The organism is Streptomyces sp. NPDC088147 (assembly GCF_044741565.1).
In the GTDB taxonomy this organism is placed as follows: Bacteria; Actinomycetota; Actinomycetes; order Streptomycetales; family Streptomycetaceae; genus Streptomyces.
This window is the reverse complement of sequence record NZ_JBIUSY010000001.1, coordinates 221,291-336,633: the sequence shown is the minus strand read 5'-3', so window position 1 is coordinate 336,633 and position 115,343 is coordinate 221,291. Positions and strand designations below refer to the sequence as shown.

Below are 115,343 nucleotides of genomic sequence, written 5' to 3'. Positions count from 1 at the left end.
GGGTGTTGCCAGCGCGCCGCGCATGGCGAGGGTCCGGCAGTCCGTGGTGGACGATCCCGGGTTCGGTTCGGATGCGGTGCTGGTCACCGGTGCGACGGGCACGCTGGGCGGTCTTCTTGCCCGGCATCTGGTCGCGGAGCGCGGTGTACGGAACCTGCTGCTGGTCAGCAGGCGCGGCGCTGCGGCCGAGGGCGCGGAGGAGCTGCGCGCTGAACTGGTCGCGCTGGGTGCCGAGGTGGCGTTCGCGGCGTGTGACGTGGCCGACCGGGAAGCCGTCGCCGGCCTGCTGGCCGGCCATCGGATCTCCGCCGTGGTGCACACCGCCGGTGTCCTGGACGACGCCACGATCGGCTCGCTGACGCCTGAGCGGATCGATGGTGTGTTCCGGCCGAAGGTCGACGCGGCCTGGCATCTGCACGAGCTGACCCGCGACCTGGACCTCTCCGCGTTCGTCCTGTTCTCCTCGGTGGCGGGCATCCTCGGGGGTCCTGGTCAGGGCAACTACGCGGCGGCCAACACGTTCCTGGACGCGCTGGCCCATCACCGCCGGGCCACCGGTCTGGCCGCCACGTCGCTGGCGTGGGGTCTGTGGGCGGACGCGGCCGGCATGGCCGGTGGGCTTGACGAGGCGGATGTGCGCCGGATGGCCAGGGGCGGTGTGATTCCGCTCGGTTCGGCCGAGGGTCTGGCGCTGTTCGACGCGGCGGGTTCGACGGGGCGTGCCGCGCTGGTGCCGGTGCCTCTGGACCTGGCCGTGTTGCAGCGGCAGGCGCGCTCCGCCCCTGTGCCCCACATGCTGCGTGGTCTGGTACGCGGTACGGCACGCAGGACCGCCGAGTCCGGCTCCGCCGCGACCGGGTCCGCATTGGCGCGGTCGCTGGCCGGGATGAGTGCCGGAGAGCGGGAGAAGGCGCTGCTGGACCTCGTACTCGGCCATGTGGCCGTGGTGCTGGGTCACAGCTCGGCGCAGGCCGTCGCGCCCGACCGGGCGTTCAGGGAGCTTGGTTTCGATTCGCTGAGTTCGGTCGAGCTGCGGAACCGTCTCAACGCGGCGACCGAGCTGACGCTGCCGGCCACGCTGGTCTTCGACTATCCGACGCCCGCTGTTCTCGCGGCGCGACTTGGCGCTGAGCTGCTGGGCGGTGTGCTCGACGCCGTGGCGGAGGGCCCCGCCGCGGCCGTGACCGACGAGCCGATCGCGATCGTCGGTATGAGCTGCCGCTTCCCCGGGGGCGTCGAGTCGCCCGAGGACCTGTGGCGTCTGGTGGCCGAGGGTGTGGACGCGGTGGCGGGGTTCCCGACCGACCGTGGCTGGGACGTGGAGTCCCTGTACGACCCCGACCCCGACCACTCGGGTACCACGTACGCGCGTGAAGGCGGATTCCTCTACGGGGCGGCGGGATTCGACCCGGCGTTCTTCGGGATCTCACCGCGCGAGGCGCTGGCCATGGACCCTCAGCAGCGACTGCTGCTGGAGACCTCCTGGGAAGCCTTCGAGCGGGCCGGCATCGACCCGCATTCGGTACGGGGCCGTCGGGCCGGTGTGTTCGTCGGCACCAACGGCCAGGACTACGGCGCGTTGGTGATGGCCGCGCACGAGACCGTCGAGGGGTACGCCGGCACGGGAATCTCGGCGAGCGTCATCTCCGGCCGGCTGTCGTACACGTTCGGCCTGGAGGGGCCCGCCGTCACGGTGGACACGGCGTGCTCGTCGTCGCTGGTGGCACTGCATCTGGCGGTGCAGGCGCTGAACAAGGGTGAGTGCGAACTCGGGCTGGTCGGCGGTGTGACAGTGATGTCGACGCCGGGCGCGTTCGTCGAGTTCAGCCGTCAGCGGGGGCTGGCCCCGGACGGCCGGTGCAAGGCGTTCTCCGACAGTGCCGACGGCACCGGTTGGGGTGAGGGCGTCGGCATGCTGGTCGTGGAGCGGCTGTCGGACGCCCGGCGCAACGGCCACCAGGTGCTGGCGATCGTGCGCGGTTCCGCGGTGAACCAGGACGGTGCGTCGAACGGTCTGACGGCGCCGAACGGTCCCTCGCAGCAGAGGGTCATCCGGCAGGCGCTCGCCAGTGCGGGGCTCGCGCCGTCCGACGTGGACGCCATGGAGGCGCACGGCACCGGTACGACGCTGGGCGACCCGATCGAGGCACAGGCGCTGCTGGCCACCTACGGCCAGGGCAGGCCCGCCGACCGGCCGTTGTGGCTGGGATCGGTGAAGTCGAACATCGGTCACACGCAGGCGGCAGCAGGTGTGGCGGGTGTGATCAAGATGGTCATGGCGATGCGGAATGGTGTGCTGCCGCGGACGCTGCATGTCACCGAGCCGTCGTCGCACGTGGACTGGTCCGCCGGCGCGGTGTCGTTGCTGACGGAGGCCCAGCCGTGGCCGGAGACCGGTCAGCCGTGGCGGGCGGGAGTGTCGTCGTTCGGTGTGAGTGGGACGAACGCGCACACCATCATCGAGCAGGCCCCCGCCGTGGAGCGGGAGGAAGCCCCGGAGCCGGTACGAGACAACCTGGTGCCGTGGGTGCTGTCGGCCAGGAGCGCCGACGCGTTGCGGGAGCAGGCGTCGCGGCTCGCGTCCTTTGTGGACGCGACTCCTGAGCTGACCGTGGCCGACGCGGGCCGCGCGCTGGTGTCGACGCGGGCGGTGCTGGAGCACCGTGCGGTGGTGGTCGGCGCCGACCGGTCCGAGTTCCTGGCCGCTCTGGCGGCCGTGGCCGACGGTCAGGCGACCGGTGCCGTGGTCGCGGGCGTCGTGGACGAGCCCGGCCGGGTGGGTTTCCTGTTCTCGGGTCAGGGATCGCAGAAGCTCGGGATGGGTCGTGAACTGTCCGAGCGTTTCCCGGTGTTCGCGGAAGCCTTGGACGAGGTCCTGCGTCGGTTCGATCCGCGGGTGCGTGAGGTGCTGTTCGGTGAGGATGCCGATGCGCTGAACGAGACGGGTGTGACGCAGCCGGCGTTGTTCGCGGTCGAGGTGGCGTTGTTCCGGCTGCTGGAGTCGTGGGGTGTGCGCCCCGACATGCTGGCGGGCCACTCGATCGGTGAGCTGGCCGCCGCGCATGTGTCCGGTGTGTGGTCGCTGGCGGACGCGGTCAAGGTGGTGTCGGCGCGTGGTGCGCTGATGCAGGCGCTGCCGTCGGGTGGTGCGATGGTGGCGGTCCAGGCTTCTGAGGCCGAGGTTGCCGCCGATCTGCCGGAGACCGTGGGCATCGCCGCGGTGAACGGTCCGAACTCGGTGGTCGTCTCCGGTGTCGCCGCCGATGTGGACGTGCTGGCGGAACTGTGGCGCGAGGGTGGTCGGAAGGTGACGCGGCTTCGCGTCAGCCACGCGTTCCACTCGCCGTTGATGGAGCCGATGCTGGATGAGTTCCGTGCGGTGCTGGAGGGCGTGTCGTTCGAGGCGCCCGTGATTCCGATCGTGTCGACGCTGACCGGTGCGCGGGCGAGCGCGGAGGAGTTGGCCTCGCCGGAGTACTGGGTGCGGCACGTACGGGAGTCCGTACGGTTCGCCGATGCTGTCGGCACGCTCCTGGGTGAGGGTGTGGGCACGTTCGTCGAGGTCGGTCCCGGTGGGACGCTGTCGGCGCTGGGCCAGGAGACCGCACCCGACGCCGGGTTCGTACCAATGCTGCGTGGTGACCGTCCGGAGGCCGTGGCCGCCACGACGGCCGCGGGACAGCTGCATGTACGCGGTGTCCGGGTGGACTGGGCACCCTTCTTCGGCGGCCGTGGCACCCAGTGGCTGGACCTGCCGACATACCCGTTCCAGCGCGAGCGCTACTGGCTGGACGTGCTGCCGCTGATCGGCGATGTCTCGGCGGCCGGTCTCGGTGCGGCGGAGCACCCGTTGCTGGGTGCGGCGGTCGCGGTGGGTGGCACGGACGGTGTGCTGCTGACGGGTCGCCTGTCGGTCCAGACTCATCCGTGGCTGGCCGATTATGTGGTCCAGGGATCGACCTTGCTGCCGGGTACGGCGTTCGTCGAGCTGGCGATCAGGGCGGGTGACCAGGTCGGTTGCGACCTGGTGGAGGAACTGGCGCTGGAAGCGCCGCTCGTCCTGCCCGAGAACGGCTCGGTGCGGGTACAGGTGTGGGTCGGTGCCGAGGACGAGTCCGGCCGACGTGAGCTGACCCTCTACTCCAGCGCGGCTGACGCGGACGATGGCCGTACGTGGACCCGGCACGCCACCGGTGTGCTGCGCGAGGGCGGCCGGTCCGTCGAGCCCGTCCTGGTCGAGTGGCCGCCCGTAGGAGCGGAGGTCCTGGACCTGGACGAGTTCTACGGCCGCGTGACCAGCGACGGTTTCGCCTATGGACCGGTGTTCCAGGGTCTGCGGTCGGCGTGGCGCAAGGGCGATGAGGTGTTCGCCGAGGTGGCCCTGCCGGATGGTGTGGGTGTGGACGGGTTCGGTCTGCACCCGGCGCTGCTGGACGCGGCGCTGCATGCCGTCTCGCTGATGGGTGATGCCGATGCGTTCGGCGGGCTGCCGTTCGCGTGGTCGGGTGTGCGGCTGCACGCCTCGGGTGCGACCGTTCTGCGGGTGCGGTTGTCGCCCGCCGGGGCGGACGGGGTGGCGTTGGCGGTCGCGGACGGCACCGGCGCGCCGGTGGCCACGATCGACTCGCTGGAACTGCGCCCGGTGTCGGCGACACTGACGCGGCAGGACTGGGACTCGCTGTTCGGCGTCGACTGGACTGCCGTTCCCCTGCCCGACGGTGACGCTCCCACGACCGAGTGGAGCGACCTGGAGGCGCTGGCGGGGCTGGCCGAACTGCCTGACTTCGTCGTTCTGCCCTGCCCGGTCACCTCGGCGTCCGACCCGGTCGCCGGCGCCCACGAGGCGGCGCACTGGGCGCTGAACGTGGTGCAGAGCTGGCTCGCCGACGAGCGGTTCGACGCGTCACGCCTGGCGATCGTGACCAGCGGCGCGATCGCGACCACGGCCGACGAGGACGTGCGGAACGTCGCGCACGCAACGGTGTGGGGCCTGGTGCGGTCGGCGCAGTCGGAGAACCCGGACCGGATCGTCCTGGTGGATCTCGACGACGAGGCGGCCTCGCGCGACGCACTGCCGTCCGTGCTGGCCACGGGAGAGCCGCAACTCGCCGTACGCTCCGGCGACATCCGAGTACCCCGCCTGGCGAGGGTCCCGCAGTCCGTGGTGGACGATCCCGGCTTCGGTTCGGGCGCGGTGCTGCTCACCGGCGCGACGGGCACGCTCGGCGGCCTCGTCGCCCGGCACCTGGTCGCGGAGCGCGGCGTACGGAACCTGCTGCTGGTCAGCAGGCGCGGCGCCGCGGCGGAAGGCGCCGAGGAGCTGCGCGCTGAACTGGTCGCGCAGGGCGCCGAGGTGGCGTTCGCGGCATGTGACGTGGCCGACCGGCAAGCCGTCGCCGGCCTGCTGGCCGAGCACCCCGTGTCCGCTGTCGTCCACACGGCGGGTGTTCTGGACGACGCCACGATCGGCTCGCTGACGGCGGAGCGGATCGATGGTGTGTTCCGGCCGAAGGTCGACGCGGCCTGGCATCTGCACGAGCTGACCCGCGACCTGGACCTCTCCGCGTTCGTCCTGTTCTCCTCGGCCGCCGGCACCCTCGGTGGCCCTGGCCAGGGCAACTACGCGGCGGCCAACACATTCCTGGACGCGCTGGCGCAGCACCGCCGGGCCACCGGTCTGGCCGCCACGTCGCTGGCGTGGGGTCTGTGGGCGGACGCCGACGGCATGGCCGGTGGGCTTGACGAGGCGGATGTGCGCCGGATGGCCAGGGGCGGTGTGATTCCGCTCGGTTCGGCCGAGGGTCTGGCGCTGTTCGACGCGGCGAACTCCACGGGGCGCGCCGCGCTGGTGCCGGTGCCTCTGGACCTGGCCGTGTTGCAGCGGCAGGCGCGCTCCGCCCCCGTACCGCACCTGCTGCGTGGTCTGGTGCGCGGCACGGCACGCAGGACCGCCGAGTCCGGCTCCGCCGCGACCGGGTCCGCGCTGGCGCGGTCGCTGGCCGGGATGAGTGCCGGTGAGCGGGAGAAGGCGCTGCTGGACCTCGTACTCGGCCATGTGGCCGTGGTACTCGGCCACGGCTCGGCACAGGCCGTCGCACCCGACCGGGCCTTCAAGGAACTGGGCTTCGACTCACTGACCGCCGTCGAGTTCCGCAACCGTCTCAACGCGGCGACCGAACTGCGTCTGTCGGCCACGCTGGTCTTCGACTACCCGACACCCGCCGCGCTCGTGGCGCACCTCGGCGCCGAGTTCGCGGGGGCGCCCGTCGTCGCGGCGCCCACCCGAACGACCGTGACCACGGCCGTGACCGACGATCCGATCGCGCTCGTGAGCATGAGCTGCCGCTTCCCCGGCGGGGTGAATTCCCCCGAGGATCTGTGGCGGCTGGTGCTGGACGGTGTCGACGCCATCAGCGAGTTCCCCGGCAACCGTGGCTGGGACCTGGACGGGCTGTACGACCCGGACCCCGACCACGCCGGCACCTCGTACGCCCGTGAGGGCGGTTTCCTGCACGATGTCGACCAGTTCGACCCGGCGTTCTTCGGGATCTCGCCGCGCGAGGCGCTGTCGATGGACCCGCAGCAGCGACTGCTGCTGGAGACCTCCTGGGAGGCCTTCGAGCGGGCCGGTATCGACCCGAACTCGTTGCGAGGGCACGACGTCGGCGTCTTCACCGGCTCCAACACGCAGGACTACGCCACACTGCTGGCGGCGAGCGAGGAGAGCTTCGAAGGGCACATCGGCACCGGCAACGCGGCGAGCGTCGTGTCCGGCCGGATCGCCTACACGTTCGGTCTTGAGGGGCCGGCGGTGACGGTCGACACGGCGTGCTCGTCGTCGCTCGTGGCACTGCACCTGGCCGCGCAGGCGCTGCGGGCGGGTGAGTGCTCGCTGGCGCTGGCGGGCGGTGTGACGGTGATGTCGACGCCGGGCGCGTTCATGGAGTTCAGCCGTCAGCGGGGCCTCGCCACCGACGGTCGGTGCAGGCCGTTCTCGTCGGACGCGGACGGCACCGGCTGGGGTGAGGGCGTCGGCATGCTGGTGCTGGAGCGGCTGTCCGACGCGCAGCGCAACGGGCACCGGGTGATGGCGGTCGTGCGGGGTTCGGCGATCAACCAGGACGGCGCGTCCAACGGGCTCACGGCTCCGAACGGTCCGTCGCAACAGCGGGTGATCCGGCAGGCGTTGGCGAGCGCGGGCCTGGCCCCGTCCGATGTGGACGCCATGGAGGCGCACGGCACCGGCACCAAGCTCGGCGACCCGATCGAGGCGCAGGCACTTCTCGCCACCTACGGCCAGGACCGCGGCGGTGAGCCGCTGTGGCTCGGCTCGATCAAGTCGAACATCGGCCACACGCAGGCCGCGGCCGGTGTCGCCGGTGTGATCAAGATGGTCATGGCGATGAGGAACGGCGTGCTGCCGCAGACGCTGCACGTGGACGAGCCGACTCCGCAGGTCGACTGGTCGGCCGGCGATGTCGCGCTCCTCACCGAGACCCGCTCCTGGCCGGACACCGACCGGCCGCGCCGGTTCGGTGTGTCGGCCTTCGGGTTCAGCGGCACCAACGCGCACGCCATCATCGAGCAGGCACCGGTCACCGAGGCCGCCGTAAGGAAGGCCGCACCGCAGGCCGCACCGGGCACGCCCGTACTGCCGCCGCCGTTGCTGGTGTCGGGCCGAGGCGGCGACGCGCTGCGGGCGCAGGCCGACCGGCTGCGCGCCCACCTCGTGGCACACCCCGAGCTGAACCCGCTCGACGTCGCCACCACACTCGCGGTGGCGCGACCCGCCCTCGACCACCGGGCGGTCGTCGTCGGGCAGGACCGCGACGGACTGCTCACGGCCCTCAAGGCGCTCGCCGAGGGGCGGACCGCGGGCGGGCTGGTCACCGGCGTCGCGGCGGGGCACAGGCTGGCGTTCCTCTTCTCCGGTCAGGGCTCGCAGCGGCTGGGCATGGGCCGTGAACTGGCCGAGCGTTTCCCGGTGTTCGCCGAGGCGCTGGACGCGGTGCTGGGTGAGTTCGGCCCGCGGGTGCGTGAGGTCCTGTTCGGTGAGGACGCCGACGCGCTGAACGAGACCGGGGTGACACAGCCGGCGCTGTTCGCGGTCGAGGTCGCCCTGTTCCGCCTGCTGGGGGCATGGGGCGTCCGGCCGGATCTGCTGGCCGGACACTCGATCGGCGAGCTGGCCGCGGCCCATGTGGCGGGTGTGTGGTCGCTGGCCGACGCCGCCGCCGTGGTGTCGGCTCGGGGCCGGCTGATGCAGGCGCTGCCGTCCGGTGGCGCGATGGTCGCGATCCAGGCGACCGAGGCCGAGATCCTGCCCGAGCTGTCCGACACTGTCGGCATCGCCGCGGTCAACGGCCCGGCGTCGGTGGTCCTCTCGGGCGTCGACGCCGATGTCGAGGCCCTTGCCGAGCGCTGGCGTGAGGCGGGGCGCAAGGTCTCCCGCCTCCGGGTCAGCCACGCGTTCCACTCGCCGCTGATGGAGCCGATGCTGGACGAGTTCCGCCGCGTACTGGAAGCGGTGTCGTACGAGGCGCCCGCCATCCCGATCGTGTCGACGCTGACCGGCGCGCGGGCCACCGCGGAGGAGCTGGCCTCGCCGGAGTACTGGATGCGGCACGTACGCGAGTCGGTACGGTTCGCCGACGCCGTCTCCACACTGCGGGACCAGGGCGCGGACGTCTTCCTGGAGATCGGTCCCGGCGGGGTGCTCACCGCGCTGGGCCGGGAGAACGCGCCCGACGCCGAGTTCGTACCCGCGCTGCGCGGCGACCGGTCCGAGACGCTCGCGCTGGCGACGGCCGCGGGCAGCCTGCACGTGCTCGGCGTCGCCGTCGACTGGACCGGCCTGACCGCCGGTGGCGCCCACGTCGACCTGCCCACCTACGCCTTCCGGCGGCAGAGGTTCTGGCCGACCCTGGCCAAGGCCTCCTCGGGCGACGTCGCGGGGACCGTCGACGCGCGGTTCTGGGCGGCCGTGGCGGACGGCGACCTCGGTGAGCTGGCGGACGAGCTGGCCGTGTCCCCCGACGACCCGATCGGCGCGGTGCTGCCCCGGCTGTCGTCGTGGCGGCGGGAACAGGCCGAGAACTCCGCGGCCGACGGCTGGCGCTACCGCGTCACCTGGCTGCCGGTGAGCGAGCCCACCGCCGCGCTCTCGGGCACCTGGCTCGTGGTCAGCCGCGACGGCGCCGGTGAGGAATCCGTCGCCGCCGCGCTGAGCAAGCACGGTGCGCGGGTGCTGCCGGTACGCACCGGCGGGGCGGTGGACCGGGACTCGCTGGCGGCCCGTGTGGCGATCGACGAGCCCGTCGCGGGCGTGCTGTCGCTGTACGCGCTCGACCCCGAACTGCCCTCCGGCGGCCTGGCCGCCACCCTCGCCCTCGTCCAGGCCCTCGGTGACACCGGCCTCGCCGCGAAGCTGTGGTGCGCGACGCGCGGCGGGGTCGCGACCGGTGGCTCCGACACGCCCGCCAGCCCCGACCAGGCGATGGTGTGGGGACTCGGCCGGGTCGTCGGACTGGAGCACCCCGAGCGCTGGGGCGGCCTCGTGGACCTGCCCGGCACACTGGACGAGCGCACCGGAGCCCGCCTCGCGGGCGTCCTGTCCGGCGCGCAGGAAGAGGACCAGGTCGCGCTCCGCGCCGGCGGGGTGTACGGCCGGAGGCTCGTACCGGTGTCCTCCGGGCGCGCGGGTGACTGGGATCCCACCGGTACGGTGCTGGTCACCGGCGGTACCGGCGCACTTGGCGCACACGTCGCCAGGTGGCTGGTCGCGCGGGGGGCCGAGCATCTGCTGCTGACCAGCAGGCGCGGGCCGGACGCCGAAGGCGCCGAGGAACTGCGCGCGGAGCTGACCGCGCTGGGCGCCCGCGTCACGATCGCGGCCTGTGACGCCGCCGACCGGGACGCGCTGGCGGACCTGCTGGCCTCGGTGCCCGACGAGTTCCCGCTCACCGCGGTCGTGCACGCGGCCGGGGTCCTGGACGACGGCGTGCTGTCCGCGCTCACCCCGGACCGGCTCCACGCCGTACTGCGGCCGAAGGTCGACGCCGCGGTCAACCTGGACGAACTGACCAGGGACCGGGACCTGACCGCGTTCGTCATGTTCTCCTCGGTGTCGGGCACGTTCGGCGCGGCGGGCCAGGGGAACTACGCGGCCGCCAACGCCTTCCTCGACGCGCTCGCGGAACGGCGCGTGGCGGCGGGCCTGCCCGCCACCGCGGTCGCGTGGGGGCCGTGGGGCGGCGGCGGCATGGTCGAAGGGCAGCTCGGCGACCACCTGCGCCGCCGCGGCCTGGCCCCGATGGCGCCCGAGCGGGCGGTTGCCGCACTGGACCGGTCCATCCGCCAGGGCGACCCGACGGCACTGGTGGCGGACGTCGACTGGAACGTGTTCGCCCCGGCCTTCACGACGGTGCGGCCCAGCCCGCTGCTGCGGGAACTGGCCGGCGCACAGCGCGCCCCGGCGGCAGCCGAGGCGGCGATGCCGCTCGACCTGGCGGCCAGGCTCGCCACGCTGTCCGGTCCCGAGCGGGAACGCGCCGTCGTGGAGCTGGTACGGGAGCAGGCCGCCGCGGTCCTCGGCCACGAGGACACCAAGCTGGTGGAAGCGGGCCGGGCGTTCAAGGAACTGGGCTTCGACTCGCTGACCTCGGTCGAGTTCCGCAACCTCCTCAACGCGGCCACCGGACTGAGCCTGCCCGCGACGCTCGTCTTCGACCACCCCACACCGTCCGCGCTCGCCGCGCAGGTGCTCGACGAACTGCCGGGAGGCGGGGCGCCGGCCATCGACGCCGAGCTGGACCGCCTGGAGTCCGCACTGTCCCTCCTGACGCCGGACGACCAGCAGAGCGCCGCCGTCAGTGCCCGCCTCCGCGCTCTGCTGTCCATGTGGGACGAAGCGAACACCCGCACGGAACCCGCCGAGTCCGGACCGGACGTGCGCACCGCGTCGGCGGACGAACTGCTCGCGCTGCTCGACGAAGAACTCGGTAGGTCTTGAGCCAATGAACTCGCCTGAAGGGTCGGAACACATGTCGAACGAGGAGAAGTACCTCGACTACCTCCGGCGGGCCACCGTGGACCTGCAGGAGGCGCGCGGCAAGCTGCGCGAATACGAGGAGCGGGACGTCGAGCCGATCGCCATCGTCGGCATGAGCTGCCGGTTCCCCGGTGGCGTACGGTCGCCGGAGGACCTGTGGCGGCTCGTGCTGGACGGCAAGGACACCGTCTCCGAGTTCCCCACCGACCGGGGGTGGGACCTGGAGGCACTCTTCGACGACGACCCCGACCGGCAGGGGACCTGCTACGCCCGTGAGGGCGCCTTCATCTATGACGTCCCGGACTTCGACCCCGCCTTCTTCGGGATCTCGCCGCGTGAGGCCGCGGCGATGGACCCGCAGCAGCGGTTACTCCTGGAGACGTCGTGGGAGGCGTTCGAGCGGGCGGGCATCGACCCGCACACGCTGCGCGGCAGCAGGACGGGCGTGTTCGTCGGCACCAACGGCCAGGACTACGCGGCACGCGTGTTCACCGGCGTGCCGGACGGCTATGAGGGCTACATCGGCACCGGCAACGCGGCGAGCATCATCTCGGGGCGCATCTCCTACACGTTCGGTTTCGAAGGCCCCGCGCTGACCGTCGACACCGCCTGCTCGTCGTCCCTCGTCGCCATGCACCTCGCGGTGCACGCACTGCGGCACGAGGACTCCCCGATCGCGATCGCGGGCGGCGTCACCGTGATGTCGACGCCGGGCGTGTTCATCGACTTCAGCCGCCAGCGGGGCCTGGCCCCGAACGGCCGGTGCAAGGCGTTCGCCGACGGCGCCGACGGCACCGGTTGGGGCGAGGGCGTCGGGATGCTGGTGCTGGAGCGGCTCTCGGACGCGCAGCGCAACGGGCACCCCGTACTGGCGGTGATCCGCGGCTCGGCGGTGAACCAGGACGGCGCGTCGAACGGGCTGACGGCACCCAACGGGCCGTCCCAGCGGCGGGTGATCCGGCAGGCGCTGGCGAGCGCCCGGCTCTCCGCGGCGCAGGTCGACGCGGTCGAGGCGCACGGCACCGGCACGAAGCTGGGTGACCCGATCGAGGCGCAGGCGCTGCTGGCGACGTACGGTCAGGGCAGGCCCGCCGACCGGCCGTTGTGGCTGGGATCGGTGAAGTCGAACATCGGTCACACGCAGGCCGCGGCCGGTGTCGCCGGTGTGATCAAGATGGTCATGGCGATGCGGCACGGTGTGCTGCCCCAGACGCTGCACGTGGACGAGCCGTCGTCGCACGTGGACTGGTCCGCCGGTGCCGTGGAACTGCTGACGGAGGCACGGCCGTGGCCGGAGACGGGCCAGCCGTGGCGGGCCGGTGTGTCGTCGTTCGGTGTCAGTGGCACGAACGCGCACGTCATCTTCGAGCAGGCCCCCGTGGTCGAGCGGGAGGAAGCCTCCGACCAGGCCCCCGCACAGGCCACCGAGCAGGCCCGCGACGGGCTGATGCCGTGGGTGCTGTCGGCCAGGAGCGCGGAAGCGCTGCGGGAGCAGGCCGCGCGGCTCACGTCCTTCGTGGACGAAGCGCCGGATCTCACCCTGGCCGACGTGGGCCGCACACTGGTGTCCTCGCGGGCGCTGCTGGAACACCGTGCGGTGGTGGTCGGCGCCGACCGGTCCGAGTTCCTGGCCGCGCTGGCGGCCGTGGCCGACGGTCAGCCGAGTGGCGCCGTGGTCAGGGGAGTCGCCGACGAACCCGGACAGGTGGGTTTCCTGTTCTCGGGTCAGGGGTCGCAGAAGCTCGGGATGGGCCGTGAACTGTCCGCCCGTTTCCCGGTGTTCGCGGAAGCGTTGGACGCCGTGCTGGGTGAGTTCGACCCGCGGGTGCGCGAGGTCCTGTTCGGCGAGGACGCCGACGCGCTGAACGAGACGGGTGTGACGCAGCCGGCGCTGTTCGCCGTTGAGGTGGCGTTGTTCCGGCTGCTGGAGTCGTGGGGTGTGCGCCCCGACATGCTGGCGGGCCACTCGATCGGTGAGCTGGCCGCCGCGCACGTGTCCGGTGTGTGGTCGCTGGCGGACGCCGTCAAGGCGGTGTCGGCGCGTGGTGCGCTGATGCAGGCGCTGCCGTCGGGTGGTGCGATGGTGGCGGTCCAGGCTTCTGAAGCCGAGGTTGCCGCCGATCTGCCGGAGACCGTGGGCATCGCGGCGGTGAACGGTCCGACGTCGGTGGTCGTCTCGGGTGTTGCCGCCGATGTGGAGGCGGTCGCGGAGCGGTGGCGTGAGGCGGGGCGGAAGGTGTCCCGGCTGCGGGTCAGCCATGCGTTCCACTCGCCGCTGATGGAGCCGATGCTCGGGGAGTTCCGCCGGGTGCTGGAGTCGGTGGCCTTCCAGGAGCCGGCCATCCCGATCGTGTCGACGCTGACCGGTGCGCGGGCGAGCGCGGAGGAGTTGGCCTCGCCGGAGTACTGGGTGCGGCACGTACGCGAGTCGGTGCGGTTCGCCGATGCTGTCGGCACGCTCGTGGACGAGGGTGTGGGCACGTTCGTCGAGGTCGGTCCGGGTGGGACGCTGTCGGCGCTGGGCCAGGAGTCCGCGCCGGACGCGGTCTTCGTACCGGTGCTGCGTGGTGACCGTCCGGAGGCCGTGGCCGCCACCACGGCCGCGGGCCAGCTGCATGTACGCGGTGTCCGGGTGGACTGGGCACCCTTCTTCGACGGCCGTGGCGCCCGGTGGCTGGACCTGCCGACGTACGCGTTCCAGCGCGAGCGCTACTGGCTCGACCCCGTGCCGCAGACCGGTGACGTCACCGCGGCCGGGCTCGGTCCCGCCGAGCACCCGCTGCTGGGCGCCGCCGTCGCCCTCGGCGGCATGGACGGTGTGCTGCTCACCGGCCGCCTGTCGGTCCAGACCCACCCGTGGCTGGCCGATCACGCGATCATGGGTTCGGTGCTGCTGCCCGGTACGGCGTTCGTCGAGCTGGCGGTGCGCGCGGGTGACCAGGTCGGCTGCGACCTGGTCGAGGAGCTGACGCTGGAAGCGCCGCTCGTCCTGCCCGAGAACGGCTCGATGCGGGTACAGGTGTGGGTCGGTGCCGAGGACTCGTCGGGCCGGCGCGAGCTGACCTTCCACTCCAGTGCGGGTGACGCGGAGGACGGCCGTACATGGACCCGGCACGCCACCGGTGTGCTGCGCCAGGGCGGCCGGTCCGTGGAGCCCGTCCTGGTCGAGTGGCCGCCGGCGGGCGCCGAGGCCGTGGACCTGGACGGCTACTACGACCGTATGGCCGCGGGCGGTTTCGGCTACGGACCGGTCTTCCAGGGCCTGCGGTCGCTGTGGCGCGGCGGGGACGAGATGTTCGCCGAGGTGGCCCTGCCGGACGGGGTGGGTGCGGACGGATTCGGTCTGCACCCGGCGCTGCTGGACGCGACGCTGCACGCCATTGGGCTGATGGGCGATGCCGACGCTCCCGGCAGGCTGCCGTTCGCGTGGTCGGGTGTACGGCTGCACGCTTCGGGCGCGACCGTTCTGCGGGTGCGGTTGTCGCCCGCCGGGGCGGACGGGGTGGCGTTGGCGGTCGCGGACGGCACCGGCGCGCCGGTGGCCACGATCGACTCGCTGGTGCTGCGCCCGGCCGCGCCGGACCAGGTCGCCGCCGACGACCGGGGCGACGCGCTGTTCGGCGTCGACTGGACGGCCGTTCCCCTGCCCGACGGTGACGCTCCCACGACCGAGTGGAGCGATCTGGAGGCGCTGGCGAGGTCGGCGGAACTGCCCGACTTCGTCGTTCTGCCGTGCCCGATCACCTCCGCGTCCGACCCGGTCGCCGGCGCCCACGAGGCGGCGCACTGGGCACTGAACACGGTGCAGAACTGGCTCACCGACGAGCGGTTCGACGCGTCACGCCTGGCCATCGTGACCAGTGGCGCGATCGCGACCACGGCCGACGAGGACGTGCGGAACCTCGCGCACGCCACGGTGTGGGGCCTGGTGCGGTCCGCGCAGTCGGAGAACCCGGACAGGATCGTCCTGGTCGACATCGACGACGAGGCGGCCTCGCTCGACGCGCTCCCGTCCGTGCTGGCCACGGGAGAGCCGCAACTCGCCGTACGGTCCGGCGCCGCCAGCGCGCCACGCCTGGCCAGGGTCCGGCGCTCCGTGGTGGACGATCCCGGGTTCGGTTCCGATGCGGTGCTGGTCACCGGCGCGACGGGCACGCTCGGCGGCCTCGTCGCCCGGCATCTGGTCGCGGAGCGGGGTGTACGGAACCTGCTGCTGGTCAGCAGGCGTGGTGCCGCGGCCGAGGGCGCGGAGGAGCTGCGCGCTGAACTGGTCGCGCTGGGTGCCGAGGTGGCGTTCGCGGCGTGTGACGTGGCTGACCGGGAGGCCGTCGCCGGCCTGCTGGCCGGCCATCGGATCTCGGCCGTGGTGCACACCGCCGGTGTTCTGGACGACGCCACGATCGGCTCGCTGACGGCGGAGCGGATCGATGGTGTGTTCCGTCCGAAGGTCGACGCGGCCTGGCATCTGCACGAGCTGACCCGCGACCTGGACCTTTCCGCGTTCGTCCTGTTCTCGTCCGCCGCCGGTGTGTTCGGCGGCCCCGGCCAGGGCAACTACGCCTCGGCGAACACCTTCCTGGACGCGCTGGCACAGCACCGCCGGGCCACCGGTCTGGCCGCCACGTCGCTGGCATGGGGTCTGTGGGCCACGGCCAGCGGTATCACCGGCCAACTCGACGAGGCCGACGTACGACGGATCACCAGCGGCGGCATGATCCCGCTCGGCTCCGCCGAAGGCCTCGCGCTGTTCGACGCGGCGAACTCCACGGGGCGCGCCGCACTGGTGCCGATCCCCATGGACCTGGCCGTACTGCACCGGCAGGCGCGCTCCCACCCCGTACCGTACCTCCTGCGTGGCCTGGTGCGCGGCACGGTACGCAGGACCGCCGAATCCGGGTCCGCGGCGGCCGGGTCCGCGCTCGCGCAGTCACTGGCGGGCCTGACCGAGGCCGAACGTGAGAAGGCTCTGCTCGACCTCGTCCGCACGCACGCCGCCACGGTGCTCGGTCACAGCTCGGCGCATGCCGTCGCGCCCGACCGCGCGTTCAGGGAGCTGGGCTTCGACTCGCTCAGCTCCGTCGAACTGCGCAACCACCTCAACGCGGCGACCGAGCTGCGTCTGCCCGCCACGCTGGTCTTCGACTACCCGACACCCGCCGCGCTCGCCGCCTTCGTCGGCACCGAGCTCGCGGGGGCGCCCGTCGTCGCGGCGCCCACCCGTACGGCCGTGACCGTGACCGACGAGCCGATCGCGCTCGTCGGTATGAGCTGCCGCTTCCCCGGCGGGGTGAGCTCGCCCGAGGACCTGTGGCGGCTCGTGCTGGACGGTGCCGACGCCATCAGCGAGTTCCCCGGCAACCGTGGCTGGGACCTGGACGCGCTGTACGACCCGGACCCCGACCACACCGGCACCTCCTACACCCGCGAGGGCGGGTTCCTGCACGACGCCGACCAGTTCGACCCGGCGTTCTTCGGGATCTCGCCGCGCGAGGCGCTGGCCATGGACCCGCAGCAGCGACTGCTGCTGGAGACCTCCTGGGAAGCCTTCGAGCGGGCCGGCATCGACCCGGACTCGGTACGGGGCAGCGCGATCGGCGTGTTCGCGGGCGTGATGTACCACGACTACGTATCGCGGCTGCGTTCCGTCCCGGACGGCGTCGAGGGCTACCTCGGCACCGGCGGGTCCGGCAGCGTCGCGTCCGGCCGTGTCGCCTACGCGCTGGGCCTGGAGGGGCCCGCCGTCACCGTCGACACCGCCTGTTCCTCGTCGCTGGTCGCCCTGCACTGGGCGGTGCAGGCGCTGCGCCAGGGGGAGTGCACGATGGCGCTGGCCGGCGGTGTCGCCGTGATGGCGACCCCCGGCACGTTCGTCGACTTCAGCCGTCAGCGCGGCCTCGCCGCCGACGGACGGTGCAAGTCGTTCTCCGACAGCGCCGACGGCACCGGCTGGGGTGAGGGCGCCGGCATGCTGCTGGTGGAGCGGCTGTCGGACGCCCGGCGCAACGGGCACCCGGTCCTGGCGGTGATCCGTGGTTCCGCGGTGAACCAGGACGGTGCCTCGAACGGTCTGACCGCGCCGAACGGCCCCTCGCAGCAGCGGGTCATCCGCCAGGCTCTGGCGAGCGCGGGCCTGGCCCCGTCCGATGTGGACGCGGTCGAGGCGCACGGCACCGGCACCACGCTCGGCGACCCCATCGAGGCGCAGGCGCTGCTGGCCACGTACGGCAAGGACCGCGAGGGCGAGCCGCTGTGGCTCGGCTCGATCAAGTCGAACATCGGCCACACGCAGGCCGCGGCCGGTGTCGCGGGCGTCATCAAGATGGTCATGGCGATGCGGCACGGTGTGCTGCCGCGGACGCTGCACGTCGGCGAGCCCTCGACGAAGGTGGACTGGTCCTCGAACGCCGTCGAGCTGCTGACGGAGGCCCGGCCGTGGCCGGAGAGCGGTCGCCTGCGCCGGGCCGGTGTGTCGTCGTTCGGTGTGAGCGGCACGAACGCGCACACCATCATCGAGTACGTGCCGGGCGAGGACCATCTCCCGGCCCCCGTTGACGGCGTTGTGCCGTGGCTGCTGTCCGCGCGGAGCGCCGAGGCGTTGCGGGATCAGGCGATCCGGCTGCGGGAGCATGTCGCGGGCGAGCCGGGGACCGGTCTGCTGGACGTCGGCTACTCGCTGGCGACGACGCGCTCGGCCTTCGGCCACAGGGCGGTCGTCCTCGGCGACGACCGCGAGACACTGCTGGACGGGCTCACCGCTCTGGCCGAGGGACGGCCGTCCTCCGGCCTGATCGCGGGACCCGTTGCCGTGGGCGGTGTGGGTTTCCTGTTCTCGGGGCAGGGCTCGCAGCGGCTGGGCATGGGGCGTGAACTGTCCGCGCGTTTCCCGGTGTTCGCGGAAGCGCTGGACGTGGTGCTGGGTGAGTTCGATCCGGCGGTCCGTGAGGTGTTGTTCGGTGAGGATGCCGACGCGCTGAACGAGACGGGTGTGACGCAGCCGGCGTTGTTCGCGGTCGAGGTCGCGCTGTTCCGCCTGCTGGAGTCGTGGGGCGTCCGGCCCGACGTGCTGGCCGGGCACTCGATCGGCGAGCTGGCCGCGGCCCATGTGGCGGGCGTGTGGTCGCTCGCCGACGCCGCCAAGGTGGTCTCGGCGCGCGCCGGGCTGATGCAGGCGGTGCCCAAGGGCGGTGCGATGGTCGCGATCCGGGCGACCGAGGCCGAGGTCGCCGCCGACCTGCCGGAGACCGTGGGCATCGCCGCGGTCAACGGTCCGGACTCGGTGGTCGTCTCCGGTGTCGCCGCCGACGCCGAGGCGGTCGCCGAGCGGTGGCGCGAGGCGGGGCGCAAGGTCTCCCGTCTCCGGGTCAGCCACGCGTTCCACTCGCCGCTGATGGACCCGATGCTGGACGACTTCCGCCGGGTCCTGGAAGGCGTGTCGTACGAGGCGGCCACGATCCCGATCGTGTCGACGCTGACCGGCGCGCGGGCCACCGCCGAGGAGCTGGCCTCACCGGAGTACTGGGTGCGGCACGTACGCGAGTCCGTGCGGTTCGCCGACGCCGTCTCCACGCTCGCGGACGAGGACATCGCCACGTTCGTCGAGATCGGTCCCGGCGGGACGCTGTCGGCACTGGGCCAGGAGTCCGCGCCCGACGCGGCCTTCGTACCCGTGCTGCGGGCCGACCGGCCGGAGGAGCCCGCGCTGATCGCCGCCGTGGCAGAGATGTGCGCGCGGGGCGTGCGGGTGGACTGGGAGGCATTCTTCGCCGGTCGTGGCGCGCGGCGGGTGGACCTGCCGACGTACGCGTTCCAGTACCAGCGCTACTGGCTGGACACCGGAGTGGGTGCAGGCGATCTGGACGCCGCGGGGCTCGGCTCGGCCGACCACCCGCTGCTCGGCGCGTTCGTCGACACGGCCGACTCGGACGGGCAGCTCTTCACCGGCCGGTTGTCGGTGGAGTCCCACCCGTGGCTGGCCGATCACATGATCCAGGGTTCGGTGCTGCTGCCCGGTACGGCGTTCGTCGAGCTGGCGATCCGTGCGGGGGACCAGGTCGGGTGCGACCTGGTGGAGGAGCTGACGCTGGAGGCGCCGCTGGTGCTGCCCGAGCGTGGTGGTGTGCGGGTGCAGGTGGGGGTCGGTGTGCCGGACGAGTCCGGCCGGCGCTCCATAACGGTGCACGCGCGGGACGACGAGGGTGAGGTGTGGGTCCGGCACGCGAGTGGCGTGCTGGCGGAGGGTGCCGAGGCGCCGTCGGCCGATGGCGGTGTCTGGCCGCCCGCCGGGGCGGAGGCCGTGGACCTGGCCGGGTTCTATGACGGTATGGCCGATGGCGGCTTCGGCTATGGGCCGGTGTTCCAGGGTCTGCGGTCGGCGTGGCGCAAGGGCGGCGAGGTGTTCGCCGAGGTCGCGCTGCCGGACGGGGCGGAAGCGGACGGATTTGGTCTGCATCCCGCCTTGCTGGACGCGTCGCTGCACGCCGTCGGGCTGATGGGTGAGGCGGATGCTCCTGGTGGGTTGCCGTTCGCGTGGTCGGGTGTGCGGTTGCACGCCTCGGGTGCGACCGTCCTGCGGGTGCGGCTGGCACGTGCGGGGTCGGACGGGGTGTCGTTGGCGGTCGCGGACGGCTCCGGTGCTCCGGTGGCCACGATCGACTCGCTCGTACTGCGCCCCGTCTCGACGGCGCTGACGCGGCAGGGCTGGGAGTCGCTGTTCCGGCTGGACTGGGTGCCTGCCACGGCGTCGGCCGGGAGCGCCGGTTCGGTGGCGGAGTTCGCGGACTGGGCGGCGGTGCGTTCGGCCCTGGACGCGAGGGAGTCGCTGCCGGAGAACGTGGTGGTGCGGTGCGCCGCCTCCGAGAACCCGGACGCGGTGCGCGGCCAGGTACTGACCGCTCTGGAACTGGTCCAGGGCTGGCTGGCCGACGACCGGTGCGCGGCGTCACGGCTGGCCCTGGTCACCAGCGGCGCCGTGGCGGTCGGCGCCGGGGACGACGTACCGGATCCGGCGTCGGCCGCGGTGTGGGGTCTGGTGCGGACGGCGCAGACGGAGAACCCCGATCGCTTCGTCCTGCTGGACATCGACGACGAGGACGGCTGGCGGCCGGCGCTCGCGACCGGGGAACCCCAGGCCGTCGTACGGGACGGCAGGGTGTTCGTGGCCCGCCTGGCGCGGGTGCGCCCGGAGGCGGGCGCCGACCCGGCGTTCGGGCCGGACAGTTCGGTCCTGGTGACCGGCGCCTCCGGTGCGCTGGGCGGTCTGGTCGCCCGGCACCTCGTCGCCCGGCACGGGGTCGGGCGGCTGGTGCTGGCGAGCAGGCGCGGGATGGCGGCGGAGGGCGCCGAGGAACTGCGCGACGAACTGATCGCGGGGGGAGCCGAGGTCGCCGTGGCCGCCTGTGACGTCGCGGACCGGGACGCGCTGGCCGCGCTGCTGGCCGAGCACCCCGTGACGGCGGTCGTGCACACCGCCGGTGTGCTGGACGACGCCACGGTCGGCTCGCTGACCCCGGATCAGGTCGACGCGGTGTTCCGGCCCAAGGTCGACGCCGCCCGGCATCTGCACGAGCTGACCCGTGGCCTGGACCTGTCGGCGTTCGTGCTGTTCTCCTCGGTCGCGGGCACGCTCGGCGCGCCCGGCCAGGCCAACTACTCGGCGGCCAACGCGTTCCTCGACGCGCTCGCCCAGCGGCGGCGCGCCGCCGGGCTGCCCGCCACATCGCTGGCATGGGGCCTGTGGGCCGACGGCATGGGTGCCCGGGTGGCGCAGTCCGACGCGAACGGTCTGTCCTCCGAGGAGGGCGTCGCGCTGTTCGACGCCGCGGTCTCCGGGACCGATGCGGTTGTCGTGCCGATGCGGCTCGACCTGCGGACCGTACGGGAACTCCCGCTGGTGCCCCCGGTGCTGAGCGGCCTGGTACGGACAACGGGCCGCAAGACGGCGGGGAACGGGGCCGACCCGGCCGGGGCGCTCCGCGACCGGCTGGCACCGCTGGCCGAGGACGAGCGCGAGCGGGTGCTGCTGGAACTCGTCCGTACGCAGGCCGCCGTGGTGCTCGGGCACGCCGGGCCGGCGGCGGTCGCGTCCGGCCAGGCGTTCACCGAGCTGGGCTTCGACTCGCTGACCGCCGTCGACCTGCGCAACCGGCTCACCATGGCGACCGGGCTGCGTCTGCCCGCCACGCTGGTCTTCGACTACCCGACCCCCGCGGCGCTCGCCGCGTTCGTCGGCGCCGAGTTCGCGGGCGCGCCGGTCGCCGCGGCGACGGTCTCCACGGCCGTGGCCGTGACCGACGAGCCGATCGCGATCGTCGGCATGAGCTGCCGCTACCCCGGTGGCGTCCGCTCGCCGGAGGACCTGTGGCGGCTGGTCGCCGACGGCGCCGAAGGGATCACGCTGTTCCCGACCGAGCGCGGATGGGACATGGACGCGCTCTACGACCCCTCGGGCGAACGGGTCGGCAGCTCCTACACCCGCGAGGGCGGCTTCCTGCACGACGCCGACCTGTTCGACCCGGCGTTCTTCGGGATCAGCCCCCGCGAGGCACTGGCCATGGACCCGCAGCACCGGCTGCTGCTGGAGACCTCCTGGGTGGCGTTCGAGCGGGCGGGCATCGACCCCAGGTCGCTGCGGGGCAGCGCCACCGGCGTGTTCGCCGGTGTGATGTACCACGACTACGCCTCCCAGCTGTATGGCGTGCCGAAGAGCGTCGAGGGCTATCTCGGCACGGGCAACGCGGGCAGTGTCGCGTCCGGCCGTGTGTCCTACACGTTCGGCCTCGAAGGCCCCGCGATGACCGTGGACACGGCGTGCTCGTCGTCGCTCGTCGCGCTGCACCTGGCGGCGCAGGCACTGCGCTCGGGTGAGTGCTCGCTCGCGCTCGCCGGTGGTGTCACCGTGATGTCGACGCCCGCCGCGTTCATCGACTTCAGCCGCCAGCAGGGCCTGTCGCCGGACGGCCGGTGCCGCTCGTTCTCCGCCGACGCCAACGGGACCGGCTGGGGCGAGGGCGTCGGGATGCTGGTGCTGGAGCGGCTCTCGGACGCCCGGCGCAACGGACACCCGGTCCTCGCGGTGATCCGCGGCTCCGCGGTGAACCAGGACGGCGCGTCCAACGGGCTGACCGCCCCCAACGGGCCGTCGCAGCAGCGGGTCATCCGGCAGGCGCTGGCCGGCGCGGGTCTGGCGCCGTCCGATGTGGACGCCGTCGAGGCACACGGCACCGGTACGACCCTGGGCGACCCGATCGAGGCGCAGTCGCTGCTCGCCACCTACGGACGGGACCGGAAGGGCGAGCCGCTGTGGCTGGGCTCGCTGAAGTCCAACATCGGCCACACGCAGGCCGCCGCGGGCGTGGGCGGCGTCATCAAGATGGTGATGGCGCTGCGGCACGGTGTGCTGCCGCGGACGCTGCACGCCGATGAGCGCTCCCCGCACGTCGACTGGTCGGCGGGCGCCGTGGAACTGCTGACCGAGGCACGGCCGTGGCCCGAGGCGGACCGGCCCCGGCGTGCCGGTGTGTCGTCCTTCGGCTTCAGCGGCACCAACGCGCACGTCATCATCGAGTCCACGTCGGATGACGACGACGCGCCGCGGGCCGACGAGGCGCCGCTCGGTCCGTGGCTGGTGTCCGGCCGCACCGAGAGCGCCCTGCGCGACCAGGCGGTACGGCTGCGCGACCACCTGACCGCGCGGCCCGGCCTCGACCCGGCGGAGGTCGCCCGCGCGCTGGCGACCTCGCGTGCCGGATTCGAGCATCGACTCGCCGTCGTCGGCCGGGACCTGGCCGACCTGGTGGCCGGGCTCACCGACGCCGTCGAGGGACGGCCGGGTGGCGGGGACGTACGCGGTGTCGCCGACGAGCACCGGGTCGGTTTCCTGTTCTCCGGTCAGGGCTCGCAGCGGCTGGGCATGGGTCGTGAACTGTCCGCGCGTTTCCCGGTGTTCGCGGAAGCCCTGGACGCGGTGCTGGGTGAGTTCGACCCGGCGGTCCGTGAGGTGTTGTTCGGTGAGGATGCCGACGCGCTGAACGAGACCGGGGTGACGCAGCCGGCGTTGTTCGCGGTCGAGGTCGCGCTGTTCCGCCTGCTGGAGTCGTGGGGCGTCCGGCCGGACGTGCTGGCCGGGCACTCGATCGGTGAACTGGCCGCGGCCCATGTGGCGGGCGTGTGGTCGCTCGCCGACGCCGCCAAGGTGGTCGCGGCGCGCGGTGCGCTGATGCAGGCCCTGCCGTCGGGTGGCGCGATGGTGGCCATTCAGGCGGCCGAGGCCGAGGTCGCGCCCGACGTGTCGGAGACCGTGGGGATCGCCGCGGTCAACAGCCCGGCGTCGGTCGTCCTCTCCGGTGTCGCCGAGGATGTGGAGGCGGTCGCCGAGCGGTGGCGTGAGGCGGGCCGGAAGGTGACGCGGCTGCGGGTGAGCCACGCGTTCCACTCGCCGCTGATGGACCCGATGCTGGACGAGTTCCGCGCGGTGCTGGAGGGCGTGTCGTACGGGGCGCCCGCGATACCGGCCGTGTCCACACTGACGGGCGGGCCGGCCTCCGCGGAGGAATGGGGTTCGCCGGAGTACTGGGTGCGGCACGTACGGGAGTCCGTACGGTTCGCCGACGCCGTGTCCGGCATGGACGCGGACGTCCTCGTCGAGATCGGACCCGGCGGTGTGCTGTCGGCACTGGGACAGGAGTCCCTGCCGGACGCGGCTTTCGTACCGGTGCTGCGCGGCGACCGGGCGGAGGACGGCGCCCTGATGACCGCGCTCGCCGAGCTGCATGTGCGCGGCGTGCGCGTCGACTGGGACGCCTACTTCCGGGGTACCGGCCGCGGCGTCGACCTGCCGACGTACGCCTTCCAGTACCAGCGGTTCTGGCCCGACACGAGCCTGCGGCCCGCGACCGACGCGACCGGGCTCGGGCTCGGTTCCGCCGATCACCCGCTGCTGGGCGCGGCGGTCACCCTGGCCGACGAGGACACCGTCCTCCTCACGGGCAGGCTCTCCCTGGCCACCCACCCGTGGCTGGCCGATCACGCGGTCCAGGGCTCGGTGCTGCTGCCCGGAACGGCCTTCCTCGAGTTGGCGGTGCGTGCGGGTGACCAGGCCGGGTGCGACCTGGTGGAGGAGCTGACGCTGGAGGCGCCGCTCGTCCTGGCCGAGAACGGCTCGGTGCTCGTGCAGGTGCGCGTGGGTGTGCCGGACGAGTCGGACCGGCGTCCTGTCACGGTGCACGCGCGGGACGAAGCCGGTGAGCTCTGGGTCCGGCACGCGAGTGGCGTGCTGGCGGAGGGCGCCGAGGCGCCGCCGGCCGATGGCGGTGTCTGGCCGCCCGCCGGGGCGGAGGCCCTGGACCTGGACGGGCTGTACGACCGTATGGCCGATGGCGGTTTCGGTTACGGGCCGGTGTTCCAGGGTCTGCGGTCGGCGTGGCGCAAGGGCGGTGAGGTGTTCGCCGAGGTCGCGCTGCCGGAGGACGTGACGGTGGACGGCTTCGGTCTGCATCCGGCGCTGCTGGACGCGTCGCTGCATGCCATCGGGCTGATGGGTGAGGCGGATGCTCCTGGTGGGTTGCCGTTCTCGTGGTCGGGTGTGCGATTGCACGCCTCGGGTGCGACCGTCCTGCGGGTGCGGCTGGCGCGTACGGGGTCGGACGGGGTGTCGTTGGCGGTCGCGGACGGCTCCGGCGCTCCGGTGGCCACGATCGACTCGCTCGTACTGCGCGCGGTAACGGCGGGTTCGCTGGGGTCGGCGCGCAGGCACGAATCGCTGTTCCGGCTGGACTGGGTGCCTGCCACGGCGTCGGCCGGGAGCGCCGGTTCGGTGGCGGAGTTCGCGGACTGGGCGGCGGTGCGTTCGGCCCTGGACGCCGGGGAGTCGCTGCCGGAGAACGTGGTGGTGCGGTGCGCCGAGTCCCGCGACATGGACGCGGGTGTGGTGCGCCGGGAGGTGCTGACGGCTCTGGAGCTGGTGCGGGGCTGGCTGGCCGACGACCGGTGCGCGGCGTCACGGCTGGTGCTGGTGACGCGTGGTGCGGTGGCGGTCGGTGCCGGGGACGACGTACCGGATCTGGCGTCGGCCGCGGTGTGGGGTCTGGTGCGGACGGCGCAGACGGAGAACCCGGATCGCTTCGTCCTGGTGGACGTCGACGACGAGGACAGCTGGAAGTCGGCCATCACCAGCTCGGAACCCGAGCTGGCCGTGCGTGCCGGTGAACCGTTCGCGCCGAGGCTCGTGCGGGCCCGTCCGGCGGAATCGGAGGGTTCGGGTTCGGGCTCGGGCTTCGACGAGGGGCCGGTGCTGGTGACCGGTGCGAGCGGGATGCTCGGTGGGCTGGTGGCGCGGCATCTGGTCGTACAGCACGGGGTGCGGCGGCTGGTGCTGGCGAGCCGGCGTGGCCAGGTGGGCGCACTGCACGACGAGTTGACGGATCTCGGCGCCGAGGTCACCGCCGTCGCCTGTGACGTGGCGGACCGGGACGCGGTGGCGGCGCTGCTCGCCGAGCACCCCGTGACGGCGCTCGTACATGTGGCGGGAGTCCTGGACGACGGTGTGATCGGGTCGATGACGCCGGAACGGATCGACACCGTGTTCCGGCCCAAGGTCGACGCGGCGTGGAACCTGCACGAGCTGACCCGTGATCTGGACCTGTCGGCGTTCGTGCTGTTCTCGTCGGCGGCGGGCACGCTGGGCACGCCCGGCCAGGCCAACTACGCCTCGGCCAACGCGTTCCTCGACGCGCTCGCCCAGCACCGGCGCGCCGGCGGGCTGCCCGCCACGTCGCTGGCGTGGGGCCTGTGGGCCGGGGAGGACGGCATGGGCGCCCGGCTGGCCGAGACCGGGACCGCGGGCCTGTCCGCGGAGGAAGGCCTGGAGCTGTTCGACGCCGGGGTCGGCGGGGCGGACCCGGTCGTCGTGCCGATGCGGCTCGACCTGCGGGCCCTACGGGAACTCCCGGTGGTGCCAACACTGTTCAGCGGTCTGGTGCGGACGACGACCCGCAGGGCGGCGGAGACCGGGGCCGACCCCGCCGCCGCGCTGCGGGACCGGCTCGCGGCGCTGCCGAAGAGCGAGCGGACCTCCGCCCTGGTGGACCTGGTGTGCGCGCACGTCGCGGCCGTACTGGCGCTCCCCGGTCCCGAGGCGGTCGACGAGCGGCGCGCGTTCACCGAGCTGGGCTTCGACTCGCTGACCGCCGTCGACCTGCGCAACCGGCTCAACGCCGCCACCGGGCTGCGTCTGCCCGCCACTCTGATATTCGACCATCCGAACCCGCTCGACCTGGTCGGCCACCTCGTGGACACGCTCGTCGTCGACGAACCCGTCGGAGTGGCTCCGCTGCTCGCCGAGCTGAGCCGTATCGAGGCGAGCCTCGCCTCGATCAAGCCCGGCGACGACGAGGACGACCGCGTCGGCGCCCGACTGTCGGCGTTGCTGGCGGTGTGGCGCGACGGTCGTGCCGACACCACCGAACAGGCGGCCGACGACCTCGACGACGCGACGGACGACGAGGTGTTCGACCTGCTCGGAAAAGAATTCGGCATTTCCTGACCCGCCCGGCCACCCCCACTTGCTCGACGTTCCCTGGAGTAGAGACGGCATGGACAACGAGGACAAGCTCCGTTATTTCCTTAAGCGGGTCACCGCTGACCTGCGCGACACGCGTCGGCGGTTGCGCGAGGTCGAGGAGGGCGAGCAGGAGCCGATCGCGATCATCGGCATGAGCTGCCGCTACCCCGGCGGCGTGCGCACCCCCGAGGACCTGTGGGAGCTGGTCGCGAACGGCCGCGACGGCGTGACGGCGTTCCCCACCGACCGGGGCTGGGGCGACGTCGAGTTGTCCGACCCCGAGGACCCCGACCGCGCGTTCCTCACGGAGGGCGGGTTCCTGCACGACGCGGCCGACTTCGACCCCGGGGTGTTCGGGATCTCGCCGCGTGAGGCACTGGCGATGGACCCGCAGCAGCGGCTGCTGCTGGAGACGTCGTGGGAGGCGTTCGAGCGGGCCGGGATCGACGCGTCGTCGCTGCGCGGCAGCAGGACCGGCGTGTTCGCCGGAGTGATGTACCACGACTACGCGTCACGGCTGCGGTCGGTGCCTGAGGAGCTGGACGGCTTCCTCGGCACCGGCAGCTTCGGCAGCGTCGCCTCCGGCCGCGTGTCGTACACGTTCGCGCTGGAGGGGCCCGCCGTCACGGTGGACACCGCCTGCTCGTCCTCCCTGGTCACCCTGCACCTGGCGGCCCAGGCACTGCGGTCGGGCGAATGCGGGCTCGCCCTCGCGGGCGGTGTCACCGTCATGCCGACCCCGAACACGTTCATCGGCTTCAGCAAGCAGCGCGGCCTCGCCGCGGACGGACGGTGCAAGTCGTTCTCCGACAGCGCCGACGGCACCGGCTGGGGCGAGGGCGCCGGAATGCTGCTGCTGGAGCGGCTGTCCGACGCCCGGCGCAACGGCCACCCCGTACTGGCGGTCGTGCGCGGTTCCGCGGTCAACCAGGACGGCGCGTCCAACGGCCTCACCGCGCCCAACGGTCCGTCGCAGCAGCGCGTGATCCGGCAGGCGCTGGACAGCGCGGGACTGACCGTGGCCCAGGTCGACGCGGTCGAGGCGCACGGCACCGGCACCACGCTCGGCGACCCGATCGAGGCGCAGGCGCTGCTGGCCACGTACGGCAAGGACCGTGCCGGCGAGCCGCTGTGGCTGGGCTCGGTGAAGTCCAACATCGGCCACACGCAGGCCGCGGCCGGTGTCGCGGGCGTCATCAAGATGGTCATGGCGATGCGGCACAGCACGCTGCCGCCGACCCTGCACGTCGGCGAGCGCTCCCGGCACGTCGACTGGTCGGCGGGCGCCGTGGAGCTGCTGACCGAGGCGCGGCCGTGGCCGGAGACCGGCCAGCCGCACAGGACGGCGGTGTCGTCGTTCGGCATCAGCGGCACCAACGCCCATGTCGTCCTCGAACAGGCCCCGGCGGAGGACGCCGACGACGAGCTGCGCGAGCCCGTCGACCCCGTCCTGGCCGACGCGGTGCCGTGGGTGCTGTCCGGCAACGACCCCGCCGCGCTGCGCGACCGCGCCGCGTCCCTCCTCTCCCACCTCGACGGCCGGGACGTGCCGCCGGTGGACACCGGCTACTCGCTCGCCGTGACCAGGACCGCGCTGGAGCACAGGGCCGCCGTCGTCGGCGCGGACCGCGCGGAGCTGCTGCGCGGGCTCGCCGCCCTGGCCGCCGGTGATGAGGCGCCGAACCTGGTGCGCGGCACGGTGGGCTCGCGCGGCAAGCTCGCGTTCCTGTTCAGCGGACAGGGCAGCCAGCGGGTGGGCATGGGCCGCGAACTGTACGGGGAGTTCCCCCTGTTCGCGCAGGCGCTGGACGAGGTCTGCGCCGGCCTGGACCCGCACCTGGACCGGCCGTTGCGTGACGTGCTCTTCGCCGAGCCCGGCACCGAGGCCGCCGCCCTGCTCGACCGGACCACCTACACGCAGCCCGCGCTGTTCGCGATCGAGGTGGCGCTGTTCCGCCTCGTCACGGCATGGGGGCTCGCCCCCCAGTTCCTCGCGGGCCACTCCATCGGGGAACTCGCGGCGGCGCACGTGTCGGGCGTGTTCTCCCTCGCCGACGCGTGCGTCCTGGTCGCCACCCGCGGCAGGCTGATGGGAGCCCTGCCCGAGGGCGGTGCGATGCTGTCGCTGCGCGCGGACGAGGAGACCGTCCGCCGCCTGGTCGCCGAACACGGCGGCACGGTGGACATCGCGGCGGTCAACGGCCCCGAGTCCACGGTGGTCGCGGGCGACGCCGACGCGGTGGCCGCGATCGACGGCGCGTGGCGGGAGCGCGGCGGGAAGACCCGGTACCTGCGGGTCAGCCACGCGTTCCACTCGCCGCACGTGGACGCCGTACTGGACGACTTCCGCGCCGTCGCCAGGACCATCACCTACGGCACGCCGGCGATCCCGATCGTGTCCACCCTGACCGGTGCCGTCCTGAGCCCGGCGCAGGCACGCGACCCGGAGCACTGGGTACGCCACGTCCGCGAGGCGGTACGGTTCCTCGACGGCGTACGGTGCCTGCGCGAGCAGGGCGTCGCGAACTTCCTGGAGCTGGGCCCCGACGCGGTACTGACCGCGATGGGCCGCGACTGCGCCGACGAGGGCGCGCTGCTGGTGGCCGGGTCACGCGCGAACCGGCCCGAGGGCTCCACGCTCACCTCGGCGGTAGCGGCGCTGCACGTGCGGGGCGTCGCCCTCGACTGGCAGGCGGTGTTCGCGGGACGCGGCGCCCGGCGCACCGACCTGCCCACGTACCCCTTCCAGCGCACCACGTACTGGCTGGACGCGGGCGCGTACGTGGGAGACATGACCTCGGCGGGCCTGCGGTCCGCCGACCACCCGCTGCTGGGCGCCGCGGTCACCCTGGCCGACGAGGAGGGCGCCCTGCTCACCGGCAGGCTCTCCCTGGCCACCCACCCGTGGCTGGCCGACCACACCGTCGGCGGTGTGGTCCTCGTACCGGGTGCCGCGTTCGTGGAACTGGCGATCAGGGCCGGCGACCAGGTCGGACTCGACCACGTCGAGGAGCTGACACTGGCGGCGCCGCTGGTCCTCCCGGCGGACGGCGCGGTATGGCTCCAGGTGTCCGTCGGGGCGCCGGACGAGTCGGGGCGCCGCGCGCTGAGCGCCTACTCGCGGGCCGACGACGCGCCCGACGACCAGCCGTGGACACGGCACGCCTTCGGCACGCTCGCGGCGGGCGAGGAGGTCCCGGCCGCCGGCGGGGACGCCTGGCCGCCCGCGGGGGCCGAACGGATCGGCATCGAGGGCCGTTACGACGACCTCGCCGCGTCGGGACTCGGCTACGGGCCCGCGTTCCGCGGCCTGCGAGCGGCGTGGCGGCGGGGCGACGACGTGTTCGTCGAGGTGGACCTGCCCGAACCGGACACCGCTGGCTCCTTCGGACTGCACCCCGCGCTGCTCGACTCCGCGCTGCACGCCATCGGGCTCGGCGGCTTCGTCGCCGACGCGGAGAAGCTCCACCTGCCGTACTCCTGGCGCGGGGTGCGGCTGCACAGCACCGGCGCGTCCGCGCTGCGGGGACGGCTGTCCCCGGCCGGCGCCTCGGGCGTCGCGATCACCCTGACCGACGACACGGGCGCCCCCGTCGCCTCGGTCGAGGCACTGTCGCTGCGGCCACTGGCGGCGGACGGGCTGGGCGGTGACTGGCTGAACTCGCTGTTCCGGGTCGACTGGACGCCCGTGCGGCCCGCCGCCCCGGCCCCGGCCCGCTGGGCGTTCCTGGGGAACGGGCTCGGTGGGACGGAGACCTCCGAGCCGGCCCGCGTGTACGCGGACCTGGCCGCGCTGGGCGAGGACGAGGTGCCGGACCTCGTGTTCGCCCCCGCGCCCTCGGCCGAGGGCCCCGCGGAGGCGACGCACCGCGCCCTGGCGCTGGTGCGGACCTGGCTCTCCGACGACCGGTTCGGCTCGGCGCGGCTGGTGTTCGTCACCAGCGGCGCGGTGGCGGCGGACCCCGACGAGGACATCTCCGACCTGGCCAACTCGCCGGTGTGGGGCCTCGTCCGCGCGGCGCAGGCCGAGCACCCCGGCCGGTTCGTCCTCATCGACGTCGACGAGCCGGCGGACTCGGTCCAGGCGCTGCTGAGCGCCGTCGCGACCGACGAGCCGCAACTGGCCGTGCGTGCCGGTGAACCGTTCGCGCCGAGGCTCGTGCGGGCCCGTCCGGCGGAATCGGAGGGCTCGGGTCCGGGCTCGGGCTTCGGCGAGGGGCCGGTGCTGGTGACCGGTGCGAGCGGGATGCTCGGTGGGCTGGTGGCGCGGCATCTGGTCGTACAGCACGGGGTGCGGCGGCTGGTGCTGGCGAGCCGGCGTGGCCAGGTGGGCGCGCTGCACGACGAGTTGACGGAGCTGGGCGCCGAGGTCGCCGTCGTCGCCTGTGACGTGGCGGACCGTGACGCGGTGGCGGCGCTGCTCGCCGAACACCCCGTGACAGCGGTCGTGCACGCGGCGGGTGTCCTGGACGACGGTGTGATCGAGTCGATGACACCGGAACGGATCGACACCGTGTTCCGGCCCAAGGTCGACGCGGCATGGAACCTGCACGAGCTGACCCGTGGACTGGACCTGTCGGCGTTCGTGCTGTTCTCGTCGGCGGCGGGCACGTTCGGCAATCCCGGCCAGGCCAACTACTCGGCGGCCAACGCGTTCCTCGACGCGCTCGCCCAGCACCGGCGCGCCGCCGGGCTGCCCGCCACGTCGCTGGCGTGGGGCCTGTGGGCGGACGCGAGCGGTATGACCGACGAACTGGCCGACACCGACCGCGGCCGCCTCTCGCGCGCCGGGGTCGCCGCCCTCTCCGCCGAGGAGGGGCTGCGGCTGCTCGACGCCTCCATCGCGCTGCCGACGGCCGTCACCGTGCCCATGCGGCTGGACCTGGCGCCGCTGCGGGCGCGCCCCGAGACCGTCCCCGCGCTGCTGCGCGCGCTGGTGCGCACGGCGCGCCCCGCGGCCGCCAAGGCCGAAGGGAGCCTCGCGGCACGGATATCGGCGCTGCCCGAGGACGAGCGGCTGCCGCTGCTGCTCGATCTCGTCCGCACCTGCGTCGCCGCCGTGCTCGGCCACGCGTCCGCCGCCGAGGTGGAACCGGAGCGGGCGTTCGGCGAGCTCGGGTTCGACTCGCTCACGGCGGTCGAGCTGCGCAACCGGCTCGACGCGGCGAGCGGCCTGCGCCTGCCCGCCACGCTGATCTTCGACTACCCGACGCCCGTGGTGCTCGCGGGCCACCTGCGCTCCACGCTGCTCGGCGACGAGGCACGGACAGCGACCATCCGCACGGCCGTCGCCGAGGACGAACCGATCGCGATCGTCGGCATGAGCTGCCGTTTCCCCGGTGGTGTCGAGTCGCCGGAGGACCTGTGGCGGCTGGTCGCCGAGGGCCGTGACGCGGTGTCCGACTTCCCGGACAACCGGGGCTGGAACGTGGACGCGCTCTACAACCCGGACCCCGGGCACTCCGGCACCAGCACCGTCCGGTGGGGCGGCTTCCTGCACGACGCCGCCGAGTTCGACCCCGCGTTCTTCGGCATGTCGCCGCGCGAGGCGCTGGCGGTCGACCCGCAGCAGCGACTGCTGCTGGAGACCTCGTGGGAGGCGCTGGAACGGGCCGGGATCGAGCCGAAAACGCTGCGGGGCAGCGCGACCGGCGTGTTCGCGGGCGTGATGTACAACGACTACGCCTCCCGCCTCCGGCGCGCTCCGGAGGGTTTCGAGGGCCAGCTCGGGTTCGGCAGCTCGGGCAGCATCGCCTCCGGCCGCGTGTCCTACGTGCTCGGTCTCGAAGGCCCCGCGATGACCGTGGACACGGCGTGCTCGTCGTCGCTCGTCGCACTGCACCTGGCGGCGCAGGCGCTGCGCTCCGGTGAGTGCTCGCTGGCGCTGGCGGGCGGTGTGACGGTGATGTCCAGCCCGGCGGCCTTCGTGGAGTTCAGCAGGCAGCGCGGCCTGGCCCCGGACGGCCGCTGCAAGGCGTTCTCCGCCGACGCGGACGGCACCGGCTGGGGTGAGGGCGTCGGCATGCTGGCGCTGGAGCGGCTGTCCGACGCGCAGCGGAACGGGCACCGGGTGCTGGCGGTCGTGCGGGGCTCGGCGGTCAACCAGGACGGTGCGTCCAACGGGCTCACGGCTCCGAACGGTCCGTCGCAGCAGCGGGTGATCCGGCAGGCGCTCGCCAGCGCGGGTCTCGCGCCGTCCGAGGTGGACGCGGTCGAGGCGCACGGCACGGGTACGACGCTGGGTGACCCGATCGAGGCGCAGGCGCTGCTGGCCACCTACGGCCAGGACCGCGACGGAGAGCCGCTGTGGCTCGGATCGCTGAAGTCGAACGTCGGCCACACCCAGGCCGCGGCCGGTGTCGCGGGCGTCATCAAGATGGTGATGGCGATGCGGCACGGCGTGCTGCCGAGGACGCTGCACGTCTCCGAACGCTCCCCGCACGTGGACTGGTCCGCGGGCGCGGTCGACGTACTGACGGAGCCCCGGCCCTGGACGGCGGCCGGCCGGCCGCGCCGGGCCGGTGTGTCGTCGTTCGGTGTGGGCGGGACGAACGCGCACACCATCATCGAGCAGGCCCCGGAAGCAGAAGAGTCCGCTCCCGCCGTGGTGTCCTCGCCGGCCGACGGCGTCGTGCCGTGGGTGCTCTCCGCGCGGAGTGCGGAGGCGTTGCGGGACCAGGCGATCCGGCTGCGGGAGCATGTCGCGGATCAGCCGGGGACCGGTGCGGTGGACGTCGGCTACGCGCTGGCGACGACCCGGCAGGCCTTCGACCACAGGGCCGTTGTCCTCGGCGACGACCGCGCGGTACTGCTGGACGGGCTCACCGCTCTGGCCGAGGGGCGGCCCTTCCACGGCCTGGTCGCGGGCTCCGTCGCCATCGGCGGTGTGGGTTTCCTGTTCTCGGGCCAGGGCTCGCAGCGGCTCGGCATGGGCCGTGAACTGGCCGCCCGTTTCCCGGTGTTCGCCGAGGCGTTGGACGCGGTGCTGGGTGAGTTCGACCCGGCGGTCCGTGAGGTGTTGTTCGGTGAGGACGCCGACGCGCTGAACGAGACGGGCGTGACGCAGCCGGCGCTGTTCGCGGTCGAGGTCGCGCTGTTCCGCCTGCTGGAGTCGTGGGGTGTGAGGCCGGATGTCCTGGCCGGGCACTCGATCGGCGAGCTGGCCGCGGCCCATGTGGCGGGCGTGTGGTCACTGGCCGACGCCGCCAAGGTGGTCTCGGCGCGCGCCGGGCTGATGCAGGCGCTGCCCAAGGGCGGTGCGATGGCCGCGATCCGGGCGACCGAGGCCGAGGTCGCCGCGGACCTGCCGGACACCGTCGGTATCGCCGCGGTCAACGGCCCGACCTCGGTGGTCATCTCCGGTGTCGCCGCCGATGTGGACGTACTGGCGGAGCTGTGGCGCGAGGGCGGCCGGAAGGCGACCGGGCTCCGCGTCAGCCACGCGTTCCACTCGCCGCTGATGGAGCCCATGCTCGACGAGTTCCGCGCGGTGCTCGAAAGCGTGTCCTACGAGGCACCCGCGATTCCCCTCGTGTCGACGCTGACCGGCGCGCGGGCCACCGCCGAGGAGCTTGCCTCTCCGGCGTACTGGGTGCGGCACGTACGGGAGTCGGTGCGGTTCGCCGACGCCGTCTCCACCCTTGTGGACGAGGGCGTGGCGACGTTCGTCGAGATCGGACCGGGCGGAACGCTGTCCGCGCTCGGCCAGGAGTCCGCGCCCGACGCGGCCTTCGTACCGGCCCTGCGCGGCGATCGCCCGGAGGAGTCCGCGCTGGTCTCCGCCGTCGCCGAGCTGGGCACGCGGGGCGTGCGGGTGGACTGGACGAAGCTGCTCCCCGGCGGGCGCCCGGTCGACCTCCCCACGTACGCGTTCCAGCGCAAGCGCTACTGGCTGGACGCGCCGCGTGACCTGCACATCGACGAAGCGGCCGGTGGTCTCGGCCTGGCGGGCGCGGACCACCCGCTGCTCGGCGCCGCCGTGGACCTCGCCGACGGGCAGGGGCTCGTGTGCACCGGCAGGCTGGGCACGGACACGCACCCGTGGCTCGCCGACCACGCCGTCGCGCAGGTGACCCTCCTGCCCGGCACGGCCTTCGCGGAACTCGCGCTCGCCGCGGGCGGCAGGCTCGGCCTGGACGAGGTGGAAGAGCTGACGCTGGCCGCCCCGCTGGTGCTGCCCGAACGAGGCGGGGTGCGACTGCGGGTGTCGGTCGGCGGCGACGACGGCTCCGGCCGCCGTACGCTGAGCGTCGACTCCCGTCCGGACGACCCGGTCGCCGACACCGACTGGACCCGGCACGCCACCGGCTTCCTCACCACCGGAGACCCCGCCCACCCGGCCGCGATCACGGAATGGCCGCCCGCCGGAGCCGAGCCCGTCGACGTCGACGGACTCTACGACGGGCTGGCGGAGGCCGGATTCGGATACGGGCCCGCCTTCCAGGGCCTCCGGGCGGCATGGCGCGGCGAGGGCGCCGTGTACGCCGAGATCGAGCTTGACGAGGCCCAGCACCGGGACGCCGCGTCGTTCGGCACCCACCCGGCGCTGCTCGACGCCGCGCTGCACGCCTGCACGCTCGGCGGCCTCGTCGAAGACGCCGGTCGCCCCCGGCTGCCGTTCTCCTGGAACGGCGTCCGGTGGCACGCGACCGGTGCCACCGCGGCGCGGGTCCGGCTCACGCCGGCCGGATCCGACGCCGTGACCCTGGAGCTGACCGACGTACAGGGGCACCCCCTGGCGACGGTCGCATCCCTTGTGCTGCGGCCGATCGCCGCAGACCAATGGGGTGCGCGCCACCGCGATTCACTGTTCCGGTTGGAGTGGGTGGCCGCACAGACCCGTGCGGCCACTCCCGCTCCGAATCGCGGTTGCGCTGTTATTGGCCCGGACGACCTGAAGGTCGGCGCGGGTCTCGCCCTGTCCGGCATCGCCGTCGAGGAACACCGCGACCTCGCGGCCCTCGCCGAGGCCGGCGTACCGGAGCTGGTGGTCATCCCGTGCGCGGAGGACGGCTCGGAGCCGGTCTCCGGCGCCCGCACCGCCGCCCTCCGCGCGCTGCGGCTGGCCCAGGAATGGCTGGCGGACGACCGGTTCCTCGACTCCCGCCTCGTCTTCGTGACCCGAGGCGCCGTCGCGACCGGGCCGGACGAGGACGTGCCCGACCTCGCCAACGCGGCGGTGTGGGGCCTGATCCGGTCGGCGCAGTCCGAGAACCCCGAGCGGTTCACGCTGGTCGACGTGGACGTGCACGACGCGTCCTGGGAGGTGCTGCCCGACATCCTCGCCGGTGCCGAGCCGCAGGCGGCGGTGCGCGCCGGTGACCTGCTGGTGCCGCGCCTCGCACCGTCCCGGCCGTCCGAGGAGGAGTCCCCGGTCGAGTTCGCACCGGACGGCACCGTCCTGGTGACCGGCGCCACCGGCACGATCGGCGGCCTCGTCACCCGGCACCTGGTGACCGGACACGGCGTCCGGCACCTGGTGCTGGCCAGCCGCCGCGGCGCCGCCGCGCCCGGCGCCGACGAGCTCCGTGCCGAACTGGCCGGCCTCGGCGCGCACGTCACACTCGCCGCCTGCGACGTCACCGACCCCGGTGCGCTGGCGGACCTGCTGGCCGCCGTGGACCCGGACCACCCGCTGACCGGCGTGGTGCACTCGGCCGGAGTGCTGGACGACGGTGTGATCGGCTCGATGACACCCGAGCGGATCGACCGGGTGTTCCGGCCGAAGGTCGACGCGGCCTGGCACCTGCACGAGCTGACCCGCGAGCTGGACCTGTCGGCGTTCGTGCTGTTCTCGTCGGCGGCGGGCACGTTCGGCAATGCCGGCCAGGCCAACTACGCCTCGGCCAACACGTTCCTCGACGCGCTCGCCCAGCACCGGCGCGCCGCCGGCCTGCCCGCCACGTCGCTGGCGTGGGGCCTGTGGGAGACGACCGGCGCGATGACCGACGGACTGGCGGGGACCGACGTGGCGCGGATGTCCCGCTCCGGTGTCACCGGCCTGACCGAGGAGCAGGGCCTCGCGCTGTTCGACCTCGGGTGCGCGGCGGCCGACCCGGTCGTGGTGCCGATGCGCCTCGACGTCGGCGCCCTGCGCGGCGCCCCCGAGGACGTGCCCGCGCTGCTGCGCGGCCTCGTCCGCCCCCGGGCCACCAGGGCGGCCGGCCCGAGCGAGGAGCGGTTGGAGCAGCGGCTGGCCGGACTGACGGAGGAGGAGCAGGAGCGGGAACTGCTGCGGGTCGTCCGCGACCAGGCGGCGGCCGTGCTCGGTTACTCGCCGGACGAACTCGACGTCTCCGGCGTCCTGACCCAGCTCGGTCTCGACTCGCTGACCGCGCTGGAACTGCGCAACCGGCTCGCGGCCGCGACCGGGCTGCGACTGCCCACCACCATCGTGTTCGACCAGCCGACCGGCCCGGATCTCGCCGGGTACCTGCGGCGCGAACTCGCTCTGGGGACCGCGGGCGCCCCCGTGGCGTCCGCCGCCCTGGCGGTCGAGGACACGTTCACCGGCTTGTACCGGCAGGCCTGCGACCTCGGACTGTACGAGGAGGGCTGGCAGATGGTGACCGCGGCCGCGCGGATACGTCCGGTGTTCGAGACACCGGACGAGGTACCCGCGCTGTCGGCGATCAGGCTGGCGACCGGGCCGGAAACCCAACTGCTGTGCTTCCCGCCGACGATGGCGCCCTCCGGGCCGCACTACTTCGCCCGGTTCGCCCCCGTGTTCGCGGGCGAGCGGGACGTGACCGTGCTGCCCCACCCCGGTTTCGCACCGGGGGAGGCGCTCCCCGCGACCAGGGAGGCCGTCGTCCGCTTTCAGGCCGAGGCCGTCAGGAGGCAGGCGGGCGACCGGCCGTTCGTGCTCCTCGGCTACTCGTCGGGCGGCTGGCTGGCCAACGCCGTGGGCGCACTGCTCGAACGGGAGGGCAGCGCACCGACGGCGGTGGTGCTGCTCGACACCTACACCGCGACCACCTCGTTCGAGGAACGGCTGGAGGCGGCGCTGAGGGTGCGCATGACCACCAGCAAGGCGTTCGAGCTGCTGACCGGCGCGCAACTGACCGGGCAGGGCGGCTACGTGCCGGTGTTCAGCGACTGGGAGCCCGAACCGCTCGACGCGCCGACGCTGTACGTGCACGCCACCTTCCCGCCGGGGGTGCCGAAGGCAGTGAAGACCGAGGACGCATGGCAGCCCACGTGGCCCTTCCCGACCGAGGACGCCGACGTTCCCGGCGACCACTTCACGATCATGGAAGACCACTCGGAGTCGACGGCGCTCGCCGTACGGGCTTGGCTGGCCGGCGGCGGGGACGACATCATTCTCTGAAGCCGCCGAAGCTTCTGAACCCTCTGAGCACGACAACGACAGCAGAACGGAAAAGAACATGACTGTTGCCGATGGCAGCGACCTCTGGCTCCGCCGGTTCCACCCCGCACCGGACGCCCCGGTCCGGCTGGTGTGCTTCCCGCACGCGGGCGGATCGGCGAGCTTCTACTTCCCCGTCTCGGCCGCGCTCAAGAGCGACAGCGACGTGGTGGCCCTCCAGTACCCCGGCCGCCAGGACAGGCGCACCGAGCCGAGTGTGGACGACATCGGCGTACTGGCCGACCAGATCGCGCCCGTGGTGGCGCCGCTGTTCGACCGGCCCGTCGTGTTCTTCGGACACAGCATGGGCGCGGTCGTCGCGTTCGAGGTCGCGCGCAGGCTCGAAGGCCTCGGCCACACGCCCGCGCTGCTCTTCGCCTCCGGCAGGCGCGCACCGTCGACGAAGCGCGTGGAGACCGTCCACCAGCGGGACGACGACGGCCTCGTCGCCGAGATGAAGGCCCTGAGCGGCACCGACGCCCAGGTGCTCGGTGACGAGGAACTGCTGCGGATGGTGCTGCCGGCCATCCGCAGCGACTACCGGGCCATCGAGACGTACGGTCCCGTGGACGGGACCGTCGACTGCCCGATCACCGCCCTGGTGGGCGACAAGGACCCGAAGGCGACGGTCGAGGAGGCCGACGTGTGGCGTGCCCACACGACAGCCGAGTTCACCCTCCAGGTGTTCCGCGGGGGCCACTTCTACCTCAGCTCGCGCGCGCCGGAGGTGCTCGCGGTGATGCGTGAGGCGCTGCGTGGCGCCGTGGCCGTCGGCTAGCAACGGGAGAAACAGGGGGCCGGACGAGGAGATCGTCCGGCCCTCCGTTGCGTTGTGTGAGGATCATGAGTGAGCGCCGACGCGTAACAGCCCCCGCCCGTCGGCCGGTTACCGCGCCGGGACCGTGCCTCCACGCACGTCGTGTCATACGCCCAGGTGTCCCAGCTGCTGAGAGCACCGGCCGACGGGCATCGGGACTGAGCATTCGCCGTGGGGGGCGTGCGGCGTCACGTCGTACGGGTGTGCGGTGACCGTGGCCGGGCTGGTGGATACTTGCCCCCGGACACAGGCACGGACGAGGAGCACGGCCGATGAGCAGCGACCATCGCACAGCACCGCCCACCCGTGGCAGCGAACGCGAGACGTTGCGGGCCTTCCTCGACTACCACCGCGCGACCCTCGCCATGAAGTGCGAAGGGCTCACCGACGAGGAGTTGCGGCAGCGGTCGATGCCCCCGTCGACGCTGTCCCTCCTCGGCCTGGTACGGCACATGGCAGAGGTGGAACGCGCTTGGTTCCGCCGGGTGTTCGAGGACAACGACGCGCCCATGGTCTGGTCCGACACGATCGACTTCCAGGCGGCCTACGACGCGAGCGCGTCGACCAGGGCCGAGGCGTTCACCGTCTGGGAGGCCGAGGCGGAGAACTCGCGCCGCATCGAGCGGGAGGCCGAATCCCTGGACCTGACGGGACGTCAACCGAGGTGGGAACGGGAGGTGACGCTGCGGATGGTGATGGTGCACGTGCTTCTGGAGTACGGCCGTCACAACGGGCACGCGGACTTCCTGCGCGAGGGGATCGACGGGACCGTGGGCGCCTGAAGTCCGTTGGCGCTGTTTCGCTGACGGTAGTGTGCTCGGATGATCGCGGTACCGGATACGTTCACGCAGACCACGCTCGAACGCGAGGGTGAGCCAGGAGCGGCATGGCTCGCCGAACTGCCGGGGATCGTGGACGCGTTGCTGGAACGCTGGGGATGCGTGCCGGACGGCGACATCACGCACGGGGGCGTCGGAGTCATCGTCCCGGTACGACGGCGGACCGGGGGGACCGCTGTGCTGAAGGTGTCGTTTCCGCATCCCGGCAATGTCCATGAGCCGGATGCCTTCGCCGCCTGGGGCGGCCGCGGAGCTGTTCTGCTGTATGAGCGCGACGACGTGGATTTCGCGATGCTGCTGGAGCGGGTCCACATGTCGACCCTCGCGGACGTCGAGGACGACGATGAGATCGTGACGGTCGCGGCGCGGATCAGCCGCCGACTGGCCGTTCCCGCGCCGCCCGGCCTGCCCCGGCTGCGGGAGCGGACCGGCACCTGGGAGGAGCAGCTGCGCGAGGATGCCGAGGAGCTGGCACACACGATGCCGCGCCACGTCGTGGACGCCGCCACGGCGACCGTACGTGAACTGGGCGGCATCCAGCCGGATGTCCTCATCCACGGTGATCTGCACGCCAGGAACATCTTGCGCGCCGACCGTGAGCCGTGGCTGGCCGTCGACCCGAAGGGGTACGCGGGAGACCCCGCGTACGACGGCGGCACACTGCTCACGTCACGCGCGTTGGCGCTGCTGGCAGCGGATGACCTGGACAAGGCCGCCCACCGCGTCCTGGACATCTTCGCCGAGGCCGCCGAACTCGATCGCGCGCGCGTCCAGCGCTGGGCTCAGTTCCACGCCGTCCAGGCCGCGTTCTGGGGGCGCCGGCACGGCTTCCGCATCGCCCGCGGCGGATCACGATTGGACGAGCTGACCGCGTTCGCCGAACGTCTCGCCGAGTCGCTGACGGAACGCACGTAGAAGCCTGCCGCGGCGGCATCGTCCCGCCGCGGTTCGAGTGCGGGCCGCTTCCCGCTGGAGGCAGCCCGCAGCCGTGAAGCCGTCCGGAGGTCAGCCGGTGCAGCCCGGTACCGAAGGGGCGCTGCCCACGCAGTTGTTGGGGGTGTTGCCACTGATGGGGGAGGTGGTGAGGGAGAGGCTGCCGTTCTGGCGGTAGACGCCTGCGGCGGTGAGGGCCTTGTTGGCGCTGACCGGGGTACTGGTCAGCGTGGTCGCCGTGAAATTGACGGCGGCGATGCCGCCGCCCACGGCTCCGGAGGTGTTGTTCTTGACGGCGCTTCTCCACTGTCGGCGAAAACCCGAAGTCACGCACCTGTGCCTCTACGATCATGTGATGATCCATGGATGGTGCGTTGATCACTTGAGAGCGCCTTCCCTGTAGTGCCACGGTTACGGGGATTTTCCGTCTCGGCCTCATACTCGCGTTGACGCGGCGCACTGTGGACCGAGTCGGCTGGTTATCGCCATTCGACCGAAGCCGGGTCGTCCTTGTGTTATGCGCGAACTGGCGTTCCAGAGAAGTGATCTGTGACTTGACGGCCTCGAAAGCGTACGCGCACGTCCGGAAGCGCCCTGTCTTTTCTTCGGATTCCCGGCACCGATGTTCGAAGGATAAGGCGGTGAGCGTCTCGATTCGGGGCCCGAAGCGCTGTTGACCGGTGTCTGAACGATCGACATTCTGATTACGTGGAGAGGAGCGCCTGTCGCGCTCCTGCCGGGATGTACACGGAGGTGGCTCAAGCCCTCGTCGGGCCGACGGCGCCGCTCCACCTCGACATCGATTCCCGAGACCACGGAGAGGATTCACTAGTGCCGGGCACCACGTCGGACTTGAAGTCGCTCAGGGCGACGAAGTACACCTCGTCGCTCCGCCGGGCCGGCGCCGTCGAGCGACTGCGAGGCTCCGGTTTCCGCGCGGGGCTCCACCTGCTGGACCTGCTGGAGCGGGCGCGCGGCAGGCGGCACCCGCTCCTGCCGCCCCGCCGCTACCGCCGCTTCATCGGCAACGGCGACTTCCTCGAGGTCGGCCGTGAGATCACCGCCTACATGCGCGATGAACTGGGCATGAGCCCGTCCCACGACGTGCTGGACGCCGGCTGCGGAGCGGGTCGCATCGCGGTACCGCTGACGGGCGTGCTCACCGAAGGCTCCTACCTGGGCTTCGACATCGTGCCGCACGCGATCGAGTGGTGCAGCTCCGCGATCACCTCCCGCTACCCGAACTTCCGTTTCGAGCACGTCGACATCCGCCAGGAAATCTACAATCCCGAGGGCACCCTCTCCGCGTCCGGCTTCCGCTTCCCCGCGGACGACGCGGCCTTCGACATCGCCGCCCTCGTCGGGCTGATCAGTCACCTGCTGCCGGAGGAGATGGACAACTATCTGGCGGAATCCGCGAGAGTACTCCGGCCCGGGGGACAGTGTTTCGCCACCGCCTACCTGGTGGACGACAAGGTGGCCGAGAACATTTCCCGCGGCAACACCGCGTTCAGCTTCACGCACGATCACGGCGATTACTACGTACATTCGGAAGACGAACCGACGTACGCCATTGCCTATCGACTGGAGCACATTCAGGCGGTGGCGGCGCGATATGGTCTGCGCATGCGCCGGGAGCCTCAACTCGGCACCTGGGGCATTTCCATCGAACGGCCCGCTTCGATGGACCTTCTCGTCCTCGAACGCGTCTAGCGACACGTCACGCTGCCGCCGCCCCGCCTTTCGCTCGGCGGCTCACCAGAGAGGAACTCCTTCCGTTCATGACCGACAACATCACCACATCTCGCCAGGACGGAGAGAACCCCGGCGTCATCGTCATCTCGGGCATCTCCGCGGCGGGGAAATCGACCGTCGCCCAGGCACTCGCCGAGCGCTTGACCCGTTCCGTCCATGTGCGCGGTGACCTCTTCCGCCGCATGATCGTCAACGGCCAGGTGCACATGACCGCCGATCCGCCGCCGCAGGCCCTCACCCAGCTCAAGCTGCGGCACTGGCTCGCCGCCGCGTCCGCCGACGCGTACTGCCGCGCCGGATTCACGGCCATCGTCCAGGACATCCTGCTGGGTGAGCACCTGGCAGAGATCACCGAGTCCATCACCAGCCGTCCGCTGGCCGTCGTCGTGCTCGCGCCCGACCCGGACGCCGTCGCGGAGCGCGAGGAGAAGCGGGCCAAGTCGGGATACGGGCCGGACTGGCAGCCGCGTGATCTGGACAAGGTGCTGCGGGACAGCACGCCCAGGATCGGGCTCTGGCTCGACACCTCGTCGCAGACCGTCGACGAGACGGTCGACGAGATCCTGGACCGGGCCTGGACCGAGGGCGCCATCTCCTGAACGACCCGTGGGCCGGACCGGCCGGCGACGGAGGACCCCCTGCGCGTCCGGCCGGTCCGCTCTCCCGAGCGCGTTCGAGCGACCCTGAGGGAGGAACCGTGTTGCGCACCAGTCGAACAGCATCGGACGGGCAGCCGGTGGGCGTCATCGGCCTGGGCTGCATGGGCATGTCGTACGCCTACGATCCCGCCGGGCGGGACGACACCACCTCGGTCGCCGTGATCCACCGCGCCCTTGATCTCGGTGCCACCCTGATCGACACCGCCGACGTCTACGGCCCCCACACCAATGAGGAGTTGGTCGGCCGTGCGCTCGCCGGCCGCCGGGAGCGGGCGTTCCTGGCCACCAAGGTGGGCTTCGTCGCCGGTGGGACCCGGCTGCGGCGTGACGGCCGCCCCGAACACATCCGTGCCGCGATCGACGCCAGCCTGCGCCGGCTGGGCACCGACCACATCGACCTGTACCAACTGCACCGGGTCGACCCCGAGGTGCCGCTGGAGGAGACCTGGGGGGCCATGGCCGAGGTGGTGAAAGCCGGCAAAGCGCGGATGCTGGGCCTGTCGGACGTGACGCCCGGCCAGGTCCTCCGCGCCCGGACCGTGCACCCGGTGGCCTCGGTGCAGAGCGAACTCTCGCTGTGGACCAGGGACAGGGCGGCGGAACTGCTGCCGTTCACCGCCCGGGAGGGGATCACGCTCATCGCGTACTCCCCGCTCGGCCGGGGCTTCCTCGCAGGCCGGTTCGGCTCGGCCGACGACATCCCGGCCGACGATTTCCGGCGGACGATCCCACGTTTCCAGGGGGAGAACTTCGCGGCGAACCTGCCGCTCGCCGAGGGTGTGCGCGAGGTCGCCGGGCGACGTGGCCTCACCCCCGCCCAGGTCGCCCTGGCATGGGTGCTCTCCCGAGGTGAGCACGTGGTGCCGATCCCCGGTACCAAGAACCCCCGCTACCTGGCGGACAACGTCGCCGCCGCCCGCGTCCGGCTGGACCGCGCGGAACTGGCACTGCTGGACGCCCTGCCGGAACCGGCCGGAGCCCGCCAATGATCCCGTACGCGGTCGGCACGGCGCCCCACGCGTCACCGAGCCACGCGGACGCCGCACGAAAGGAACCTCTCCGTGTCCGGAACCGACAGGTCCACCCTCCGCAGAGGTCTGGGAGTCCTCTCCGTCGCCGTACGTGAGGAACCGTGGATCTTCACCGCGGCGTTGCTGGCAAGCTGCCTCTACGGCGTGGCTCCGGTCGCCACTTCCTGGGTGCTGGGCCGGATCACCGAAGGCGTGGTACTGCCCGCGTTCGACACCGGCCGGACCACCACGGCCGCGCTCGTCTCCGCCGGACTCGCCATCTTCGGGGTGGCGATGCTCCGCGTGGTCGGCGTCATCGGACGCCGGGTCGGAGCCGGCATCATGCAGTTCCGCCTCCAGGCCACGTACCGCCGCAAGGTCGTGCACCGCTATCTGCGGCTCCCTCTCTCCTGGCACCGGCGGCACCCGGCAGGGCAGTTGCTCTCCAACGTCAACTCCGACGTGGAGGCTGTGTGGTCGCCCATCGTGCCGCTGCCCACCGCGATCGGCGTGGTGGTCATGCTGCTCGCCGCCGTCGTCTCCATGACGCTGGTGGATCCGGTGCTCGCCGGGGTGAGCTTGCTGGTCTTTCCCGCGATCGGTCTGCTGAACGTGTTCTACCAGCGCAGACTGTCGCCCCTGGCGGCACGCGCGCAGAGCCTGCGGGCCGAGGTCAGCGATATCGCGCACGAGAGCTTCGACGGCGCCGTCGTCGTCAAGACGCTCGGTCTGGAGGCCCACGAGACACAGCGGATGACCGTCGCCGCGGAACGGCTGCGCGATGCCAACGTCGAGGTGGGCAGGACCCGTGGCCGCTTCGACCCGGTGCTCGACGCCCTGCCCAACCTCGGCATCCTCACCGTGCTCGCCGTGGGTACGGTGCGGTTGGCGGCCGGGGTGATCACCGTGGGCGAACTCGTACAGGTGTCCTACCTCTTCACGATGATCGCCTTCCCGGTGAGGGCGTTCGGCTGGGTGCTGGCCGAACTGCCCCGCAGTTCCGTGGGCTGGTCACGGGTACGGCACGTCCTGGACGCCGTGGGCGAGCAGCCCATGGGCGAGCTGCGGCTCTCGGACGCCGGTCCCATCAGCCTGGACACGCGCGGCGTGAGCTACGCCTACGACGGCGGCAACGTGCTGCACGACGTGACCCTTCAGGTCGGTTCCGGACGCACCGTGGCCGTGGTCGGCCCGACCGGGTCCGGCAAGTCGACGCTGGCGGCGCTCATGGTGCGGCTCGTCGACCCGCACGAGGGCGATGTCCTGATGGACGGCAAGGACGCCCGTGAGATGCGGTCCGGTGAGGTGTCCTCGGCCGTGGCGTTCGTGCCGCAGGAGGCCCTGCTCTTCGACGACACGGTGCGCGGCAATGTGCTGCTCGGCCTGGAGGTTCCGGACGAGCGGGTATGGGAGGCGCTGGAGACGGTGCACGTCGCCGATGTCGTGCGGTCGCTGCCGCAGGGGCTGGACACCCGGGTCGGCGAACGGGGCGCCACGCTCTCCGGCGGCCAGCGCCAGCGTGTCGCCCTGGCCCGTGCCCTGGTGCGCAGGCCGCGGCTGCTGGTCCTCGACGACGCGACGTCAAGCATCGATCCGCAGGTCGAAAGCCTGATCCTCGGGCGCCTGCGGGAGGCGCGGGTGCCGTCCACGCTAGTCCTGGTCGCCTACCGGCAGGCCACCATCGCGCTCGCCGACCACGTGGTCTACATCGAGCGCGGACGCGTCCTGGACAGCGGAACGCCCGACGAGTTGCTGGCCCGCAGCGCCGGCTACCGGGCGCTGGTCACCGCCTACGAGCGCGAGGAGCAACAGTCGGCCGGTCAGGAATGCTCCGGTGGCGCGAGGACGGAGAAGGAGCGGACGGCATGAGCCGGATCGACGCGGAGGACAGGACCGCCACGGCCACGTTCCGGCGGGCGCTCCAGGTCTCCCCGGGGCTGCGGGAGGGGCTCCTCGTCGTGGCGGGGCTGGCCCTCCTCGCCGCGATGGGGCGGGTGGTGGTCCCGATCGCCGTCCAGATCACGCTGGACGAGGGGCTCCAGGCGGCCGGGGAACCGCGTACCGGCTTCGTCCTGACGACGGTGGCCGTGTGCGCGGTGGCGGTGATGTTCACGGCCTGGGTGACGTACCGGATGAACTACCGCCTCTACCGCAGCACCGAGGCGGGGCTCTCGACGCTGCGCGTCAAGGCGTTCCGGCGGGTCCACGACCTGTCGGCCCCCGCTCTCAGTGGTGAGCGGCGCGGCGACCTGGTGGCGCGGGTCACCGCTGATGTCGACCAGTTCAGCATCTTCCTCCAGTTCGGCGGGATGCTGCTGGTGAGCCTGTGCCAGCTGGTGGTGGGCAGCGCGGTGATGTTCGCCTACTCGTGGGGCCTGACGCTGATGGTGTGGGCGGTCTTCGCGCCCCTGCTGCTGGCGTCGCCGCCGATGCAGCGCAGGCTCTCGCGGCACTACGGGCGGGTGCGGGCACGGGCGGGCGACATGCTCGCCGCGACGGGGGAGGCGGTGGTCGGGATCGAGGTGATCCGCGCGTACGACGCCGGCGACCTGATCGGACGGCGTATCGACACGGCCGTCGAGGAGCACCGGCGGGCGCAGAGCCGCGCCCAGCGGCTGGTGGCCGTCACGCTCTCCAGCGGCGAGGTCGCGGCGGCACTGGCCATCGGGGGCGTGGTGAGTCTGGGCGTGGTGCTGGGCATTCAGGGGCATCTGACGGCCGGTGAGCTGGTGGCGTTCCTGTTCCTGGTCACGCTGTTCATCGGGCCCGCCCAGATGAGTACGGAGGTGCTGAACGAGCTCCAGAACGCGTTGGCCGGCTGGCGGCGCTCCTTGGCGGTCGTGGACGCGCCTGTCGATGTGGCCGACCCCGGGGAGGCCGGGGTGGAGCTCGAACGGGGCCCGATGGAGGTGCGGTTGGAGGATGTCGGCTACGCGTACCCGGACGGTCCGCAGGTGCTGCACGGAGTGTCGGCGTACATCGCGCCACGCACCCGAGTGGCCGTCGTGGGGGAGACCGGCTCGGGCAAGTCGACCTTCGCCAAGCTGCTGATCCGACTCGCGGACCCGTCCTCGGGCCGGGTCGCGGTGAACGGTGTGCCGCTGACGAAGGTGCGGTTCTCCTCACTGCGCCGACGAGTCGTGATGGTGCCGCAGGACGGTTTCCTGTTCGACACCACGGTCGGGGCCAACATCCGGTACGGGCGCCCCGGGGTGTCCGACGACGAGGTACGGGAGGCGCTGGCCACTCTCGGTCTGGAGAGCTGGTGCCAGGGGCTTCCGCAGGGCCTGGACACACCGGTGGGGCAGCGCGGCGAAGCGTTGTCCGCGGGCGAGCGGCAGTTGGTGGCACTGGCCCGCGCCTATCTCGCCGACCCGGATCTGCTGGTGCTGGACGAGGCCACGTCCGCGGTCGACCCCGCCACCGAGCAACGGCTCCAGCGGGCCCTGGAGAACGCCACCCGGGGCCGTACCGCCGTGTCGGTGGCGCACCGGTTGTCGACGGCACGGGCGGCGGACCGGGTGCTGGTCTTCGACCGGGGGCGGATCGTCCAGCAGGGCAGTCACGAGGAGCTGGTCGCGAGCCCCGGGCGGTACGCCGAGCTGTACGCCGCGTGGATGTCGGCGACGACGTCGGGCACCGGGACGTCCTGATCCGCCGTGCCGGCGTCGGCCGCCCCGGCCCCGGTTCCGTGCGGGCCGGGGCGCCCGGCGTTCGGCACGCCCTCTGCTGATGTGGCGTCAGGAGACCCCGCGCATCAGCCTGCTGAGGTTCGTGCGTCCGGCGGCGACCGCCCCGGCGCAGAGCAGCGCGGCGGTGCCGAGTACGGCGAAGTAGGTCGCGTCCGACCACACGGTGGTGAGCCGAACGACCTGGGAGCTGAGTGCGCCGCCCATCGCGACGGACAGGAACCACAGACTCATGATCTGGTGGGCGAAACGGGCCGGTGCCAGTCGCGTACTCACGCTCAGACCGGTGGGGCTGAGGCACATCTCGGCCATGATCTGGACGAAGAAGGCCCCCAGCAGCCACATCGGCGAGACGCGTCCGCCGTCCGCCGCGGCGAGCCCGGCTCCCGCCAAGACCAGTGTCGCCAGGCCCAGTCCGCACAGGCCGAGGGCGAACTTCGCCGCGGTGCTCGGCTGGCGGCGGCCCATACGCAGCCACAGTACGGCGAACGCCCCGGCCAGCAGGATGCTGTAGAGCGGGCCGAGGGACTGGAACCAGCTCGTGGGGAACTCCCAGCCGAACAGCGAGCGGTCGACGTGGTCGCGGGCGAACAGGCTGATCAGGGAGCCGCCCTGTTCGGCGATCATCCAGAACATGGCGGCCGCCAGGAAGATCCACACATAGGCGCGCAGCCTGCTGCGGTCCACCGGATCCAGCCCGGCCGCGCGAAACATCGTGGTGAAGTAGACGACCGGGATGACGATGGTGAGCAGCGTGATGGCCTGGATGACCCCGTCGGTGAAGGTCCGGCCGAGCAGCATACTGACGCCGAGCGCCACGCCGGCGAAGGCGAGCGCGCCGCCGCACGCGCCGAGCATGCTCCTGGTTCCGTCCGGAGTGGCGGTCCGTACCGGCCGGCGGACCGCGTCGGGCAGCCGGCCACCGCTCCTGAGACAGATGAGGAGTCCGATGAGCATGCCGGCCGCCGCGGCCCCGAACCCGGCGTGCCAGTTGACGCGCTCGCCGAGGAAGCCGGTGATCAGCGGTGCGGCGAAGGCCCCGACGCTGATGCCCATGTAGAACAGCGAGAACCCGGCGTCGCGCCGGGCCGCGCCCTTGGCGGTGTCGCTCCCGGGCCGGGTCTCGGCGTCGTACAGTCCGCCGACCATCGTGGAGATGCTGGGCTTGAGCATGCCGGTCCCGGCGGCGACGAGCAGCAGGCCGCAGCAGGTGCCGGCAGCGCCGACGGGCAGCGCCAGGACACAGTGTCCCGCCGTGATGACCGCTCCGCCCCACAGGACGGCCCGGTGCGAACCGAGGACCCGGTCGGCGAGCCAGCCGCCGGGCAGCGCCAGCAGGTTGACCAGGGCCCCGTACACACCGAAGACCGCCGCCGCCACATGCGGTGCGAGGCCGAGTCCGCCATCGCCGGGCGACGCCGCGAGGAAGAGCACCAGGATCGCCCGCATGCCGTAGAAACTGAACCGCTCCCACATCTCGATGCTCCACAGCGTGAGCAGTCCTCGTGGGTGACGTGCCCGGACCCTTCGGTCCGGGGCCGTGTCCTGTGCCTTCAATGCGTCCCCCCCCCGTGTTCGCCGGCCGGAACTCAGTCGGCCACCGGGGACTTCCGTGAGCAGGTGTCGCCGGGTTCCCCGGGGCCCGGGTGTGCTCGGTGGCGCCGGACCGCGAAGGTCACGCCCGGTACGGCGCCGGCGCCTGTGCGGGCGGATGGCCGCGGACGGCGTCCGCGGGGGACGGTTCGTCGGGCGGGTCCTCGGGGAGAAGTGCCCGCACCGGCGCTCCGGCCTTGAGCAGCATCTCCCGGTACTCCTCGGCCGGATCGGAGTCGAGCACGATGGCGCCGCCGGCTCCGACGGTCCATTGCCCGCCGGACCGGACCGCGGTCCGGATGACGATGTTGAGGTCCGCGCCACCGCCCAGGCCCAGGTATCCGATGGACCCGGAGTAGACGCCGCGCGGTGCGCCCTCCAGCCGGTCGATGATCTCCATGGTCCGCAGCTTCGGGGCACCGGTCATGGAACCGCCCGGGAAGCAGGCCCGCACGCAGCTGACGGCGTCCGCGCCGGGTCGCAGCGTGCCGCGCACGGTGGAGACGAGCTGGTGCACCGTCGCGTACGACTCCACGTGCATCAGGCGCGGCACATGGACGGTTCCGATCTCGCAGAGGCGGCCGAGGTCGTTGCGGAGCAGGTCGACGATCATCAGGTTCTCGGCCCGGGACTTGGGGTCGGTGGCGAGGGATTCCTTCAGCCGCGCGTCGGAGGCGGCGTCGGTGCCGCGCGGCGCGGTGCCCTTGATGGGCTTGCTCTCCACGACCCCGTCGGCGGTGATGCGCAGGAAGCGTTCCGGTGAGGAGCAGGCCGCCTCCATATCGCCGAACCGCAGATAGGCCGCGTAGGGGGCCGGGTTGAGGCGGCGCAGCCGGGAGTACGCGGCGACGGCGTCGCCGTCGGCCGGGACCGTGAGCGTGTTCGTCAGGCAGATCTCGTAGCTTTCCCCCGCGCGCAGTTCCTCGCGGCAGCGGCGCACGTCCGCCAGGTGCTGTTCCCGGCCCCGGGCGAGCCAGTGGTCCGGCGGGGCCGGGGCGACGGGACCCGGGGCGGTGACGCGCGCGGAGTGCGGCGGGAGCGCGGCGATACGTGAGCCGGTCTCGCGCAGCCAGCGCTCGGCGCGCCGCTGGTCGGCGCGGTCACGGCGCGACAGGCACAGGAGATAGGCCGTCCGTTGCTCGTGGTCGACAGCGACCAGCCGGTCGGCGAAGATCCACCCGGCGTCGTCGGCGGTGGACGGCCGGGCGAGCGGTGATCCGCAGTCGGCGCGCAGTTCGTAGCCGAAGTAGCCGACATAGCCGCAGGCGAAGTCGAAGGGGAGTCCGGAGACCTCGGTCCGGCGGCGGGTGAGCTGGTCGCGCAGGTGGTCGAAGACGGTGCCCGCGACCTCGGTCACGGTGCCGTCGGCCGCGGTCACCTCGACGTGGCCGGAGCCCGCCCGGTAGCGCACGGTCTCGGCCAGGGGCCCGGAGGCGTCGCCGAGGAAGGAGAAGCGCGAGAGACCCGGTTCCACGCGCGAGCTGTCCAGCCAGAAGGCGTGCCGTGAGTCGGCGAACAGGGTGCGGAAGACCTTCTCGGTGTCCGGTTCCGTCCCCAGCCGGCGTACGTGCAGCCGGTACGGCCCGCCGCCTCGCCGGGCGCCGTCTCCCTGGTCCGTGCTCCCCGCCGGGCCGGGCGCCGGGCGCCGGGTGCGGCGCGCCCCGGACGCGGACGCGCCGCGGTGGGCGAGGGCCAGGCGCGCGTAGTTGGCGATCAGTTCCGCGCCGAACTCGGTGCAGACGGACTCCGGGTGGAACTGCACGCCCCACTGGGGCAGGGTGCGGTGGCGCAGTGCCATCACCACGCCGTCCTCGGCCCACGCGGTCGCTTCCAGGGCGGCGGGAAGGGGTTCGGGTACGGCCAGCGAGTGGTAGCGGACCCCGGTGAAGTTCTGCGGGATTCCCGCGAAGAGGTCCTCGCCCCGGTGGCGTACCGGGCTCAGGTGTCCGTGCCGGGGCATCGGCGCCCGGTGTACGCGGGCACCGGCGGCCAGCGCGATGCCCTGGTGCCCCAGGCACACCCCGAGGGTGGGGAGCCCGAAGCCGGACAGCAGGCCGGCGGCCGGTCCGAGGTCACGGGGACGGCCGGGGTGCCCCGGTCCGGGCGATATCACCAGGCCGTCGAAGGCGTCGGGGTTCACCTGCCGCAGCGCCGGGTCGTCGTTGCGCAGGACCACGGGCTCCACACCGGTCGTCCGGGCGATGAGCTGGTAGAGGTTGTAGCTGTACGAATCGTAGTTGTCCACGAGCAGCGTCCGCATGAGGGCTCCTGGTGCGGTTCGAACGGCGACGGCGGGGCGGGCCCGCGAACGGAAGACGGCCGGGGCGGGGGCGGTGCCCGGTGGCCCGTGCCGGGCGTCAGTGGCCCATGGCCAGCCCCCCGTCCGCCGGGACCACGGCTCCGGTGACGTAACTCGCCGCCTCCGACGTGAGGAAGGCCACCACGGCGGCGATCTCCTCGGGGCGTGCCGCCCGGTTCAGCGGGGTGCCGGCGAGGATGCCGTCCCGCCGCCGGGCGGCCAGGCCGGAGGTGAGCCGGGTGTCCACGAAGCCGGGGAGCACCACATTGCAGGTCACTCCGTCCGGGCCGAGCTCGCGGGCGACGCTGCGGGCCAGTCCGGTCAGGCCCGCCTTGGAGGCCGCGTAGGAGACCTGCCCGGCCGTACCGAGTGCGGCGGCGACGGAGGAGATCAGAACGACCCGGCCCCAGCCCCCGCGGACCATCGAGGGCGCGGCCCGGCGCACGGCACGCCAGGATCCGGTGAGGTTGGTGTCGACGACGCGCCGGAAGGACGCTTCATCGGTCCGCAGGAGCAGGCCGTCCTCGCGGATGCCGACCCCCGAGATCAGGATCTGCACGGGGCCCTGCGTTTCCTCGGCGCGGGTGAACGCCGCGTCGATCTGCCGGGGGTCGGACACGTCGCAGCGCACGGCCGCGAAGCCGTCGGGCCCCTCGCCGCCGCGCGAGGCGACGGTCACCCGATGTCCCCGGGCGGCGAGGGCGTGTGCGGTGGCCAGGCCGATGCCCCGGCTGCCGCCGAACACCAGGGCGGAGCGCGTGGCGCCTTCGTCCCGGGGGACCGGCGCCCCTCGGGTGTCCTCGGCGGTCCGGTCCTGCGGCCGGAGGTGACGGTGGCTCACGGAAGCGGCACCGCCTTTTCGAGGGGCCGCATGAAGTTCAGCGCCACGGCGACGGGTTCGGGGTGCAGGAGGGCGGCGCGGGCGAGCACCTGATTGGGGCCGGTGTCCACGACGGTGGTGATGCCGGCCTCCACGACCGTGCGCATCGCGTCGTTCCACCGCACCGGGACCGAGAGCTGGCGCAGCAGATCCTCGCGCAGCTCGCCGGTGCCGAGGGCGGCCCTGCCGTCACCGTTGAGGAGGACGGGAACGGAGGGCTCGGCCAGGGGTACGGAGGAGAGTGCCGTGGCCATGGCCCGTTGCACGGGGTCCATCAGCGGAGAGTGGGACGCGACGCCAGCTGTCAGCTCCCGGGCCCGGACATCCTGCTCCCGCGCGGCGCGCCCGGTGACCCACCGCACCGCCGCGGTGTCGCCGGAGACGACCGTCTGCGCCGGTCCGTTGAAACAGGCGGGCACCACCACGCCCAGGGCCGCGGGGCAGGCGGCGCACCAGTCGGCCACGCGGCCGGGTCCTGGGCCGCTGACGGATGCCATCAGGGCGGGCCTGCGGCGGGCCTCCTCCGCCATCAGCCGGGCGCGCCGGGCGACGAGGCGCAGGGCCTCATCGAATCCGAGGGCACCGGCTTCGACGAGCGCGGCGAAGTGTCCGAGGCTGTGGCCGCCGACCAGGGCGGGCGGCGACCAGCGGGTTCCGGTGTGCTCGCGCAGCGCCGCGGCGGCCGCGAGGGCGGTCGCGACGACAGCCGGGTGGGAGATCTCCGGTGGCGCCAGCTCGGCCGGGGTGCCTTCGCGGCAGAGCCGTACGAGATCGAGACCGGTCGCCTTCCGGGCGCGTTCGAGCACGTCGGCGGCGGAGCCGAAGGAACGGCACAGCCGACGGGCCATCGCGGGCAGGTGCGAGCCCGCGCCGGGGAAGACCAGGGCGTAGCGGCCGAGGGAGATGTCGTCGAGGACCGTCATGCGCTCAACTCCTGCCACAGGCGGGCCAGATGCACCTTGCCCGACCCCGTGCGCGGAAGGGTGTCCCGCAGATCGAAGCGGGTGGGCACCTTGTACGAGGACAGGGTCCGGGCGACGTGCCGGCGCACCTCGGTCTCGGTGACGCCGGGTTCGACGGCCAGGAACGCCACGAAGAGGCCGCCGTGCCCCTCGGTGCCCTCCGGTGGCGCCGCGACCAGGCATTCGGTCACGCCAGGTGCGGCCAGGACGGCGCGTTCCACCTCGTCGGGATCCACCTTGCGGCCGGCCACCGAGATGCGGCGGGTGGTGCGGCCCTCGACCACGACGGTGCGGGGGGTGGGGAGCCGTCCGGTGTCCCCGGTCCGGAACCAGCCGTCGATGTGGCTCGTACGGCTGAGGTCGGGCAGCCCCCAGTAGAGGACCGGTCCGCCGTCACGGCGGAGGTACAGCTCGCCGGAGGCGTCCGGGTCGTGCGCGACCCATCCGCCGTCCGCGGTGCGCAGCCGTGCCTCGACGCCGGGCATGAGACGCATCGGCCCGCCCGGGTCGCCGACGGTGTACGCGATCTGGCCGAACTCGGTGGACCCGTACTGGTCGCGCAGCGGGACACCGGCGGCCTCGAGCCAGTCGCGGGCGAGCGGGGCGGGGAGGGGTTCGCCGGCGCTGACGCAGACCCGCGGCGCGGGAGCCGCCGGTCGTTCGCCGACGGCGAGCAGCGAGCGGTAGAGGAACGGCACGCTCTGCACGACGGTGGCGTCGCTGCGCCGCAGTGCGGCGGCGAGTGCCGCGGGGGTGGCGGGGTGCGGGGCGAGCACCAGCGTCGCACCGGTGAGGAGGGCGGGCAGCAGGGCGACACCGAAGGCGTAGGCGTGGTGCAGCGGGGTGGTGCAGAGAATGCGGTCGTCGGCGCGGTAGCCGGCGGCATCGGCGAAGGCCGCCGCGTTGGCGAGGGTGGCGTCCCAGGGTTTGCGTACCACCTTGGGCAGGCCGCCGGTTCCGGAGGTGACCAGGCCGAAGTACCGCGCGGGCGCCCGCTGTCCGGACGGTGCGTGCCCGGAGGACACGGGTGAGGCGGGCCCTGGACCGACGGGCACGGTGGACGCCGGTACGGGGATGCCGGCCGGGGTGTGCCAGGTGGTGACGCCTGCGAGGGCCGCCACCTGGCCGCGTTCGTGGGCGGTCGCACGGGCGTCGTAGAGCAGTGGTTCGGCACCGTTCGCGGCCACCGCGAGCAGGGCGACGACAGTGTCCGGATGGTTGCGCCCGAGTATGCCGACGCGTCGGCCCGGCACCCGGTCGTCGGCCGTGCGGTACCGGGCGCGGCCCAGGCCGACCCGTGCGTACAGCTGTTCCCAGGTGACGGCACCGCTCTCGTGCTCCAGCGCGGGGCGGTGCGGGGTGTGCGCGGCCCACCGGGCGAGGGCCGCGGCGAGGGCCGCCGCGCTCATGCGCCGGCTCCCGGTACGAGGACGACGCGCGACCCGCCGCCGTACAGCTCGATGCCGTTCGACGGCCGCCGCGCGTACCAGTCCGCGAGCGCGGCGAAGGGCGCGCCGGTACCGCCTTCGTCGTCGGCGTCGTTCCGGGGCCGTACGGCCGGATGGCCGCCGCCGGGGCGCCACCCGGTGACGTTCCCCCAGCCGCCGTCGGCGCGGAGCACGACGGCCGCGGTGCTCAGCGGGGTGGGGGCCGTGTCCCCCGGCACCTCGGGAAGCGGCCAGTTCGCGGTGGCGACCAGGACCCGCGCGCAGCGCCCGGAGGCGATCATCCCGGCCGCGTAGCCCAGCGCGTCCACTCCTCCGGCCGGGCCGGTCAGGGTGATCGCGGTGCCGTCGAGCCCGAGTTCGATGCAGAGCCGTCCGGTCAGCGAGTGCGGCGAGTAGTCCAGGAAGCATTCCGGTGCCAGCCAGCGGGGGCCCGGTCCGTCCAGCACCTCGGCGATGTACGCGGCGGTGGCCGCGGTGGCGCCGTGGGAGGCGGTGACACAGCCCAGTTCGCGGGCGTCCTCGGCGGTGATCCCGGCCGCGTCCAGCGCCTGCCGGGCGGTGGTGAGGAGTTCGGGGCCCAGCACGTCGCGTACCGCAAGCGGCATGCGGGGCAGGCAGCCGGTGTCCCCGGGCACCGGGGGGATCCGCCGGGACACCGAGCGCAGGGCGGTGCCGGCGATCCGGGCGGTGTCACGCCTCACGGCCGAACACCACCGCGACGTTGGAGCCGCCCAGGCCGCACGAGATGGTCATGGCGGTCTCCGGAGGGTGGTCGGGGCTCTTGTCGCCCAGGTTGAGGTGGTCCCAGCGCGGGTCGCGGTCCTCCAGTCCGAGCGTGGGGAGCACCTCGCCGCGCACCAGGGTCAGTACGGTCACGATCGCCTCCACCGTGCCCGCGGCGCCCTGGCAGTGGCCGAGCGCCGCCTTGGTGCTCACGACGGGGACGCGCGGCAGGCGTTCGCCCAGCACCTCTTCCAGCGCGCGGAGTTCGGCCACGTCGCCGTGGCGGGTTCCGGCGGCGTGCGCGTTGATGTAGCCGAGTTCCTCCGGTTCGGTGCGGGCGTCCCGCAGGGCGCGGCGGATCGCCTTGGCCACGCCTCCGACGTCGGGCCGGGCCGCCTGGCCGGCCTCGTTGCTGCCGCCCCAGCCGCGCAGGTGGGCGTAGGCGTGGGGCGAGCCGGAGTCGAGAACCAGGGCGGCGGCGCACTCGGAGACCCGGATGCCGGAGCGGCGGGTGCTGAAGGGGCGGCAGCCGCGGGGGCTGAGGGTGCGCAGGGAGGCGAGCCCCTGATAGGCGGTCTCGGTGACCGTGTCCACGCCGCACACCAGGACACGTTCCGCGATGCCGTCGCGCAGCAGGTCCGCGCCGACGCCCAGCGCGGTGGCGCCGGCCGCGCTGGCGTTGGCGACCTGGATCACCGGTCCGTCCCACGCGGGCGCGGAGTACGGGGTCCAGCCCGCGCCGGCGTTCGGGGAGCGGCCGCCGCGCCAGTCGCGCCACGCCTCCGCGGAGGGGCAGCCTCCGCTGTCGGTGCTGCCGAGCACCAGGGCGGTGGGCACACCGCGGCGTCCCGTGCGTGCCTCCGCGTCGGCCAGGGCGTCCGTCGTCGCCCGGTGCAGCAGGTAGGGCAGCCTCCCCGGCCGGCCCGGGGCGGGCACGTCGGGTGCGTCGGCGGGTACGAATCCGGCGATCCGGGCTCCGGTGCGGGAGACGTCGAAGTGCTCGATGGTGCGGAAGCCGGCGGTGCCCCGCTCGCAGGCCCGCCACAGCGCGTCCACACCGGACCCGCCCGGGGAGAGCACGCCCAGTCCGGTGACCGCGACGGACGGCGCGGCGTCCCGGCCGCGCGGCGCCGCGTTCACGGCCGCTCCGCGGATGTGCGGCCGTGCTCGGACAGGTAGCGCACCAGCGCGTCGACGGTGTCGGCGATGTCCCACAGTTCGCCGTCGGCGATCCGGTCGACGGCGCACTCGCGTTCGAGTGCGGCGAGGACGGTGACGATGTCGAGGGAGTCGATGCCGAGGTCGTGGAACTTCTCCTCCCGCCCGACGCTTCTCGCGAGATCCTCACCGATCCGTTCGGCCAGCCGGTCGCGCACCAGGCTCTCCAGCCGTCCGGTGGTGTCCTGGCCGTCGTGTGTGTGCCGCATCCGTCTCCCCTCTCGTGTGTCCCGCTCAGTGGGTTCGTACGTGCGTGCCCTCGCGGCAGGCGACGGCCGCGACATGGCCGGGGGCGCCGGCCGGCAGCGCCCGCACCGCCCAGCCGTCCAGGTCGCCGGGGCGGGCGACGCTCACCCGTCCGTCGGCGTCGACCTCCGCGCCGACGCGGCCGAGCGCATGGCCCAGGGCGGTGCCCGACGCCTTGGCGTAGGACTCGGCGCTCGTCCACGCCCCGAGGAGCGCGATCCGGCGTCTGTACGGGGACAGCCCGGCCAGCCGGCGCCGCTGGGCGGCGCCGAACAGCCGGGGCTCCAGCCCGCGCAGATCGGCGGTCCTGGCCGCGGTCTCCACGTCCACGCCCACCGGTCGGCCGGTGTAGTCGACGGCGACGGCCGCCAGGAGACCGGCGTGGGACACGGAGATCCGCCAGCCGGGCCCGTCCGGTGCCAGGCGCGGCGGACCGTGGTCGGTTCCTCCGCATCCCGGGCAGCGGGTGAACAGCCCCACCCGCGCGGGGTGCAGGCCGAGCCGGCCGCCGAGCAGCGAGCGCAGTAGGCCACGCGCGACGGTGAACCGGTCCCGGGCCGGGAGGCCCATCCGGGCCGACCTGGCCCGCTCGGCGGGGCTCAGCAGCCCGGAGCAGTGCCGGGCGAACTCCGGGCCGACCACGGCCTGGCGCACGTCGGCGGAGCCGTCCTCCGGCGGCGGCCCGCAGCGCGCGAGCCGGGCCAGGCAGCGCGGGTGTGCGAGAGCCGCGGTTGCCGCCCCGGGGCCCGTCGGCGGCTCCATCACGGGATCTCGCTCTCGTCGAGCCGTGCCAGGATGTCCTCCACGGTCTCCTGCGCCCTCTGCCCGGAGGTGTCGATCCACAGGCCGAGCTGTGCGGTGTCCCGCCGGAAGACCCGGTCCAGTTCGGGGGCGGTCCAGCCGCCCTTGTCGTACGCGCGGGCCGCCCGGCCCGCGTCGCGCCGCAGCACGGTGTCGCTGTCGGGCGCCAGCACGATCACGTGCCTCGGGTGTACGCCGCCCAGCAGGCCGACGAACTCCTCCAGGTACCGGCCGAGAAGGTTGTCCTCGGCGACCACGGTGAAGCCCTCGGCGGCGTACGAACGGGTGAGGTGGGCCAGGTGGCGCAGGCGCAGACCGTACTGGCGCAGCGCGGCGGGCGACGGGTCGGGGGTCATCTCGGCCCGGCCGGTCACCACCAGGCGGCGCAGCGTGTCGCCCTCGATCAGCACCGCCGGATCGAAGCGCCGGGCGAGCAGCGCGCTCACCGTCGACTTGCCGCTGCCGGGGATGCCGGTGAGGACGAACACCCGCACCCGGCCGGAGTCGTGCGGGGCCTCGTTCACGAGACGGCTCCGGCCACGGACGGTTCACGGGTCGCGCTGCCGGAGCCGTGGTGGACCTGCCACTTGAGCGGGGGCTCACGGAAGGTCATGAGTTCCACGAGGATGCGGTTGCCGATCGGCTCGACCTTCTGGAAGGCGCGCTTGACCGCTTCGGTGCCCGTCTCGCCGAGGGCGTGGGGGAGGTACTGCTTGATCTGTTCGAACAGCAGCCACTGGCGTCCCTTGCGGTTCTTGGTGACGCGCTCCACATAGGCGGGCTCGATGCCGTACTTGTGAGCGAAGTGCTTCAGCGTGTCGGCCGTCCAGGCGTCGCTCCAGCGCAACATGAAGTACGGCAGGTCGGTCAGTGCGAACGGCGGCGGCATCCGGTAGGTGATCACGGACGAGGGTTCGAACCACACGGTGCCGCCCGCGTCCAGGACCCGCTGGCTGAAGTCGAGGTGCTCACGGGTGGTCAGCAGTCCCTCGTCCATGCCGCCGACCCGGTCGAGGACGGAGCGGCGCACCAGCGCGCAGTGGAACTCGATGATGTCGCACCGCTGCCGCCTCAGTTCCCCGGCGGGAACCTCGGAGAGGTGCTTCATGAAGTGGCGCTGGGTCTGGACGAAGCTCCTGGTTCCCCAGGCGCCCGAGAACTCCATGTCGCCGCCGGCCATGTGCACGGTCTGCTCGTCCAGCGGCCCGTGCAGGTAGAGGGGCCCGACCATCGCGGCTTTCTCCTCGTCGGCGCAGGCGACGAGGGGTTCGAGCCAGTTCGCGGTGTATTCCACGTCGTTGTCGAGGAAGGCGACGTACTCTCCCCGGGCATAGCGCAGTCCGATGTTGCGGGCGCAGTTCGGGGACACGTACTTGTTGACGCGCACGGCCGTGAAGCCGTGCGCGTCGCTCAGGTGTTTCAGGCGTTCCCAGCGCTCGCGCGGGGAGTTGACGTCCACGTACACCACGTGACACGGGACACCGGTGTTCTCGGAGAAGCTCTTCAGGGACTCCTCCGCGTAGGAGAAGCGTTCCCGGCTGGTGATGATGGCGGTGACGCGGGGCGAGGTATCCATGTCTGCTCCGTTCGCGTACGGGTGAGGGCCGGTGGAGGTCAGTCGGGCCGGGCGGTGACCAGTGCGTAGTGGCCGTACACCGGGGTGGCCGCGCACTGCGGGAATCGGGCTTCTTCGAGCAGGGCGGCGAGTTCGGGCAGGGTCCGCAGCCGTCCTCCGGTCATGACGGCGAGGGCCATGGAGTATCCGGCGGCGGTCGCGGACACGTGGCGTGAGTCGTCGAGCAGCACTTGGTGGATCAGCAGGCGGCCGTCAGGGGCGAGGGACTCGCGCGCCTTGACCATGAGTTCGCGGGTCCGTTCGTCGTCCCAGTCGCTGAGGACGTCGGCGAAGAGGACCCGGTCCTGGCCGGCCGGCCAGGGGTCCGTGAACATGTCGCCGGGGCGCAGGGTGACGCGGTCCGTCAGTCCGGCGTCCGTCAGGACGCGCGTGGCGGGCCCCTCCACCACGGGCAGGTCCACGACGGTGGTCCTGAGCCGCGGGTTGCGCCGGGCCAGCGCCATGGAGAAGGTGCCGACCCCGCCCGCGACGTCCAGCAGCGAGGTGCAGCCCGACAGGTCCAGGTGGGCGGCGAGCGCCGCGGCGGGTGCCGCGGAGTGCGCGTGCATGGCGCGGGCGAAGAGTTCGCCGTGGCGCGGGGAGCGTTCGTGCGTTTCCCAGATGGCCTTTCCGCGGTAGCCGTGCGGGCTGCCGTTCCTGACGACGTGGCGGACGGCTGTGCACCTCTCGTCCCAGCCGAGGCCGAGCATCGGGCCCCAGTAGCGCGCGGCGCCCCGCAGCAGGAAGGCGCTCGCGGAGGGGGTGAGGTGGTATCTCGCGCCGTGCACGGCGAGGAATCCGAGCGCGGTCAGGAAGGAGAGGAGCACGGTGGTGCCGTACGTGTCGAGGCCGCGGGTACGGGCGAGGTCCTCGGCGGACGCGGGCTCCTCGGACAGCGCGGAGAAGACGCCGAGCCGGTCGGCGGCGGCGAGGGCGGGCAGCCGGTACTGGGACATGTACGTGTCCATCAGCAGCCGGTCGTCGGGTGCCGTCGCGTCGGTGGCGGCGCCGGGGGGTGTCATGGTCCTTCCGGTCACCGGGCGTCCGGTCCGGCCACGCGGCCGACGAGCGTGTCGAGGAGTTCGCCCACGGTCGTGTAGCGCATCGGGTCGATGTCGTCGTTCTCGAACGTCAGGTCATGCCTCTGCTCGACATACGTGAACACATAGGCAAGGGTGATCGAGTCGAGTTCGAGGGAGGACATGAGGTCCTTCTCCGTGAGGGTTCTCGCCCGCTCCGGCGGCGTTTCACACTGTTCCACCAGCACCTTTCGAATGTCATCGAAGATTTGACTCCGCAAGGGCGATGCGAAGCCGTTCTCACTGGTCAGCGACATCATGACTCCCTCGTTTCACGGTACTGAGACGCGAGATCCGGACCGGAGAATGCCGCATCTCCCTCTGGGATTTCTCTTTCCGTAAGGCTTCCATCGCATTTCCCTTCGTGTTTCGGCCTACCCGAAGGACAGTTCCGGCAGCGGTTTGTCCTCGCCGAAACACCAGTGCGTCTCCCCGCGCAGCCGACGTACGAGCCGGGTCCCGTCCCCGGCGGCCCGGGGGCGTACGGCACCGGCGTACCGGCACATCGCGTCCAGCAGCACATCGAGACTCGCGGCCAGCATCGCGACCTCCTCGTGCGCCATCGCGTACACGCCCTCCGCCCGGAACCGGTGCAGTCCGAGCAGGAGCAGTCCGAGTTTCTGGGCGCGGGCGGCGGCTTCGAGGCACGCGGTCGAGACCTCGGCCGTCCGCCGGTCGTCCGAGCCGGCCAGTGCGTGCCCGAGGATGAAGAGCTGGGGCTGGATGTCGCCGAGCACGAGAACGTCCATGCCCTTGGCCAGCAGGAGAGGCAGCCGCGCCCCGGACCACACCCGGTCGTGGAAGGCGCGCAGTTCGGCGATGTCCTGCGCCAGGGGCAGTACGGATCCGGGCACCAGCCGGGCCGCCAGTTCCTCCGGCCGGTGGGCCACGGGGTGCTCCACGCGCTCCAGTACCGCGTACCGGGCGCAGGACCGTCGGAGCTTTTCGGTGACCGGAATGACCCGCCGGAATCCCTCGGAGGCGGGGGCATCGGTGTCGAGCAGATGCAGGCCGTCCTCGTCCAGCCGGTGGGCGAGCACCATGTGGTGGTGGAAGTGCTCCTTCCCCTCGTACTCGTCGCCGGGCCAGTGGTGGGCGTCGGGCATCAGCACCACGGGGGTGCCGGATGTGACGAGGGCGGCGATCCGCGGCCACTGCCGCTCACCCGTCCCGATGCCGGTCAGGTGCCAGCGTGCGGTGCAGGCGCCGAACTCGCTCATCGGGCCGTACCAGTCACCGCGCCGCACCAGGTCCAGGGGCGCCGCCAGCCCTTGTGCCACCTCTCTGGCCCCGTAGCCACGGTGCAGGAGCACCGCCTCGACCGCGCGCAGGAAACAGCCGAGGCCGTCGAGTCCGATGTTCTTCCAGCCCAGCGCGGTGGCCGGGTCGAAGGCGTAGGGACGGGCGGCGGTGTCCGTGGACGGTCCGGCGGGGGGCTCGTCGGTCACGTCGTCCTCCTGGTGTTCCGCAGCACGGTGGCCATGATCGTCAGGGTCGGGTTGTGCGCCCCGGAGGTGGGGAAGAGGCTGCCGTCGGCGACGAACACGTTGTCCAGCGCGTGCAGCCGGCCGACGCCGTCGGTGACGCCGGCGCGTGGGTCCTCGCTCATCCGCATGCCGCCGAGCGTGTGGAAGTTCCCCGGCACGGTGGCCGGTTCACCGGGAAACGCGCGGGAGCGCGTCTCGGGCACGGCCGCGACCTCGTCGGCGCCCGCGGCACGCAGCAGTGCGGCCAGCCGGGGCAGGTAGAAGCGCTGGGCCGTCGTTTCGTGGTGGTGCGGTGCCCAGGAGATCCGGGGCACCGGCACGCCGAGCCAGTCCCGGGCCGAGGGGTCGAGTTCGACGCGGTTCTCCCGCTGGGAGACGTCCTCACCGTGCATCTGGACGCCCAGCAGCCGGTCGCGCAACGGACTCTCGCGCATCAGCCGCTTGAATGCCGTGCCGTACGGAAGGCCCGCCGTTCCGGCCAGCAGACGACGGTAGATCCTGCCCTCCTGGACCGGGCCCGGCGGGCTGGAACCCAGCTCCACCACTCCGCCCCGGAAGTACGCCAGTCCCGCCTCCCGTGCGGCATCGCGGGCTCCGGGATGCTCCGGGTCGGCGAAGTCGTCCAGCGCGTGGGTGATGTTGCGGCCGCGGTCCTCGCGTACCCGCTCGTTCAGGAACAGCCCGTACGCGACGGAGTACCAGTGGAACATCAGATGCCGTCCGAGGAGGCCCGAGGGATCGGGCAGCGCGGACAACAGGGCCAGCCGGCAGCTCTCCACCGCGGAGCCGGCCAGCACCACCCGCTGAGCGCCCAGTTCACGGCTCCGCCCCGCCGCGTCCACGTACACCACGCCGCTCGCCCGGCGCCCCGTGTGCCGCACCCCGGCGGCGGTGGACAGCGGCAGGACTTCCGCGCCGGCGAGCACCGCGCGGCGCAGCGCCGGGAGCGCGCTGCCGCGCGACTGGTTCGGGCAGCCGTAGCCGCAGCACATCCCGCAGTCCGTGCAGGCCGGTCTGCCGCCGTAGGGGCGGGAGTTGGCGGCCATCGGCATGGGGTACGGGCGCAGCCCCAGTCCGCGCGCCGCGCCGGCGACCCGCACCGACGACCCCTGGTCCGGGCCCGGAGGCAGGGGAAAGCCGCCCTCGCGCGGCGCGTGGCGCAGCGTCGGCGAAGCAGGCAGCGCCGCCAGATCGCCCTGTACGCCCAGCAGTTCTTCGGTCTCGGCGTAGTACGGGGCGAGTTCGGCGTAGTCGAACGGCCAGTCCATCACCTCGCAGTCCGGGAGGGGGCCGAGGAGGGAGCGCTTGGCGAAATCCAGGTCCCACAGCCGGGGGGTCTTGGCGTCCCAGTGCACCGATCCGCCTCCGACGGCGGCGGGCAGCGCGTTGACGAAGCCTGTGTGCGGCGGCCCGGGGAACGCGCGGTCCTGGTAGACGCGCGGTTCGGCCAGCGCGTCGGGGTACTCGAAACCGCGCACCGGTCCCTTGATCTCGTCGGCGGAGAAGGTGTGGCGGGGCGCGGGGTCCCGGAGGTCCTCGAAGTGGTTCGGGCCGCGCTCCAGCACCACGACGTCCCAGCCGTTCTCGGCGAGCACCATGGCGGCCACCGCTCCGCCCGGACCGCTGCCGATCACCACGGCGCGCTCAGCCATCGGACCCTCCGGATGCCACAGCGCGGGCGGCGTCGGTGAAGTGCCGGGCCAGCCTCCGTACGGGGTCCTCGCCCTCCCCGGCGTACGGACGCAGCGGCGCGGGCCCGCGGGCACCGTCGCCGGACGCGGCCCCGCCGCGCGTGCGGGGAACGGGGCCGGGACGCGCCGGGGCGCCGGCCGGGCCCGGCATCCCCAGGTGGAGGGGGCCGTCGGCCGCCGGGTCCTCCCGGTGCGCGGTGCGCCCGCGGTAGACCGGGTCGCCGTAGGTCGCCTCGACGGCGTGGTCGAAGAGCAGCCCCCGGAAATCCTCCGCCCCGGGGTCGCGCAGCGCCAGGTGCCGGGCCGCCACCGGAGCGGCGGCGAAGTCGCCGCCCGCGAGACGGTCCAGCGCGGCGATGCCGGTGCGGTACGCCTCCTGGAGCTCTCCGACGCGCCGACGCCAGCCCACGCCCTGGGCGGGGGTCAGGGGCAGGAACGAGCCGTCACCCCGCCCGGACGCGTAGACCAGGGGCGGTTCGGCCGTGAAGGCGCCCAGCAGCCGGTCGGCGTACCGCACCGCGTCCGCCTCACGGGCGCCGGGGTCGGTCTCCCCCGGGGCGTCGGCGGGGCCGGGGATGAGCAGCGCGGTCGCTTCGCGCACCACCTCCGCCTGGTGGGCGTCGAAGAAGCTCCACGCCAACTCTTCTAACTTCAGGGGACTTTGACCATAATCTCCCGTTACAGCCACATTTTTCCTCCGTACTTGAGGAGATCCGCATGAGCCGTACCGAAGCCGTTCCGCCCACCGGTGCCGATCAGCGCCGGGACGCCAGGGACGGGGCCTTCGCCCTCACCAAGCAGCTCCTGGCCACGACGGCGCCCCGGTTCACCGGACGCCACGGGGTGGAGGTGCACAGCCTCGTCTCGTCGGACCATGTGCCGCTCTACCTGTTCGCCGCGAAGTCGCTGGCCCGTTTCTGGCCCGAGGTGACCCCCGTCGTGCACGACGACGGCACACTGACCGCGCGCGACACCGCACGGCTGCGCCGGCACGCTCCCGAGGTGCGGATCATCGGCCGCGCGGAGGCGGACCGCCGGGTCGGGCAGCTGCTCGCGGACTTCCCCGTGCTGGCGGCGGTGCGGCGCAACAACGTCCGCATCCTCCAGCTCGTGGACTACTTCCTGCTCAGCGAGGCCCCGATGGTGGTCAGCATGGACAGCGACGTGGTCTTCCTGGCGCGTCCGGCGAAGCTGATCGAGTGGGCCGCCACGCCGCCCGCGGACCGCCCGGCCTTCCTGTACTCGCCGGAGTTCGGCTGGGAACCGCGGGGGGTGCACTGGATCACCGACCACCTGCCGGGCACGCCGTACGTGCCGTACATGTGCTGCGGGTTCGCGGCCGTCGACACGGCCGCGTTCTTCGACGCGGCGTTCCTGGAACGCACGCTGGCGGCCCTGCCCCGGGAGATCAGCTTCGCGCCGCGCTACGTGACACAGATGTCGTACTCCCTCCTCGGCGGGAGGCTCGGCGAGAAGGGAACGCTCGGCCTCGGTGAGCCGTACAGGTCCGGCCGGCTGGAATGGCTGCCCCTGATCGAGGACCGCGTGATCTGCCACTACTTCGCCTCCCACGAACGTTCCACCACCTTCGACAACCTGACGGAGGAAGGGCCGCTGCTCGCTCGGGCGCTGGGCCTCGCCCCCGGCACCACGCGGTGACCGGCTGACGCGTGTGGCCGGTACGGACCGGTCCCGGACCGGCCACACGCGTTCACAGCGACATCACCCGGCCGGCCTCGGCGGCCGAGGCATACGCCGTCTCCACGACACGTGCGGTGTCGACGATCTCCCGCGCCGGCTCGTGCCACAGGGCCGGATCGGCCAGCACGCGGCGGAAGTCCGCGTACATCGGGGGGAACCACTCCAGGTGGGTCTGGTCCTTGCTGGGCGAGACCAGGGTGTGCTGCCAGGAGCCGTCCGCGCTCCGTCCGGTGACAAGTCCGTCGTCGATCCGCAGCAGGCCCGAGGTCCCGGACACCCGGTAGTGGCTGGAGCGTTCGCCGCTCGTCCAGCTCAGCTCGATGTCGCAGTACGCCTCGCCGAACTCCAGGCGCAGCCGTGCCGCCTCGTCCACCGAGTCGGGGTCCCCGCCGGGCCTCTCGACCGTGCAGGAGAGCTTCCGCGGCGCACGGCCGAACAGGCGCAGCGCCATGTACACACAGTGCGTGCCGTGGTCGAGCAGGATGCCGCCGCCCGCCAGTTCACGGGAGCGGCGCCAGTCCGGCGCGTACTCGGACACGCCGCGCGCGTGACGGTCGCGCAGAACGCGGAACGCCGCCGACTCCAGCCGTCCGAGGCGGCCGTCGACCGCGGCCTCCCGCAGGGTCCGCATGACCGGTGATGTCCCATAGTTGTGCGACGGGAACAGCAGCCGGCCCCGCTCGGCCGCCTCACGGGTGAGGCCGAGGGCCTCGTCGCCGCGCACCGCCACCGGCTTCTCGCAGATGACGTGGCATCCGGCCGCCAGCGCGGCACGGGCGAGCGGGCCGTGGAACACCGGCGGGGAGCAGATGTCCACGACGTCCGCCCCGTCCACGGCGAGCAGTTCGCCGAGCGTGGCGAACACCCGCCCGTCGGGCAGCAGCCGCGCCGCCCGGTCCCGGCGCTCCCCGCACGGATCCACGACGGCCACCACCTCGGCGCCGTCCACGGACCGATAGCCGCTCAGCCGTGCGGTGCCGGCCACACCGAACCCCACGATCGCCACCCTCATGCCCGGCCTCCCGGCTCGGCGGCCGGCGGGCAGGGGCCGCCGGCCTCGACCAGACTCCGGTGGAAGGCGGGTGACGCCGCGACGAGGTGCCCCCGCGCCGCCACGAACTCGCCGCCGCCCCAGCCGGTGACCGTTCCCCCCGCCTCGGTGACCAGCAAGGCACCGGGCGCGGTGTCCCACACCCCGATGCCGAACTCCAGATAGCCGTCGTACGCGCCCGAGGCGACCCGGCACAGCCCCGTGGAGGCGCTGCCCGGTTCCCGGATCTCGAATCCCGCGTTGAGCAGCCGGTCCGCCACGGAACGCTGCTGCCCGCGCACCACCCCTTCCGTGCCGAAGCCCGTGCCCGCCAGGGGGCGTCCAGGACGCGGGTCCGGGACGCGCAGGCGTACGCCGTCACGGAAGGCCCCGCGCCCTTCGACCGCCCGGAAGACGGCACCGTACTCGGGCAGCAGGATCAGGGACAGAACGGTCCGGCCCTCGACGGCGAGGGCGAGGGCCACCGCGTAGTCCGGCAGACCACGCAGATAGTTGGTGGTGCCGTCCAGCGGGTCGACGATCCAGGTGGGCCGACGGCCGCCGCCGCCGTCGGGGCTCTCCTCCTCGGACACGACCGCGAACTGCGGGGTGTGCTCGCGCAGTACGGCGAGCGTGAGCCTCTCGGCGGCCAGGTCCGCGTCGCTGACCGGTGCGTCTCCCTCCTTCACGCGCACCTCGCGGGGCGCGAGTCGACGGCGCAGGAGTTCCTCGCCGGCCACGGACGCGGCCTGTGCCGCGGTCGCGGTGAGGCGGTCCATGTCGAGGGTGACCGTCATGCGTCACCTCGCGTGCGGATCAGCGTCTCCCGGATGATTCCGACAGCCGTGTCGGCGAGTTCCCGCCCGATACGGAGCGGCGGGTAGAGCCGTAGCGCGTTCCCGCCGAGCATCACCAGGACGCCGGCCTCCATCAGTTCGAGGTAGACACTCTGGACGACACTCCTGGGGGCCGGTTCCCGGGTCTTCTTGTCCGCGACCAGCTCGATCCCGATGGCGAGGCCCGAGCCGCGCACATCTCCGACCAACGGGGCCAGTTCGGTCAGGTCGAGGAGTCGCGCCAGCATCTCGCGCCCCCGCTCGGCGGCGTTCTCGACGAGCTTGTCGCCCACGAGGATCTCCGTCGTGGTGGCTACCGCACGGCATGCCATGGGGAACGCCCCGAAGCTGGACGAGTTCGCGCTGGGGTCGGAGAAGGGAGACGCCGCCATGGTCGTCCCGGCCGCTATCACCCCGGTGACGGGATAGCCGCCGCCCATGCCCTTGCCGACGGTGAGGACATCGGGGCGCACGTCCTCGTGCTGGTAGGCGAACGCGGCGCCGGTCCGGCCGAATCCCGTCATCATCTCGTCCGCGATCAGCAGGGCGTCGAACTCCTTCGCCACCTCGCCCAGGGCGGAGAGGTAGCCGGACGGCGGTACGACATTGCCGGACCTGCCCTGCACCGGCTCGACCACGATCGCGGCGAGGGCCCCCGTGGAGTTCTCCTTGATCACGTCCCGGGCGTGGTCGACACAGGCGAAGCCGCAGCCGGGTGCGGTCAGCTTGAAGGGGCAGTGGTAGCAGTTGGCGTACGGGGCGGAGAAGCAGCCGGGCGGCAGCGGCCCGAGGCCGGACCTGGCGCCCGCGGTGAGGGCCAGGCTGCCCATGGTCTTGCCGTGGAAGCCGCCCCAGAACGAGAGGAACTCGTGTTTGCCCGTGACGGACTTGGCCAGCCGCAGTGCCGCCTCGACCGCCTCGGTGCCGCCGCTGTAGAGCTGGATGGTGTCCAGGTCCTCCGGCAGGAAGCCGCGCAGCATCCGCACCATGTCGAGGCGGGCGGGCGTGGCGAAGGCGCCCGCCGTGGCCCGGGTGAGCTCCTGGGCGAGGGCGGCCGTGAACCGCGGCTCGGCGTGGCCGAGGGAGTTGACGCCGCCCGCTCCCTGGAAGTCGATGATCCGGTTGCCGTCGACATCGGTGAGCACCGCGCCGTCGGCGTCCGCCACGCACAGCCGTGACAGCAGCATCACGGCCTGGAGTCCCGGGCCGATCACCTCCTGCTCCTCCGCCCAGTGCCGCTCGGTGGCGCTGCGCGGCCGGATCATGCCCCAGCCGTGCCCGGCGGCGGGGACCCGCGGACCGGTGACGGGAGGCGTCGTCACAGAATCCGTCATCGCGCCGTCGCTCCCTCGCTCGTGAGCCACCCGTCCCGGGCCAGCGCCTCGAACCCGGTTCGCGCGGCGCGCAACGCCGTGCCGATGTCGTCCTCGGTGGTGGCGGCCGAGATGAACCAGTGGTGATTGGGGTGCAGGAAGACGCCTTCGCCGATGGTGGCCTTGTAGAAGGAGCGCTTCGCCCGCTGATCGCGTTCCTCGCTGCCGAAGCCGAAGCCGAGGAACGGCATCGGCGGGTGGCCGACGACCTCCATGGGCGCCCGGTAAGCGGTGACCAGTTCACGCAGTCCGCTCTGGAGCCGTTCGCCCAGGTGCCGGACGCGCTTGAGGTGTTCTCCGGAGCGGAGTTTGCGCACGGTGGCCAGGGCCGCCGCCATGGCCTCGGCGTTGGCGTAGTAGGTGGATGAGATGTGCACCGTGTCGAGAGTGCGCAGCACGTCCGCCCGGCCGGTGAGCGCGGAGATCGCGTAGCCGTTCGCGAACGCCTTGCTGAGGGTCACCAGGTCGGCGGTGACGCCGTAGTACTCCTGGGCCCCGCCGACCGCGAGCCGGAAACCGGACCGGATCTCGTCGAAGACGAGCAGGGTGCCGTGCTCACGCGTCAGCTCGCGCACCCCCTCCAGGAACCCGGGGTCGGGGCGGTCGATCATGAACGGCATCATCACCACGCAGGCGATGCGTCCCGGGTGCCGTTCGAACAGCACGCGCAGGGAATCGAGGTCGTTGTACGTGAAGGTGTCCACCAGCTCGCGGCTGACGGCCGGGATGCCGTTGTCCCACTGGGCGCACCAGTCGTGCCAGCCGTTGTAGCCCCAGCGCACCACCCGGTCGCGTCCCGTGAAGGCACGGGACAGCCGTACGGCCGCGCCTGTCGCGTCGGAGCCCGTCTTGAGCAGCATGCCCATCTCCGCGCCGGGGATGATCTCCAGCAGCTCCCCGATCAGTTCCGTCTGGATCGGCTTCATCAGGCCGGTGGCGAAGCCGCGCCGGATCTCTCTGACGACGGCCTCGTCCACGTCCGGGTCCGCGTGGCCGAGGATGACGGTTCCGTAGGACAGGAAGAAGTCGAGGTACTTGTTGCCGTCCACGTCCCAGAAGTGGGCTCCCTGGGCTCGGTCGGCGAAGATCGGGTAGTGCCCCTCGACCATCTGGTCCGAGGCGATGACGTTCTTCCGCTTGGCCGCCAGAGCGTCGATCTGCTCGGCCCTGCGATCGAGTTCGAAGGAAATGTCCAGGCCCAAGGGAATCCCTTTCGGCTGGGGCACGCCCGGTCGCCACGGCGACCGGTGCGGGGTTAACCGCCGGAGGCCTGCGTGGGGTGCCGGTTCGCGGATGTCGGTACGTGGCGGGGGTGCGGGGCGGGTGCCGCGTCGGGCGGACGGACGGTGCCGGTTCGCCGTCGGCGTGCCGGGGCGGCTATCCGCCCCGTACGGCGCGCACCTGGTCGAGCAGGTCCGCCGCCCGGTGCCGTACGTCCGAGAGGTTCCCGCCGCGCAGGGCGTCGCCGACGAGCGGCCGTCCCAGCGCGGCGGCGTGGGCACCGGCTCTGAAGTAGTCCGGCAGGTCCTCGGCGGTGATGCCGCCGGTCGGGACGATCGGGATGTCGGCGAAGGCCATCGTCAGCGACGCCAGATACGCCGGACCGCCCAGCCGGGCGGGAAACAGCTTGACCAGAGCGGCGCCGAGCCGCCAGGCCTCCATCACTTCGGTGGTGGTGAAGGCGCCGCACACGACGGGGACGCCGAGCCTGTGCGCCTCGTCCAGCACGTCCGGCAGCACCCCGGGGGTGAGGAGATAGTGGGCGCCCGCTTCCACCGCCCGGACGGCGGTCTCCCGGTCACGGATCGTTCCGGCGCCGACCAGCGCGGCGCCGGTGGCCACGCTGCGTTCCACGGAGCGCAGCGCGTGGGGTGAGGTGAGGGTGATCTCCACGGCGCGGATGCCGGCCTTGCCGAGCTCCTCGGTCACCCCGGGCACGGCCGGGGACTCGGGCTCGGTGAGCATGGCGATCAGTGGTGTGCCCGCGACTTCGGCGGCGATGTCCGGGCCATGCGTCCTCGCCATGGTCAGGGCTGCCTTTCGAGGACGATGACCTGCCGCCGGGTCCGCCGGGTGACCTGTGCCTCCGGATCGGGCAGGGCACGCAACTCCCGTACGAGCGGCGCGACCTTCTCGTCGAAGACGGAGTCGTCCACCGCCCACAAGTGGTACAGCATGCGCTGTTCCAGCCCGGAGGCGATCTGCTCGGGGCTGTGCTCGTGTGTCGCCGCCTCCAGCTCCCCCACCTCGACGGCCTTGAATCCCACGGACTCGGCGAGGGGCACCAGTCGTTCCGCCCGGTCGTCGGCCTCGGCGGTCCGGGACTGGATCTCCTCCATGATCCTGCTGACCTCGTGGTCGTCGAAGAGGATCATCCCGGGGATCACCACGTACCGTCCGCCGGGCTTGAGCACCCGGTGGACCTCGGAGAGCCCCTTGCGCAGATCGCCGACGACATGGGTCACCCACACGCTGTAGATCTGGCTGAAGGTGGCCGACTGGAAGGGCAGAGCGGTGAGGGAAGCGGCCGCCGCGGCGTTGCCGATCCGGCTCACGGCCTTCCTGAGCATGGAGTGGGAGAGGTCGATGCCCACCACCGTGTGCCCCAGCTCCGTGAGCGCGAGGGCCACGACTCCGGTTCCCATCCCGGCATCGAGGACGAGTTCGTTCTTCGCGATGCGTTCGGTGATCGCGGGGGCGATCCTGCGGCCCCGCGCCTCGCCTCCGCGTGTCTTGTCGTAGAAATCCGCTGCCGGGGAAAAATTCACAGACGACTGCACGGGAACCCACTTATTCGAAGAATAATGCGCGGATATCCATTTTCTGCCGAACCCCTTTCATAGAGTACCGATCATGTGCACTCGGTTTCGAAAGCACGGATGCGCCCGTTCGGAAGTCTGTACGAGTAGCCTCCACTCTTTCGAGTTCTCCGGCGGTGCGCTTCCATACGCGCGCGACCGCCACGGAAAATCGACTCGTGATGGCCGTGTGCCCGCCGCGGTCCGTCGGGGCTGCGTCGCAACGGCGGGAATACGCCCTGCGCCGAAGGCCAACGCCTGCCGCCTCACGTGGCCTGCCGAGAACCGCCCGGCGCGACAGAGCATCGCGCAATTTCATCCCGAAGAATTTCGGTTGATGGCCAACAGGGGCACCTTCCGCCCCCGGCACGCTATGAACCGCCCTTCTTCAGGACCCTCTCATCAAGCCGCCTCAGGCAGTATGCATGAGCGTACGCCGGGAAACAATCGAACCCCGTGTTCCCGTCGCCGTCCAGTATGAATGGGACAGGAACTCAACGGCGCTCGTTGCATTCACGGTGGGATTCGGATAACCGACGCAGAGCGCATTACGCGGGCTTGCGCCGGTGAGAGACCGGCGCGCGATTCGCCGCCGCTGGGCGTGGCGCTTGTGTTCGTCCCGACCGCGAGCCGTTCACCGGCCCGGTCCGCGGGCCGTGTCGATGGCCGGCGTGCCGTCGGCCGACTTCCGGGTGCCGAACCATTTCGGCGCCTCCGGCCCGCGCTCGGCCTTCGGCGACCGCGTCCTCGCGCGGCGCGCGCACCCGGACCTGCCGCACCTCCTGGACAACCGTCCGCTGACGACGGTCAGCGGCGGCGCAGGCGTTTGTCCGTGATCGGCGGGGTGGGGTCGATGTAGAAGTCGCCGGGATTCACGTCGACGCCGGGCGGGACGATCTCGTCGATGCGGTCGAGGACGTCGTCGCCGAGTTCCGCGTCGGCCGCGGCGAGGAGGTCGGTCAGCTGTTCGGGGCGGCGCGGGCCGATGAGTACCGCGGTGACCGCCGGATGGGCACGGACGAAGGCGGTGGCCAGATGAGGCAGCGGCAGGCCGGCCTCAGCGGCCAGAGCGGTCAGTGCGCGCACGGCGTCGGCCTTGGCCTGTACGCCCGGCCGGGTGAGATCGAACATCCTCGCCCCCGCGCCGGCACCGCGGTGCCCGGCGGTGGGATCCGCGCGGCCCGAGAGCCAGCCGGAGTTGAGCGGGCCGAAGGTCAGCACGCCCATGCCGTAGCGCCGTGCCGTGGGCAGCACCCGGCTCTCCACACCGCGGGTGAGGATCGAGTACGGCGGCTGCTCGGTACGGAAGCGGTGGTGACCGCGGCGCTCAGCCGTCCACTGGGCCTCGACGATCTCCTCGGGGGAGAAGAACGAGCCGCCGATGGCACGGACCTTCCCGGCTCGGACCAGGTCCGACAGGGCGCCGAGGGTCTCGTCGATGTCGGTGTGCGGGTCCGGGCGGTGCATCTGGTACAGGTCGACATGGTCGGTGCCCAGGCGGCGCAGGCTGTCCTCCACCGCGCGGCGGATCCAGCGGGCCGAGCCACCGGCCCGGTTGGGGTCCTCGCCCATCGCCAGCCCGAACTTGGTGGCCAGGACGACATCGTCGCGCCGGCCCTTGAGCGCCTTGGCCACGATCACCTCCGATTCGCCGCCGGAGTACACGTCGGCGGTGTCGATGAGGTTGATCCCGGCGTCCAGCGCCGTGTGGATCATGCGGACCGACTCGTCGTGGTCGGTGTTGCCCATCGCGCCGAACATCATCGTGCCGAGCGCGTACTCGCTCACCGACATGCCGGTGCCGCCGAGAATCCTGCGCTTCATCAGGGGTGCCTCCAGGTGCGTGCTTGCTCTGCCACCAGACGAGCACCGCTCGCGGCCGGGGCGGGAGACCCACTCTGACCGGGGGTCCGACAGACCCCCTTTGGCGCAGCTGCTCCCAGGTCACCCCGGTCTACGGTGGTGGCATGGCCCAGGAACCGAACAGCGAGCTGCGGGACTTTCTCCGCTCGCGCCGCGCGAAGATCACCCCCGAGGAGGCGGGCCTGGCACCCGAGCCCGGCGCCCGCCGCGTGCCGGGCCTACGGCGCGAGGAGGTGGCCCGGCTCGCCGGCGTCAGTGTCGACTACTACATCCGCCTGGAGCGCGGACGACACCTGAACGTCTCCGCATCCGTCCTGGACGCGATCGCCCGCGCCCTGCGCCTGAACGACCTGGAACGCGCCCACCTGTTCCGGGTCGCCGGACCGGCCCGCACCCGTCCCCGCCCGCTGCCCCCGCAGCGCGTCCGCCCCGGTCTGCGGCTGCTGCTGGACAGCCTCACCGATGTCCCCGCCCTCGTGTACGGGCGCCGCATGGATGTCCTGGCCGCCAACCACCTCGCCCGCGCCCTGTACACGGACTTCGAGGCCCTGCCCGTCCGCAGCCGCAACATGGCCCGCCTGATCTTCCTCGACGACCACTTCCGGACCCTGTACGCCGACTGGGAGGACGCCGCCCGGGGCATCGTCGCCTCCCTCCGCCTGTACGCGGGACGCCACCCGCATGACCCCGCCCTGGCCGGGCTCGTCGGCGAACTCTCGGTCCAGGACGCGGATTTTCGCCACTGGTGGGCCGGCCACGACGTGTTCCAGCGCACCCACGGCACCAAGCGCTTCCGCCACCCCGTCGTCGGGGACCTCGTCCTGGGCTACGAAGCCTTCACCGCCGCCGACGACCCCGAGCAGACCCTCGGCGTCTCCACCGCCGAACCAGGCTCCCCCTCCGCGGAACGCCTGAAGTCGCTGGCCGGCTGGTCCCCGTCCCCGCGGCACCCCGCACCGGGTTCCCGCTCGTCCCATGGAGCTGAAGCGGCCGGCTTCGCGGTCGTCCCGGTCCGGAACAGAAGTGACCGCGCGGACCGCAACGGGAATACTCCGTAGGGGAGTTGACCCATCAGGGGTCACACGGGGGGCGGAGGTCGCGGTGACGGCTGCGGAGACGGGCACGGGGACAGGGTCGCGAAGCCCCGAAGAGGCACTGGCCGCGGCCGTGGTCCGGGTCACGGGCCCCGGCGGCGACATCGCGGGCGCCGGCTTTCTCGTCGCCCCCGAACTGGTGCTGACCTGCGCCCATGTGGTGAACGACGCCCTTGACCGGCCCCGCGAGGACGAGGTGCTCGCGGGCACCGAGGTCTTCGTCGACCTGCCCTTCGCCGAGGGCGCCGGCGCGGCGGAGGTCGAGCGCTGGGTTCCGGTACGGCCGGACCAGACCGGCGACATCGCGGTCCTCCGGCTGCGTACGCCGATACCCGGGGCCCGCCCGCTGAGCATGGCCGACACCGAGCGGGTGTGGGGCCACGACGTCCGCGTACCGGGCTTCCCGCGCCGCTCCCCGGGCGGCGTCTGGCACTACGGGAGGCTGCGCGGCGGCACCGCGGAGGGCTGGGTGCAGCTGTCCCAGGCGGATCCGCACGGCGTACCCGTCGAGGAGGGGTTCAGCGGCAGCCCGGTCTGGGACGAACAACTGCGGGCCGTGGCCGGCATGGTCGTCGTGATCCAGCCCGGGGGAGTCCGGCAGAGCTTTCTGATACCCACCCGCACCCTGGTCGGTGAACTGCCCGAACTGGCGCCCGTGGTCCGCCCCGCGTCGCCGTTCCGCGGCCTGTCCACCTTCCAGGAGTCCGACGCGGACGTCTACTTCGGGCGGCAGGACGACATCGCCGACGTCACCGCGCTGCTCGCCGGCTCGCACCCGTGCGTCACCCTCGTCGGTCCCTCCGGCTGCGGCAAATCCTCGCTCGCCCGCGCAGGCGTGGTGCCGCGGATGCGCGAGCGGGGCCATGCCGTCCTGGTGGTGCGCTCAGGTGAGGGCGTCTCCTTGCGGGCGGCCCTCGCCTCGGAGCTGGTGACGGCCGTACGTCCCCGGCTGCGCGGAGCCGCACGGGCCCAGGAGGTGCGGGAGCTGGAGGAACTCCTCGCCGAGCGCGGTCTCATGGACGCCCTGCGCATGACCGGCGGGGAGCGGGAGCGGCGGCTGCTCGTCCTGCTCGATCAAGGGGAAGAGCTGCTCGCCGGACCGGACCGCGAGGTCGAGGAGGCCGTACGGCTGCTGTTTCCCGTGCACCAGCCCGACGGACTGCGGGTGTGTGTCACCCTCAGGTCGGACCTCACGGACGTGGCCCTCGGCCACCCGCTGCTCGGCCCGGCACTCGGCCGCGGCCAGGTGCGGTTCCTCACCCCGATGTCCCGCGCGCAGTTGGAGCAGGTGATCCGCCGCCCGCTGGAGGCGACGCCCGCCGTGACGTACGACGACGGGCTCGTGGAACGGATGCTCGACGACGCGGGGGACGGCCCCGGCGCGCTGCCACTGCTGGGCTTCGTCATGGCGCAGCTGTGGGACGGGCAGGCCGCGGGGCGGCTGAGATTCGCCACGTACCGTGACGTCGGGGGTGTGCAGGGTGCGTTGGGACGGTACGCCGAGACCGTCTGGGGGCAGTGCGTCCGCGAGGCCGACGAGACCGAGGCCATGCGGCTGCTCACCGATCTCGTCCGGTTTCTGCCGGGCGGCGAGGCCCCGATGCGCAACGCCCTGAGCCGGGAGGAGGCGGGCGCGGAGCGGTGGCGGATCGCGACCGCGCTCGCGGAGCGGCGGCTGCTCGTACTGCGCGGCGGTGACGGGGACGCGGTGACCGTCGAACTGGCGCACGAGGCATTGATCGGCGCCTGGAAGCGGCTCGAGGAGCGGGTACGGCAGGACCGGAAGTTCCTGGCCTGGCGGGCCGAGCTGCGGCACGACGTGGAACGTGAGCAGCTCCTGGAAGGCGAGCCGCTCACGGAGGCGGAACAGTGGACGGAGCTGCGGGGGCCCGAACTGACCGGCACGGAGCGGCAGTTCATCGACCGCTCGGTCGGGAGGCGGGAGGCGCGCGAGGAGCGTGTCCGGCGGCGGGTGCGGCAGAAGCGCTGGTTCATCGGCGGACTCGCCGTCCTGACGGTGCTCGCCGTGGTCGCCTCCGGGCTCTTCTTGTCGCGCAACGCGGAGCTCGACGGACAACTGCGGCGGGCGGCGTCCGAGCAGCTGGCGGCGCGGGCCGAGCAGCTCGACGATGTGTCGGTGGTGACGTCGGCGCTGTTCTCGGGGGCGGCCTATCGGACGGCCCAGGAGCCGGAGGCCCGGACCGCGTTGATCCGGCAGTACCTTCGGCTGCGCCACGTGGAGCGAGTGGTGTGGGACAACCACGCTCCGGTCCGCGATGTCGCGATGAGCGAGGACGGCAAGCGGATCAACGTGGGCATGACCTCCGGTGACGTCGTCGGTCTGACGCTCGGCCCGGACGAGGTGCACGAGCGCGGACTGCCGTCAGGATCGAGGATCGTCACACTCTCGCCCGACGGCCGCATCTCCGCGCGGGCGTCCACCAACGGGAAGGTGTCGCTGGGAATCCCTCCGGAACACGGGGACGGGAACGGGGACGGGGAGGGAGGCGGAGAGGGAGACGAAGGCGACTGGCGCACGGTGGTCCTGCGGGACGGTGACGCCGTACGGAAGAACGCGCGCGCCGCCGTCGACCTCCGCTTCGACGGCACCGGACGCAGAATCCTCGCCGCACTGCCCGGCGAAGGGGTCCTGGCCTGGGAGTCCGAGAGCGGCCGGCGCGTGGGCAAGGCGCTGCGCGCACCGAAGGGATGGGAGACGGCCGAGGCGTGGTTCGGACCGGAGGACACGGTGATCGGCAGGATCACGCAGGAAGGCGCGGCCGAGGGGGCCGAGGGCCGCCTGGTCCGCTGGAACCTCGGTAACGGCCAACGCGACGCGGCGACCTGGGGAGCGGACAGGACGGGCGCCGTCACGGTCAGCGGCGACGGCCGGACGCTGGTGCGGTGCACCCCGGAAGGGTTCCTGCAGTCCTGGGACCTGACCGGTACGCCGAAAGTGCGCCATCAGTACACCACGCGGCAACTGGGCCTGGTCTGCCCGCTGTACGTGCCGCGCCTGGACCATTCCGGGCGTTTCCTCATCAACCCGGTGCAGCGCTTCGGTACCTCTCTCGGCCGGTTCCGGTTCCTGGTCCTCGACCTGGCCGCGGGGCGCCCCAGCACCCTTGACCTGCCCGCGCCCGCACAGCAGGACGAATCGTTCACCGGCAGCTCACAGTTGCCCGCCGTGGCGCTCACCGGCCCGCCCGACCGGCTCCGGGCCGTGGTCGGGGTCGGGGCGACCGTCATGGTGGCGCGTGTTCCGGAGCCGTCCGCGTTCGACAGCGCCATGCTCACCGCCCGGATCAGGACCGTCGACGCCGACCACGACCGTGTCATCAGCGTCGACGCCAACGGTGAGGGGCTGCGCCTGTGGGACCTGCGGACGCACGGACTGCTGGCCGCCGTGCGGCCGTCCCGTCCGCTGGCCGCCCAGTACGGCGCGTACAGCCCGGACGGCACACGGGTCCTCACACCGGCGGCGGACGGCCGCACCGTCCTGGTCTGGGAGATGGACGGGAGCACGCTGAAAGAGCGGGACGCGATCGACCTGCCGCGACCGCCGGACATCGACCCCACGGCCCCGGACCCGCGCTCCGGACGCACCCCGGCGTGGGTCAACATGACGTTCGACGGTCCGGAGCATGTGGTGATCTCCGCGTTGTCGTACGTCGTGCGGTGGGACCTGGCGCGGGGCAGGGAAGCGGGCACGGCCTACCGGCCCAGGGCCCAGGAGTCGGTCGAGGTCTCGTTCGCGGCCGCCGGTACCTGGGCGGTGGCCCGTCCGGGCCACGGGCAGGCGGCGGTGCGCACACCCGCCGGGAAGTACGACATCGTGATCTGGGACTTCGAAGAAGGCCGGGAGGTCGGTTCGATCGACAGCAAGGAGTTCGGTGTCGTCAAGCAGTTGGGCTTCGACCCGACAGGACGGCTCCTCGCGGTGCTGGACTACGACGGCGGCGTACGGGTCTGGGACATGGACAAGGAGGGTGAGGACAAGTGGCTCGAACCGCTGGCGTACCGGGGCGTCCAATGGCTCAGCGCCTTCGCCTCGGAGTCCACCCTGAGCACCCAGAGCACGCTGAACGAGTACACCGCCTGGGATGTTCGCAGCGGCACCGAGCGCTACCGCTTCACACCGGGGTACGGCGCGACCGCCGATCTGACCGCGGACGGCGCGTTCATGGGGCTGGTCGACGGATCGGACGGCCACCTCCTCGAACTCGATCCGGAACGATGGCTGGAGAAGCTGTGCGCGATAGCGGGGCGCGGCCTCTCGTCGGGGGAGAAGGACCTGGCCCCGCCGGGCAGCCGGACGGACGGGGTCTGCGACTGAGCCGGCGGGAGACCGGGACCGCCGGGCGGGACAGTGCTGGTGCCGGGGCTGTCGGCGGTGTCCCCGGACGGCGGCACCGCCCGGAGAGGGCGCCTCAGGTCGAGTCGCCGGTCTGAGGTGTTCCGCCGCCGCTGGGGTCGCCCACTACGTGTCAGCCGGTGCACAGGGTCGACTACAGGGCGTGAAGGCCGGTTGCGGAGAGTTCCGGCTGCGCTGCGGCGCACTTCGTAGGTCGTGGCACCCCCCACGCGCTGGTCATATGCCACCTGTACACGCGGGGGACCTATGACCCCATGCTGTCAGGAGCATGCCCAACACGGTCGCCTGTCCCGGGTCTGCGCGGAACCTCGTTCGCCCCCAGCCCCCCCGGGTGAAAGGCACACCCCCATGGTCACCACCGCCACACCCCACACCCTCCAGTCGTCCGGACCGGCGGGCCCGCTCCTGGACTCGGTCGCCACGCCTCGCGACGTCCGCCGCCTGCCGGCGGCCCGTCTGGGGCAACTCGCCGCGGAGATCAGGGACTTCCTGATCGACAAGGTGACCGCGACAGGCGGCCATCTCGGTTCGAACCTCGGGGTGGTGGAACTGACGCTGGCGGTGCACCGGGTCTTCGACGTCGAAGCCGGCGACGTCGTCCTGTTCGACACCGGGCATCAGGCGTACGTCCACAAGCTGCTGACCGGCCGCCGCGGGGATTTCGACGGTCTGCGGCAGGCGGGCGGCTTGTCCGGATACCCCTCACGGGCCGAATCCCCGCATGACTGGATCGAGAACTCCCACGCCTCCACCGCCCTGTCCTACGCCGACGGCATCGTCAAGGCCCGCCTTTTGTCCGGAGACACGGGGTGCGTCGTGGCGGTGGTGGGGGACGGCGGTCTGACCGGCGGCATGGCCTGGGAGGCGTTGAACAACCTCGGCGCCGCACAGGAGCGCCCGGTGATCGTGGTCCTCAACGACAACGGGCGCTCCTACGCCCCCACGACCGGCGGCATCGCGACGCATCTGGCGGAGCTGCGGGCAGGCGACAAGGCGGCGGTGCGCCGCAATGTGTTCACCGGCCTGGGGCTCGCGTACATCGGCCCGGTGGACGGCCACGACACCGAGGCGCTGGGGAGGACGCTGGTCCGGGCGCGAGCGTTGCGCCGTCCCGTGGTGGTGCACGCGGTCACGGCCAAGGGCAGAGGCCACACGCCGGCCGAAGAGGACGAGGCGGACCGGTTGCACGCGGTCGGACCCTCCGTACCTTCCCCGGGTCCGGCGCGTCCGTCCTGGACCAGCGTGTTCTCCGAAGCGCTGAGGGAACTGGGTGCGGAGCGCGCGGACTTGGTGGCGATCACGGCCGCGATGGGCGGGCCCACCGGTCTGGCCCCCTTCGGGGAGCGGTTCCCCGGCCGGTTCTTCGATGTGGGGATCGCCGAGCAGCACGCCGTGGCCTCCGCCGCGGGGATGGCGATGCAGGGCCTGCACCCGGTCGTCGCCGTCTACGCCACCTTCCTGAACCGGGCCTTCGACCAGGTGTTGATGGATGTCGCGTTGCACCGGTTGGCGGTGACGTTCGTCCTGGACCGGGCCGGCGTCACCGGCCCCGACGGACCGTCGCACCACGGTATGTGGGATCCCGCCCTCCTGGCGGCCGTCCCGGGCCTGCGTCTGGCCGTCCCGCGCGACGCCGCGCAACTGCGCGAGCTGCTGCGCGAAGCGGTCGGCCACCGGGACGGGCCGACCGCGGTGCGGTTCCCCAAAGCCACGGCCGGCGACAACATCGCGGCCCTGCGCAGAGAGGGGCCCGTCGACATCCTGTCCGCCTCCGGGATCCACGACGTCCTGCTCGTCGCCCATGGCCCACTCGCCGGTCCGTGCCTGGAGGCCGCCACGGCCCTGACCGCGCGAGGCGTCGGCGTCACGGTCGCCGACCCCCGCTGGGGGCTCCCCATCTCGCCCGAACTCCTGCACCTGGCGTCCACGCACCGGCTCGTCGTCACCGTCGAGGACAGCCTGCGCACCAACGGCGCCGGCGGTCTCCTGTCCCAGGCGGTACGCGATCACGCTGTCACCACGCCGGTGCACACCCTCGGTCTGCCCACCGCGTTCCTCCCCCACGGTGGCCGCGACCCCCTCCTCACCGAAGCGGGCCTCAGTACTGCCCGGATCGTCCACGCCGTGCTGCGCGCCCGCGCGGGCACACCGCTGTACACCCCCCACGTCCCTGCTCCCGACGGGAACCGCCGATGACCGCCGTCGATCTCCCCAGCCCCGCCCCGCCCGGCCGACGTTCCACCACGGATGCCAGTCCTTCACCAGAACCGGTACGCCGCCCCACGCGGCGGATCCAGGTGGGCGGCGTCGCCGTCGGCGGAGGCGCACCGATCACGGTGCAGACGATGACCACCACCCCGACCGCCGACGTGGGCGCCACCTTGCGGCAGATCGCCGAGGTCACCGCCGCGGGCTGCGACATCATCCGGGTGGCCGTGCCCTCGCAGGACGACGCCGACGTCCTTCCGCGGATCGTGGCGAAGTCTCCGATCCCGGTGATCGCGGACATCCACTTCCAGCCCCGCTACGTCTTCCAGGCCATCGACGCCGGCTGCGCCGCGGTCCGCGTGAATCCGGGCAACATCAAGAAGTTCGATGACAAGATCGCCGAGATCTCCCTCGCCGCCACGGCCGCCGGAGTGCCGATCCGCATCGGTGTCAACGCCGGCTCCCTCGATCCGCGGCTCCTCGCCAAACACGGGAAGGCCACGCCCGAAGCGCTGGTGGAGTCCGCGCTATGGGAGTGCGGCCTGTTCGAGGAACACGGCTTCCAGGAACTGAAGATCGCGGTGAAGCACCACGACCCGCTCACGGTGATCGCCGCCTACCGGCAGCTCGCCGAACGCTGCGACTACCCGCTGCACCTGGGCGTCACCGAAGCGGGCACCGCGATGCAGGGATCGATCAAGACGGCTGTCGCCTTCGGGATCCTCCTCAGCGAAGGCATCGGCGACACCATCCGCGTCTCCCTGTCCACCGACCCGGTCGAACAGGTCAAGGCCGGCTGCCACATCCTGTCCTCGCTCGGACTGCGCCCCCGCAAGCTGGAGATCGTGTCCTGCCCCGGCTGCGGCAGGCTGCAAGTCGACATCCATAAACTGGCCGCCCAGGTCGAGGCGGCCTTCGACGGCTTCCCCCACCCCTTGCGCATCGCGGTCATGGGCTGCGTCGTCAACGGGCCCGGCGAATCCCGCGAGGCCGACCTCGGTGTCTCCTCGGGCAATGGCAAGGGCCAGATCTTCGCCCGGGGCAAAGCCATCCGCACCGTCCCCGAGAGCCGGATCGTCGAAGCCCTCCTGGAAGAGGCCTTGAAGCTCACCGATCTGGGAGGTACCCCGTGATCGCCGCGACGACGTCATATTCGTCCCTGGATCCCGAACGCGTACCCGCGGCCGTCGAGACGCTGCTGTACGAGTTCCTCGACGAGCAGACCCGCAACGCGACCGACCTGCCCGAAATCACCCTGTTCACCGACCTGTTACGCGACATGATCGCTGCCGGGGGCAAACGGATCCGGCCCGTGCTGTGCGTCCTCGGCTGGCAGGCGGTAAGCGACCGGCCGCCGTCGCCGGCGCTCTGGCGGGTGGCGGCCTCACTGGAACTGTTCCACCTCTTCGCGCTGATCCACGACGACATCATGGACGCCTCGGAGACCCGGCGGGGAAAACCCACCGCCCACCGCTGTCTCGCCGCTCGCCACCCGGACCGGGACGACGCCGACACCCTCGGCATCAACGCCGCGATCCTCCTGGGCGACCTCGCACTGGGCTGGTCCTACGAACTCCTCTGCCCCGCCCACCCCGGCCACGCCGACGGACATCTCGGCCGGGCCTGGCCCCTGCTCAACACCCTGCGCACGGAAACCCTCGTCGGACAGTACCTCGACCTCGTCAACGCGGGACCGGCCTCCGCCGCCCTCCCCGACGCCCGTACGGCGCGGCGTGTCATCCGCTACAAGACGGCCAAGTACACCTGCGAGCGCCCCCTGCAACTCGGGGCGCACCTCGCCGGAGCCGACCCGGCACTGCTCGCGGCACTGTCCGCGTACGCCCTTCCGCTGGGCGAGGCGTTCCAGCTGCGCGACGACCTGCTGGGCGTGTACGGAGCCCCCGAGCGCACCGGAAAGTCCGTCCTGGACGACTTCCGCGAAGGCAAACACACCGTACTGGCCGCCACCGCGTTCCAGCGCGCCACTCCGGCGCAGGCACGCGTCCTGCACGACGGCCTCGGCAACCAGGAACTCACCTCCACGCAGGCCTCGGAGATGCGCCAGGTCCTCACCGACACCGGGGCGCGGGCCGCCGTCGAGAACCTGATCGATGAACGCTACGAGCAAGCGCTGGCCGCCCTCCACCAGGCACCCCTGCGGCCCGCGATCGCCACCGTACTGCGAACCATGGCGACTGCCGTGGTCACCCGAACCTCCTGACCGACCAGTCCCGTTCCACAAGCGCCCCACCCCCCACAGACGGGAGACCAGCCGGTGACGACCGTCAACGAGCCCGACGACACCGACACCCACGAGACAACACGCGTCCGTTCGGGCCGGCCGGTGGCTCACGTGAAGAGACCGATCGTGTCCCGACCGCCACCACCAGGGCCTACGTGAGGAGGGTGAGGAAGAAGTCCCGGACGTCCGCGGCGAGCAGATCCGGCACCTCCATCGCGGCGAAGTGGCCGCCGCGCTCGAACTCCGACCAGTGCCTGATGTCGTATAGCCGCTCGGCCAGCGGTCGCACCGACTGCGTGATGTCGTGCGCGAACACCGCCACGCCGAGCGGCACCGGGCACGGCTCGATCCGCCGCGGAGTCTCGCGGTGCAGTCGCGCCGAGGAAGCCGCGGTGGCGGTCAGCCAGTACAGCGAGATGTCGGTGAGCATCCGCTCGTCACTGATCCGTGAGCGGGGGTCCGTCCACTGTGCGAAGCGCTCGGCGATCCAGGCCAGTTGGCCGACCGGCGAGTCGGTCAGCGCGTAGCCGATGGTCTGTGGGGTGCTGGCCTGCAGAGCCTGGTACGGCGGACGATTCGCCATCAGCTGCCTGACCTTGTCCAGCCGGGCCTCATCCGTTTCGGACAGTTCGATGCCGGCGTCCGGGACCGGCCGGGTCGGCAGGTAGTTGACGTGTACCCCGACGACCTGCTCGGGTGCCACCGCGCCGAGCGCCGTGGAGATGCCCGAGCCGAAGTCGCCGCCCTGCGCGCCGTAGCGCCCGTACCCGAGACGGCGCATCAGCTCGGCCCAGGCCCGCGCGACCCGGGTGATGTCCCAGCCGCGCTCGTGGGTCGGACCGGAGAAGCCGTAACCGGGGATGGACGGAATCACCAGGTGGAAATCGCGCGACAGTGGCTCGATCACGTCGAGGAACTCCAGGAACGAACCGGGCCAGCCGTGGGTGAGGATCAGCGCGAGCGCGTCCGGTTCCGGCGAGCGGACATGGACGAAGTGGATGTTCTGGCCGTCGATCTCGGTGGTGAAGTGCGGAAGCTCGTTGAGCCCGGCCTCGTGCTCGCGCCAGTCGTAGCCGGTGCGCCAGTGCTCGGCCAGTTCCTTGAGCCGCGCCAGCGGGAAGCCGTAGTCCCACCCGGCGTCGGCGATCTCGTTGGGCCAACGAGTACGGGAGAGGCGGTCGTTCAGGTCGTCGAGGTCGGCCTGGGGGATGTCGATACGGAACGGTTCGATCATGGTCTCAGCTCCGGAGGATTTCATTCGTCGACTAAACGTTTGTGCGCGAAACGTTTGTCCGACCAACGATACCCGCAATCGTTGACGCGTCCAACGATTAGTTAGACTCGCCCCATGCCATCCGAGGAGACGCCCGCGAAGTGGGAGAGCCTGCCCAGCTGGCTGCTCACCCAGACCGCCCACCACGCACACCGCCTGGTGGCCGACGGCTTCTCGTCCGTCCGCGCCCGCGGCTACCACTACCGCCTGCTGGCGACGCTGGAGGCGTCCGGCCCGGCCAGCCAGGCCGCGCTGAGCCGCGGGAGTGGCATCCATGTCAGCGACATGGTCGCGACGATCAACGAGCTCGCCGATCGCAAACTGGTCGAGCGCACCCCGGACCCCGCCGACCGGCGGCGCAACATCATCTCGTTGACCGCGGCGGGCAAGCGGCAGCTGCGACGGCTGGAGAAGCGGCTCGACGAATGCCAGGACGAACTGCTGGCTCCGCTGTCATCCGAGGAGCGACAGCGGTTGACCGAACTGCTGTCCAGGCTGCTGGACCACCACAACCGGCGAACGGGCACCGCCGAAGAGCCGTGGAGCTGAGTGCCCGACCCGGTCGACGCGTCCCACTGCCGCGGCTCCATCGCCTCCGGCGAGCTTCCGCCGGTCACCGGACGGACCGCACGAGGGTCCCGTGCGCCCCGTGAACTGCCCGTCGGTCACTCGTTCGGGGGTGCAGTCCCGTCGGCCGACGCTCGTTGAACAGGTATGACCACTGCGTTCGCGCCGTTCCGGCCCGCCCCTGCCCCCGGCTTCCACCGGACCAGTGCCCCGCCGGGCCGCCCGGCGGCCGTTTCATGGACGCGACCGCCCACTGAACGCCTCTGCCGCGGTACGAAGGGATGCGAGCAGCGATGACCGAAGGCGGCCAGAGGCCGGGCAAGTCCGGGGTGGACCGGTCGGAGGGGTTCGGCGAGCGGCTGCTGGGTGTGCTGCTGGACCGCGCGCACGAGATGCCGCCGCAGTTGATCGCCCCGCTCGTCGCGGAAGAGGTGGCCAGGGTCGGCGGCCGGGATCTGTCGATCCTCTTGCAGGACTACGAACAGATGCGGATGGTGCCGCTGCCGGGCCGTGGGCTGACGGTCGGTGACCCTGAGCCGGTCGAGGGCTCGCCCGCGGGCGAGGCGTTCCTGCGGCGCAGAACCGTAGAGGTGCCGGGGGAGGGCGGCGTGCGGATGTACCTGCCCTTGCTGGACGGCAGTGACCAGATCGGGGCGATGGCCCTCACCCTGGACAGCGTCGATGACGACGACCGGCGGCTGCTGCGCAGACTCGCCGGTCTGGTCGCCGACATGATCGTCACCAAGGACGCCTACACCGATCTGTTCTTCCAGGCCCGTCGCAGGGCCCCGATGAGCGTGGCCGCCGAGATCCAGTGGTCGTTGCTGCCTCCGCTCTCGATGACGGTTCCGCAGGTTGAGGTGGCCGGGATCCTGGAGCCCGCCTACGACGTGGCCGGCGACAGTTTCGACTACGCCCTCAACGGCGACATCCTGCATGTGGCCATGATCGACGCGATGGGCCACGGCCTGGACGCGGCGACCATGGCGACGGTGGCCATCGGCGCCTACCGCCACACACGACGGGCCAACACCGGCCTGTCCGAGGTGTACGCGTTCATGGACAAGGCCATCAACGAGCAGTTCGGCCATGACCACTTCGTCACCGCGCAGATGATGTGCCTGAACATCGCCACAGGCAGGCTGCAATGGGTCAACGCCGGCCACCCGGCACCCCTGTTGATCCGTGACCGCGCCGTGGTGGACCGGCTGGAGAGCCCGACGACCTTGCCGGTCGGCTTCGGCGGTGAGCAGCCGCAAGTGAGCGAGCGGGTGCTGCGCCCCGGAGACCGGCTGCTGTGTTTCACCGACGGGCTGATCGAGGAGCACCAGGCCGGCGGGGAACAGTTCGGCGAGGAACAGCTCATCGAGTGGACCAACCGCGTCATCCGTGAGCACACCGCGGTGCGGGCGGTGGTGCGCGCGCTCTCCCATGCTCTGAAGAAGGAACGAGGCGGCACCACCAGCGACGACGCGACCATGTTCCTCATCGAGTGGCGTGGAGGCGACGCCGACCATCTCGCCGTTCTGGACTGAGCCGGCAACCACCCCGTCCGGATACGTGAAAGTCAGCTACGCACGAAGTCGAGCAGGTCCTTGTTGAACCGCTCGGCGTATACGGGGACCATCGACAGGCCGTGGGGGGCTCCGGGATAGACCTTGAAAGTCGCGTCCTTGACCAACGTGGACGACTTGTTCCCGGAGGCGACGATCGGGACGATCTGGTCGTCGTCGCCCTGCGCGATCAGAGTGGGTACGTCGATTCTCTTCAGATCTTCGGTGAGGTCCGTCTCGGAGAACGCCTTGACGCAGTCGTAGGCGCCCTTGATTCCCACCGACATCGCCCAGAGCCAGAACTCGTCCCGGGTCCCCTGCGTGACGGTCGATCCGTCGCGGTTCGCGCCGTAGAAGGCGGCGCTGAGGTCCTGGTAGAACTGCGAGCGGTCCTTGGCGACACCGGCTCGGATCTCGTCGAAGACCTCGATCGGAAGCCCTTCCGGGTTCGCGTCCGTTTTCAGCATCAGCGGCGGGATCGCACTGAGCAGTACGGCCTTGGCGACCCGGCCGGAACCGTAGGTGCCGAGGTAACGGGTGACCTCGCCGCCGCCGGTCGAATGGCCGACCAGGACGGCGTCGCGCAGGTCGAGGGCCTCGATGAGTGACGCCAGGTCGTCGGCGTACGTGTCGAGGTTGTTGCCGTCCCAGGTCTGGCCGGAGCGTCCGCCCCCGCGCCGGTCGTGGGCGATCGCGCGGAAACCGTTGTCGGCCATGAGTTTCAGTTGGGGATCCCACGCATCGGCTGTCAGCGGCCAGCCGTGGGAGAACACCACCGGCTGACCGGATCCCCAGTCCTTGTAGAAGATTTCTGTTCCGTCTTTGGCGGTAATGAAAGGCATGCTGCGGTTCCTTTTCTCACTGGTCCGGAACGCCCTGCGTATGCCGATGAGCAGCGCCTGACACCTCTCCGCGCACATGACCGCGCGTCGCGGGGGCTTTCGTTTCAGGCTGGCAGTCGTGCAGGGGATCGGCAACCGGTGGTGAGCGCCCGGGGCCGGGCCTGAGCGGCCAGGCCAGGCCAGTGCCAGCGCCAGTGCCAGCGGCAGCGGCAGTGCCGGTGTCGGCTCCAGCGCCAGGACGCACCGACGAAAAAATCCGTCTTGACAAAAACTTTCGTCGGTCGGATCCTGGACCGGTGCTGGATGTCGCTGTGATCGAAGAACCCGCCGCGGCCGAGGCGTCCTTGGACCCGATACGGTCCCGGATCCTCGCCGCCCTGGCCGAGCCCGGCTCCGCCGCCATGCTGGCCGTCCGCCTGGGGCTGCCCAGACAGAAGGCCAACTACCACCTCAAGGAACTGGAGCGGCACGGGCTGGTCGAGCTCGCCGAGGAGCGCCGCAAGGGCAGCATCACCGAACGGGTATACCGCGCCACCGCCGCTTCCTATGTGATCTCTCCCAGCGCCCTGGCGGCCGTCAGCCCCGATCCGTCCCGGTCTCCCGACCAGCTCTCCGCCCGCTGGCTGCTGGCGCTGGGTTCCCGGCTGGTGCAGGAGGTCGGCACACTGCTGACCGGCGCCGCCCGTGCCAAGCGGCGCATCGCCACCTTCGGTATCGACGCCGAGGTGCGGTTCGCCTCCGCGGCCGACCGGACGGCCTTCGCCGACGAGCTGGCCCAGGCGGTGGCGGCCCTTGTCGGCCGCTACCACGACGAGTCCGCCCCGGGAGGCCGCAGTCACCGAGTGGTGGCCGGGCTCCACCAGATCCCCGCACCTCAGCCCGGCGGCCCTGAGGGGAGTGCGGCCGGCCCGCGACAGCGGTCCGGAGGAACACGCAAGACCGAACCCGAGGCAGGACAGGAAAACGCACCATGACACATCCGTTCGAGATCGAGCTGGAGACGGTCCTCCCGGCGAGCCCGGAACAGGTCTGGGAGGCGATCGCGACAGGGCCGGGGATCGACTCCTGGTTCATGGGCCGCAACGAGGTGGAGTCGCGCGAGGGCGGCATCGCCGCCATGAGCACCGGAGGCCACCGGGAGGAGGCGGTGATCACCGCCTACGAGCCCGGCGAACGCCTCGCCACCCGCACGCCCGCCGCCGAGGACGGCCGGTTCATGGCCTTCGAGTACCTGATCGAGGGGCGGGACGGCGCCGGCACCGTCCTCCGCGTCGTCCACAGCGGCCTGCTCGGTGACGACTGGCAGGACGAGTACGACGCCCTGCGCCGTGGCTGGCCCTTCCACCTCCACACACTCCGCGAGTACCTGACGCACTTCCCCGGACGCATCGGCGTTCCCGTCTTCGCCGTCGCGCCCACAGGCGGGCGGCCGGAACGGGAGATCAGGGCGGCGCTCACCCGTGGACTGTCGCTGCCGGACCCCGTCGTCGTGGGCGCGCGGGTGCGTGCCGAGCCGGCCGGGCAGCCGCCGCTCGACGGCGAAGTGGTCTGGGCCGACGACGAGCGCGTGGAGGTCCGCACCGCCGACGGGCTCTACACCTTCCATCACGGCTCCGGCGTGGCGCTGATGTTCCACCACCTGTTCGGGCCGGACACGGAGCACGCCGAGGCCGCCTGGCAGCGATGGCTGACCGGACTCCTCGGGTGACCTCCGTGGGCCGCTCCTGACGCCCACCGCACGGGCCGGACCGCCCGTCCGACCGTGGGATCCGCACCAAGTTCCCGATACCACCGGAAGGCCCGCCCCACGGGTGTTCCGGGATGCATCATCGTCAGGTCCCTGCCGCCTCCGACATGGCCGAAGCGGCAGCGGGCAATCGCATACACGACACCGAGGAAATCTCATGCGCACCCTGATCAGCACCGCCTTCATCTCCCTGGACGGCGTGGTGGAGGCCCCTGGTGGCGAACCGGGCTACCGCAACTCCGGATGGACCTTCAAGAACGTCGAGTTCGTCCCCGAGGCCTTCGAAATCAAGGGGCGGGAGCAGGAGGAATCCACCGCGCTCCTGCTGGGCCGGGTCAGCTACGAGGCGTTCAGCCCGGTGTGGCCGGACATGGCGGACTTCGCCGACTACAAGACGATGCCGAAGTACGTCGTCTCCACCACCCTCACCGACGACGACCTGGTCCCGAACTGGGGCGAGACCACGATCCTGCGCTCGCTCGACGAGGTCGCCGCCCTGAAGGAGACCGAGGGAGGCCCGATCATCGTCCACGGCAGCGCCTCCCTCAACCACGCCCTGTCCGACGCGGGCCTGATCGACCGCTACCACCTGCTCGTCTTCCCGCTGCTCCTCGGCGCGGGCAAGCGCCTGTTCAGCACCACGGACAAGGACACCCAGAAGCTGAAGCTGGTGGAGTACGAGGCGTACGCCAACGGACTCCAGAAGAACGTCTTCGACGTCGTCCGCTGACACGTCGTCCGCTGACACGATGTTCGCCGGCATGCCGTCCGCCGGCAACGTCGCGGAACCAGCGGACAGGAAGGGACCGTCTACGCCGTGAAACGGCGAGGCACGAGCGGAATAGGGCGACGATGGCTGTGTACGAAACAGAGGACCGTGCCGAGCAGACGGTTCGCGCGAGGGGCGGTCTCTGGGTACCCGGCTTGGTGAACCTCGCGCTCGGTGTGCCCGCGATCGTGCCGATCTATCTGCTGTGGTGGCTGCTGACCGAGTACCTGCCGATGGACTGCCGGCAGGTGGAGGACGTCGTCAAACCCGGTGTCACCAACTGCAACTTCACGACCCTCGATCATGCGGGTGTCGTGATGTTCCTCCTGGCGGTGACCGGCCTGTTCATGCTGGCACTGGTGTTTCTCGTCGACGTGGTCCTCCCGCGCCGTCGCGGACGGCGCACCGGAGTCTGGCTCATCGCCGCCCTGCTCGTCCCTGTGCCGTTCATGGTGTGCCTGGTGCTGGCTTGAGAAGCGGCTGGTGCGTCGTCGAGGAACAGCACCAGCCACGTGTGCTCTTCACCGGCCGGACCGGAAGCTGGAGGCGCGTGCCGTTCAGGAGAGCCAGTCGGCGTAGCGGGTGGGGGCGAGCTGGGCGTCCTTGTCGGTGAGGACGTCGCCCTTGACGGCGGCGAACATGCCGGCGGTGGGGTCGGTGACAACGGTGCGGCCGTCGCCCTTGTGGGCGAGAGTGACGCGGCCCAGCTCGTCCAGGGCGAAGACCTCGGGGCCGGCGACGTTGCGCATGCCATTCAGCGGGGCGCCCGCGGCGACCTCCGCCACCGCTTCGGCCACGTCCTTGGAGGCGATCGGCTGGATCGGTGTGGCGGGCAACCGGACGGTGTCGCCGTCGGCGGTCCACGAGAGTACGTCGTCCACGAACTCCATGAATTGCGTCGCCCGGACGATCGAGTAGGGGATCGGCCCGGCCGCGAGGATGTCCTCCTGGAGCACCTTGGCCCGGTAGTAGTCCAGCTCCGGTACCTGGTCCGCACCGACGATCGAGAGGATGACGACGTGGCCGACACCGCCCGAGCGGGCCGCGGCCAGAAGGTTGTCCATCGACGTCCGGAAGAAGGCCGGGGAGGCTTCGTCGAAGGTCGGGGAGTTCGTCAGGTTGACGACGACATCGGCTCCCGCCACCGCCTCGTCCAGTCCCTGACCGCTGATGATGTCGACTCCGGTGGAGTGTGAGTGCGGTACCGCCTCGTGCCCCGCGGCGTTGAGCTTGCTGACGACCTGCGACCCGATCAGCCCGGTGCCGCCGATGACCGCGAACTTCATGACATGCCTTTCATCGTGAGATGTGTCCGCAATATGACACATGATCACCCTGGGGGCGTTCGGTGGGAGATCGGGGCCGCGCATTCGGCCCAGGTATTGCCCAACAACCAGGCCGACCGGGATCGCCCCCGGAGAACTTCGGGCCGCGCGGCCGGGGCGCCCTCGCCTGGCGGACCGCCGGACCCGCGAGCCCCGCGACGCGAGCGTTCCCCGGCCGCCTGCGCGAGGCCCCGCCGGGGACGGAAACGGGCTCTGCCCGAGGGAAGCGGGGGTGTCCCGCCACGTGGGACCGCCGCGCGGAGTGACGGTACGGTCTCGTACCGTAATAAATTGCTTTGGGGTCAATCATAGGGATATTCCCTGAAGGCCACGCGGCCGTGCCGTGCCAGTGTGGACAGCGAGCGCTCCTCCGAGATTTCCGATCGGTCACCAACCGCTGCTTGAGGAAGCGAGTCGCAGGCAATGATGGCGAAGCCCATGACGCTCGAACCTGTCCGTGCGGTCACCGGCCGCACCATCCCTCTGGCCGGCCGCCTTCACGCTGCTCGCTGCGCCCGCGGTGTCCTGACGGAGTTCCTCGATCACCGAGGGCTCCTGAAGGGACCGGACGGAGAACCGCGTGAGCAGGCGGAGGACGCCCTGCTGGTGGTGTCCGAGCTGGTGACCAATGCCTGTCGGCACACGGCGGGCCCTCGCTATCTGGGGATGGTCCTCGAAGCCGGCAGCCTTCTGCTCGAAGTGGGGGACCGGAGCATGAGGATCCCGCGTCTGGTGCCGCCCGAGGAGCGGGGGGCCTCCGGTGGGTTCGGGCTCGGCCTCGTCGCGGAACTGATCGACGCCTGGTCGGTGGCGACCAGTGCCCGGGGCAAGGCGATCCGGGTGAGGCTTCCGATGGCGCTGTGAACCGCCGGCCGCGGCGCGGTCGGTGGGGTCGGGAGGCCTGGCGGCGGCGTCCCCGGCCCGTCCTGGCGGCGCCCGTGCTTTCGATGCCGCACCTTCGGCGTTCAGGTGCGGACGGGGCTGTCCTGCTGCACCATGTTCCGGAGCTGGCGGCGCCCGGAGAGAGACAGCTTCTGGTACACGTGGCTGAGGTGGTACTCAACCGTCTTGCTGCTGATGAACAGCGTGGAGGCGATCTCCCGGTTGGTGAGTCCGCGGCCGATGAGCAGGGAGATGTCGCGCTCGCGGTCGGTCAGCCCGGAGAGGGGAACACCGGCCGCGTGGTCGCGGCCGGAGGGCCGGTCCGCGAAGTCGTCGTGGTAGCGCGTGAGGAACGGCTGCGCTCCCAGCGCAGTGAAGAGGTCGCGGGCCTGGGTGAAACACGCCCCTGCCCCGTGGTGCTCCCCGCTCCGGGCCAGCAACCGGCCGTGGCTGTGCGCGAGCATCGCCCGGTGCAGCGGCGGATCGTCGGCGGCAGCGGAAAGACCGAGACCCTCGTCGAACAGGTCACGGGCTCGCTCGTGCTCTCCGCGTGCCTGCGCCAGGAGACCCGAGAGCCACATCACGGACAAGCGGAGCGAGGGAGCGTCCTCGCCCAGCGCCGTCAGATCGGCCAGGGCCGCGGTGGCCTCGTCCAGGTCACCGACGGCGATCAAGGCCTCGACGTACAGGGGGCGCCACCACGTCTGGAAGGCCAGCGGTCCCGAGTCGGGGCGGGCCCGCAGGACCGTCCGCAGCGCGGTGCGCACGGCGGGATAGTCGCCCCGCGCCTGTGCCAGCACGGCCTCCCCGAAGGCGGCGAAACCCGGCGAGAACGCCCTGGACCACTGGTACGAGCGCTGGATCAGTTCCCGGGCTCGCCGCCACTGTCCGCGGCCCGCGGGCACCCAGGCCGCCACGGAGCAGGCGTACGACAATGCCCAGGGCTTCTCCTCGGCCTCGGCGATGACCAGGGCGTGGTCGGCGCTGATCGCGGCCTCGTCCCAGTGGCCCAGGAAGTACTGGGAGACCGCGAGGTTGGCGTAGGTGAACTCCGCGGTCACGGCGCAGCCGTTGACGCGGGCCGCGTCCAGAGCGACGGTCAGTTCGTTCTGTGCGTCGGTGAGATCCCCGGCCCACATCTGGAGCATCCCGCGGTAGGCGCGCTGGATGGTCTGCTCCGCGGCGGAGCGCGGACTGCCGGTCGGTGCGAGGGTGTCGTACTCGCGCAGGGCCACGCGTGCGCCGGCGCAGAAACTGTGCGCCATTCCGAGGGTGCCGGCCGCCCACGGCGCGAGTTGAGGCTCCAGACGGTCGCTCGCCAGCACATCCCGGAGCAGCGGCACGGCCCTCGCGCCGTGGCCGTCCAGGACATGCCTGATACCGAGCCAGGTGCCGGCCATGGCCGGCACGAACTCCGCCCCGGCCCCGGCGGGAACGGCTCCCGGTTCCCGTTCACGTCCCGGTTCCCGAGCCGGTACCGGTTCCAGCGCCTCGGTGAGCAGGTCCACGACCTCGGGAGCACCTCGGGGCGTTCCGTAGCCGCCCAGCACCAGGCTCCGCAACGGGCTCGGTTCGGCGGCTTCGATCCTGGCCAGGAGCGGTTCCACGCGTACGTACTGCTGAGCCCACAGCAGGCGTGCGGCCGCGGTGAGCAGCAGGCGTTCCCGCTCCCCGCGCGAGTGCGCCACCTCCGACGCCCACAACAGGAGGGTGGCGGCCCGTACGGGCTCTCCGGTCGCGTGGTACTCGCCGGCGGCCCGTTCGAGTTCGCGGGCGAGCCGCGCATCGGGACCGTGCGCGGCCGCGACCCTGTGCGACCAGGAGGCGGCGCGATCGACGAGGGCGGCCGCGGCCGCGTGCAGTGCCCGCAGCCGACGGGGCGAGATCGCGTCCACGATGGCCTCACGTTGCAGCGCGTGGGCGATCGACACCGGGGTGGACGGCTGGTTGGGCCACCAGCGCACGATTCCTTGCGCCAGCAGGGGTTCGAGCGCCACGTCGGGTTCTGTGACGGAGGCGACGCGGGCAGCCGTGGCAAGAGGCGCGGGGCCGCCCAGTACGGCGATGCCCTCGACCAGGCTCCGCGCCGGAGCGGGCAGGCCGTCCAGCTGGCGTCGTAGCGCCTGCACCAGGGACGTCGGCACGGGCAGGGCGTCCCGCCCGCGAGCCAGCGAGTCCCACGGAACCTCCGCGAGCAGGGTCCGGAGGTACAGGGCGTGGCCGTCGGTGTGGCTCCGGAGGCGCTCGGCCGTGCCACGGCCGACGGGATGGCCGTACGCCAGCTCGGCCAGCTCGGCCACCTCGTTGATCTCCAGCCCGGTCAGCGTCAGCTCGCAGCTGTGCGGCATTCCGGCGATCAGACGATGCACGTCCAGGCCTCCGGCCTCGCCGGGCTCCGGGCCGCTCCGGGCGAGCAGCACGCTGAGGACCGCGTCGGCCTCCAGACGGCGCAGCACGAAGCCCAGAACCTGCGCCGAGGGCCGGTCGGCCCACTGGACGTCGTCGACGACGATCAGCACCGGACCGCCGCTCTGCAGCTCGCCCAGCAGTCCCAGCAGCTCGGCACCCACCTGGAAGGGTTCCGCCGCCGGGACCGTCCCCGTGAGCAGGGGAAACCGGTCGAGGAGGGCCGCCGGTACGCGGGAAGTCAGCTGCCCGATCACGCCGAACGCCAGGTCCTCCTCGGAGGTGTCGCACGCGGCTCGGAGCACGGGGAGGTCCTCGGGCGCGAGCCCTGCCAGCCAGCGGCGGACCAGCGCGCTCTTCCCGATGCCCGCCGCCCCCTGGATCAGCACGCTCGACGCCTTGCCGGACCGTGCCGTTCGCAGACACTGATGCATGCGCTCCAGCTCAGCGGTGCGTCCCACGAACGCGGTGTCGTCGGCGGCAGCCATCACCGCACCCATCCTTCGTTGCCGGAACGAGCCACACATGGGGCCGTGACCTGCTGCTTCATCCCGGACCTCCACCTGACGAGCCCGAGCCCGGCGTCGTGGAGCGGAACCGACGACATCTCTCTCCCATCCACAACTTTAGCTCCCTCGGTCCCAGCCCACCGCACGGCCCGGACCCGGTCCGGGCCGTGCGGTGGGCTGGGACCGAGGCGAAATAAATCGCGACGGTCCGCAAGGCGTGACCGGCGCAGACCGGGGAAGACGCCACCGCGCGGAGCCACAGCAACTGGGAGGGACCACGTCATGTCGAGAGTCGTATCGTTCACCAACCCCCCGCGGGTCACGGACCAGGTGCCGACGATTCCGGATCGGGTGGGTGAGCTGCCGTGGATCGAGGACGCGGGGAAGGTCGCTCCGCGCGACGCGCGGGAGCTGTCGAAGGTGTTCTTCGACAGGCTCCAGGTGCTGGAGGAGGGGACGCGGGAGTATCAGTACGCGCGTAACACGCTGATCGAGATGAACCAGTCGCTGGTCCGGTTCGCGGCGGGCCGGTTCCGTGGCCGGGGCGCCGACGAGATGGAGGACATCCTCCAGGTCGGTACGATTGGGCTGATCAAGGCGATCGACCGGTTCGATCTGTCGCGCGAGGTCGAATTCACCTCTTTCGCGGTCCCCTACATCGTCGGTGAGATCAAGCGCTTCTTCCGGGACACCACCTGGGCCGTTCACGTGCCGAGGCGCCTCCAGGAACTCCGTGTCGAACTGGCGAAGGCGAAGGAGCAGTTGGCTCTCCTGCTGGATCGTGAGCCCACCGTCGCGGAACTCGCCGAACTCCTCGGGCGTGACGAGGAGGAGATCATCGAGGGGCTGGTCGCCGCCAATGGCTACAACGCCGGCTCTCTCGACATGCCGGTCGAGGGCGGTGACGACGGCACGAGCAACCAGTCGGTTCGTACCTACGCCGACATCCTCGGCGCCTGTGATCCCGCGATGGAACTGGTCGAGGACTTCCAGAGCCTGGCCCCGCTGCTGGATCAGCTGGACGACCGCGATCGCCTCCTCCTTGAATTGCGCTTCGGCCAGGAACTGACCCAGTCCCAGATCGGTGAGCGGCTCGGCTATTCGCAGATGCATGTCTCCCGCCTGCTGAACCGAATCCTCGGCAAACTCCGGAGCGGACTGCTCACGCAGGAATGACCCGGCCCGGCGGGCTCCGCGCACCCGTGACGGAAGAACTCGCTCACAGGTAGCGGCGGATGAGCTGCACGGACGCCTCCCGGGCGCGTTGCGCCACGGAACGCCTCTTCCAGCGGCCCGCGTCGATCAGTTCGCTCACCGCGAGATCTTCCTCGAAATGCCCGTCGAGGGTCGCCGTGAACGTCTCGTCCAGGACGGCGAGCATGACCTCTTCGTCGTGGTCGAGCGAACGGCGGTTGAAGTTGGTCGAACCGATCAGCGAGGCGACGTGGTCGACCGTGATGACCTTGGCGTGCATCATGGTCGGCTGGTACTGGTGGATCCGGACGCCGCAGGCGGTCAGATCCTCGTAGTGATGCTGTCCGGCGAGCTGGGAGACGCGCTTGTCGGTGTGCGGTCCCGGGAGGAGGATCTCCACCTCCACCCCGCGGCGCGCCGTCGCGCACAGCAGCTCGATGAAGTAGGCGTCGGGGGAGAAGTACGCGGTGGCGACCCGCACGCGTTCCTCGGCGGACTCCAGCATCACGCGTATCAGCGTCTGCATGTCCTGCCAGCCGAAGCTCGCCGATCCGCGTACCACCTGCACCACCGCGTCGCCGTGCGGGCGGTGCGTGATGAAACGGTCTCGGTCGTCGAACAACTCCGTATGACACTCGGCCCAGTTCTGGACGAACGCCGCAGCGAGCCCGTCCACGGCGGGGCCACGTACCCGGACGTGCGAGTCGCGCCACTCGTTCTCGTCGCGGGCGTCGCCGCACCACTCCTCGGCGATGCCCACTCCACCCGTGAACCCGGTCTCCTCGTCGACCACCAGGACCTTGCGGTGACAGCGGTGATTCTGCTTGAACAGCGAGAGGGTGACGGGTCTTCGGAACCAGGCGATCCGCACCCCGGCCCGTTCCATATCGGCGAGCTGGTCCTTCTCGATCAGCCTGCTGCCGAAGCCGTCCAGCAGCAGCCGCACCCGTACTCCCGAGCGCGCCCGCTCGGCCAGCGCCTGAGCGAACTGCCCTGCTATGTCACCTCGCCAGTAGACAAAGGTCATCATGTCCACGGTATGTGCCGCGTTACGTATCGCCTCCAGCATCGAGGCGAAGATCTCATCGCCATTGCGGAGCACCACCACGGCGTTTCCCTCGGTCGCGGCCACCCCTATCAGCCGCTCCAGACGGCGCCGGATCCGCTGGACGCGTTCCCCTCGCGCCTCTTCGGCGGCCGGGGGCGTCGGCTGCCGCTGAGCGTGTGTGCTGGTCATGCTGAACCGTCCCGGATACGGAGTGAAGGACTTGCTGTGACGGGAGCCGCCCGCCGGACAGGCCGACATTACTCGGCCACGATCCGGCCCCGAGGTGGACAATTCCGTTTATTTCATGTGGTGTCGACGTGTGCGGGAGCCGGACAGTGCCCCTTGTCACCCGCCTCCGGCGAAGCGCTCGGCGCGCACGGTTAGGCTGGGCCCGTCCGGCCCGGTATCGGCTCGGCACACACGCAGCCCAGGACCGCCGTTCGGCGAAGGGAAGATCATGACGGACGCCGCGGAGCAGGCCCGCCAGGGCGCCACACCGATGGTGACGGCACCCGTTCCCGATCTCCAACTACAGCTGCTGATCCGTCTGGTGGGGGAGGACCCCAAGGCGAAGCTGCCGGTCACCTTGCACACCCCCGGCGGGGTTCTGTACGGGGATCTGATCGCGCACGAGGCGTGGAAGACGGAGTGGGCACGAGACCTGCGGCAGGTGGAGGGTGAGGCGGCGGGATTGCTCGCGAGGCTTCCCGAGGCGGTGGACCAGGTCATGGGCGAACTGCAGGGCGAGGACGGGCCCCACGGCCTGCCCCAGTGGATCCACCTCCGGGACGTGACGTACCTCACCTCGGGCGCCCCGGTGATATCGCCTCTCTGGCGCGGGCGGCTCGCGGACGTATCGGGCTGGTCTCTGGGCAAGCCCCAGGCGTACTGATCACAAGCGTCGTCGACACTCGCGAGCCTTGATGACGGTGAAGGCCTCCGGTGCGGTGGGAGCTGTCCAGGACCACACCGCACAGGAGGTCTTCGTGTTCCCTCGTCACGCTTGGCCGGCGGCCGCCGCGCGTGGGCAGCGGCCGGAACGGCTACCAGGCGACGGGTAGTTCACTCAGGCCGTAGGTGCTGCCATCGGTCCGGAATTCCACCTTCTCCATGGGCACCGCCAGCCGTAGCCCCGGGAGCCTGCGCAGCAGCGCGGACAGCGCGATCTGGAGCTCGGCGCGTGCCAGCGACTGACCTATGCACTGGTGGATGCCGTAGCCGAAGGCCAGGTGACCGCGGGTGTTGCGGTCGATGTCGAAGGTGTCGGGCTGCTCGAAGAAGGCCCCGTCACGGTTGCCGGCGGGTACGTTCATCAGCATGCCTTCACCGGCCCGGACGAGCTGCCCGCCAATGGTGACGTCCTCGGTCGCCACCCGCAGGACGAGGTCCTGGACGATGGTCAGATAGCGCAGCAGTTCCTCGACCGCGTTCGCGATCAGTGCCGGGTCGTCGGTGTCACGGATCCGGGCGAGCTGATCGGGGTTCCGCAGGAGGGCCAGGGTACTGAGGCCGATCATGTTGGCCGTGGTCTCGTGCCCGGCGAACAGGAGCGTCAGCGCGGTCGTCGCCACGGTCTCCCGGCTGATCTCGCCGGTGGCGACGCGTTCGTGGACCAGTCGGCTGATGATGTCGTCCGTCGGCTCCTGCTCCTTGCTCGCCACCAGGTCGAGCAGATAGCCGAAGAGCGCCCTGCTGGCCACCCCCCTCTCCTCGTTCGTGGGGCGGTGGGAGATGAGGGTGCTGCTGTGATGCTGGAAGAACTCGTGATCGGCATAGGGCACGCCGAGCAGCATGGAGATCATCATCGAGGGCACGGGGTACGCGTACCCCTGGATCAGGTCGGCCGGCTGTCCCCGACCGATCATCTCTTCGAGGATGCCGTCGATCATTTCCTGGATCCTGGGGCGCAGCTGGTCCACCTTCTTGACGGTGAAGTCGCCACTGAGCATGCGGCGCAGCCGGGCATGCTCCGGGTCGTCCATCCGTGGGAAGGACTGCGGGGCTCCCTCGAAGCTCGACAACGCCTGGGCCCGAGGGAAGCCGGGGCGAGTGCTGTCCGCGCTGATCCGGGGATCGGTCAGGGCCTGCCGGATGTCGGCGAACCGGCTCACCACCCACACCGGTTCACCGCGCAGCCTCGCTCGCTGCAGCCCGGGGCTTTCGAGCCAGCCGGCCTGCTCGGCGGGCGGGTCGAACGGGCAGCGCGCGGAACGCACACCGGGGAAGTCGGATATCGCCTCGTCGGGGGTGTGGAGCGTCGTATGGGTCGAACTCACTGATCTCTCCAGTGGTGATGGGGGGTGGAAAGGCGAAAGCTAGGCGGCGATCGCGCCGTTGGTGGCTTCCGTCCAAGGGCTGCCGGACGCGATCAGCGCCCGCCAGGCATGCAAGGTCCTCGGCGGCACACCGGCCGCCAGTACACCGACCAGACGGTCCCCTCGGCGGTAGGCGAGGAGAAAGCGCTGCCGTGAGGCGTCCTCCTCCATGACGACCGCTTCGTCGTGACCGCGCAGGAATCCGTACGCCTGGACCTTCATGTCGTACTGGTCGGACCAGAAGTACGGCACCGGGGCGAACGGCCGGCGCGCATTCCGTTCCGGGGCAAGGAGATTGCGGACGACGGCCATGGCCTGCTCGGCGGCGTTGGTGCGGTGCTCGATTCGCATCGCCGTATCGAACAACGGGTTGTGCCAGCTCGCCACGTCCCCGACCCCGTACACGCCGGGAGCGGCGGCGCTGAACTCGTCACACACCAGCCCGTCGTCGAGGGTGAGTCCGCTGCCCTGGAGCCATTCGGTGTTGGGGAGCGAGCCGACGGCGACCAGCACGTCGTCGGCCGGGATCACATCTCCGTCGGTCAGGGCGACCCCCGTGACGTGGCCGTCGGTGCTCAGGATCCCGTCGACCGTGACCGCTGTGCGCAGGCGGACACCGTGGCCGAGGTGTACTCGGGCCAGCAGCCGTCCGGCATGATCGCCGATGGCCCGAGCCATGGGGACAGGAGCCGATTCCAGCACCGTCACCTCCACCCCGAGCCCCCGGGCCACGGCCGCCACCTCGGCTCCGACGAAACCGGCTCCGACGATCACCAGCCGCCGCCCCGGAAGGAGACGTGCCTTGAGCGCCACAGCGTCTTCCAGAGTGCGCAGCGTGTGCGATCCGGTCACGTTGTCGCACCCCGGCAGCCGGCGGGGGCGCGCGCCCGTCGCCACGACGAGTCCGTCGTACGGAACGTGGGCTCCGTCGGCCAGTGCCACCGTCCGGGCGGCCAGATCCAGTCCGGTCGCCCTCACCCCGAGGCGCAGGTCCAGTCCCAGGGCGTGGATGTCCTCGGTCCGGCGCAGGGCAAGCCCGCTCGGTTCATCCGTACCGGCCAGGATCCGCTTCGACAGCGGGGGACGGTCGTAGGGCAGATGCGGCTCGTCGCCGACGAGCGTGATCGTGCCCTCGTACCCGGATCTGCGCAGCGCCTCCGCGGTCGCCAGTCCGCCCGCCGAGGCTCCGACGATCGCGATCCGGTTCACGACTCCGCCACGTAGATGGCCGCGGCCGGACAGACCATCGCCGACTCGCGGACCATGTCGTGCAACGCCTCCCCGGGCGTCTCGTCCAGCAGTACGACCACGCCGTCCTCGTCGCGCTGATCGAAGACCTCGGGCGCGAGCAGCACACACTGCCCGGAAGCAACGCACTTGGGAGCGTCGACTTCTACCTTCATTCGGAACCTCCTCCAAACCTGCCGACAATGCGCCCGCCGGGAGCGGCCGCACCATGGAAACGCTAAGCGATAGCCAGCTATCGCTTGATGGGCAGTCAACCCCACGGCGTACTGATAGTCAACTATCGGATGCCGAAATCAAACAAATGGGGGCAATGCGGGTCAATGTGTGATGGGGGTCGCGCAGGTGTCGTGCGGCTCCTCTTTCTCCGGAGCCACCCGCCGACGGCTAGTGATAGCCAACTATCGGCTGCTATCGTTCACGCCATGGCGACTGATGCCACACGGCACCTGCGCGCCGACGCCGCGCGCAATTCCGAGAAGATCCTGAGAGCCGCGCGGGAGGTGTACGCGGAGACCGGCCCCGACGCGATGCTCGAAGACATCGCCCGCCGCGCCGGCGTGGGCATCGCCACGTTGTACCGCCGCTTCCCGAACAAGGAAGCCCTGGTCAATGCCGCGCTCAAGCAGAGCATGACCGAGCAGTTCTCCCCCGCCATCGAGCGGGCCCTGAGCGACGAGGACCCACGGCAGGGCCTGGTCACCCTGCTCGAAGCGGCCCTGTCACTGGTGGCCCGCGAACGCAACACCGTCGCCGCGGTCCACAACTCCGGTGCTTTCACCAAGGAAGTCACCGCCCCCTTCACCGACGCGCAGACGCTGCTCGTCCAGCGCGGGCAGAAGGCCGGCGTCATCCGCGCTGATCTCGTCCCCGGCGACATGGAACGAATCATGGGGATGCTCATCAGCGTCCTGTGGAACATGGACCCCGAGACCGAGGGCTGGCGCCGCTACATCGTGCTCGTCCTGGACTCCCTGCGCCCTGCCGGAGCCAGCCCCCTTCCTCCGCCTCCGCCGCAGCGCGACGAGGGGGTGTACGAGCAACTGCCCGAAGGTCTCGTCACCGGCGAAAGCCGGACCGCCGAAGCCGAAGGCTGAGCACCCCGACCCGCGAACCGGTCACGCGGTACGGGGCGCCCCGTCCGTGTAGTGGGGCAGGGGGACGACGCCCACGCACGCCCCGTCCCGGTCGAGCAGCCGGCCCATGTGTTTCGTGGTGCGCAGGACCACCGAGCGGTCGTTGACGGTCAGGCGCGGGAGCCGCTGGGCGAGATGGGCCTCGAAGGTGTGCACATCGGCCAGGGTGCGCAGCCAGACGTCGAGCACCACGTTGTGCGGGCCCGCGGTGATCGAGCACGACCGTACCTCCGGGACCGTGGAGAGCAGGTGGACGGTCTCGTCGAGATGCGGCGCGGGTACGGACGCGAAGTACACGGCGGAGAGCGGCCAGCCGGACAGCGGTCTGGCCAGGTCGCAGCGGAGCCACAGCCAGGAGGCGAGCAGGGTCTGGAGCCTGCGGCGGACGGTGGTGAACCCGGCACCGGTGGCCTTCGCCAGATCCGGGACGGACATCCGTCCGTCGGTGCCGAGGAGTTCGGCGAGCCGCGTGTCCAGCTCGTCCAGTCCGTGAGCGCCACCGCTGTGAGCGCCCCGGCCGTGTGGGCTCCCGCCGTGCCGCGCGTTGTCTGCGGGGACGGGGCGCGGCAGCTCCCGTTCCAGCCGTGACCGCTGCGTCGCGTCCAGGCTGCGCAGCCGCCACCGGCTGCCTTCGGTGGGGACGGCCGTGGCCACGTGCGTACGGGTCGCCCGCACGCCCGGCGTCGCGCGGAAGAGGTCGTTGGTGAAGCGGGCCAGCTCCTCCAGACCACCGGCCTGGACGGTGGCCACCAGATCCCGGCCGCCCGCCGTGAGCTTGACGTTCACCACTTCGGGGTGGGTGCCCAGCGCGTCGGCGACCTCCTCGCCGTGGCCGGGCTCGGTGTCGATCTCGATGACCCCCGTCACCACGATCCGCGGATCGGAGAGCCGGCCGTAGGCGGTCACCCACGCCAGCCCGGCCCGCTCCAGCCGCTGCCACCGCCGGGCGGCCGTCACCGGGTTCACCCCGAGCACCTCGCCCACCAGCGTCCAGGGCGCCCGCGGATGGATCTGGAGCGCCTGCACGATGGACCGGTCCAGCTCGTCCAGCGGCCGGAGCCCGGTGGGTTCCGGCTCTCGCGCGGCAGAAACCTGCATTCCCATGGGGGCCTTTTCCTGCGATCAGAGGGTCCGGCACGGAGGAAGCCTGCAAGGTAACACGGGATTCACGTGATCTTCCGACACTCTTCCTCATGAAGCATCCCCTGAACCCCGATGCCCCCAGGACCGCGCTGCGCGTCGAGAACGCCACCCTCATCGACGGCACGGGAGCGGCCCCCGTCACCGACGCCGTCGTGATCGCGGACGCCGGAGGAACCCTCACGTACGCGGGCCCCGCCGCGACGGCGCCTCCCACGCCCCCCGGAGCATCCGGGCCCGGAGCGGCGGGTGGGACGACCGTCATCGACGCGGCCGGCCGCACCGTACTGCCCGGCTTCTTCGACTGCCATGTCCACCTCGCGTACGCGCACGGCGCCCACCCCGGCCGGCGCGGTGAACTCGACCCGGTCCTCGTCACCCTCGACACCGCGGCCCGGCTGCGTCAGACCCTCGACGCGGGTATCACCACGGCCCGAGATCTGGCGGGTCTCTCCGCGGGCTTCCGTATCGCTGTCGAGACCGGCCGGGTCGTCGGCCCGCGGCTGCATACCGCGGTCCGGGTCATCAGTCATACGGGAGGACACGCCGATGTACGTCTGCCGGACGGGACCGACCTCAGCGCCGGGATGTCCGAACTCGCCGACTCCGTGGACGAGTCGCGCCTTGCGGTACGGCGTGTGCTGCGCGAGGGCGCCGATCTCGTGAAGATCTGTGCCACCGGCGGTATGGGCAGCCCGTATGACCAGCCCGATGACGAAGGGCTGCTGGAGGAGGAGATCCGGGCGGTCGTCGACGAGGCCCGGCGACACGGGAACAAGCCCGTCGCCGCGCACGCCCAGGGCAACGCGGGGATCCTCAACGCGATCCGGGGCGGTGTCACCAGCATCGAGCACGGATACGACATGGACGACCGGGCCATCGAGATGGCGGGGGAGCGGGACATCTTCGTCGTCCCGACCCTCTCCACGGTGTACGCGGGCATCAACAAGGACACGATGGCGCCGTACCACTACGAGAAGAAGGTCCGCTGGTCGGGCCTGACCAAGGAGAACATCTCCCGCGCCATCGCGGGCGGCTCCCGGATCGCGCTGGGCACCGACGCCGCCGTCGGCCCGCACGGCCAGAACCTGATGGAGCTGAGCTATCTGGTGGATCTGGGGATGAGCCCCATGGACGCCATCGTCGCCGGCACCCGCACCTCCGCCGAACTCCTCGGCCTGGCCGACCGGCTGGGCACGCTGACCGCCGGGCGCGCCGCCGATCTCGTCATCGCCGACGGCGATCCGCTCGCGGACATCGGGGTGCTGGGCGACCCCGCGCATATCGTCTGCGTCGTCCAGGACGGGCGGGTGCGCAAGGACACCGCGGGCATCGTCGCCGGGGCCACTGCGGCCACTGCGGCCTCTGCGGCCTCTGCGGCCTCTGCGGCTTCTGCGGCCTCTCCGGACCGGAGGGAGCGATGACGAAGACAGGGACGACCGGGACCCCCGCCCCGGAGCGGGAGTCCCGTACCGGGTCACGTGCCGAGTCCCCCACCGGTCTCGACCGCGTGCTCGCGGCCATCGAACGCGCGGGCAACGCTCTCCCCAACCCCATCGCCCTCTTCGCGTCGCTCTTCGTGCTCCTGGCGGCCGTCTCCACCGTGCTCTCCCTCGCGGACGTGGGTGTCACGGTGCCCGGCACGGACGAGACCAAGAACGTCAACGGGCTGCTCAGCGGCGCGGGCGTGGCGTGGCTGCTGGAGAACCTGATCCCCAACTTCGCGACCTTCCCGCCCATCGCGGCCGTACTGGTCATGATCATGGCGGTCGGCCTGGCGGAGAAGACCGGACTCCTGGAGACGGTGATGCGGGCCACCCTGGCCCGCGCGCCCCGCTCCGTACTGCCGTACGCCGTGGCCCTGATCGCCTGCCAGGCGCATCTCATGAGCGACGTCGCCAATATCGTCATACCGCCGCTCGCGGCCATGGTCTTCAAGAGCGCGGGACGCCACCCCGTCGCCGGTCTGATAGGCGGTTTCGCCTGTGTGGGCGCCGGGTACGCCGCCGGATTCACCATCGGCTCACTCGATGCCCTGTACGTCGGCATCACCCAGCAGGCGGCGGCGGTGCTCCCCGGCGCCGCGTCGCTCCACATCCACCTGCTCATCAACTACTTCTTCACCGCCTCCAGCAGTCTGGTGCTCGGCGCGCTCGGCGGCTTCCTCATCAGCCGTGTGCTGGAGCCGCGCCTCGGTCCGTACACCGCGGCCGGTGACGAACCCCCGCAGGAGGACCTGACCCTCACCCGTGCGCAGCGCCGCGGTCTGCTGTGGACCGGGCTCGTCCTCGCCGGCTACGCGGCGGTGGTCCTCGTCCTGTGGCTGCCCGCCGGAGCCCCGCTGCGCGGTGCGGGCGGGGCATTCGTGCCGTCGCCGGTGCTGAGTGGCATCGTGCCGGTCCTGTTCGGCGCGTTTCTGCTGGCCGGGCTCACCTACGGGGTCACGGTCAAGACGCTGACCGGCACGGAGGACGTGGTCACCGCCATGTCCGACTCCGTCAGGAACATGGCGGGCTATGTCGTCCTGATGTTCGTCGCTGCCCAGGTCATCGCCGTCTTCAACTGGTCCAACGTCGGTGTCCTGCTCGCCGTGAAGGCCGCCGCCCTGCTCAACTCCGTGGGGCTGACGGGGTTCTGGGCCATCGTCGCGTTCGTCCTGCTCGTCGCCGCCCTCAACCTCTTCATCGTGTCGGGATCGGCGCTCTGGTCGCTCGTCGGGCCGGTCTTCGTGCCCGCGTTCATGCTCCTCGGGATGAGTCCGGCGCTCAGCCAGGCCGCGTTCCGTATCGGCGACTCGGCCACCGGCATCATCACACCGATGAACCCCTACCTCTTCCTGCTGCTCACCATGCTCCGCCGCTACGAACCCGACGCCCGCCTCGGCACGCTCATCTCGCGGCTCGCCGTCTTCGTCGTACCGTTCCTGGCGGTGTGGCTGGCGATCCTGGGGATCTTCTACGGGGCCGGGCTCCCGCTCGGCCCGGGTGCGGAGATCGGCCTGGACGCGCCGGACACGAACGGCGGCTGAGATCCGCCGGACAGCGGCCGACGGAGCGGCACCCGCGCTCCAACTCCGCCGGGCCCGCTGTTCCCACGGGACCGCACCGCGGGGTTTCAGGCGTGCGGCGTCCGGCTGTCCGCCCGGACCGTGTCCGTACCCCAGCTCGCGAGGAGGCGCAGGGCCTCCGCCGAAGGGGAACCCGGCTCCGCGTGGTACACGCACAGGAACTGTTCGTCGTCGTCGGGGAGGTGCAGCGTCTCGTACGCGAGGGTGAGGTCGCCGACCAGCGGATGCCGCATCCGCTTCGTGCCGTGGCCCTTCTCCTTCACGTCGTGCGTGGCCCACAGCCGCCTGAACTCCTCGCTCTTGACGGAGAGTTCACCCACGAGCGCCGACAGGTCCGGGTCCTGGGGGTGCTGGCCCGCGTACAGCCGCAGATAGCTGACCATGTCGGACGCCTTGGAGTCCCAGTCCAGGAACAGTTCGCGGTAGTCGGGGGAGAGGAAGGTCAGCCGCGCCCAGTTGCGCTCCGCGGGCGGCAGCTTGCCCCAGTCGCCGAACAGCGCCGCCGCCATTCGGTTCCAGGCGAGGATCTCCGAGCGCGCCCCGCCGATGTACGCGGGCACGCCCTCCATCGACTCCAGCAGCTGGTGCAGGGCCACCCGCACCTGCTGCCGCTTGGGCGTCCGGTACTTCCTGCGCTGCTGCTTCGGCTTGGCGAGGTGGGTGAGGTGCGCGTGCTCGGTGTCGGTCAGGCGCAGGGCGCGCGCGATCGAGTCGAGCACCTCCGCCGACACATTGCGCCCATTGCCCTGTTCCAGGCGTGTGTAGTAGGCCACCGAGACCCCGGCCAGCTGTGCCAGCTCCTCGCGCCGCAGTCCCGGTACACGCCTGTGCCGCCCGTGCGCGGGGATTCCCACGTCTTCCGGCTTGAGCCGGGCCCGCCGGGTGCGCAGGAATTCGCTGAGCTCGGCCCGGCGGTCGAGACCGTCGGCGAGGGCTGTCTGTCCGTCGTCCGTGGCGGGAGTGTCGTCCATGCCCTCAAGTATTCCCGGTCGTACGACCAGGAGCCTGACCCCGTCAGTAGTAGGACCACTGGACGTACGCAAAGCGGTGACCTGGGTGAACAGGGCGCGGAGAGGCATCCTGGAGGACATGACCACGACTGTTGCCGCATATGCCGCCCCCAGCGCCAAGGCGCCGCTGGAGCGCACCACCATCGAGCGCCGTACGGTCGGCGAGTCCGACGTTCTGATCGACATCGAGTACGCCGGCATCTGCCACTCCGACATCCACCAGGCCCGCGAGGGCTGGGGCGAGGCCATCTTCCCGATGGTGCCCGGTCACGAGATCGCCGGCGTCGTCTCCGAGGTCGGCTCCGGCGTGACGAAGTTCAAGGTCGGCGACCGGGTCGGCGTCGGCTGCATGGTCGACTCCTGCCGCGAGTGCGAGAACTGCAAGGCCGGACAGGAGCAGCACTGCCTGCGCGGCAACGTCGCCACGTACAACGGCGTCGGCCACGACGGCGAGCCCACCTACGGCGGCTACTCACAGAAGGTCGTCGTCGACGAGAACTTCACCGTCCGCATTCCGGACGGGCTGTCCCTGGACGTGGCCGCGCCGCTGCTCTGCGCCGGCATCACCACGTACTCCCCGCTCAAGCACTGGGGCGCCGCCCCCGGCAAGAAGGTCGCCGTGATCGGCCTGGGCGGTCTCGGCCACATGGGCGTCAAGATCGCGCACGCCCTCGGCGCCGAGGTCACGGTCCTCTCCCAGTCGCTGCGCAAGAAGGACGACGGCCTGAAGCTGGGCGCCGACCACTACTACGCCACCAGCGACCCGGCCACCTTCGAGAACCTGGCCGGTGCCTTCGACATCATCCTCTCCACGGTGTCGGCGCCCCTGGACTTCGGCGCGTACCTGAGCCTGCTGAAGACGGGCGGCGCCCTGGTGAACGTCGGCGCCCCCGAGGAGCCCGTCGCCCTGAACCTGTTCTCCCTGATCGGCGGCAACAAGACCCTCGCCGGTTCGGCGATCGGCGGGATCGCCGAGACCCAGGAGATGCTCGACTTCTGTGCCGAGCACGGCCTCGGTGCCGAGATCGAGCTGATCGAGGCGAGCCAGATCAACGAGGCGTACGAGCGGGTGCTCGCCTCCGACGTGCGCTACCGCTTCGTGATCGACACGGCGACGATCTGAGCCGCGCGGCTTTACCGGACAGGTAATCGACGCCCTCCCCGGGCTCCGGCAGGATCACCCCGTATCCACCGGATCCCGAGGAGGGCTCGTCCATGACCGCCTACGCCATAGCCGTCCTGCGTCCCACGCCGCCGGTGCACCCCGACGTGCTGGAGTACATCGAGCGCGTGCAGGGCACCTTCGAGCCGTACGGCGGGTGCTTCCTCTCGCACGGCAAGCCCGGCGAGTGGATGGAGGGGGAGCGGCTCGGCGACCTGGTCGTGGTCGGGTTCCCCGACATGGCGCACGCCCACGACTGGTACGCGTCCCCCGCCTACCAGGAGATCCTGCCGCTGCGCGCCGACCACATCCCCGGCGAACTGGTCTTCCTGGAGGGCGTGCCGGCGGACTACGACGCGTCGCGCACGGCGGCGGCCATGCGCAGCGCATAGGCCCGGCGGACGGTGCGCTGCGCGTCATGTCGCGTCAAGAGGTTCTCATCGTGCCGCTCGCCGGGACCGTGATCGTCTTGTGCTCGACGTACTCGGCCAGGCCGACCGCTCCGTACTCGCGTCCGGTGCCGCTGGTCTTGTAGCCGCCGAACGGGCCGTCGAAGCCGATGGGCGCGCCGTTGACCGTGAAGGTGCCGGTGCGGATCCGGCGGGCGATCCCGAGGCCGCGCTCCACGTCGGCCGTCCACACGCCGCCGCTGAGGCCGTACTCGGAGTCGTTCGCGATGCGGACGGCGTCGTCCTCGTCCTCGAAGGGGATCACCACCAGGACGGGACCGAAGATCTCCTCGCGCGCGATCCGCATACCGTTGTCGACGTCGGCGAACAGGGTCGGCTTGACGTAGTTGCCCCGTTCCAGACCGGCCGGGGACTCGGGTCCGCCGGTGACCAGGCGGGCGCCTTCCTCGACGCCGAGCCGGATGTAGGAGCGCACACGCTCCTGCTGTTCGGCGCGGACGAGCGGACCGATGAAGGTGTCCTCCTCGGACGGGTCGCCGACCTTCAGACCCTCCAGCAGGTCCTTGAGAGCGGTCACCACCTCCTCGTAGCGGCTGCGCGGCGCCAGCACCCGGGTCTGTGCGATGCACGCCTCGCCGTTGTTTCCGAGCGAGGAGAACCGCAACGCGGGCACGGCCTCGTCCAGGTTCGCGTCGGGCAGGATGATCGCCGCGGACTTCCCGCCCAGTTCCAGGCTGACGCGCTTGAGCTGCCGGCCGGCGACGGCGGCGATGGCGCGCCCGGCGCCGGTGGAGCCGGTGAACGCCACCTTGTCGACGCCGGGGTGCGCCACCAGGTGCTCGCTGGTCTCGCGGTCGGCCGGCAGGATGCTCACCACGCCCTCGGGCAGCCCCAGTTCGTCGAAGAGGCCGGCCAGCAGCATCATGCTCAGGGAATTCTCGGGCGAGGCCTTCAGGACCACGGTGTTGCCGGCGAGCAGCGCGGGGATCAGCTTCGCCAGCGCCGCCGAGAACGGTGAGTTCCACGGAATGACGGCGGCGACGACCCCGATGGCCTCGCGTCGTACGACGCTGCGGAAGGCGGCGTCGGGAACGGAGGAGTCGAGCTCCTCCTCCCAGCCGAACTCGCGGGCGCCTTTGAGGTAGCCGAGGGCCTGCCGTGTCAGTCCGCCCTGGCCCGCCTTGTTGAACCACAGCGGATTGCCGCGCTCGCTGGTGATCAGCGCGGCGATCTCATCACCGCGCGCCTCGCGGAGCTGGTTGAGGCGGACGATCAGGTCCTGACGCCGCCGCGGGGTCGTCCGTCCCCAGGGGCCCTCGTCGAACGCCCGTCGCGCCGCCGCGACCGCGTGGTCGACGTCGGCCGGGAGGGCCTGGACGGACCGGCCGACGAGCGACCGGTCGTGGGGGGAGCGGATATCGAGCCGGGTGGTGTCACTCGGGTCGGTCCAGACACCGCCGATGTAGAGCTGGTCGTGCACGATCATGCCGCTGTCTTCTCTCTGGTCCGGAGTGCGCGTCGCTTCTGTGGTGGGGGAGGCCAGGTGCCCCTTTCGCTTTAAACGCTACGTCGGTGTGACAGTTAAGGCAAGAGGCGTGATTTTCGTGTGCCCTATAGTGGGGTGGAGGCTGGTTGACCACGGACTGGTCCTCATAGACGCGCTTCCAGACGGCGCGTCCGAGGCGTCCTGGAACGACGGAAGGTGCTCGCTGACATGAGAGCCGACGCGGCTCGCAACCTGGACGCGGTCCTGCACACGGGGGCGCGGCTGCTCGCACAGGACCCGGCAACGACCATGGCCGCGATCGCCGCGGAGGCGGGCGTCGACCGGCGCACGGTCTACCGCCGGTTCGCGAACAGGGAGGCGCTTCTGTCCGCCGTCTACGCGGCCAAGCTCGACGCCTCCGAGGTGGTCCTCGACGCGGCACGCCTGACCGGAGCACCGGTGGCGGTCGCGCTGCACCGGTACGTCGAGTTGATCATCCCGGTCAGCCGGCGCTGGCCGCTGGACATTCGCCGGATGATGAAGGAGGAGCCCGAGGCCGAACGGCGAGCCGAGGGACAGCGCGAACGGCTGGCGGTGTTCCTGCGGCGAGCGGCCGACGAGGGGCTGATCCGGCAGGATCTGCCTCCCGGATGGGCGATGGCGCTGCTGGGCACCCTGGTCGACAACATGGCCCATGTGTTCGTCGACATCGAACCGGGCCCGGCCGCGGACCTCGTGGTGACCTCATTCCTCCACGGCGTCGGTTGAGCGCTCACGCATTTCCGGCGGTGGGTCCTACTTTTTCGGCCGCACGCCGACAGGCAGGGCGAAACGGCCGCCGCCGAAGGAACTGTTGGCACGGTCGAACTCGCCGAAGAAGACCATGACGTCGTTCGGGTCGGTTCCCGCCGCCTGAAGGTGAGTCACGATCGCGGAGAGGAGCAAGCGCTTCCTCTCCTTCTCGGTCCCTGACGAGAGCACGGCCTCGATCATCAGCACGTGCTCGCCGCGAGGCGCGGGCAGATCGGGGTAGCGAGGGCTGATACGAAGGTCGGCTTCCTCCAGAGAGACGAATCTCTGGAAGTGATCGTCCTCGGGGTAACCGGCGCTGACACTCGCTTCATGGATGGCGGCGGATATCGCGTTCTTCTCCGCCACCGTTCTCCCGGAACGCATCGTGATGGTGAAGAGCGGCATAAAGTTCCCTTGGGTTGCGCAAAGTCTTCTGCCTGAAGTCTTCTGTGGGTTCCAAAGAAATTCTATCGCATCGGCCGCACAGCGCTTCTGTGAATTCTGTCGGCGGCAGACAGCCGCGCGCTTCGGCACAGTGGGCGATCAATTCGGACCGGACGCCGGCCGGTGGCCCTGTCGGCGTTCTGCCGCACCGCACGCCGGATCCCGCCAGGCCCGGGGTGGCGATCAGGCCATGCGGGGTCTTTATCTCGACAGCCGGACCGTTTCGGCCGACCGGACACCTCTGATCCCCTGTGGGAAATCCGGGTCCAGGAAACGCTCTTCGCGTCTCCGCGCTTTGCGCGCCAGGTTTTCTGACGCGTCCTCAACTAATCGTGAGATGGATCATATTACCCGTACTTTACTGTTTCATGGCCTGCTGTTTCTATGGAGTGGTCGACTCCCGAGATCAATCCGGCCGCGTCCGACGGCAGTCGCCGTCACCCAAACCAGCATGACCGATGGGGATGTTCGTCTCATGCCCAAAAACGGCCCTGAACTGCAACTTTCCGATGCCCAGCTGGGGGTCTGGCTCGCAGAGCGCGCCGGACTCGGCCGGCCAGGCGCCTACCAGTGGGCGGAGTATCTCGTCCTGGACGGGACCGCCGACGCCGGCCTCCTGGCCGCCGCGGTCGGTAGAGCCGCGGCGGACTGCGAGGCGATCAATGTCCGCATCAGCGGATCAACGGCCGCTTCGCCCCGGCAACGGCTTCTCTCGGCCCCAACGCACCACGTCGAAGTGATCGACCTCCGGGCGGCGTCCGACCGGGAGACCGCGGCCGTGGAGTGGATGCGGGCGAGCATGGACGCGGCCGGGGGCAGCGACGACGGCCCGTTGTTCCAGGGGGCCGTACTGCGCGTCACCGACGACCGCACGCTGGTGTTCCACCGCGTCCACCACATCGCTCTCGACGGCGCGGGCATGGCGCTGTTCGCCGAACGCGTCGCCGACGTCTACACCTGTCTGTACGAGGGGCGCGCTGTTCCCGGGAGCGGCTGGAGCGGCCTTGGTCGCCTCGTGCACGCCGAGGCCGCCTACCGGGAAGCCGCCGAACACACCGCGGACCGGGACTGGTGGCTGGACCGGCTGGCCGGACGGCCGGACTTCCTGAGCCTCGGTACCCATCCGGCCCCGGCCGCGGACCGTTCACTGCGGCTGACCAGACTGTTGTCGGCGGAGGAGTTCACCGGGTTGCGCGCCGGCGCGCGACGACTCGGGCACCGCTGGACCCGGCTGCTCACCGCCGTGACCGCGATCCACCTGCACGCGGTGACCGGGAGCCGAGACGTCGTACTGAGCCTCCCGGTCGCCGGCCGCCCGGCCGAACTCGCCCGTACCGTGCCCGCGATGTCCGCCAACGTCCTCCCGCTGCGATTGCACACCGATCCGGCGGACACCGTCGGCGGACTGATCGCCCAGGTCGCCGGCGAACTGCGGCTGACACTCCGTCACCAGCGTTACCGGGGTGAGCATCTGCGCCGGGAGCTGGGCTGTCCCGAGGACGGCCGGAAGTTCTTCGGGCCCGTTCTCAACATCCAGCGGTTCGACCGGCCGCTGCGGTTCGGCCCGACGACGGCGAGCGTCCACAACCTCCAGGCACCGCCGTCTGAGGACCTCTCGATCGTCGCCTACGACCGGGGCGACGGAGGACTGCGCCTGGACTTCGACGCCAATCCCGCCAATCACGGCGAGGAGTTGCTGCGTGATGTCGCCGACCGCTTCCTGCACGTGCTGTGGCAGGTGGCCGGGGCGGACAGGAACACACCCGTGGCCCGGATCGCCGCGACCACCGCGAGGGAACGCCGGCACAGCGCGGCCCTGGGCGCGGGCGACCGTACGCCGTCCGTGTCCACCGGCACGGCCGCCGGGCGGTTCGCCGCACAGGTGCGCCGCTCGCCCGACGCGTTCGCGGTGCGGTCGGCCGAGACCGGCGAGCGGCTGACCTACCGCGAACTGGACCTGCGTGGTTCGGCGCTGGCCGCCGCGATCGCCGAGGCCGGCGTGGGCCCTGAGCACACCGTCGCGCTGCTGCTGGAACGATCGGTGGACCTGGTCGTCGCGGCGCTCGGCGTGGTGAAGGCCGGCGCGGCCTACGTGCCCCTGCAACGCGACGACGCGCTCGCCCGGCAGGAGACGGTCCTGTCCGACGCCGGAGCCCGGCTGCTGCTCACCGACCACACGACCGCGGAGGACCGGATCGTCGCGTCGGCCGCCGACCGCGGTGTGCGCCGGCTCGACGTACGCGCGTCAGGTACCGGGGACGCGCGGCCACGGGTCACGCCGGACACGACGGCGTCCGTCATGTTCACGTCCGGCTCCACGGGACGGCCCAAGGGCGTCGCGATCACCCAGGGCGATCTCGCCGGGCTCGCCGCCGACCGGTGGTGGTCCGAAGGCGGCGCGGACCGGGTGCTGCTGCACTCCCCGCACGCCTTCGACGCGTTCAACCTGGAACTGTGGGTGCCACTGCTGACCGGTGGCGAGGTGATCGTGGCCCCGCCGGGCCGGCTGGACCCCGCCGCACTGTCCCGGATCACGGCCGCCGCCGGCATCACCGGACTGTGGCTGACCGCCGGGCTGTTCAACGCCATCGCCACCGAGGACCCCGCCTGCCTGGCCGGACTGCGCCAGATCTGGACCGGCGGCGACGTGGTGTCGCCCGCGGCGGTGCGCGCCGTGCGGTCCGCGCTGCCGGAACTGACCGTGGTCAACGGGTACGGACCCACCGAGACCACGGTCTTCGCGACCAGGTTCACCGTCGAGGACATGCCCGAGGACACCGGTACGGTTCCCATCGGCGCACCGTTGGACGGCAAGCGGGTACTGCTGCTCGACGACGCGCTGCGGCCCGTACCGCCCGGCGTGGTGGGCGAGTTGTACCTCGGGGGCGCCGGGGTCGCACGCGGCTATCTCGGACGCGCGGCGGCGACCGCCGAGCGTTTCGTGGCCGACCCGTACGGCCCGCCCGGCGCCCGCGTCTACCGCACGGGCGACCTGGCCCGCTGGAACCGCGACGGACGGCTGGAGTTCGCCGGACGCGCCGACGGACAGATCAAACTCCGCGGCTTCCGGATCGAACTCGGCGAGATCGACGCCGCGCTGCTGGCCGAGCCCGGTGTGCGGCAGGCCGCGACCATCCTGCGCGAGGACCGGCCGGGGGTACGGCGGCTGGTCTCCTACGTGGCGGCCTCGGGCGACACGGCGGCACTGCTCGGCGGCGTGGCGGGTCGGCTGCCCCCGTACATGGCCCCCTCGGCCGTGGTGCGGGTGGACCGGCTGCCGCTGACCCGCAACGGCAAGCTCGACCGTACCGCGCTGCCCGCTCCGGACACCGGGAGCACGGAGGCCGCCGAAGCTCCTCGCACCCCTGTGGAACACCGGCTGGCCGAGCTGTTCGGCGAGATCCTCGGCCTGGAGAGCGTCCCGCTCGACCAGGACTTCTTCCGGCTCGGCGGCGACAGCATCAAGGCGATCCAGCTCGCCGGCGCGGCGCAGCGGGCCGGTCTGGCCATCAGCACTCCCGACGTGTTCCGCACGCCCACCGTCTCCGCCCTCGCGGGTGGCATCCAGGCCGGGCCGGAACCCGTACCCCGGGTCACACCGGGCGACACGGACGATCCCACCGTCCCGCTGACGCCCATCATGCACTGGCTGCGCGAACGCGGCGGCCCGGTCGACGGCTTCGTGCAGTCCCTGACCGTGAGCACCCCGGCGGGTATGACCGAGGCGCGGATGCGCGCGGTGGTGCAGGCCCTCGTCGACCACCACGGCATGCTGCGGCTCTC

Annotated in this window: 69 protein-coding genes and 1 pseudogene (2 of these 70 running past the window's edge); 34 read left to right on the top strand and 36 right to left on the bottom strand. The window is 71.8% G+C overall.

All coding sequences use genetic code 11. The features are described from left to right. The 7 genes and pseudogenes from ACIOGX_RS01480 to ACIOGX_RS01450 all read left to right on the top strand — a co-directional run. Positions 1–11,011, top strand: partial view of a type I polyketide synthase gene (locus tag ACIOGX_RS01480; protein WP_401909251.1) — the 3' end only. Its footprint begins 13,646 nt before the window's first position; only the last 11,011 of its 24,657 coding nucleotides appear in the window; its start codon lies off the left edge, out of view; its stop codon occupies positions 11,009–11,011. A 4-nt stretch (positions 11,012–11,015) separates the two neighbouring features. Continuing rightward, on the top strand, positions 11,016–26,588 hold the full coding sequence (locus ACIOGX_RS01475) for an SDR family NAD(P)-dependent oxidoreductase (RefSeq protein ID WP_401909248.1): 15,573 nt from the start codon (positions 11,016–11,018) through the stop codon (positions 26,586–26,588). A gap of 19 nt (positions 26,589–26,607) precedes the next feature. Continuing rightward, positions 26,608–37,074: pseudogene (locus tag ACIOGX_RS01470) on the top strand (type I polyketide synthase); the annotation flags it as partial. A gap of 93 nt (positions 37,075–37,167) precedes the next feature. Continuing rightward, entirely contained in the window at positions 37,168–37,935 is a 768-nt protein-coding gene (locus tag ACIOGX_RS01465) for a thioesterase domain-containing protein (protein ID WP_401760140.1), read from the top strand. 58 nt (positions 37,936–37,993) lie between these two features. Next, positions 37,994–38,752, top strand: a complete 759-nt coding sequence (locus ACIOGX_RS01460; RefSeq protein ID WP_356513218.1) for an alpha/beta fold hydrolase — start codon at positions 37,994–37,996, stop codon at positions 38,750–38,752. A gap of 311 nt (positions 38,753–39,063) precedes the next feature. Then, positions 39,064–39,573, top strand: a complete 510-nt coding sequence (locus ACIOGX_RS01455; RefSeq protein WP_401909245.1) for a DinB family protein — start codon at positions 39,064–39,066, stop codon at positions 39,571–39,573. 39 nt (positions 39,574–39,612) lie between these two features. Beyond that, a complete protein-coding gene (locus ACIOGX_RS01450) occupies positions 39,613–40,545 on the top strand; it encodes an aminoglycoside phosphotransferase family protein (protein ID WP_401909242.1) in 933 nt (310 codons plus the stop codon). 90 nt (positions 40,546–40,635) lie between these two features. Here ACIOGX_RS01450 and ACIOGX_RS01445 read toward each other — a convergent pair whose 3' ends face one another. Then, positions 40,636–40,893 carry a hypothetical protein gene (locus tag ACIOGX_RS01445; protein ID WP_401909240.1) on the bottom strand — a complete coding sequence of 86 codons (258 nt, stop codon included), beginning with the start codon at positions 40,891–40,893 and terminating at the stop codon, positions 40,636–40,638. 501 nt (positions 40,894–41,394) lie between these two features. Here ACIOGX_RS01445 and ACIOGX_RS01440 point away from each other — a divergent pair. From ACIOGX_RS01440 to ACIOGX_RS01420, 5 genes are all read left to right on the top strand, one after another. Further along, the gene (locus ACIOGX_RS01440) at positions 41,395–42,276 is read left to right on the top strand and encodes a class I SAM-dependent methyltransferase (protein ID WP_401909237.1); all 882 of its coding nucleotides are present in this window, start codon (positions 41,395–41,397) and stop codon (positions 42,274–42,276) included. Positions 42,277–42,344: 68 nt separating this feature from the next. Then, the gene (locus ACIOGX_RS01435; protein WP_401909234.1) at positions 42,345–42,917 is read left to right on the top strand and encodes an AAA family ATPase; all 573 of its coding nucleotides are present in this window, start codon (positions 42,345–42,347) and stop codon (positions 42,915–42,917) included. A 98-nt stretch (positions 42,918–43,015) separates the two neighbouring features. Next, on the top strand, positions 43,016–43,966 hold the full coding sequence (locus ACIOGX_RS01430; protein WP_401909231.1) for an aldo/keto reductase: 951 nt from the start codon (positions 43,016–43,018) through the stop codon (positions 43,964–43,966). Between the two features lie 72 nt (positions 43,967–44,038). Beyond that, positions 44,039–45,856, top strand: coding sequence for an ABC transporter ATP-binding protein (locus ACIOGX_RS01425; RefSeq protein WP_356513202.1), 1,818 nt, complete (start codon positions 44,039–44,041; stop codon positions 45,854–45,856). Next, positions 45,853–47,640, top strand: a complete 1,788-nt coding sequence (locus ACIOGX_RS01420) for an ABC transporter ATP-binding protein (protein ID WP_356513201.1) — start codon at positions 45,853–45,855, stop codon at positions 47,638–47,640. Before ACIOGX_RS01425 ends, ACIOGX_RS01420 begins: the two co-directional genes overlap by 4 nt. 87 nt (positions 47,641–47,727) lie before the next feature. On the opposite strand, the gene ACIOGX_RS01415 is transcribed toward ACIOGX_RS01420, so the two are convergent. The 16 genes from ACIOGX_RS01415 to ACIOGX_RS01340 form a co-directional block, all read right to left on the bottom strand. Then, complete coding sequence (locus ACIOGX_RS01415; RefSeq protein WP_401909227.1) at positions 47,728–49,233, bottom strand: peptide MFS transporter; 1,506 nt, start codon at positions 49,231–49,233, stop codon at positions 47,728–47,730. Between the two features lie 118 nt (positions 49,234–49,351). Continuing rightward, a complete protein-coding gene (gene pabB, locus ACIOGX_RS01410) occupies positions 49,352–51,529 on the bottom strand; it encodes an aminodeoxychorismate synthase component I (protein WP_401909224.1) in 2,178 nt (725 codons plus the stop codon). 97 nt (positions 51,530–51,626) lie between these two features. Further along, a complete protein-coding gene (locus ACIOGX_RS01405; protein ID WP_401910493.1) occupies positions 51,627–52,316 on the bottom strand; it encodes an SDR family oxidoreductase in 690 nt (229 codons plus the stop codon). Between the two features lie 89 nt (positions 52,317–52,405). Beyond that, complete coding sequence (locus ACIOGX_RS01400) at positions 52,406–53,371, bottom strand: ACP S-malonyltransferase (protein WP_401909221.1); 966 nt, start codon at positions 53,369–53,371, stop codon at positions 52,406–52,408. Then, entirely contained in the window at positions 53,368–54,819 is a 1,452-nt protein-coding gene (locus ACIOGX_RS01395; RefSeq protein WP_401909218.1) for a class I adenylate-forming enzyme family protein, read from the bottom strand. Before ACIOGX_RS01395 ends, ACIOGX_RS01400 begins: the two co-directional genes overlap by 4 nt. Beyond that, a complete protein-coding gene (locus ACIOGX_RS01390; protein ID WP_356513191.1) occupies positions 54,816–55,559 on the bottom strand; it encodes a beta-ketoacyl synthase N-terminal-like domain-containing protein in 744 nt (247 codons plus the stop codon). The genes ACIOGX_RS01395 and ACIOGX_RS01390 overlap by 4 nt, the downstream gene beginning before the upstream one ends. Further along, the gene (locus ACIOGX_RS01385; protein ID WP_401758663.1) at positions 55,549–56,721 is read right to left on the bottom strand and encodes a beta-ketoacyl synthase N-terminal-like domain-containing protein; all 1,173 of its coding nucleotides are present in this window, start codon (positions 56,719–56,721) and stop codon (positions 55,549–55,551) included. Before ACIOGX_RS01385 ends, ACIOGX_RS01390 begins: the two co-directional genes overlap by 11 nt. Continuing rightward, positions 56,718–57,008, bottom strand: a complete 291-nt coding sequence (locus ACIOGX_RS01380; protein WP_356513187.1) for an acyl carrier protein — start codon at positions 57,006–57,008, stop codon at positions 56,718–56,720. The genes ACIOGX_RS01385 and ACIOGX_RS01380 overlap by 4 nt, the downstream gene beginning before the upstream one ends. 25 nt (positions 57,009–57,033) lie before the next feature. Continuing rightward, a complete protein-coding gene (locus tag ACIOGX_RS01375) occupies positions 57,034–57,807 on the bottom strand; it encodes a 4'-phosphopantetheinyl transferase family protein (protein WP_401758660.1) in 774 nt (257 codons plus the stop codon). Next, positions 57,807–58,370 carry an AAA family ATPase gene (locus ACIOGX_RS01370; RefSeq protein WP_383972046.1) on the bottom strand — a complete coding sequence of 188 codons (564 nt, stop codon included), beginning with the start codon at positions 58,368–58,370 and terminating at the stop codon, positions 57,807–57,809. Before ACIOGX_RS01370 ends, ACIOGX_RS01375 begins: the two co-directional genes overlap by 1 nt. Beyond that, positions 58,367–59,422 carry a glycosyltransferase family 2 protein gene (locus ACIOGX_RS01365; protein WP_401909212.1) on the bottom strand — a complete coding sequence of 352 codons (1,056 nt, stop codon included), beginning with the start codon at positions 59,420–59,422 and terminating at the stop codon, positions 58,367–58,369. The genes ACIOGX_RS01370 and ACIOGX_RS01365 overlap by 4 nt, the downstream gene beginning before the upstream one ends. Positions 59,423–59,460: 38 nt before the next feature. Next, positions 59,461–60,483 carry a methyltransferase gene (locus ACIOGX_RS01360; RefSeq protein WP_356513179.1) on the bottom strand — a complete coding sequence of 341 codons (1,023 nt, stop codon included), beginning with the start codon at positions 60,481–60,483 and terminating at the stop codon, positions 59,461–59,463. An 11-nt stretch (positions 60,484–60,494) separates the two neighbouring features. Continuing rightward, positions 60,495–60,797 (bottom strand): phosphopantetheine-binding protein, encoded by a 303-nt coding sequence (locus ACIOGX_RS01355; protein WP_356513290.1) that lies wholly within the window; start codon positions 60,795–60,797, stop codon positions 60,495–60,497. Between the two features lie 117 nt (positions 60,798–60,914). After that, positions 60,915–61,988, bottom strand: a complete 1,074-nt coding sequence (locus ACIOGX_RS01350) for a hypothetical protein (protein WP_401909209.1) — start codon at positions 61,986–61,988, stop codon at positions 60,915–60,917. Beyond that, positions 61,985–63,679, bottom strand: coding sequence for a GMC oxidoreductase (locus ACIOGX_RS01345; RefSeq protein WP_401909206.1), 1,695 nt, complete (start codon positions 63,677–63,679; stop codon positions 61,985–61,987). Before ACIOGX_RS01345 ends, ACIOGX_RS01350 begins: the two co-directional genes overlap by 4 nt. Continuing rightward, a complete protein-coding gene (locus ACIOGX_RS01340) occupies positions 63,672–64,358 on the bottom strand; it encodes a hypothetical protein (RefSeq protein ID WP_401909203.1) in 687 nt (228 codons plus the stop codon). Before ACIOGX_RS01340 ends, ACIOGX_RS01345 begins: the two co-directional genes overlap by 8 nt. A gap of 77 nt (positions 64,359–64,435) precedes the next feature. On the opposite strand from ACIOGX_RS01340, the gene ACIOGX_RS01335 reads away from it, so the two are divergent. Next, on the top strand, positions 64,436–65,377 hold the full coding sequence (locus ACIOGX_RS01335; protein ID WP_356513171.1) for a hypothetical protein: 942 nt from the start codon (positions 64,436–64,438) through the stop codon (positions 65,375–65,377). Between the two features lie 52 nt (positions 65,378–65,429). Here the strand turns inward: ACIOGX_RS01335 and ACIOGX_RS01330 are convergent, their stop codons facing one another. From ACIOGX_RS01330 to ACIOGX_RS01300, 7 genes are all read right to left on the bottom strand, one after another. Further along, a complete protein-coding gene (locus tag ACIOGX_RS01330; protein WP_401909200.1) occupies positions 65,430–66,431 on the bottom strand; it encodes a Gfo/Idh/MocA family protein in 1,002 nt (333 codons plus the stop codon). Further along, a complete protein-coding gene (locus ACIOGX_RS01325; RefSeq protein WP_356513167.1) occupies positions 66,428–67,246 on the bottom strand; it encodes an inositol monophosphatase in 819 nt (272 codons plus the stop codon). The genes ACIOGX_RS01330 and ACIOGX_RS01325 overlap by 4 nt, the downstream gene beginning before the upstream one ends. Continuing rightward, positions 67,243–68,619, bottom strand: coding sequence for an aspartate aminotransferase family protein (locus ACIOGX_RS01320; RefSeq protein WP_401909197.1), 1,377 nt, complete (start codon positions 68,617–68,619; stop codon positions 67,243–67,245). Before ACIOGX_RS01320 ends, ACIOGX_RS01325 begins: the two co-directional genes overlap by 4 nt. Continuing rightward, positions 68,616–69,860, bottom strand: coding sequence for an aspartate aminotransferase family protein (locus tag ACIOGX_RS01315; protein WP_401909194.1), 1,245 nt, complete (start codon positions 69,858–69,860; stop codon positions 68,616–68,618). Before ACIOGX_RS01315 ends, ACIOGX_RS01320 begins: the two co-directional genes overlap by 4 nt. A gap of 175 nt (positions 69,861–70,035) precedes the next feature. Beyond that, positions 70,036–70,683 carry a bifunctional 4-hydroxy-2-oxoglutarate aldolase/2-dehydro-3-deoxy-phosphogluconate aldolase gene (locus tag ACIOGX_RS01310; protein WP_356513161.1) on the bottom strand — a complete coding sequence of 216 codons (648 nt, stop codon included), beginning with the start codon at positions 70,681–70,683 and terminating at the stop codon, positions 70,036–70,038. A gap of 2 nt (positions 70,684–70,685) precedes the next feature. Then, positions 70,686–71,438: a class I SAM-dependent methyltransferase gene (locus tag ACIOGX_RS01305; protein WP_401909191.1), complete on the bottom strand. Its 753-nt coding sequence runs from the start codon at positions 71,436–71,438 to the stop codon at positions 70,686–70,688. Positions 71,439–72,263: 825 nt separating this feature from the next. After that, entirely contained in the window at positions 72,264–73,280 is a 1,017-nt protein-coding gene (locus ACIOGX_RS01300) for an aldo/keto reductase (protein ID WP_401909188.1), read from the bottom strand. 143 nt (positions 73,281–73,423) lie between these two features. On the opposite strand from ACIOGX_RS01300, the gene ACIOGX_RS01295 reads away from it, so the two are divergent. The 5 genes from ACIOGX_RS01295 to ACIOGX_RS01275 all read left to right on the top strand — a co-directional run bounded on the left by ACIOGX_RS01295 (position 73,424) and on the right by ACIOGX_RS01275 (position 83,217). After that, the gene (locus ACIOGX_RS01295) at positions 73,424–74,377 is read left to right on the top strand and encodes a helix-turn-helix domain-containing protein (protein ID WP_401909185.1); all 954 of its coding nucleotides are present in this window, start codon (positions 73,424–73,426) and stop codon (positions 74,375–74,377) included. Between the two features lie 43 nt (positions 74,378–74,420). Then, positions 74,421–78,749, top strand: coding sequence for a trypsin-like peptidase domain-containing protein (locus tag ACIOGX_RS01290; protein ID WP_401909182.1), 4,329 nt, complete (start codon positions 74,421–74,423; stop codon positions 78,747–78,749). A 387-nt stretch (positions 78,750–79,136) separates the two neighbouring features. Then, a complete protein-coding gene (locus ACIOGX_RS01285; RefSeq protein ID WP_401909180.1) occupies positions 79,137–80,984 on the top strand; it encodes a 1-deoxy-D-xylulose-5-phosphate synthase in 1,848 nt (615 codons plus the stop codon). After that, positions 80,981–82,129, top strand: a complete 1,149-nt coding sequence (ispG, locus tag ACIOGX_RS01280) for a flavodoxin-dependent (E)-4-hydroxy-3-methylbut-2-enyl-diphosphate synthase (RefSeq protein WP_401909177.1) — start codon at positions 80,981–80,983, stop codon at positions 82,127–82,129. Before ACIOGX_RS01285 ends, ispG begins: the two co-directional genes overlap by 4 nt. Beyond that, positions 82,126–83,217: a polyprenyl synthetase family protein gene (locus ACIOGX_RS01275; protein WP_401909174.1), complete on the top strand. Its 1,092-nt coding sequence runs from the start codon at positions 82,126–82,128 to the stop codon at positions 83,215–83,217. Before ispG ends, ACIOGX_RS01275 begins: the two co-directional genes overlap by 4 nt. Before the next feature lie 172 nt (positions 83,218–83,389). Here ACIOGX_RS01275 and ACIOGX_RS01270 read toward each other — a convergent pair whose 3' ends face one another. After that, entirely contained in the window at positions 83,390–84,472 is a 1,083-nt protein-coding gene (locus ACIOGX_RS01270) for an epoxide hydrolase family protein (RefSeq protein WP_401909172.1), read from the bottom strand. A 114-nt stretch (positions 84,473–84,586) separates the two neighbouring features. Between ACIOGX_RS01270 and ACIOGX_RS01265 the strand changes: the two genes are divergently transcribed. Both ACIOGX_RS01265 and ACIOGX_RS01260 read left to right on the top strand, forming a co-directional pair. Next, positions 84,587–85,060, top strand: a complete 474-nt coding sequence (locus tag ACIOGX_RS01265; protein WP_401909169.1) for a MarR family winged helix-turn-helix transcriptional regulator — start codon at positions 84,587–84,589, stop codon at positions 85,058–85,060. Positions 85,061–85,371: 311 nt separating this feature from the next. Beyond that, positions 85,372–86,613 (top strand): PP2C family protein-serine/threonine phosphatase, encoded by a 1,242-nt coding sequence (locus ACIOGX_RS01260; protein ID WP_401909167.1) that lies wholly within the window; start codon positions 85,372–85,374, stop codon positions 86,611–86,613. 32 nt (positions 86,614–86,645) lie between these two features. On the opposite strand, the gene ACIOGX_RS01255 is transcribed toward ACIOGX_RS01260, so the two are convergent. After that, positions 86,646–87,473, bottom strand: coding sequence for an alpha/beta hydrolase (locus ACIOGX_RS01255; protein WP_356513139.1), 828 nt, complete (start codon positions 87,471–87,473; stop codon positions 86,646–86,648). A gap of 296 nt (positions 87,474–87,769) precedes the next feature. Between ACIOGX_RS01255 and ACIOGX_RS01250 the strand changes: the two genes are divergently transcribed. The 4 genes from ACIOGX_RS01250 to ACIOGX_RS01235 all read left to right on the top strand — a co-directional run bounded on the left by ACIOGX_RS01250 (position 87,770) and on the right by ACIOGX_RS01235 (position 90,462). Further along, positions 87,770–88,447: a helix-turn-helix domain-containing protein gene (locus ACIOGX_RS01250; protein ID WP_356513137.1), complete on the top strand. Its 678-nt coding sequence runs from the start codon at positions 87,770–87,772 to the stop codon at positions 88,445–88,447. Beyond that, complete coding sequence (locus ACIOGX_RS01245; protein WP_401909163.1) at positions 88,444–89,181, top strand: SRPBCC domain-containing protein; 738 nt, start codon at positions 88,444–88,446, stop codon at positions 89,179–89,181. Before ACIOGX_RS01250 ends, ACIOGX_RS01245 begins: the two co-directional genes overlap by 4 nt. A 196-nt stretch (positions 89,182–89,377) precedes the next feature. After that, positions 89,378–89,950, top strand: coding sequence for a dihydrofolate reductase family protein (locus tag ACIOGX_RS01240; RefSeq protein ID WP_356513133.1), 573 nt, complete (start codon positions 89,378–89,380; stop codon positions 89,948–89,950). A 122-nt stretch (positions 89,951–90,072) separates the two neighbouring features. After that, positions 90,073–90,462, top strand: a complete 390-nt coding sequence (locus ACIOGX_RS01235; protein ID WP_401909160.1) for a hypothetical protein — start codon at positions 90,073–90,075, stop codon at positions 90,460–90,462. 84 nt (positions 90,463–90,546) lie between these two features. Here the strand turns inward: ACIOGX_RS01235 and ACIOGX_RS01230 are convergent, their stop codons facing one another. Then, a complete protein-coding gene (locus ACIOGX_RS01230) occupies positions 90,547–91,275 on the bottom strand; it encodes an SDR family oxidoreductase (RefSeq protein ID WP_401909157.1) in 729 nt (242 codons plus the stop codon). A gap of 477 nt (positions 91,276–91,752) precedes the next feature. Here ACIOGX_RS01230 and ACIOGX_RS01225 point away from each other — a divergent pair, with 477 nt between their 5' ends. Further along, entirely contained in the window at positions 91,753–92,178 is a 426-nt protein-coding gene (locus ACIOGX_RS01225) for an ATP-binding protein (RefSeq protein ID WP_401909154.1), read from the top strand. 101 nt (positions 92,179–92,279) lie between these two features. On the opposite strand, the gene ACIOGX_RS01220 is transcribed toward ACIOGX_RS01225, so the two are convergent. Then, on the bottom strand, positions 92,280–95,090 hold the full coding sequence (locus ACIOGX_RS01220) for an AAA family ATPase (protein ID WP_401909151.1): 2,811 nt from the start codon (positions 95,088–95,090) through the stop codon (positions 92,280–92,282). 303 nt (positions 95,091–95,393) lie between these two features. On the opposite strand from ACIOGX_RS01220, the gene ACIOGX_RS01215 reads away from it, so the two are divergent. Next, a complete protein-coding gene (locus tag ACIOGX_RS01215) occupies positions 95,394–96,287 on the top strand; it encodes an RNA polymerase sigma factor SigF (protein ID WP_401909148.1) in 894 nt (297 codons plus the stop codon). 43 nt (positions 96,288–96,330) lie between these two features. On the opposite strand, the gene ACIOGX_RS01210 is transcribed toward ACIOGX_RS01215, so the two are convergent. After that, on the bottom strand, positions 96,331–97,542 hold the full coding sequence (locus ACIOGX_RS01210) for a phospholipase D-like domain-containing protein (protein ID WP_356513121.1): 1,212 nt from the start codon (positions 97,540–97,542) through the stop codon (positions 96,331–96,333). Between the two features lie 268 nt (positions 97,543–97,810). On the opposite strand from ACIOGX_RS01210, the gene ACIOGX_RS01205 reads away from it, so the two are divergent. After that, positions 97,811–98,245: a hypothetical protein gene (locus ACIOGX_RS01205; RefSeq protein ID WP_356513119.1), complete on the top strand. Its 435-nt coding sequence runs from the start codon at positions 97,811–97,813 to the stop codon at positions 98,243–98,245. Positions 98,246–98,396: 151 nt separating this feature from the next. Here ACIOGX_RS01205 and ACIOGX_RS01200 read toward each other — a convergent pair whose 3' ends face one another. From ACIOGX_RS01200 to ACIOGX_RS01190, 3 genes are read right to left on the bottom strand one after another with little or no spacing between them, the layout of a single operon-like run. Continuing rightward, the gene (locus ACIOGX_RS01200; RefSeq protein ID WP_401909144.1) at positions 98,397–99,629 is read right to left on the bottom strand and encodes a cytochrome P450; all 1,233 of its coding nucleotides are present in this window, start codon (positions 99,627–99,629) and stop codon (positions 98,397–98,399) included. A 39-nt stretch (positions 99,630–99,668) separates the two neighbouring features. Continuing rightward, complete coding sequence (locus tag ACIOGX_RS01195; RefSeq protein ID WP_401909142.1) at positions 99,669–100,877, bottom strand: NAD(P)/FAD-dependent oxidoreductase; 1,209 nt, start codon at positions 100,875–100,877, stop codon at positions 99,669–99,671. After that, positions 100,874–101,071, bottom strand: coding sequence for a ferredoxin (locus tag ACIOGX_RS01190; RefSeq protein WP_356513113.1), 198 nt, complete (start codon positions 101,069–101,071; stop codon positions 100,874–100,876). Before ACIOGX_RS01190 ends, ACIOGX_RS01195 begins: the two co-directional genes overlap by 4 nt. A 267-nt stretch (positions 101,072–101,338) precedes the next feature. Here ACIOGX_RS01190 and ACIOGX_RS01185 point away from each other — a divergent pair, with 267 nt between their 5' ends. After that, a complete protein-coding gene (locus ACIOGX_RS01185; protein WP_356513111.1) occupies positions 101,339–102,010 on the top strand; it encodes a TetR/AcrR family transcriptional regulator in 672 nt (223 codons plus the stop codon). Positions 102,011–102,031: 21 nt separating this feature from the next. On the opposite strand, the gene ACIOGX_RS01180 is transcribed toward ACIOGX_RS01185, so the two are convergent. Then, a complete protein-coding gene (locus ACIOGX_RS01180) occupies positions 102,032–103,153 on the bottom strand; it encodes an Lrp/AsnC family transcriptional regulator (protein WP_356513109.1) in 1,122 nt (373 codons plus the stop codon). Between the two features lie 89 nt (positions 103,154–103,242). Between ACIOGX_RS01180 and ACIOGX_RS01175 the strand changes: the two genes are divergently transcribed. Both ACIOGX_RS01175 and ACIOGX_RS01170 read left to right on the top strand, forming a co-directional pair. Next, positions 103,243–104,613: an amidohydrolase family protein gene (locus tag ACIOGX_RS01175; RefSeq protein ID WP_401909137.1), complete on the top strand. Its 1,371-nt coding sequence runs from the start codon at positions 103,243–103,245 to the stop codon at positions 104,611–104,613. Further along, on the top strand, positions 104,610–106,217 hold the full coding sequence (locus ACIOGX_RS01170) for an AbgT family transporter (protein ID WP_401909135.1): 1,608 nt from the start codon (positions 104,610–104,612) through the stop codon (positions 106,215–106,217). The genes ACIOGX_RS01175 and ACIOGX_RS01170 overlap by 4 nt, the downstream gene beginning before the upstream one ends. An 86-nt stretch (positions 106,218–106,303) precedes the next feature. Here the strand turns inward: ACIOGX_RS01170 and ACIOGX_RS01165 are convergent, their stop codons facing one another. Next, a complete protein-coding gene (locus ACIOGX_RS01165) occupies positions 106,304–107,227 on the bottom strand; it encodes a helix-turn-helix domain-containing protein (protein WP_401909132.1) in 924 nt (307 codons plus the stop codon). 118 nt (positions 107,228–107,345) lie between these two features. Here ACIOGX_RS01165 and ACIOGX_RS01160 point away from each other — a divergent pair, with 118 nt between their 5' ends. Next, a complete protein-coding gene (locus tag ACIOGX_RS01160; protein ID WP_356513103.1) occupies positions 107,346–108,389 on the top strand; it encodes an NAD(P)-dependent alcohol dehydrogenase in 1,044 nt (347 codons plus the stop codon). Positions 108,390–108,481: 92 nt separating this feature from the next. Then, complete coding sequence (locus ACIOGX_RS01155) at positions 108,482–108,820, top strand: DUF1330 domain-containing protein (protein ID WP_356513101.1); 339 nt, start codon at positions 108,482–108,484, stop codon at positions 108,818–108,820. Between the two features lie 34 nt (positions 108,821–108,854). On the opposite strand, the gene ACIOGX_RS01150 is transcribed toward ACIOGX_RS01155, so the two are convergent. Next, entirely contained in the window at positions 108,855–110,324 is a 1,470-nt protein-coding gene (locus ACIOGX_RS01150; protein ID WP_401909127.1) for an aldehyde dehydrogenase, read from the bottom strand. A 228-nt stretch (positions 110,325–110,552) separates the two neighbouring features. Here ACIOGX_RS01150 and ACIOGX_RS01145 point away from each other — a divergent pair, with 228 nt between their 5' ends. Continuing rightward, positions 110,553–111,092 (top strand): helix-turn-helix domain-containing protein, encoded by a 540-nt coding sequence (locus ACIOGX_RS01145; RefSeq protein WP_356513097.1) that lies wholly within the window; start codon positions 110,553–110,555, stop codon positions 111,090–111,092. A 27-nt stretch (positions 111,093–111,119) separates the two neighbouring features. Here the strand turns inward: ACIOGX_RS01145 and ACIOGX_RS01140 are convergent, their stop codons facing one another. Beyond that, positions 111,120–111,521 (bottom strand): tautomerase family protein, encoded by a 402-nt coding sequence (locus ACIOGX_RS01140; RefSeq protein WP_356513095.1) that lies wholly within the window; start codon positions 111,519–111,521, stop codon positions 111,120–111,122. A 514-nt stretch (positions 111,522–112,035) separates the two neighbouring features. Here ACIOGX_RS01140 and ACIOGX_RS01135 point away from each other — a divergent pair. Beyond that, positions 112,036–115,343, top strand: partial view of an amino acid adenylation domain-containing protein gene (locus ACIOGX_RS01135; protein ID WP_401909124.1) — the 5' portion only. The gene runs 8,014 nt beyond the window's last position; 3,308 of the gene's 11,322 nt are visible here — the first part of the coding sequence; it begins with the start codon at positions 112,036–112,038; its stop codon lies beyond the right edge, outside the window.

Excerpts from the sequence above, each read along its gene's own strand:
- ACIOGX_RS01475 (WP_401909248.1), top strand. The coding sequence starts at position 11,016 with ATGAACTCGCCTGAAGGGTCGGAACACATGTCGAACGAGGAGAAGTAC.
- ACIOGX_RS01465 (WP_401760140.1), top strand. The coding sequence starts at position 37,168 with ATGGTGACCGCGGCCGCGCGGATACGTCCGGTGTTCGAGACACCGGAC.
- ACIOGX_RS01460 (WP_356513218.1), top strand. The coding sequence starts at position 37,994 with ATGACTGTTGCCGATGGCAGCGACCTCTGGCTCCGCCGGTTCCACCCC.
- ACIOGX_RS01455 (WP_401909245.1), top strand. The coding sequence starts at position 39,064 with ATGAGCAGCGACCATCGCACAGCACCGCCCACCCGTGGCAGCGAACGC.
- ACIOGX_RS01450 (WP_401909242.1), top strand. The coding sequence starts at position 39,613 with ATGATCGCGGTACCGGATACGTTCACGCAGACCACGCTCGAACGCGAG.
- ACIOGX_RS01435 (WP_401909234.1), top strand. The coding sequence starts at position 42,345 with ATGACCGACAACATCACCACATCTCGCCAGGACGGAGAGAACCCCGGC.
- ACIOGX_RS01420 (WP_356513201.1), top strand. The coding sequence starts at position 45,853 with ATGAGCCGGATCGACGCGGAGGACAGGACCGCCACGGCCACGTTCCGG.
- pabB (WP_401909224.1), bottom strand. The coding sequence starts at position 51,529 with ATGCGGACGCTGCTCGTGGACAACTACGATTCGTACAGCTACAACCTC.
- ACIOGX_RS01400 (WP_401909221.1), bottom strand. The coding sequence starts at position 53,371 with ATGACGGTCCTCGACGACATCTCCCTCGGCCGCTACGCCCTGGTCTTC.
- ACIOGX_RS01395 (WP_401909218.1), bottom strand. The coding sequence starts at position 54,819 with ATGAGCGCGGCGGCCCTCGCCGCGGCCCTCGCCCGGTGGGCCGCGCAC.
- ACIOGX_RS01380 (WP_356513187.1), bottom strand. The coding sequence starts at position 57,008 with ATGCGGCACACACACGACGGCCAGGACACCACCGGACGGCTGGAGAGC.
- ACIOGX_RS01375 (WP_401758660.1), bottom strand. The coding sequence starts at position 57,807 with ATGGAGCCGCCGACGGGCCCCGGGGCGGCAACCGCGGCTCTCGCACAC.
- ACIOGX_RS01365 (WP_401909212.1), bottom strand. The coding sequence starts at position 59,422 with ATGGATACCTCGCCCCGCGTCACCGCCATCATCACCAGCCGGGAACGC.
- ACIOGX_RS01360 (WP_356513179.1), bottom strand. The coding sequence starts at position 60,483 with ATGACACCCCCCGGCGCCGCCACCGACGCGACGGCACCCGACGACCGG.
- ACIOGX_RS01355 (WP_356513290.1), bottom strand. The coding sequence starts at position 60,797 with ATGTCGCTGACCAGTGAGAACGGCTTCGCATCGCCCTTGCGGAGTCAA.
- ACIOGX_RS01345 (WP_401909206.1), bottom strand. The coding sequence starts at position 63,679 with ATGGCTGAGCGCGCCGTGGTGATCGGCAGCGGTCCGGGCGGAGCGGTG.
- ACIOGX_RS01335 (WP_356513171.1), top strand. The coding sequence starts at position 64,436 with ATGAGCCGTACCGAAGCCGTTCCGCCCACCGGTGCCGATCAGCGCCGG.
- ACIOGX_RS01330 (WP_401909200.1), bottom strand. The coding sequence starts at position 66,431 with ATGAGGGTGGCGATCGTGGGGTTCGGTGTGGCCGGCACCGCACGGCTG.
- ACIOGX_RS01325 (WP_356513167.1), bottom strand. The coding sequence starts at position 67,246 with ATGACGGTCACCCTCGACATGGACCGCCTCACCGCGACCGCGGCACAG.
- ACIOGX_RS01320 (WP_401909197.1), bottom strand. The coding sequence starts at position 68,619 with ATGACGGATTCTGTGACGACGCCTCCCGTCACCGGTCCGCGGGTCCCC.
- ACIOGX_RS01310 (WP_356513161.1), bottom strand. The coding sequence starts at position 70,683 with ATGGCGAGGACGCATGGCCCGGACATCGCCGCCGAAGTCGCGGGCACA.
- ACIOGX_RS01300 (WP_401909188.1), bottom strand. The coding sequence starts at position 73,280 with ATGAAGCGCAGGATTCTCGGCGGCACCGGCATGTCGGTGAGCGAGTAC.
- ACIOGX_RS01295 (WP_401909185.1), top strand. The coding sequence starts at position 73,424 with ATGGCCCAGGAACCGAACAGCGAGCTGCGGGACTTTCTCCGCTCGCGC.
- ACIOGX_RS01285 (WP_401909180.1), top strand. The coding sequence starts at position 79,137 with ATGGTCACCACCGCCACACCCCACACCCTCCAGTCGTCCGGACCGGCG.
- ispG (WP_401909177.1), top strand. The coding sequence starts at position 80,981 with ATGACCGCCGTCGATCTCCCCAGCCCCGCCCCGCCCGGCCGACGTTCC.
- ACIOGX_RS01270 (WP_401909172.1), bottom strand. The coding sequence starts at position 84,472 with ATGATCGAACCGTTCCGTATCGACATCCCCCAGGCCGACCTCGACGAC.
- ACIOGX_RS01265 (WP_401909169.1), top strand. The coding sequence starts at position 84,587 with ATGCCATCCGAGGAGACGCCCGCGAAGTGGGAGAGCCTGCCCAGCTGG.
- ACIOGX_RS01260 (WP_401909167.1), top strand. The coding sequence starts at position 85,372 with ATGACCGAAGGCGGCCAGAGGCCGGGCAAGTCCGGGGTGGACCGGTCG.
- ACIOGX_RS01255 (WP_356513139.1), bottom strand. The coding sequence starts at position 87,473 with ATGCCTTTCATTACCGCCAAAGACGGAACAGAAATCTTCTACAAGGAC.
- ACIOGX_RS01245 (WP_401909163.1), top strand. The coding sequence starts at position 88,444 with ATGACACATCCGTTCGAGATCGAGCTGGAGACGGTCCTCCCGGCGAGC.
- ACIOGX_RS01240 (WP_356513133.1), top strand. The coding sequence starts at position 89,378 with ATGCGCACCCTGATCAGCACCGCCTTCATCTCCCTGGACGGCGTGGTG.
- ACIOGX_RS01235 (WP_401909160.1), top strand. The coding sequence starts at position 90,073 with ATGGCTGTGTACGAAACAGAGGACCGTGCCGAGCAGACGGTTCGCGCG.
- ACIOGX_RS01230 (WP_401909157.1), bottom strand. The coding sequence starts at position 91,275 with ATGAAGTTCGCGGTCATCGGCGGCACCGGGCTGATCGGGTCGCAGGTC.
- ACIOGX_RS01225 (WP_401909154.1), top strand. The coding sequence starts at position 91,753 with ATGACGCTCGAACCTGTCCGTGCGGTCACCGGCCGCACCATCCCTCTG.
- ACIOGX_RS01220 (WP_401909151.1), bottom strand. The coding sequence starts at position 95,090 with ATGGCTGCCGCCGACGACACCGCGTTCGTGGGACGCACCGCTGAGCTG.
- ACIOGX_RS01215 (WP_401909148.1), top strand. The coding sequence starts at position 95,394 with ATGTCGAGAGTCGTATCGTTCACCAACCCCCCGCGGGTCACGGACCAG.
- ACIOGX_RS01210 (WP_356513121.1), bottom strand. The coding sequence starts at position 97,542 with ATGACCAGCACACACGCTCAGCGGCAGCCGACGCCCCCGGCCGCCGAA.
- ACIOGX_RS01205 (WP_356513119.1), top strand. The coding sequence starts at position 97,811 with ATGACGGACGCCGCGGAGCAGGCCCGCCAGGGCGCCACACCGATGGTG.
- ACIOGX_RS01190 (WP_356513113.1), bottom strand. The coding sequence starts at position 101,071 with ATGAAGGTAGAAGTCGACGCTCCCAAGTGCGTTGCTTCCGGGCAGTGT.
- ACIOGX_RS01185 (WP_356513111.1), top strand. The coding sequence starts at position 101,339 with ATGGCGACTGATGCCACACGGCACCTGCGCGCCGACGCCGCGCGCAAT.
- ACIOGX_RS01180 (WP_356513109.1), bottom strand. The coding sequence starts at position 103,153 with ATGGGAATGCAGGTTTCTGCCGCGCGAGAGCCGGAACCCACCGGGCTC.
- ACIOGX_RS01175 (WP_401909137.1), top strand. The coding sequence starts at position 103,243 with ATGAAGCATCCCCTGAACCCCGATGCCCCCAGGACCGCGCTGCGCGTC.
- ACIOGX_RS01170 (WP_401909135.1), top strand. The coding sequence starts at position 104,610 with ATGACGAAGACAGGGACGACCGGGACCCCCGCCCCGGAGCGGGAGTCC.
- ACIOGX_RS01165 (WP_401909132.1), bottom strand. The coding sequence starts at position 107,227 with ATGGACGACACTCCCGCCACGGACGACGGACAGACAGCCCTCGCCGAC.
- ACIOGX_RS01160 (WP_356513103.1), top strand. The coding sequence starts at position 107,346 with ATGACCACGACTGTTGCCGCATATGCCGCCCCCAGCGCCAAGGCGCCG.
- ACIOGX_RS01155 (WP_356513101.1), top strand. The coding sequence starts at position 108,482 with ATGACCGCCTACGCCATAGCCGTCCTGCGTCCCACGCCGCCGGTGCAC.
- ACIOGX_RS01150 (WP_401909127.1), bottom strand. The coding sequence starts at position 110,324 with ATGATCGTGCACGACCAGCTCTACATCGGCGGTGTCTGGACCGACCCG.
- ACIOGX_RS01145 (WP_356513097.1), top strand. The coding sequence starts at position 110,553 with ATGAGAGCCGACGCGGCTCGCAACCTGGACGCGGTCCTGCACACGGGG.
- ACIOGX_RS01140 (WP_356513095.1), bottom strand. The coding sequence starts at position 111,521 with ATGCCGCTCTTCACCATCACGATGCGTTCCGGGAGAACGGTGGCGGAG.